Source organism: Stutzerimonas stutzeri (genome assembly GCF_002909485.1).
Taxonomy (GTDB): Bacteria; Pseudomonadota; Gammaproteobacteria; order Pseudomonadales; family Pseudomonadaceae; genus Stutzerimonas; species Stutzerimonas stutzeri_AH.
The window spans coordinates 632900-748242 of sequence record NZ_PPXG01000001.1 but is presented as its reverse complement, the minus strand read 5'-3'; the positions used below and the strand labels follow the sequence as shown (position 1 = coordinate 748242).

89 protein-coding genes (2 of these 89 running past the window's edge) are annotated in these 115343 nt (G+C 60.8%); 45 read left to right on the top strand and 44 right to left on the bottom strand.

Annotated elements, in window-relative coordinates:
* Positions 1 to 383, bottom strand: the start of a protein-coding gene (locus tag CXK91_RS03195; RefSeq protein ID WP_103454927.1) for an extracellular solute-binding protein. Its footprint begins 1501 nt before the window's first position; 383 of the gene's 1884 nt are visible here — the first part of the coding sequence; it begins with the start codon at positions 381 to 383; the stop codon falls past the left edge of the window.
* Positions 380 to 2209, bottom strand: coding sequence for an extracellular solute-binding protein (locus tag CXK91_RS03190; RefSeq protein ID WP_103454926.1), 1830 nt, complete (start codon positions 2207 to 2209; stop codon positions 380 to 382). The genes CXK91_RS03195 and CXK91_RS03190 overlap by 4 nt, the downstream gene beginning before the upstream one ends.
* 139 nt (positions 2210 to 2348) lie before the next feature.
* Between CXK91_RS03190 and CXK91_RS03185 the strand changes: the two genes are divergently transcribed.
* Positions 2349 to 3800, top strand: a complete 1452-nt coding sequence (locus CXK91_RS03185) for an HDOD domain-containing protein (protein WP_103454925.1) — start codon at positions 2349 to 2351, stop codon at positions 3798 to 3800.
* A 3-nt stretch (positions 3801 to 3803) separates the two neighbouring features.
* Here the strand turns inward: CXK91_RS03185 and CXK91_RS03180 are convergent, their stop codons facing one another.
* Entirely contained in the window at positions 3804 to 5366 is a 1563-nt protein-coding gene (locus tag CXK91_RS03180) for a LysM peptidoglycan-binding domain-containing protein (RefSeq protein ID WP_181003905.1), read from the bottom strand.
* Between the two features lie 100 nt (positions 5367 to 5466).
* Positions 5467 to 6246 (bottom strand): hydroxyacylglutathione hydrolase, encoded by a 780-nt coding sequence (gene gloB, locus CXK91_RS03175; protein WP_103454924.1) that lies wholly within the window; start codon positions 6244 to 6246, stop codon positions 5467 to 5469.
* Between the two features lie 110 nt (positions 6247 to 6356).
* On the opposite strand from gloB, the gene CXK91_RS03170 reads away from it, so the two are divergent.
* The 7 genes from CXK91_RS03170 (at position 6357) to nudC (ending at position 14259) form a co-directional block, all read left to right on the top strand.
* Positions 6357 to 7115: a methyltransferase domain-containing protein gene (locus tag CXK91_RS03170; RefSeq protein WP_103454923.1), complete on the top strand. Its 759-nt coding sequence runs from the start codon at positions 6357 to 6359 to the stop codon at positions 7113 to 7115.
* A gap of 49 nt (positions 7116 to 7164) precedes the next feature.
* On the top strand, positions 7165 to 7620 hold the full coding sequence (rnhA, locus tag CXK91_RS03165) for a ribonuclease HI (RefSeq protein WP_103454922.1): 456 nt from the start codon (positions 7165 to 7167) through the stop codon (positions 7618 to 7620).
* A gap of 14 nt (positions 7621 to 7634) precedes the next feature.
* Positions 7635 to 8360 carry a DNA polymerase III subunit epsilon gene (gene dnaQ, locus CXK91_RS03160; RefSeq protein ID WP_103454921.1) on the top strand — a complete coding sequence of 242 codons (726 nt, stop codon included), beginning with the start codon at positions 7635 to 7637 and terminating at the stop codon, positions 8358 to 8360.
* A gap of 103 nt (positions 8361 to 8463) precedes the next feature.
* Positions 8464 to 10716: an Orn/Lys/Arg decarboxylase N-terminal domain-containing protein gene (locus tag CXK91_RS03155; protein ID WP_103454920.1), complete on the top strand. Its 2253-nt coding sequence runs from the start codon at positions 8464 to 8466 to the stop codon at positions 10714 to 10716.
* A gap of 180 nt (positions 10717 to 10896) precedes the next feature.
* A complete protein-coding gene (locus tag CXK91_RS03150; protein ID WP_103454919.1) occupies positions 10897 to 11709 on the top strand; it encodes a crotonase/enoyl-CoA hydratase family protein in 813 nt (270 codons plus the stop codon).
* A 37-nt stretch (positions 11710 to 11746) separates the two neighbouring features.
* Positions 11747 to 13429: a ferrous iron transporter B gene (locus CXK91_RS03145; protein WP_103454918.1), complete on the top strand. Its 1683-nt coding sequence runs from the start codon at positions 11747 to 11749 to the stop codon at positions 13427 to 13429.
* The gene (gene nudC, locus CXK91_RS03140; RefSeq protein WP_103454917.1) at positions 13429 to 14259 is read left to right on the top strand and encodes an NAD(+) diphosphatase; all 831 of its coding nucleotides are present in this window, start codon (positions 13429 to 13431) and stop codon (positions 14257 to 14259) included. Before CXK91_RS03145 ends, nudC begins: the two co-directional genes overlap by 1 nt.
* Here nudC and CXK91_RS03135 read toward each other — a convergent pair.
* Positions 14227 to 15012 (bottom strand): TSUP family transporter, encoded by a 786-nt coding sequence (locus CXK91_RS03135; RefSeq protein ID WP_103454916.1) that lies wholly within the window; start codon positions 15010 to 15012, stop codon positions 14227 to 14229. The genes nudC and CXK91_RS03135 overlap by 33 nt on opposite strands.
* A gap of 194 nt (positions 15013 to 15206) precedes the next feature.
* Here CXK91_RS03135 and CXK91_RS03130 point away from each other — a divergent pair, with 194 nt between their 5' ends.
* On the top strand, positions 15207 to 15854 hold the full coding sequence (locus tag CXK91_RS03130; protein ID WP_103455011.1) for a phage holin family protein: 648 nt from the start codon (positions 15207 to 15209) through the stop codon (positions 15852 to 15854).
* A gap of 58 nt (positions 15855 to 15912) precedes the next feature.
* Here the strand turns inward: CXK91_RS03130 and CXK91_RS03125 are convergent, their stop codons facing one another.
* The 4 genes from CXK91_RS03125 to CXK91_RS03110 all read right to left on the bottom strand — a co-directional run bounded on the left by CXK91_RS03125 (position 15913) and on the right by CXK91_RS03110 (position 19085).
* Positions 15913 to 16680, bottom strand: coding sequence for an SDR family oxidoreductase (locus tag CXK91_RS03125; RefSeq protein WP_103454915.1), 768 nt, complete (start codon positions 16678 to 16680; stop codon positions 15913 to 15915).
* Positions 16681 to 16737: 57 nt separating this feature from the next.
* Complete coding sequence (locus CXK91_RS03120; protein ID WP_103454914.1) at positions 16738 to 17805, bottom strand: phosphotransferase family protein; 1068 nt, start codon at positions 17803 to 17805, stop codon at positions 16738 to 16740.
* A 206-nt stretch (positions 17806 to 18011) separates the two neighbouring features.
* Positions 18012 to 18326, bottom strand: a complete 315-nt coding sequence (locus CXK91_RS03115) for an SCP2 sterol-binding domain-containing protein (RefSeq protein WP_058065782.1) — start codon at positions 18324 to 18326, stop codon at positions 18012 to 18014.
* A gap of 60 nt (positions 18327 to 18386) precedes the next feature.
* A complete protein-coding gene (locus CXK91_RS03110) occupies positions 18387 to 19085 on the bottom strand; it encodes a histidine phosphatase family protein (RefSeq protein WP_103454913.1) in 699 nt (232 codons plus the stop codon).
* Positions 19086 to 19264: 179 nt separating this feature from the next.
* Between CXK91_RS03110 and sohB the strand changes: the two genes are divergently transcribed.
* A complete protein-coding gene (sohB, locus tag CXK91_RS03105) occupies positions 19265 to 20287 on the top strand; it encodes a protease SohB (protein ID WP_103454912.1) in 1023 nt (340 codons plus the stop codon).
* A 14-nt stretch (positions 20288 to 20301) separates the two neighbouring features.
* Positions 20302 to 21294, top strand: coding sequence for a YhdH/YhfP family quinone oxidoreductase (locus tag CXK91_RS03100; RefSeq protein WP_103454911.1), 993 nt, complete (start codon positions 20302 to 20304; stop codon positions 21292 to 21294).
* A 275-nt stretch (positions 21295 to 21569) separates the two neighbouring features.
* On the opposite strand, the gene CXK91_RS03095 is transcribed toward CXK91_RS03100, so the two are convergent.
* From CXK91_RS03095 to CXK91_RS03065, 7 genes are all read right to left on the bottom strand, one after another.
* Complete coding sequence (locus tag CXK91_RS03095) at positions 21570 to 22070, bottom strand: DUF934 domain-containing protein (RefSeq protein WP_103454910.1); 501 nt, start codon at positions 22068 to 22070, stop codon at positions 21570 to 21572.
* Positions 22054 to 23712 carry a nitrite/sulfite reductase gene (locus CXK91_RS03090; protein ID WP_103454909.1) on the bottom strand — a complete coding sequence of 553 codons (1659 nt, stop codon included), beginning with the start codon at positions 23710 to 23712 and terminating at the stop codon, positions 22054 to 22056. Before CXK91_RS03090 ends, CXK91_RS03095 begins: the two co-directional genes overlap by 17 nt.
* A 345-nt stretch (positions 23713 to 24057) precedes the next feature.
* Complete coding sequence (locus CXK91_RS03085) at positions 24058 to 24273, bottom strand: DUF2970 domain-containing protein (protein WP_103455010.1); 216 nt, start codon at positions 24271 to 24273, stop codon at positions 24058 to 24060.
* 91 nt (positions 24274 to 24364) lie between these two features.
* Positions 24365 to 24814, bottom strand: coding sequence for a 3-phosphoshikimate 1-carboxyvinyltransferase (locus CXK91_RS03080; protein WP_103454908.1), 450 nt, complete (start codon positions 24812 to 24814; stop codon positions 24365 to 24367).
* Between the two features lie 26 nt (positions 24815 to 24840).
* Complete coding sequence (locus CXK91_RS03075; RefSeq protein ID WP_103454907.1) at positions 24841 to 26160, bottom strand: leucine-rich repeat-containing protein kinase family protein; 1320 nt, start codon at positions 26158 to 26160, stop codon at positions 24841 to 24843.
* An 82-nt stretch (positions 26161 to 26242) separates the two neighbouring features.
* Positions 26243 to 27283 carry an RNA methyltransferase gene (locus CXK91_RS03070; protein WP_103454906.1) on the bottom strand — a complete coding sequence of 347 codons (1041 nt, stop codon included), beginning with the start codon at positions 27281 to 27283 and terminating at the stop codon, positions 26243 to 26245.
* Between the two features lie 22 nt (positions 27284 to 27305).
* Positions 27306 to 28454: an MFS transporter gene (locus tag CXK91_RS03065; RefSeq protein ID WP_103454905.1), complete on the bottom strand. Its 1149-nt coding sequence runs from the start codon at positions 28452 to 28454 to the stop codon at positions 27306 to 27308.
* A 283-nt stretch (positions 28455 to 28737) separates the two neighbouring features.
* On the opposite strand from CXK91_RS03065, the gene CXK91_RS03060 reads away from it, so the two are divergent.
* Both CXK91_RS03060 and CXK91_RS03055 read left to right on the top strand, forming a co-directional pair.
* On the top strand, positions 28738 to 29085 hold the full coding sequence (locus CXK91_RS03060) for a DUF1883 domain-containing protein (RefSeq protein ID WP_181003904.1): 348 nt from the start codon (positions 28738 to 28740) through the stop codon (positions 29083 to 29085).
* A gap of 39 nt (positions 29086 to 29124) precedes the next feature.
* Complete coding sequence (locus CXK91_RS03055; RefSeq protein ID WP_103454903.1) at positions 29125 to 30099, top strand: DMT family transporter; 975 nt, start codon at positions 29125 to 29127, stop codon at positions 30097 to 30099.
* 14 nt (positions 30100 to 30113) lie between these two features.
* Here the strand turns inward: CXK91_RS03055 and CXK91_RS03050 are convergent, their stop codons facing one another.
* Positions 30114 to 30638, bottom strand: coding sequence for an AAA family ATPase (locus CXK91_RS03050; protein WP_103454902.1), 525 nt, complete (start codon positions 30636 to 30638; stop codon positions 30114 to 30116).
* On the bottom strand, positions 30635 to 31198 hold the full coding sequence (pnuC, locus tag CXK91_RS03045) for a nicotinamide riboside transporter PnuC (RefSeq protein WP_103454901.1): 564 nt from the start codon (positions 31196 to 31198) through the stop codon (positions 30635 to 30637). The genes CXK91_RS03050 and pnuC overlap by 4 nt, the downstream gene beginning before the upstream one ends.
* 238 nt (positions 31199 to 31436) lie before the next feature.
* On the opposite strand from pnuC, the gene CXK91_RS03040 reads away from it, so the two are divergent.
* A complete protein-coding gene (locus tag CXK91_RS03040) occupies positions 31437 to 32552 on the top strand; it encodes an acyltransferase family protein (RefSeq protein WP_103454900.1) in 1116 nt (371 codons plus the stop codon).
* Between the two features lie 6 nt (positions 32553 to 32558).
* On the opposite strand, the gene CXK91_RS03035 is transcribed toward CXK91_RS03040, so the two are convergent.
* On the bottom strand, positions 32559 to 32885 hold the full coding sequence (locus tag CXK91_RS03035) for a DUF5629 family protein (RefSeq protein ID WP_103454899.1): 327 nt from the start codon (positions 32883 to 32885) through the stop codon (positions 32559 to 32561).
* Between the two features lie 255 nt (positions 32886 to 33140).
* On the opposite strand from CXK91_RS03035, the gene CXK91_RS03030 reads away from it, so the two are divergent.
* Positions 33141 to 34910, top strand: coding sequence for a GGDEF and EAL domain-containing protein (locus CXK91_RS03030; RefSeq protein ID WP_336439607.1), 1770 nt, complete (start codon positions 33141 to 33143; stop codon positions 34908 to 34910).
* Between the two features lie 120 nt (positions 34911 to 35030).
* Here the strand turns inward: CXK91_RS03030 and metH are convergent, their stop codons facing one another.
* Positions 35031 to 38723 (bottom strand): methionine synthase, encoded by a 3693-nt coding sequence (gene metH, locus CXK91_RS03025; protein WP_103454897.1) that lies wholly within the window; start codon positions 38721 to 38723, stop codon positions 35031 to 35033.
* Positions 38724 to 38886: 163 nt separating this feature from the next.
* Between metH and CXK91_RS03020 the strand changes: the two genes are divergently transcribed.
* From CXK91_RS03020 to CXK91_RS03005, 4 genes are all read left to right on the top strand, one after another.
* On the top strand, positions 38887 to 41157 hold the full coding sequence (locus CXK91_RS03020) for a fatty acid cis/trans isomerase (protein WP_103454896.1): 2271 nt from the start codon (positions 38887 to 38889) through the stop codon (positions 41155 to 41157).
* 128 nt (positions 41158 to 41285) lie between these two features.
* Complete coding sequence (nfuA, locus tag CXK91_RS03015; RefSeq protein WP_003279779.1) at positions 41286 to 41870, top strand: Fe-S biogenesis protein NfuA; 585 nt, start codon at positions 41286 to 41288, stop codon at positions 41868 to 41870.
* Positions 41871 to 42010: 140 nt separating this feature from the next.
* Entirely contained in the window at positions 42011 to 42994 is a 984-nt protein-coding gene (locus CXK91_RS03010; RefSeq protein WP_103454895.1) for a response regulator, read from the top strand.
* A gap of 2 nt (positions 42995 to 42996) precedes the next feature.
* Positions 42997 to 43953 (top strand): sensor domain-containing diguanylate cyclase, encoded by a 957-nt coding sequence (locus tag CXK91_RS03005; protein WP_103454894.1) that lies wholly within the window; start codon positions 42997 to 42999, stop codon positions 43951 to 43953.
* Here CXK91_RS03005 and CXK91_RS03000 read toward each other — a convergent pair.
* The 6 genes from CXK91_RS03000 to CXK91_RS02980 all read right to left on the bottom strand — a co-directional run bounded on the left by CXK91_RS03000 (position 43934) and on the right by CXK91_RS02980 (position 48870).
* Positions 43934 to 45055 carry a DNA topoisomerase IB gene (locus CXK91_RS03000; protein ID WP_103454893.1) on the bottom strand — a complete coding sequence of 374 codons (1122 nt, stop codon included), beginning with the start codon at positions 45053 to 45055 and terminating at the stop codon, positions 43934 to 43936. The two genes, CXK91_RS03005 and CXK91_RS03000, sit on opposite strands and share 20 nt — an antisense overlap.
* 56 nt (positions 45056 to 45111) lie before the next feature.
* On the bottom strand, positions 45112 to 45276 hold the full coding sequence (locus CXK91_RS22665; RefSeq protein WP_003279774.1) for a hypothetical protein: 165 nt from the start codon (positions 45274 to 45276) through the stop codon (positions 45112 to 45114).
* 97 nt (positions 45277 to 45373) lie between these two features.
* The gene (locus CXK91_RS02995; protein WP_103454892.1) at positions 45374 to 46066 is read right to left on the bottom strand and encodes a DUF421 domain-containing protein; all 693 of its coding nucleotides are present in this window, start codon (positions 46064 to 46066) and stop codon (positions 45374 to 45376) included.
* A 75-nt stretch (positions 46067 to 46141) separates the two neighbouring features.
* Positions 46142 to 46423, bottom strand: coding sequence for a hypothetical protein (locus CXK91_RS02990; protein ID WP_103454891.1), 282 nt, complete (start codon positions 46421 to 46423; stop codon positions 46142 to 46144).
* A 140-nt stretch (positions 46424 to 46563) separates the two neighbouring features.
* Positions 46564 to 46833 (bottom strand): hypothetical protein, encoded by a 270-nt coding sequence (locus tag CXK91_RS02985; protein ID WP_003300411.1) that lies wholly within the window; start codon positions 46831 to 46833, stop codon positions 46564 to 46566.
* Positions 46834 to 47235: 402 nt separating this feature from the next.
* On the bottom strand, positions 47236 to 48870 hold the full coding sequence (locus CXK91_RS02980; protein WP_103454890.1) for a methyl-accepting chemotaxis protein: 1635 nt from the start codon (positions 48868 to 48870) through the stop codon (positions 47236 to 47238).
* Between the two features lie 353 nt (positions 48871 to 49223).
* Between CXK91_RS02980 and CXK91_RS02975 the strand changes: the two genes are divergently transcribed.
* Positions 49224 to 50054 carry an undecaprenyl-diphosphate phosphatase gene (locus CXK91_RS02975; protein ID WP_103454889.1) on the top strand — a complete coding sequence of 277 codons (831 nt, stop codon included), beginning with the start codon at positions 49224 to 49226 and terminating at the stop codon, positions 50052 to 50054.
* Between the two features lie 92 nt (positions 50055 to 50146).
* Complete coding sequence (locus tag CXK91_RS02970) at positions 50147 to 51109, top strand: alpha/beta fold hydrolase (protein ID WP_103454888.1); 963 nt, start codon at positions 50147 to 50149, stop codon at positions 51107 to 51109.
* Between the two features lie 135 nt (positions 51110 to 51244).
* On the opposite strand, the gene CXK91_RS02965 is transcribed toward CXK91_RS02970, so the two are convergent.
* Both CXK91_RS02965 and cysC read right to left on the bottom strand, forming a co-directional pair.
* A complete protein-coding gene (locus tag CXK91_RS02965) occupies positions 51245 to 52834 on the bottom strand; it encodes an ABC-F family ATPase (RefSeq protein WP_103454887.1) in 1590 nt (529 codons plus the stop codon).
* A gap of 619 nt (positions 52835 to 53453) precedes the next feature.
* Positions 53454 to 54062, bottom strand: a complete 609-nt coding sequence (cysC, locus tag CXK91_RS02955) for an adenylyl-sulfate kinase (RefSeq protein WP_103454886.1) — start codon at positions 54060 to 54062, stop codon at positions 53454 to 53456.
* Positions 54063 to 54458: 396 nt separating this feature from the next.
* Here cysC and CXK91_RS02950 point away from each other — a divergent pair, with 396 nt between their 5' ends.
* The 7 genes from CXK91_RS02950 (at position 54459) to CXK91_RS02920 (ending at position 70017) form a co-directional block, all read left to right on the top strand.
* On the top strand, positions 54459 to 55238 hold the full coding sequence (locus tag CXK91_RS02950; protein WP_103454885.1) for an efflux RND transporter periplasmic adaptor subunit: 780 nt from the start codon (positions 54459 to 54461) through the stop codon (positions 55236 to 55238).
* A complete protein-coding gene (locus CXK91_RS02945; protein ID WP_103454884.1) occupies positions 55235 to 56554 on the top strand; it encodes an efflux RND transporter periplasmic adaptor subunit in 1320 nt (439 codons plus the stop codon). Before CXK91_RS02950 ends, CXK91_RS02945 begins: the two co-directional genes overlap by 4 nt.
* A 1-nt stretch (position 56555) precedes the next feature.
* A complete protein-coding gene (locus CXK91_RS02940; protein WP_103454883.1) occupies positions 56556 to 58652 on the top strand; it encodes a site-2 protease family protein in 2097 nt (698 codons plus the stop codon).
* A 150-nt stretch (positions 58653 to 58802) separates the two neighbouring features.
* Positions 58803 to 59639 carry a sulfotransferase family protein gene (locus CXK91_RS02935; protein WP_103454882.1) on the top strand — a complete coding sequence of 279 codons (837 nt, stop codon included), beginning with the start codon at positions 58803 to 58805 and terminating at the stop codon, positions 59637 to 59639.
* A gap of 49 nt (positions 59640 to 59688) precedes the next feature.
* The gene (locus CXK91_RS02930) at positions 59689 to 66012 is read left to right on the top strand and encodes an Ig-like domain-containing protein (RefSeq protein ID WP_103455009.1); all 6324 of its coding nucleotides are present in this window, start codon (positions 59689 to 59691) and stop codon (positions 66010 to 66012) included.
* A gap of 39 nt (positions 66013 to 66051) precedes the next feature.
* Positions 66052 to 67560, top strand: coding sequence for a TolC family protein (locus CXK91_RS02925; RefSeq protein WP_103454881.1), 1509 nt, complete (start codon positions 66052 to 66054; stop codon positions 67558 to 67560).
* Between the two features lie 345 nt (positions 67561 to 67905).
* Positions 67906 to 70017, top strand: a complete 2112-nt coding sequence (locus tag CXK91_RS02920; protein ID WP_181003903.1) for a TonB-dependent siderophore receptor — start codon at positions 67906 to 67908, stop codon at positions 70015 to 70017.
* A 43-nt stretch (positions 70018 to 70060) separates the two neighbouring features.
* Here the strand turns inward: CXK91_RS02920 and CXK91_RS02915 are convergent, their stop codons facing one another.
* The 3 genes from CXK91_RS02915 to CXK91_RS02905 form a co-directional block, all read right to left on the bottom strand.
* Complete coding sequence (locus tag CXK91_RS02915; RefSeq protein WP_103454880.1) at positions 70061 to 71041, bottom strand: TAXI family TRAP transporter solute-binding subunit; 981 nt, start codon at positions 71039 to 71041, stop codon at positions 70061 to 70063.
* 75 nt (positions 71042 to 71116) lie between these two features.
* A complete protein-coding gene (locus CXK91_RS02910) occupies positions 71117 to 71470 on the bottom strand; it encodes a RidA family protein (protein WP_103454879.1) in 354 nt (117 codons plus the stop codon).
* A 21-nt stretch (positions 71471 to 71491) separates the two neighbouring features.
* Positions 71492 to 72736 carry a D-amino acid dehydrogenase gene (locus tag CXK91_RS02905; protein WP_103454878.1) on the bottom strand — a complete coding sequence of 415 codons (1245 nt, stop codon included), beginning with the start codon at positions 72734 to 72736 and terminating at the stop codon, positions 71492 to 71494.
* A gap of 121 nt (positions 72737 to 72857) precedes the next feature.
* Here CXK91_RS02905 and CXK91_RS02900 point away from each other — a divergent pair, with 121 nt between their 5' ends.
* Complete coding sequence (locus CXK91_RS02900; RefSeq protein WP_103454877.1) at positions 72858 to 73766, top strand: LysR family transcriptional regulator; 909 nt, start codon at positions 72858 to 72860, stop codon at positions 73764 to 73766.
* Between the two features lie 51 nt (positions 73767 to 73817).
* Positions 73818 to 74927, top strand: a complete 1110-nt coding sequence (gene zapE / locus CXK91_RS02895) for a cell division protein ZapE (protein ID WP_103454876.1) — start codon at positions 73818 to 73820, stop codon at positions 74925 to 74927.
* A gap of 8 nt (positions 74928 to 74935) precedes the next feature.
* Here the strand turns inward: zapE and CXK91_RS02890 are convergent, their stop codons facing one another.
* Positions 74936 to 75214, bottom strand: a complete 279-nt coding sequence (locus tag CXK91_RS02890) for a peptidylprolyl isomerase (protein WP_103454875.1) — start codon at positions 75212 to 75214, stop codon at positions 74936 to 74938.
* Between the two features lie 177 nt (positions 75215 to 75391).
* On the opposite strand from CXK91_RS02890, the gene CXK91_RS02885 reads away from it, so the two are divergent.
* The 4 genes from CXK91_RS02885 to CXK91_RS02870 all read left to right on the top strand — a co-directional run bounded on the left by CXK91_RS02885 (position 75392) and on the right by CXK91_RS02870 (position 80007).
* Positions 75392 to 76522: a gluconokinase, GntK/IdnK-type gene (locus tag CXK91_RS02885; RefSeq protein WP_103454874.1), complete on the top strand. Its 1131-nt coding sequence runs from the start codon at positions 75392 to 75394 to the stop codon at positions 76520 to 76522.
* Between the two features lie 51 nt (positions 76523 to 76573).
* On the top strand, positions 76574 to 77851 hold the full coding sequence (locus CXK91_RS02880) for a TRAP transporter large permease (protein ID WP_014820165.1): 1278 nt from the start codon (positions 76574 to 76576) through the stop codon (positions 77849 to 77851).
* 63 nt (positions 77852 to 77914) lie between these two features.
* Positions 77915 to 78931 (top strand): TRAP transporter substrate-binding protein, encoded by a 1017-nt coding sequence (locus CXK91_RS02875; protein ID WP_103454873.1) that lies wholly within the window; start codon positions 77915 to 77917, stop codon positions 78929 to 78931.
* Between the two features lie 56 nt (positions 78932 to 78987).
* A complete protein-coding gene (locus CXK91_RS02870) occupies positions 78988 to 80007 on the top strand; it encodes a LacI family DNA-binding transcriptional regulator (RefSeq protein WP_103454872.1) in 1020 nt (339 codons plus the stop codon).
* 24 nt (positions 80008 to 80031) lie between these two features.
* On the opposite strand, the gene CXK91_RS02865 is transcribed toward CXK91_RS02870, so the two are convergent.
* Complete coding sequence (locus CXK91_RS02865; protein ID WP_015276945.1) at positions 80032 to 80943, bottom strand: LysR family transcriptional regulator; 912 nt, start codon at positions 80941 to 80943, stop codon at positions 80032 to 80034.
* 146 nt (positions 80944 to 81089) lie between these two features.
* Here CXK91_RS02865 and CXK91_RS02860 point away from each other — a divergent pair, with 146 nt between their 5' ends.
* Positions 81090 to 82316, top strand: a complete 1227-nt coding sequence (locus CXK91_RS02860; protein WP_103454871.1) for an acyl-CoA dehydrogenase — start codon at positions 81090 to 81092, stop codon at positions 82314 to 82316.
* A 95-nt stretch (positions 82317 to 82411) separates the two neighbouring features.
* Here the strand turns inward: CXK91_RS02860 and xylB are convergent, their stop codons facing one another.
* The 10 genes from xylB to xthA form a co-directional block, all read right to left on the bottom strand.
* Positions 82412 to 83935, bottom strand: a complete 1524-nt coding sequence (gene xylB / locus CXK91_RS02855) for a xylulokinase (protein WP_103454870.1) — start codon at positions 83933 to 83935, stop codon at positions 82412 to 82414.
* An 11-nt stretch (positions 83936 to 83946) separates the two neighbouring features.
* Positions 83947 to 85425: a mannitol dehydrogenase family protein gene (locus CXK91_RS02850; protein WP_103454869.1), complete on the bottom strand. Its 1479-nt coding sequence runs from the start codon at positions 85423 to 85425 to the stop codon at positions 83947 to 83949.
* Between the two features lie 106 nt (positions 85426 to 85531).
* The gene (locus CXK91_RS02845; protein WP_103454868.1) at positions 85532 to 86635 is read right to left on the bottom strand and encodes an ABC transporter ATP-binding protein; all 1104 of its coding nucleotides are present in this window, start codon (positions 86633 to 86635) and stop codon (positions 85532 to 85534) included.
* Between the two features lie 48 nt (positions 86636 to 86683).
* On the bottom strand, positions 86684 to 87517 hold the full coding sequence (locus CXK91_RS02840; RefSeq protein ID WP_103454867.1) for a carbohydrate ABC transporter permease: 834 nt from the start codon (positions 87515 to 87517) through the stop codon (positions 86684 to 86686).
* A gap of 10 nt (positions 87518 to 87527) precedes the next feature.
* A complete protein-coding gene (locus tag CXK91_RS02835) occupies positions 87528 to 88472 on the bottom strand; it encodes a carbohydrate ABC transporter permease (protein WP_103455007.1) in 945 nt (314 codons plus the stop codon).
* A 74-nt stretch (positions 88473 to 88546) separates the two neighbouring features.
* Entirely contained in the window at positions 88547 to 89854 is a 1308-nt protein-coding gene (locus CXK91_RS02830) for an ABC transporter substrate-binding protein (RefSeq protein WP_103454866.1), read from the bottom strand.
* A gap of 298 nt (positions 89855 to 90152) precedes the next feature.
* Positions 90153 to 91058 (bottom strand): AraC family transcriptional regulator, encoded by a 906-nt coding sequence (locus CXK91_RS02825; protein ID WP_103454865.1) that lies wholly within the window; start codon positions 91056 to 91058, stop codon positions 90153 to 90155.
* 66 nt (positions 91059 to 91124) lie between these two features.
* Complete coding sequence (locus CXK91_RS02820) at positions 91125 to 92057, bottom strand: carbohydrate kinase family protein (protein WP_103454864.1); 933 nt, start codon at positions 92055 to 92057, stop codon at positions 91125 to 91127.
* A gap of 98 nt (positions 92058 to 92155) precedes the next feature.
* Positions 92156 to 93523: a phosphate ABC transporter substrate-binding/OmpA family protein gene (locus tag CXK91_RS02815; RefSeq protein ID WP_103454863.1), complete on the bottom strand. Its 1368-nt coding sequence runs from the start codon at positions 93521 to 93523 to the stop codon at positions 92156 to 92158.
* A 96-nt stretch (positions 93524 to 93619) separates the two neighbouring features.
* Positions 93620 to 94432, bottom strand: a complete 813-nt coding sequence (gene xthA, locus CXK91_RS02810; protein WP_103454862.1) for an exodeoxyribonuclease III — start codon at positions 94430 to 94432, stop codon at positions 93620 to 93622.
* Positions 94433 to 94699: 267 nt separating this feature from the next.
* Here xthA and CXK91_RS02805 point away from each other — a divergent pair, with 267 nt between their 5' ends.
* The 6 genes from CXK91_RS02805 to CXK91_RS02775 all read left to right on the top strand — a co-directional run bounded on the left by CXK91_RS02805 (position 94700) and on the right by CXK91_RS02775 (position 104845).
* A complete protein-coding gene (locus CXK91_RS02805; RefSeq protein ID WP_103454861.1) occupies positions 94700 to 95335 on the top strand; it encodes a GNAT family N-acetyltransferase in 636 nt (211 codons plus the stop codon).
* A gap of 150 nt (positions 95336 to 95485) precedes the next feature.
* The gene (locus tag CXK91_RS02800) at positions 95486 to 97213 is read left to right on the top strand and encodes an autotransporter assembly complex protein TamA (RefSeq protein ID WP_103454860.1); all 1728 of its coding nucleotides are present in this window, start codon (positions 95486 to 95488) and stop codon (positions 97211 to 97213) included.
* On the top strand, positions 97213 to 100890 hold the full coding sequence (locus CXK91_RS02795) for a translocation/assembly module TamB domain-containing protein (protein ID WP_103454859.1): 3678 nt from the start codon (positions 97213 to 97215) through the stop codon (positions 100888 to 100890). The genes CXK91_RS02800 and CXK91_RS02795 overlap by 1 nt, the downstream gene beginning before the upstream one ends.
* A gap of 483 nt (positions 100891 to 101373) precedes the next feature.
* Positions 101374 to 102717 carry an alanine/glycine:cation symporter family protein gene (locus CXK91_RS02785; RefSeq protein WP_103454857.1) on the top strand — a complete coding sequence of 448 codons (1344 nt, stop codon included), beginning with the start codon at positions 101374 to 101376 and terminating at the stop codon, positions 102715 to 102717.
* A 120-nt stretch (positions 102718 to 102837) separates the two neighbouring features.
* Positions 102838 to 103338, top strand: coding sequence for a thiol peroxidase (tpx, locus tag CXK91_RS02780; RefSeq protein WP_103454856.1), 501 nt, complete (start codon positions 102838 to 102840; stop codon positions 103336 to 103338).
* A gap of 319 nt (positions 103339 to 103657) precedes the next feature.
* Complete coding sequence (locus CXK91_RS02775; protein ID WP_103454855.1) at positions 103658 to 104845, top strand: NAD(P)-dependent oxidoreductase; 1188 nt, start codon at positions 103658 to 103660, stop codon at positions 104843 to 104845.
* Between the two features lie 104 nt (positions 104846 to 104949).
* Here CXK91_RS02775 and murJ read toward each other — a convergent pair whose 3' ends face one another.
* The gene (gene murJ, locus CXK91_RS02770) at positions 104950 to 106416 is read right to left on the bottom strand and encodes a murein biosynthesis integral membrane protein MurJ (protein ID WP_103454854.1); all 1467 of its coding nucleotides are present in this window, start codon (positions 106414 to 106416) and stop codon (positions 104950 to 104952) included.
* A gap of 281 nt (positions 106417 to 106697) precedes the next feature.
* On the opposite strand from murJ, the gene CXK91_RS02765 reads away from it, so the two are divergent.
* The 4 genes in view from CXK91_RS02765 to CXK91_RS02750 are tightly spaced (at most 28 nt apart) and all read left to right on the top strand, a layout consistent with a single transcriptional unit that may run on beyond the window.
* Positions 106698 to 107939: an MdtA/MuxA family multidrug efflux RND transporter periplasmic adaptor subunit gene (locus CXK91_RS02765; protein ID WP_103454853.1), complete on the top strand. Its 1242-nt coding sequence runs from the start codon at positions 106698 to 106700 to the stop codon at positions 107937 to 107939.
* Positions 107936 to 111016 (top strand): MdtB/MuxB family multidrug efflux RND transporter permease subunit, encoded by a 3081-nt coding sequence (locus CXK91_RS02760; protein ID WP_103454852.1) that lies wholly within the window; start codon positions 107936 to 107938, stop codon positions 111014 to 111016. The genes CXK91_RS02765 and CXK91_RS02760 overlap by 4 nt, the downstream gene beginning before the upstream one ends.
* Positions 111017 to 111044: 28 nt before the next feature.
* The gene (locus CXK91_RS02755) at positions 111045 to 114149 is read left to right on the top strand and encodes an efflux RND transporter permease subunit (RefSeq protein WP_103454851.1); all 3105 of its coding nucleotides are present in this window, start codon (positions 111045 to 111047) and stop codon (positions 114147 to 114149) included.
* A protein-coding gene (locus CXK91_RS02750) for an efflux transporter outer membrane subunit (RefSeq protein ID WP_103454850.1) crosses the window boundary here: on the top strand, positions 114146 to 115343 show its 5' portion. 275 nt of this gene lie beyond the right edge of the window; only the first 1198 of its 1473 coding nucleotides appear in the window; it begins with the start codon at positions 114146 to 114148; its stop codon lies beyond the right edge, outside the window. The genes CXK91_RS02755 and CXK91_RS02750 overlap by 4 nt, the downstream gene beginning before the upstream one ends.

Here is a 115343-nt window from a genome sequence, read left to right as displayed (position 1 = left end):
GCCTCCGGCCGCAAATGGAAACGCACCCAGCTGCTGTTTGGGCCTTTTTCGATTTTTTCCGCCAGTAGGCCGTAAACGGTAAAAGGCTCGTCGAGGCTATTGGTGGTCAGGGTGTCGTAAATCAGGCCGATGTCATCGGCTGCGACCCCCTTGTTGATGAAGGGGTTGAGCGAGTCGAAGCCGCCAAAACCCGCTTGGCGCAGTGTGCCGCCCTTGGGGGCATCCGGGTTGGCATACTCAAAATGGCTGAAATTTGCCGGGTACTTTGGTTTCTCGTCATACAGCGTCAGCGCGTGGCGGGGGGCGGCCTCGGCCAGGCTGGCGATGCAGAGCAGGCCCAGCAGTCCGGCGCGGAGCAGCGGATGGCGCAGTCGGTTGTTCATTTGGTCTTCTCCAGGCTCTTCAGCCACCAGGCGCGCAAACCCAGCGTGTAGGGCGGCGTGGTGACATGGGCGAACCGATTCCGGTAGGCCAGGCGGTGGTTACTGATGAACCAGTTTGGAATGGTGTAGTGGTTCCAGAGCAGCACCCGGTCGATGGCACGGGCGGCTGCGACCTGCTCATCGCGTGTTTGCGCGGCTAGCAGTTTGGCAATCAGGTCATCGATGATCGGGTTGGCGATGCCGGCATAGTTGCGCCCGCCTTTGACGTCGACCTGACTGGAGTGGAAATACAGGTATTGCTCAAGGCCCGGGCTCAGGCTTTGCGCGAGTGTCATCAGGATCATGTCGTAGTCGTAATGATCGAGTCGCTGCTTGTACTGTGCGCTGTCGACGGTGCGCAGATTGGCCTGTATGCCAATACGGGCCAGATTCTCGACGTAAGGCTGAAGGATGCGTTCAAGCCGTGGGTTGACCAGCAGGATCTCGAAGCGCAGCGGGTGTCCGGCGCTATTGAGTAGACCGGCATCCGACGCTTTCCAGCCGGCCTCGGCAAGTAATCCCAGTGCACGGCGCAACGTTTCACGAGGGATTCCACGGCCGTCGGTTTTCGGGAGCTGGAACGGCTCGGTGAACAGTTTGGCCGGAAGCTGTTTGCGATACGGCGAGAGTAGCAGCCACTCGCCGCCTTCCGGCTTGCCGGTTGCGGTGAAGTCACTGTTGGGGTAGTAGCTCTCGCTGCGGTTGTAGGCACCATAGAACAACGCGCGGTTAGTCCATTCGAAGTCGAACATCAGGCCGAGTGCTTCACGGACGCGGGCATCGGCGAAGGTCGGCCGTCGGCCGTTCATGAACAGTGCCTGCGTCTGAGTCGGGATCTGGTGAAGGATTTCGTCGCGGATGATGTCGCCGCGCATTGCTGCGGGAAATTGATAGCCGTTGGCCCAGTTTTTTGCCTGGTGCTCGATATAGAAGTCGAATTCACCGACCTTGAAGGCCTCGAACGCCACTACGCTATCGCGATAGAACTCGACGTCGACCCGGTTGAAGTTGTACTTGCCCTGATTGACCGGCAGCTTGGCGCCCCACCAGTCCCGTACGCGCTCGAACACTACCTGCCGCCCGGGCTGGACATGGGTGATGCGGTAGGGGCCGCTGCCTAGCGGGGGTTCGAATGTGGTGGCCTTGAAGTCGCGATCTTTCCAGTAGTGCTGCGGCAGTACCGGCAGCTCGCCGAGACGCATGATCAGCAGCGGGTTATCGGCCTGCTCGAAGATGAACCGGATGCGGTGCCGGTTGAGGATGTCGACACGCTTTATGCCTTGCAGATTGGTGCGGTACTGGGGGTGACCATCCTTGATCAGCAGTCGGTATGAAAAGGCGACATCGTACGCGGTGATCGGCTTGCCATCATGGAAACGGGCCTCCTTGCGCAGATTGAAAACGACCCAGCTGTTGTTGACGCTGTGCTCCACCGACTCAGCAATCAGGCCGTAGCTGGACGCCGGTTCGTCCCCGGATGGATCGTAGATGCCAGTGCCAACCATCAACGGCTCGTTCAACTCGCTGATGCCGTATTGCAGAAAGCCGGGAGTGGCGCTTGGGCTGGTGCCCTTGAAAGTGTACGGATTGAGCGTGTCGAAGGTACCGGATGCCATCAGCTTGATCCGGCCGCCCTTTGGCGCACGCGGATTCACCCAGTCGAAATGGGTAAAGGAGGCTGGATACTTGAGGGTGCCAAACTGCGCATAACCATGGCTTTCGCTGATGGTGGCGAGGGCGGGAAAGCTCAAGGCCAGGCAGGTAAGTAACAGTAGCAGGGGTCGCATCAGATGGGGGATCCGATCCTTGGCGCTTACGGGCTTCTCGGGCCGGTACAGTAACAGCTTGTATGCGCTGGAAAAAGGCCGGACAACTCGGGCAAACTGCCGGTCATTTCCCGTAATGGCATTGTGCAGAGGTGAGCGCTTGAATGTACGTGCCCAGGGTCTACAGGCGTGGATCGACCGCCTGAATCAATCCGAGCTACCCGCGCTGGCGTCCGTGGTGAAGGATCTTCAGCGTCTTGCGGTGCATGAGCATGCATCGGTGCAGCAGCTCGCCGATGTATTGCTTCGCGACGCGTCACTGACCTCGAAAGTCCTCCGCGTCGGTAACAGCAGCTATTACAACCCCTCGCAGGAAACCATCAAGACCATTTCCCGGGCGATCGTAATGATCGGCTTCGAGAACGTGCGCCTGATCAGTCTGTCAGTCACCCTCATCGACAGCCTGCTCGAGCGCGCTCCGCGGGAGCAGTTGCTGGAGCTGTTAGCCCGCTCGTTTCATGCGGCGGTACAGGCACGCAATATTGCCGGTTACGTGCTTTCCCGTCATGAGGAGGAGGTGTTTATCGCGGCGCTGCTCTACAACGTCGGTGAGCTGGCTTTCTGGGGGTGTGGTGGAGAACAGGTGGATGAGCTGGCGCTGCAGCTGGTGCAACCCGGTATCAAGGCCGACGATGCGGTGCAGAGCGTGTTGGGCACGAGCTTCAGACAACTCAGCCTAGGTCTGGTCAGAAGCTGGAACCTGGGCGAGTTGACCAGCCTTGCGCATAGCCAGGTAGCTGGCAACGACCCGGCTGCTCGTGCGGTGGCGCTGGGCGTGCAGATCAGCGAGGCCGCGCTCGGAGGCTGGGAGTGCGAACAGATGGCAGTGTTGACCAAGGCCGTCGCCGATTTTACCGGCGTGGATGAAACCGACGCGCTGCAGCAGATACTCGCCAGCGCCGACGAGACCGTGCGGGTGGCAACCACGTTCGGCGCCAGCCGCCTGGGACGACTCATCCCCAGTACCGATCCCGAGCAGATTCGCTTGCAGCAGGCCCAACGCCAGGCGGCCTTGTTGCAACCGGATCTGCTGCTGATGCAGCAGTCGCTGCAGGATCTGGGGCTGATGGCCTCGGGTGGCGGCGATGCGGGGTTGGTTCTGGATACGCTGCTAAAGGGCCTGCACCGCGGGGTCGGCCTGGAGCGAGTGATGGTTGCAGTGCTCGCGGATCAGCAAACACGCTTCAAAGTACGCTGTGCGCTGGGTGATGGCACCGAAAACTGGTTGCAAGGCTTCGTGCTGCCAGCAGATCAACCGGAACAACCCCATGTGTTCAGCTATGCATTGCGCCATCGACAGTCGTTGTGGATGGGAGTCCCGGCAAGTTACAACCTGGCTGATCTGGTGACCCAGCCGTTGCGCCAGTGGCTGGGCACCGGAATGTTTTTCATTGCGCCGCTGATGGCGGGCACCCGCGAGATTGGCGTGCTTTACGGTGACTGTCGGCTTTCGGGGAGGGCGCTGAAACACGAGCAGTTCGTCGCGTTCCAGCGTTTTACCCAGCTGACCGGCCGCTGCCTGGAGTCGTTGAGCAAGCGACCCGCTGGTTAACCGTCACTTGGGGAGGTAAAGCGTCAGCAGCTGGCCAGGGCGAAGCACATTGCTACCCTCGGGATTCCAGGTCTTCAGGTTGGTTAGCTGTACGTTGAAGCGTTTGGCGATCTGATACAGCGAATCGCCTTTCTGGACTTTGTAATAGGTGGGGGAGTTGCCTTTGCGTTCTGTTTTGGCTACCGCCGGACCTTGAAGGAACAGTGCTTGGCCGACCTTGAGCTGACTGCCGGACAATTTGTTCCAGCGCTGCAGATCTCGGACAGACACGCGCTGAGCCTTGGCGATGTCCCAGAGGTTGTCGCCAGACTTGACCCGGTAACTGCGTGGCGCAGAGGCCGACGTCGGCTGGCGCGCCACCGCATGTAGCAGCTCCCGCGAGGCCCCCGCATCACCACTGGTGGGTATGCTGAGCACCTGGCCGATACGCAGCGTATTGCTGTCGAGCCGGTTGACGTCGCGAATGATATTGACCGTCAGATGGTGTCGGTTGGCGATGCCACCCAGCGTGTCGCCCGCACGAACCTGATACTGCTGCCAATCGACCAAATCCTGCGGTTTCATCAACGCTAGGTTGGCGGCCAGCATTTCGGCCTTCTCCAATGGCACGAGCAGCTGCTGCGGACCATCCAGAGTAATACGGCGAGTAAAGGCAGGGTTTAGCTGATACAGCTCGTCCTCATCCAAGTCAGCAAGCTTCGCCACTCGAGCCAGGTCCATGCGCTGTTTGAGCGCGATGACTTCGAAGTAGGGCTCATTGGCGATCGGGCTGAGATTGATGCCGTACGCCTCCGGGGCTTCGATCAGCTGCGACAGCGCCAGTAGTTTCGGCACGTAGTCACGAGTTTCACGTGGTAACGGCAGATTCCAGTAGTCGGTGGGCAGCCCCAGCTTTTGATTGCGTTCGATCGCCCGACTAACCGTTCCTTCCCCCGAATTGTAAGCTGCGAGCGCTAGCAACCAGTCACCGTTGAACAGGCCGTGCAGGTAAGTCAGATAACGCAGCGCGGCGTTGGTAGAGGCGGTGATATCGCGGCGGCCGTCGTACCAGTTGGTCTGGCGGAGGTTGAAGTGCCGGCCGGTCGAGGGAATGAACTGCCAAAGCCCAACCGCATGGGCAGGGGAATAGGCGAAGGGGTCGTAGGAGCTTTCGATGATCGGCAACAGCGCCAGCTCAAGCGGCATGCCACGCTCTTCGAGCCGCTCGACAATGTAATGAATGTAGGGGCTACCGCGCTCGCTGGCGATTTCTATCGACTGTGGGCGGCTGGCGAAGAGCAATCGCTGCTGTTCGATACGAGGATTGCTGTCCAGGTGCTCTTGAAGCTTGTAGCCCTCGCGAATGCGCTCCCAGATATCCTCATGCTCGGCGACGGAGGCAGTCTCCGTCAGCCAGATGGGTTCCTGTGCCACCGGCACCGCCACGCGTCTAGTCTGTTCGCGTGCGTCGTCACGCACGGCGTTGCTCTGACAGCCCGCAAGGGCCACGCATATGGCTAGAGCCAACACCCGACCGGAGGCTGCCAAGGCGTCCGGTTCTAGGCGTTTCTTGGTAGCTGGCGGCATTGGCTGGACTCTTCCCCGGAAACAAAATTCGGGGGATTCTAGGAACGCACCCTGGCCGGGTCAAGTTTGTACGCCCCGTTTCGGGAACCTGTCGACCTTGTCAGAAATGATCTTTCCAGGCGCGCAAAGCCGCAAAAACTGCGACTTCGCCACCAAGTTTGCTGCCGCTGTGTTCGTTCGCTGCCTGCTGGACAGCCGCTACGTTGCTGCGCAGGAAGGGGTTGGTGGCACGTTCGATGTCCATTCGCGAGGGCAGACTGAAGCGATTTGACTCGCGCAGCGCCGTCACCTCACGCAGGCGTTTTTCAATGTCCGGGTTGCTCGGCTCCACCGCGCGCGCGAAGCGCAGATTGCTCAGCGTGTATTCGTGAGTGCAGTAGACGAGGGTATGGTCTGGCGTGGCTGCCAGACGTTGCAGCGAATCGAACATTTGCTTAGGCGTACCTTCGAACAGCCGACCACATCCAGCCGCGAAGAGGGTGTCGCCACTTAGTAACCAGGGCTGCTCGGTGTCGGCGTGAAAATAGGCGATATGTCCGAGCGTATGTCCGGGAACGGCGATGACCTGCAATTTCTTCCCGAGTACCTGGATGTGCTGGCCATCGCCAAGTGCCTCGTCACGCGCGGGGATATTTTCCGCTGCCGGCCCGTAGACGCATGCGCCGGTCTGCGCCTTGAGTCGTTCGACACCGCCGACATGGTCGTGGTGGTGGTGCGTGACCAGGATGTCGCTGAGTTGCCAGCCAGGGTGCTCGTGCAGCCAGTCGAGAACCGGTGCTGCATCACCGGGGTCCACGGCGGCGCATCGTTGCGTTGCATCGTCCTGGAGCAGCCAGATGTAGTTGTCGGTGAAGGCGGGGAGTGCTTCGATCTTCAACATGGGCGGGTCGCCAATCGAGTGACAAAGGCGCATCCTAGCAGTCCCATGGGAAAGTTGAACCCGAGCGATCGCAGCGCCCTGCAGGCCTGCACGACGAACGGAGCCGACCGATGAAAGATCGACCGTCCACCCAAGGCAGCGACCACTGGCTGTCCCTGATCAAGCAGGCATCCGACTGGTTCGAGGGGCCGCTGGGTCAGCAGCTGCTTGCTCAGGAAAAAGACATACTCAATGAAGAGCTTGCGCGATGTTTCGGCAGCTACCTGGTGCACAACGGTCCTTTCAGTGGCGAGCCGGTGCAACCGCAGAACATCAAGCGCAGTGTTCGTTTGGGCGCGCCGTTGCCTGGCGTGGAGATTCATTGCGAGGAGCAGGCCTGGCCGCTTGGTGAGCACGCCGCCGATGTGGTGGTCCTGCAGCACGCCTTGGACTTCAGTCTTTCTCCTCATGGGCTGCTGCGTGAAGCAGCGCGTGGAGTACGTCCTGGCGGGCATCTGCTTATCGTCGGCATCAACCCCTGGAGCGCCTGGGGGGCGCGCCATCTGGTGTCGCGAGAGGTGTTTCGCGAGGCCCGCTGCATCCGCCCTTCAAGGGTCGGCGACTGGCTAAATCTGCTGGGATTCGCGCTGGAGAAACGCCGCTTCGGGTGCTATTGTCCCCCGCTTTCTTCGAGCGAGTGGCAGGCGCGCCTGTCTCGGCTGGAGGCCCTTGGGCAGCAGTTGCAAGCCCCGACCGGCGGCTTCTACCTATTGGTAGCGCGCAAGCTGATGATCGGTCTCCGGCCCTTGCGCCAGGAGCGCCGCGAGCGAATGGGCAAACTGCTGCCGATGCCGGTAGCCAAAATCAGTCGCCGCGATGCTGAACTGTAACGACCCCCTTGAACACCGATCCTGCTGGCAAACAGAGTAAGCAATACACATGAGCGACGACTGCGTCGAGATTTACACCGACGGCGCCTGCAAGGGCAACCCAGGCCCGGGCGGCTGGGGGGCGCTGCTGGTTTATAAGGGCGTCAAGCGCGAGCTTTGGGGTGGCGAGCCCGAAACCACCAACAATCGCATGGAGCTCATGGCCGCCATTCAGGCGCTTGCCGAGCTCAAGCGCTCATGCAACGTCCGCCTGGTCACAGATTCGCAGTACGTCATGCAGGGCATCAACGACTGGATGCCGAACTGGAAGAAGCGTGGCTGGAAAACCGCAAGTAAGCAGCCGGTGAAAAACGCTGATCTTTGGCAACAGCTCGACGAGCAGGTCAATCGTCATCAGGTGAGCTGGGAGTGGGTCCGTGGTCATACCGGCCACCCCGGCAACGAGCACGCCGATCTGCTGGCCAACCGCGGCGTAGTGCAGGCCAAACGACAACCGATTGTGTAAGTGAGCGAGAGAACATGCGTAGCGTAGTGCTGGACACCGAAACAACCGGCATGCCGGTGACCGATGGTCACCGGATCATCGAAATTGGTTGTGTCGAGGTCATCGGGCGACGGCTGACCGGACGGCATTACCACGTCTATCTCCAGCCTGATCGCGAAGTGGACGAGGGCGCGATTGCCGTCCACGGCATCACAAACGAGTTCCTGATCGACAAACCGCGTTTCCGCGAGGTCGCTGACGAGTTCTTCGAGTTCATCAAGGGTTCGCAGCTGGTCATCCATAACGCGGCGTTTGACCTTGGTTTCATCAACAACGAGTTTGCATTGCTCGGTCAGCAGGACCGTGCCGAGATAACCGACCATTGTTCGGTGCTCGATACCCTGCTGATGGCCAGGGAGCGTCACCCCGGCCAGCGCAACAGCCTCGATGCGCTTTGCAAGCGCTACGGCGTGGACAACTCGGGCCGTGACCTTCACGGCGCCTTGCTTGATGCCGAGATCCTCGCCGATGTCTGGCTGACCATGACCGGCGGGCAGACCAATCTGTCTCTCGCGGGCGATGGGGAGAACTCCGATGGGGGGCGTCAGCAGCCCAGCCCGATCCGACGGCTCCCGGCCGACCGGCCGCTCACGACAGTACTGCGGGCCAGCGAGGAAGAGGTTGCCGCACATATGGCCCGTATGGCTGCGATCGAAAAGGCTGCTGGCGCAGCCCCCTTGTGGCTACAGCTTGAAGGCTGAATTTCTGTTGCGCCGCTATGCCCACGACGAGGCAAGCGCAATGCGCTGTTCCTTTGCTGCGGACGCTTCTACCCTGTAGAAGGATCGTCCGCAGAGAGCGCGCATGTACAAAGACCTGAAATTTCCCATTCTCATCGTTCACCGTGACATCAAGGCCGACACTGTCGCCGGTGAACGTGTACGCGGTATCGCCTCTGAGTTGGAGCGCGACGGCTTCAATATCCTGCCTACGGCGAGCTCGAGCGAGGGCCGCATCGTCGCCTCTACCCATCACGGGCTGGCCTGCATTCTGGTGGCGGCAGAAGGCGCCGGTGACAACCAGCGTCTGCTGCATGACGTGGTGGAACTGATTCGGGTTGCACGCCGCCGCGCGCCGCGGCTACCGATTTTCGCTCTGGGCGAACAGATCACCATCGAAAACGCGCCGGCCGAGGCAATGGCCGATCTCAACGAGCTGCGGGGCCTGCTTTATCTGTACGAGGACACGGTGCCGTTTCTGGCCCGCCAGGTTGCTCGGGCGGCGCGCGGCTACCTCGAGGATTTGTTGCCACCGTTTTTCAGCGCATTGGTCCAGCACACTGGTGAGTCGAACTACTCCTGGCATACACCTGGTCACGGTGGTGGAGTGGCTTTTCGAAAGAGTCCGGTGGGGCAGGCGTTTCATCAGTTTTTCGGTGAAAACACACTGCGCTCGGATCTCTCGGTGTCGGTACCCGAGCTTGGCTCGCTGCTCGATCACACCGGGCCGGTGGCTGCTGCTGAAGCCCGCGCTGCGCGAAACTTCGGGGCCGACCACACTTTCTTCGTGATCAACGGCACCTCGACGGCGAACAAGATTGTCTGGCACTCGATGGTCGCCCGAGATGACCTGGTGCTGGTCGACCGCAATTGCCACAAATCGATTCTGCACGCGATCATCATGACTGGTGCGATACCGTTGTATATGAGCCCGACCCGCAACGAGCTGGGCATCATTGGCCCGATTCCGTTGGAAGAGTTCACCCGGGACTCCATCCAGGCGAAGATTGCGGCCAACCCACTGGCCCGGGGAAGGCCGCCCAAGGTCAAGCTGGCAGTCGTGACCAACTCGACCTACGACGGGCTTTGCTATAACGCCAACCTGATCAAGCGCACCCTGGCCGACAACGTCGAAGTACTGCATTTCGACGAGGCCTGGTATGCCTATGCGGCGTTTCATGAGTTTTACGATGGCCGCTACGGCATGGACACCCGCGAGCAGGGTCCGCTGGTATTCACCACCCATTCAACGCACAAGCTGCTGGCGGCGTTCAGCCAGGCCTCGATGATCCATGTGCTCGACAGCCAGACACGGCAGCTTGACCGCGACCGCTTCAATGAAGCTTTCATGATGCACATCTCCACTTCGCCGCAGTACGGCATTCTGGCATCTCTGGATGTGGCCTCGGCGATGATGGAGGGCCCTGCCGGACGCTCGTTGATTCAGGAAACCTTCGATGAGGCGCTGAGCTTTCGTCGGGCGCTGGCCAACCTGCGCCAGCATATCGACCCAGGGGACTGGTGGTTCAGCATCTGGCAACCGCCGCTTGTTGATGGGGCTGAGTCGCTGGTAACGCCGGATTGGCTCCTGGAGCCGACCGCCGACTGGCATGGTTTCGGCGATATCGCTGACGATTATGTGCTGCTCGATCCGATCAAGGTCACGCTGGTGACGCCCGGCCTCACCGCATCCGGTGCCTTGGGCGAAAGCGGCATCCCGGCCGCGGTCGTCAGCAAGTTCCTTTGGGAGCGCGGCTTGGTGGTCGAGAAGACGGGCCTGTATTCGATGCTGGTGCTGTTCTCGATGGGGATCACCAAGGGCAAATGGAGCACGCTCCTGACCGAGCTGCTCGAGTTCAAGCGTCACTACGACGCCAATGTTCCGCTGACTGACGCGTTGCCTTCGATCGCTCGCAAGGGGGGTGCGGCTTACGCTGGAATGGGCTTGCGTGATCTTTGCGATGCGCTGCACGCATGCTATTGCGAGAACGCCACCGCGCGAGCGATGCGGCGGATGTACACGGCGCTGCCCGAGCCGGCAATGACGCCGGCGCAGGCCTATGACAAGCTGGTTCGCGGCGAGGTTGAGGCTGTGCCGATCGACGCGCTGGAAGGGCGCATTGCAGCGGTCATGTTGGTGCCGTATCCGCCGGGTATTCCGCTGATCATGCCCGGCGAGCGGTTCACCGGGGAGACTCGCTCGATTCTCGATTATCTTCGTTTCGCCCGGGACTTTGCCGAGCGCTTTCCTGGATTCGATGCGGATGTTCACGGCCTGCAGCACGAGGTTGGGGCGCAGGGTAGTGCATACACTGTCGATTGCGTTCGTGAAGGATGATCCCTCCATGAGGCCAGCGCACCATTACTGCCTGAACACCGCCGTTGGGGGCGTGGTCTGTATCACATCGTCTGCATCGACATTCACCCGTCTTAGTGCCAGTTGTTATAGTTGCCCACCGTCGTACGGGCTGTCCCCGTCGCGACGCTCCCATGCGCCCTTGGTGTCGAGGATGACAGCGTGACCGAATACAAAGCCTTCCGTGTAGAGTTGGCGGACCAGATTGCCCAAGTCGTGATCAACCGTCCCGAGAAGATCAATGCGATGGACGCCGCGTTCTGGTCGGAAATCATCGAAATCTTCAACTGGATCGATGCTACCGACGAAGTGCGTGTAGTAGTCCTCAGCGGAGCCGGTGAGCACTTTTCTTCTGGCATCGACCTGCAGATGCTGGCGCAGGTCGGTAGCCAGCTTGGTAGCGATATCGGGCGCAACGCAGAGCAGTTGCGGCGCAAGATTCTTTCCTTGCAGGCGTCTTTCAACGCGGTCGACAGCTGCCGCAAGCCTGTCATCGCGGCGATTCAGGGTTATTGCCTGGGTGGCGCCATCGATCTGATCTCCGCCTGTGACATGCGTTATTGCACGACAAACGCAAAGTTCTCGATCAAGGAAATCGACATGGGCATGGCTGCCGATGTTGGCACTCTGCAGCGTCTGCCGCGAATCATCGGCGATGGCATGATGCGCGAGCTGGCTTTCACCGGGCGCACCATTGGCGGCGACGAAGCGCGCGCCATCGGACTGGTCAATCGCACCTATGCAGACCAGGCTGCGCTTATGGATGCAGTGCTGGAGCTTGCCCGTGACATCGCCAGCAAATCACCGCTTGCCATTCGCGGCACCAAAGAAATGATTCGTTACATGCGCGATCACCGTGTCGATGACGGCCTCGAATATATCGCCACCTGGAATGCGGCCATGCTGCAATCGGCCGATATCAAGATCGCCATCGCCGCTCATATGAGCAAACAGAAGCCGGACTTTGCCGACTGATGCGCCACCACACGTTTGCGCGGGAGGCGCACTAGGCATGGTTACTGGAGCTACTTCACTCGGTCTGGTACGTGACGAGCTGTTCGCCACCATGGAGGAGGCCGAGCAAAGCCTCGAGCACTTCATCATTGATCGCAACAACGGCGGCCTGCTGCAGCAGGCCGTAGAGAACCTCAAGCAAGTGCGCGGTACGCTCAACCTCATCGAGCTGACTGGCGCAGAACTGCTTGCGCAGGAAATACTGCAACTGGCGACCGACATTCCGGTTGGGGCTGGTGAGGACCGCGACGTGCAGCTAGCCGCGCTGAGCAATGCGCTCTACGTGTTGCGCCGCTACCTGGAAAGCGTCGATGCCAGCCGCCAGGAAATTCCCGAGCTCCTGCTTCCGGCAATCAACGCGCTGCGCCTGGCATGTGCGCAGCCACCGCTGCCGGAAAGCTTCTTTTTCAGTGTTCGCCTCGATCATGCCCGGCCTACCGTGGACGTGCCGGTTCGTTCTGCGGCTGCACCAGTTGCCGAAGCTAGGCGCTTGCGTCAGATGTATCAGGTTGGCTTGCTGGGCTTCATTCGCGAAGAGAATCTGCCGGCCAGTCTGAAACTCATGGGCCGTGCCCTGACGCGTTTGGACCATCTGTTCATCGAGTCGCCGGCAGGGCGTCTGTGCTGGATAGGCAGCGCAGCTGTCGAGTCACAACTGGACGGCCAGCTTTTACCGCGCAAGTCGCGTAAGCAACTGTTCTCGCGGTTGGATCGGGAACTCAAACAAGTCATTACCAATCCTGCATACGAGGCGCCTCGCAGCCTGCTCAAGGAGCTGCTGTATGTAGTCGCGCTGGCGGACACCCACGGCCCTATCGCCAGTCAGGTGCGGCAGATCTTCTCGCTGAGCCCGCTGCCGTTCACCGATCATCTGCTCGAAGAAGAGTCTCAACGTCTTGCCGGCCCCGGGCAGGCGGTCATGCGATCGCTGTCCTCGGCGATCCGTGAAGAACTGGCCAGCTTGAAAGATCTGCTGGATCTGATCGAGCGTGGCACTGCACAGGCGGAAGCCTATTCGAACCTGCACAATCTGCTCGGCAAGATGGCCAAGACGCTCGGTATGGTCGGTCTTTCCTCTGCGGCGAGCACCTTGCAGGCGCAGTTGGGTGACGTATCCAACTGGAGTCTGGAACATAAGCCAGAGCCCCATGTGATTCAGCGTCTTGCCGATGCTGTGCTCTACGTCGAGAGCATGGTCGCCAGTCTGGAACGTGGTGATCGACGCGATACCAAGCCCCAGGTTGCTCGGCCAGGGATGGAGGCTGAAGCCTTTGCCAACCATCAGCTAACCGAGGCCTTTATCGTCGTGATCGACGAAGCGACCGCAGGGCTTGCGCTGGCCAAGCGTGCGATTACTGCTTACCTCGAATCCAATGGCGAGAAGCTGCACCTGGCGAACGTGCCATTCAGCCTGCAGGCCGTGCGCGGCGGGCTGCGGTTCCTCGAGCAGGAGCGCGCTGCCGAGCTGATCGGTGCCTGTGCTGATTTCATCCAGAAGAACATGCTCGAGTCGAATCAAATGCCGCCTGAGCAGCTGCTGGAGACCCTTGCCGATGCCCTGACCAGCCTTGAGTATTACCTCGAAGGCGGTGCGGTATTGCGTCGTGACGATTCGCGCGTGAGCGTGCTGGATCTGGCCAGCGAAAGCGTACGTGCGCTGGGCATGCCGGTAGCGGCCTGATGAGCTTGCGTTGGCAGGCCTCACTGCTCGATCCCCTGATGACGGGGGGCTGGGCGGTGGTGCACTGTCGGCAGCAGTTTCTTCTCGATAGCAACGGCGTGCTTTTTCCTCGTGAATGGCTCAAACGCCTGGACCTGCCATTGGTGAGCGAGCAGGGGTTGGGGCATTTCGATGGCGAACCAGTATTTCTTTTTGAGCTGGAGTTTCCCGCCGAGGTGCCGGGTGCGCGCTGGCAGGGGCTGCGTCAGTTCATGCAGGAAGATGACCGCGATCTGTTCCAGCTGCTGGGATACGCCACGCAGATCGGTACCTGGGTGAGCCAACATCGTTTCTGCGGCAGCTGTGGTGCGCCGATGCAGTCGCGAGCCGGCGAACGCGCCATGTACTGTCCGACCTGTGGGATTCAGCATTACCCACGGCTATCACCCAGCATGATCGTCCTGGTCACCCGTGGGGACGAGCTGTTACTGGCCCGTTCGCCACGGTTTGCGCCAGGGGTCTACAGCACGCTGGCCGGTTATGTGGAGCCGGGTGAGTCGGTTGAGCAGTGCGTGGCGCGGGAAGTGCGAGAGGAGGTGGGCGTGGCCATTCACGCGCCGCAGTACATCGCCAGTCAGGGCTGGCCATTCCCGCATTCGCTGATGTTGGGATTTCACGCCGAATATGCCAGTGGCGACATCGTCCCGCAGCCTGAGGAAATCGAGGATGCCCGCTGGTTCGCCATCGACAGCCTGCCGACATTACCTGCCCGCCAGTCCATTGCACGTTACCTGATCGAACTCTATCTGGCTCGTCGATTAGGTCACCCCGAACCAGTGCTGCCAGGCTAGCCGCAGACTCATCGCCAGAACCACCAGAATGAACACCGGGCGGATGAATCTTGATCCGCCTCGGATAGCCGTGCGTGCGCCAAAATAGGCTCCGGCCATCAAGGCCAGCCCCATGCCGATGCCGAGTACCCATGCGACGTGGCCGCCGATGATGAAAATGCTGAGAGCTACCGCGTTACTGACGAAGTTCATCGTTCGCGCAACGCCGCTGGCCCGCAGCAGGTCGAGGGGGTAAAGCAGCATGCTGCTGACAGTCCAGAATGCGCCGGTCCCGGGGCCGGCTACGCCATCGTAAAAGCCGAGCGACAGGCTCTGCGGCCATTGGCGCTTGCGTCCGATCACTGCTGCATCGCTGGTGGATTTGGCTGGCATGTGGCTGAAAAGGAGATAGATCCCGCAAGCTGAAACCACCAGGGGCAGCATCTGGTTAAGCCAGCTCGCCGGCATGAATTGCGCGAGTACCGCACCAACTGCAGCGCCGATAGCCGTACCTGCAAGCGCCCGCCGCCACAACCCCGGTTCGAATAGGCGGCGGCGATAGAAGGTGTAGCTGGCTGTAGCCGAACCGAACGTAGCGCAGAGTTTGTTGGTGCCCAGCACAAGATGCGGTGGTAGTCCGGCAGTCAGCAGGGCGGGAATCGTCAGCAGTCCGCCGCCGCCGGCGATGGCATCGATGAACCCAGCTGTGAAGGCCACAGCGAAGAGAATTGCCAAAGTGGAGGGATCGAGCGCGAGCTCAAGTGCGAAAGGCATGCGAGCCTCAACGGGCTGAAAGACAGCGGAGAATAATGCGACGTTCGCGTTGGCGGAAGGGCCATGACGACATGACTGGCATCTCCTATCGGAGAATAAGAGTACCAGCCCGTGATGGCCGTCCCATGCCGGTGCTGGTTGCGCTGATTGGCCGCGCGGATAATGGCGCTCCCAATCAAAAGGACACTTTGGTTATGCAATATCTCGGGCTTGCGATCGTGGTCGCGTTGTTGGCTGTGATCGTGCTGCTGGTGGCGCTGCGTATGCTGCTGGGGGGCACCTGGCTAATGGGCTGGCTGCGCGGAACCTGCGGTTTAGTGGTCCTCGCTCTTGCTGGACTAATCGCCATGGTTGGCTACGACGTCAGTACCTACACTGCGCTGCCGACCGAGAAACCGCTGGTCACCTTGAGCTTTCACGCCCAGGCACCGCAACGTTATGAAGTCAGGCTTGAGCAAGGGAACAAGACGCGTACGGCAATGCTGGAGGGGGATCTTTGGCAGCTCGATCTTCATGTGCTCCGCTGGAAAAGTCTCGCCGAGCTGATCGGCCTGGAGTCAGGTTATCGATTGGAGCGACTTTCCGGACGCTACCTCGCGGTAGAACAGCAGAGCCTGTCTCGTCATGGCCGGGTCATGTTAGGTGAGAAGCCTTTTGGTGTGGATATCTGGCAGTCGCTACAACTAGGGCAGCACGACATGCACTTCTTTGAGGGGCAGGTTCTACGTGTCGACTACATGCCAATTGCCGATGGCGCCGTTTACGCGGTCGACCTCGCACCTACGGGACTGCTGGCCAGACCGTTGAATGCCGCGGCCACCGAGGCGTTGAAGAATTGGTAGATGTGAGTACATAAAGAAAGGGAGCCATGTAGCTCCCTTTTGTTTTGCGGCGGGTTAATCAGGCCAGATAACCGCCGTCAACGTTCAGCGACACACCCGTGGTGTAGCTCGAGGCATCGCTGGCCAGATAGAGCACGGCACCGGCCATCTCGCTCGGTTGGGCAACGCGGCTCAGGGGAATGTGCTGCAGCGCCATCTCTAGGATGGACTCGTTTTTGACCAGCGCCGAGGCGAACTTGGTATCGGTCAGGCCCGGAAGCAGTGCATTGCAGCGAATGCCGAACTGCGCGCATTCCTTCGCAAAGGCCTTGGTCATATTGATCACGGCACTTTTGGTGATCGAGTAGATGCCCTGGAAGTTGCCCGGCGTTACGCCGTTTATCGAGGCGACGTTGATGATGCTGCCGCCACCATTTTCGCGCATCAGCTTGCCAGCCTCGACGGACATGTAGAAGTAGCCGCGGATGTTAACGTCGACCGTCTTCTGGAATGCCGAGACGTCCGTATCGAGGATGTGGCAAAACTGTGGATTGGTTGCGGCGTTGTTGACCAGAATATCGAGGCGGCCGAACTGCTCTCGGATCTGAGCGAATACCGCCTGGATCTGCTCCATCTCACCGATGTGACAGGCAACTGGTGTGGCCTTTCCCCCGGCGGCGACGATTGCGTCGGCTACTGCCTGACATCCTTCAATCTTGCGGCTGGACACGATTACATGGGCGCCTTGCTGGGCGAGCAGCTTGGCGATCGCTTCGCCGATACCGCGGCTGGCTCCGGAAACGAAAGCAATCTTGCCGTCTAGGTCGAACAGAGTTGTCTTGGACATGGTCGTTCCTCTTTTCTTATTCGTTCCCGCGGCGGGCCGCGGGGGTTTGGTTTGGATTCAGAGCTTCGATTGCCCGATCACTTGCAGTGCCCTTTGTTCAAGAAGCTTGTTCATGTGGATGAACGAGGCAAAACGTTTGTCCTGGGTCTGGCCGTGATAGAAGCGGTAGTAAATCTGCTGGACGATTCCGGCCAGGCGAAACAGGCCATAGGTGTAGTAGAAATCAATGCAGGGAATTTCGATGCCGGCTCGCTGCGCGTAGTAGTCGACGAAGCCGTGCCGTGTGTGTATGCCGGGCAGATGGCTTGGTTGCCGGCGCATTGCCTGCATCGGCTCAGGGTCATCGGCTTCGATCCAGTAGGCCAGCGTATTACCCAGATCCATCAGCGGATCGCCGATGGTGGTCATCTCCCAGTCCAGTACGCCGATGATTTCCATCGGATTGTCCGGATTGAGAATGACGTTGTCGAAGCGATAGTCGTTATGAATGATCCCGGGTTTGGGATGATCGGCCGGCATCTTGTCTTTCAACCAGGCTTTGACCGCCTCCCAAGCGGGCGCATCGGGGGTGATTGCGCGCTCGTAGCGCTCGCTCCAGCCTTCGATCTGGCGCTTCACATAGCCTTCGGGCTTGCCTAGATCACCGAGGCCACAGGCTTGGTAATCAACGTTATGCAGGTCGACGAACTTGTCGATGAAGCTCTCGCAGAGGGCGCGGGTCTGAGCTTCGTCAAAGTTCAGCTCTGGCGGCAGTTCGGAGCGCAGGATGATTCCATTGACGCGCTCCATGACGTAGAACTCGGCACCTATCACCGACTCGTCGGTGCAGTACACGTAGGCTTTCGGGCAATAGGGAAAACCATCGTTGAGCTGGTTGATGATGCGAAATTCACGGCCCATGTCGTGGGCGGATTTCGCTTTGTGTCCAAAGGGAGGGCGGCGTAACACCAGATCGATGTTGGGGTATTGCAGCAGGTAGGTCAGATTCGAGGCACCGCCGGGAAACTGGGCAATCTGCGGAGTACCTTCCAGGCCAGGGATATGCGCCTTTAGGTATTGGTCGATGACCTCGACGGGCAGCTCCTCACCTTCGCGGACGCGGGTTGTTTGATCTGTAAGCGCCATTGTTATCCCTTCTGCTTATGTTCGGTGCCCAAGATGATTCAGTAATCTAATGCTGCAGTTGCCCCAGACCAAGCGATGCTCGCTGTTATTGGTCGGAGTGTTGCCTGTCAATCAAGCTCCCTGATTCGACCGCTACGGATCGCCGGCATAAAAAAACCGAAGTCATGGACTTCGGTTTCTTTGTGCCGCAGCGGTTGGCTCTAGCCTCAGGCTGGGAACAGTTCGCTGAGCTTCATGGCAAGCATCATGTCGCCTTCGGCGCGCAGCTTGCCGCCCATGAAGGCTTGCATGCCGTCGGTTTCACCGCTGACGATGCCCTGCATGGTTTCGCTGTCCATGATCAGGGTGACGTTAGCGTCGCTGGAGTCGCCCTGCTGCAGATCGCAGGTGCCATCCTTGACGACCAGGTAGTAGTTCTCGGCGTCGGTAATGTTGAACTGGAAGACCAGGTCCAGGCCTGCAGCGGCGCTGGGGTTGAACTTCGACTGCATGCCTTTGAAAGTCTCGGCGACGTTGCTCATGAGGGTTTCCTTTTTTGGTCGTTATGGGTACACGCAGCTTTTGGCCGCTTGGGGCTGGGCTCATCTATGGGTGACGAGCTCCGGATTTTTCAAGAGTTGCAAGTGCGCATGACTGTTGAAGGAGGCCAACGCGACATCGCGGTCACGAAACTTCAACAGGCTGAGCGATGTGTTGACTATCTGCCAGTTCATTTCGAATGCCTTGACTGGCGGCACGCCAATGATCAGTTGCAGTAGCGCGGTAATAGTTCCACCGGACGTGAAGATGGCCACGTGGTCGCGCTTGCCGGCTGCATCGAGCACACGCTCCAGGCCGCCCCGGACTCGATCAAGGAAGGACTGCCAGCTTTCCAGTTCTTCCTTCTCATGTTCGCCGGATATCCAGCGATGCACGACATGGGTGAACAGCCGCTGAAAATCAGCACGGTGATTGGCGGCATTGCGCAAGATATGCATCGCGTTCGGTTCGACTTTGAGCAGGTCGGGTAGATGAGCGCGGATTACGGCATCGGCATGAAATTCATTGAAGGCCGCGTCGATTTCGAGTTCGGCCTGAGTACCTAGTCTCGCCATTGTGGTACGGGCGGTATCTTGTTGACGGTCGAGTTCGCCACTCAAGCATCGGTCGAAGCGCACATCAAGTTGCGCCAGGTAATCACCCAGCGCTTCGGACTGGCGATACCCCAGGGGGGAGAGCACATCGTAGTTTTCTGCGCCGAAAGACGCCTGACCATGTCTGATCAGGTAGATACTGCCCATGCTGCTGCTCCGGCCGGCACTGTTTTTCGCGAGGGTAGGGACATCGTCCGGGAGTGTCAACGATAATTCGAACGTTTGTTTGAATCGTGTCTGCTGGCTCAGCCCAAGGCCCGTCGGTATGCTGGCAGTGTGGCGTGGAGGGGATACTCTCGGCGACCGAAAATCATCTAGGGGGATACGTGGAATTTCTTGTCGACTACGCCAGCTTCCTGGCCAAGACCGTCACGCTGGTTGTGGCGTTCGTGATCATGCTCATCGCGCTCGCATCGATGCGGCGCGGGCGCAGCAAGCAAAGCAGCGGGCACCTCGAGGTGCACAAGCTGAACGACTTTTACAAATCCATGCGCGAGCGTCTGGAGCAGGCGGTGCTGGAAAAGGACGCTTTCAAGGCTTTGCGCAAGCGTGAAGCCAAGGCGGCCAAGCTGGCCAAGAAGCCTGAGACGCCAGCTCGGGTCTTCGTTCTGGACTTCGACGGTGACATACGGGCCTCGGCGGTAGATAACCTGCGTCACGAAATTACCGCACTTTTGACCATAGCGACCCCGCAGGACGAGGTAGTGCTGCGTTTGGAAAGCGGTGGTGGCATGGTGCATGGCTACGGACTCGCCGCATCGCAGCTGGTGCGTATCCGGGATGCCGGCGTGCCGCTGACCGTTTGTGTCGACAAGGTCGCCGCCAGTGGCGGATATATGATGGCGTGTATTGGCAACCGGATTCTAACCGCCCCGTTTGCCATCCTCGGCTCCATTGGCGTCGTGGCCCAGCTACCCAATGTGCATCGGCTGCTGAAAAAGCATGATGTGGACTTTGAAGTGCTCACGGCAGGGGAGTACAAGCGCACCCTGACCGTGTTTGGCGAGAACACCGAGAAGGGCCGCGAGAAGTTCCAGGAAGATCTGGAAACGACCCACGAGCTGTTCAAGAACTTCGTGGCACGCTACAGGCAGAGCCTGTCGATAGATGATGTGGCAACGGGTGAGGTATGGCTCGGCATCGCCGCGCTTGGCAAGCATTTGGCGGACGAGCTCAAGACCAGTGATCAGTATCTCGCCGAGCGGGCGCAAGAGGCGGAATTGTTCCAGCTGCATTATCTCCAGAAGAAGAGTCTACCCGAGCGCTTCGGCATGGCGGCCAGCACGGTAATGGAGCACGGCTTGCTGAAAGGCTGGAGCCGGCTGAACGAACAACGTTTTTGGCAATGACAAGGGGAACCGCGATGAGCAGCTTCAAGGCATTACAAGTCAGCGAGGTGGCCGATGGTCGTTTCGAAACCAGCATCGTCGAACGCACTACCGACGAACTGCCAGCCGGTGAGGTGCTCATCCGGGTGCGTTATTCCTCGCTGAACTTTAAGGACGCGCTGTCCGCGAGCGGCAATCGTGGTGTTACCCGGTCTTTTCCGCATACGCCAGGGATCGACGCTGCAGGCATTGTGGTTTCTTCCAGCGTGAGTGAGTTCACCGAGGGCGATGAAGTGATCGTCACGGGCTACGACCTAGGCATGAACACCGCCGGTGGCTTCGGTCAGTACATCCGCGTTCCGGCGGCCTGGGTAATCAAACGGCCCCAGGGTCTGTCGCTTCGCGAAGCCATGATCCTCGGTACTGCCGGGCTGACGGCGGCACTCTGTGTCGACAAACTGGAGCGGGCCGGTCTCGAGCCCCGTGACGCGCCCGTGCTGGTGACGGGTGCCACCGGTGGTGTTGGCAGCATTGCGGTGGCGTTGCTGGCGAGCCTCGGTTACAAGGTGGCGGCGGTGACAGGCAAGGCCGATCAAGCGGACTTTCTCACTCGCCTGGGCGCAAGCCAGATTGTCGAGCGTTCCGCATTGCAGGCCGGTGTGGAAAAGGCGCTGCTCAAGGAGCAATGGGGCGGGGCGGTAGATACCGTCGGCGGCGATATCCTCTTCAATGTAGTCAAATCATTGCAGCGAGGCGCCAGCGTAGCCTGTTGCGGCCTCACTGCCGGTACGCAGTTCCAGGCCAGCGTGCTGCCTTTCATTCTGCGCGGGGTCAATCTGTTGGGCGTGGACTCGGTGGAGATTCCGCTGGTGGTCAAGGCGTCCATGTGGGACAAGCTCTCGCTGCAGTGGAAATTGGCCAACCTTGATGAGCTTTCTCACGAGATCGGTCTTGAGCAGCTGCCCGAGGCTATCGAGCGCATTCTGGCCGGTGGGCAGGTGGGACGTGTATTGGTTCGTGTCGATTGAATGCAGTTGCGTTTGATGAACGCTTTATTGGCGCGATAGCGGCAATGAATTTCCTTGAAGGCAGTGTTTGGCGGACTCTAGTGCCACGTCCGATCGTAACCAAGGAAATCGCTAATGAAGAAGCTCGCCGAGAAAATCAAACAGATCGCGTCCAGCAAGAAGGCCGCGGTGGTTACCGCCCCTATCGAGCATCCTAACTTCTGGATGTATCAATGAAACAATGAAAAGCCCGCCGATAGGCGGGCTTTTCATTACTGGCTTAGGTCAGGCAAATATCAACCCTGGCGGCGGCGGAACAGCGGTCGATCGTCATCAGCCGCGGCCTGGTACGTGACCGAAAAGTCTTTCAGGCCTTCCAGAGCTTCGACCGGATCACGATCGGCACGAATGGCGAATGCGTCGAAGCCACATCGACGCATGTAGAACAGCTGGTCGCGCAGCACATCGCCAATGGCGCGAATTTCGCCCTTGTAGCCATAGCGCTCACGCAGCAGGCGGGCACTGGAATAGTGGCGTCCATCGGTGAAGCTCGGGAAATTCAGGGCAATGACCTGGAAGTGGGCCAGGTCGTCAGCGATATCTTCGATCTGCTCATGGGCATCGAGCCAAACCCCGAGGCCTCCGTCGCGGGCTTTCAGTGCGTGGGCATGGTCGAGCCAGAGGTGTAGCGGAACGATCAGGTCGTCGCTGTTGCACAGGTCGTCAAGCGTCTGTTCCTTGGGCAACAGATGCCAGGTTTCATCGACCAGTTGATCATTCTTAATGATTCGCTGCATAGACGCGCTCCTTGAAGGGATCAATGCCGATGCGGCGGAAAGTGTCGAGGAACTGTTCATCTTCGGTACGCTGCTCCACGTAAACGTTGATGATCTTTTCGATTACATCGGGCATCGAGTCCTGCGCGAAGGATGGGCCGAGGATCTGGCCGAGGCTCGCATCACGGCCCGAACTGCCGCCCAAGGACACCTGATAGAACTCAGCACCTTTCTTGTCTACGCCCAGAATGCCGATATGGCCGACATGGTGGTGACCACAGGCGTTCATGCAGCCTGAGATGTTCAGGTCGATGTTGCCCAAGTCGAACAGGTAATCGAGGTTGTCGAAGCGACGCTGGATGGACTCGGCGATCGGGATCGACTTGGCGTTGGCCAGCGAACAGAAATCGCCGCCCGGGCAGCAGATGATGTCTGTCAGCAGACCAATGTTCGGCGTGGCCAGGCCCAGTTCACGCAGCTCGTGCCAGAGTTCGAACAGTTTGGCCTGCTCGACATCGGCCAGAATCATGTTCTGCTCATGGGAGTTGCGCACCTCGCCGAAGCTGTAGCGATCGGCCAGATCGGCGATGGCATCGAGCTGCTTGTCGGTGACGTCGCCGGGTGCCACGCCGGTGCTCTTCAGCGAGAGGGTGACTGCCGCGTAGCCGGGCTTCTTGTGTGCGACCACGTTGCGCTGGCGCCAGCGGGCGAAGCCCGGATGCTCGGAACCCAGCTGGGCGAGGGCGGCGTCCTGGTCTTCCAGGGCTTTGTACTCCGGATCGACGAAGAACTTGCTGACACGCTGAACTTCGGACTCGGTCAAAGTCGTCGGGCCGTCTTTCAGGTGCGCCCATTCGGCATCGACGCGCTCGGCGAATACTTCCGGCGTGAGCGCCTTGACCAGGATCTTGATGCGTGCCTTGAACTTGTTGTCACGACGGCCATAGCGGTTGTAGACCCGCAGGATGGCGTCGAGATAGCTCAACAGATGCTGCCAAGGCAGAAATTCGTTGATGAAGCTACCGACGATCGGGGTCCGGCCGAGGCCGCCGCCAACCGACACTCGGAAGCCGAATTCGCCCGCTTCGTTCTGAACCGCTTCCAAGCCGATATCGTGCACTTCGATGGCTGCGCGGTCGCTGACCGCACCGTTGACGGCGATCTTGAACTTGCGCGGCAGAAAGGCGAATTCAGGGTGGAAGGTCGACCACTGGCGGATGATCTCGCACCATGGCCGTGGATCGATCAGCTCGTCCTTGGCGACACCGGCGAACTGGTCGGTGGTGGTGTTGCGGATGCAGTTGCCGCTGGTCTGGATGGCGTGCATCTGGACGGTGGCCAGCTCGGCGAGAATCTCCGGTACGTCTTCGAGTTCAGGCCAGTTGAACTGCACGTTAGTCCGGGTACTGATATGCGCATAGCCCTTGTCGTAGTGACGTGCGATCTCGGCCAGCTTGCGTACCTGGGTGGACGAAAGCAGGCCGTAAGGCACGGCGACGCGGAGCATGGGCGCGTAGCGCTGGATGTATAGGCCATTCTGCAGACGCAGTGGGCGGAATTCCTCATCAGCGAGCTCGCCGGCCAGAAAGCGGCGGGTCTGGTCGCGGAACTGCCGGACCCGATCCTCGATGATGTGTTGGTCGTACTGATCGTAAACGTACATATCTGTCCTGTTCTCAGGCTGTCTACAGCTTTCGCGCGCACGGCCGCGCACCCATTTAGGGAGGGCGGCACGATACCAGCTCGTGGTTATGCGCAAAAGTGATGTTTGGGAATATGTTTAGAACTAAACCAAGCGAAATGGACTTATGACGCGCCAGCCTTGAGCAACTCCGATCCGTGGTCTTAACTGCCTGAAACAGCTGTCGATATCATCGAGTTGCTAAAGGAGAAGGTCCGTGAGAACTGAACAGCGCGACAGTGTGGTGGATGCAGCGGCGATCTTCAGTCTGATCATGCTCGCAGTGGGCACTGCAATATTCTGGGTTAGCCACCAATAGGCGGTAGCTCAGCTCCCAACCAGGTAGAGCACCAGTTTTACCAGTCCCAGGATGGTCAGCACGAACAGCAGGGTAAAGCCCACGCCAAGAATGATGAAGTGGCTGGGTTTGCCGTGGCTGAAATCCCTCGTGCGATTCTTCCCGCTCTGCACCCCCAGCGCCGCGGACAGCACGCTGCCAAGCATTTCTCGAAGCGTCAGGCTCTTTTCCTGTTCGTCTTTTATAGGTGTCTCGGACATGGCGGCCTCGGATCACGGTTTCACCGAAGTCTAGCTGAGCGATCCATTCTCGCCTCGCCTTCGCGGCGGGTTCTGCTTAGAAGCTCTCTTTGAACCAGTCCCAGAGCCCCAGGGAGAATCCCGGGAAAAGATTGATACCCAGCGCGGATTTGAGCAGGTACAGGATCACCAGACCGACCAACGCTGAGAACAATAGGAACAAGGTGGCCAGTGCAGCCTTGGCCATCAGCGAAAGATTCTGCTGCGGGCGCGTCAGGTTTCGCTTGTTTCGCCCGGCGACGATCGCGAAGTAATAGCGGTCGCGCCAAAACCGTACCGTGCCGCGCAGATCGACTCGGTGTTTGACCCACGAACGCGCGCCGAATACGCCACGCAGGGCGTCGAGCTGTTCTTCGCTGAAAGAATCACGCAGGTGCTCGGGCAGCCGCTGCTTCAGGCCCCGGATAAACGGGTCTTGGTCTACCGGCGTATTTGAATAGGGCTTGGGGTAGGGTGTGCGTTCGTCGTCTGCATCGGGTGAGGTCATTTCGGGAGTCGCTCCGGTAAGGCGCGTCAGAGCGCGGCGAGAGTGGTGTGCATTTGGCTGAAGTCTGGCCGGCGTTCTGGTTGCCCGCTCAAGCATTGATTCTGTAGTTCGACCAGACGGTGCCGACGGGGGTCGTCATCCTGGCCCGGACAGCGTTGCAGCAACTCCTCCAGCAGGCAACCGAAGGCGCGCGACTCTATGCGCTTCAGGGCTTGGCCAGTGATGCCGTCGGGCTCGAAGAACGACGCAGCGCCGAAATCGCTGAGCAGGCAATAGCCGTTTGGGTCGACCAGCAGGTTATGCGCATACAGGTCGCCATGCAGGATGCCTCGTTGATGCAAATGAGCTACCGCCGACACGGCGCCTCGAGCGATGCGCAGCACCTGCTCCAAGCTAAAGGTTTTATCTTCGGCATAGCAGTCGCGCGTGCAACTGGTCAGCGACGGCGGGCCGGCCAGCGGCTTGAATGTTGGGTCGACCAGGTCCATCAGCAATCCGGGCGTCTGTTTCGGGTGCTGTTGTGTCAGCGGGCCGGCGACATCGATCAGGTTGGCATGTGCGCCGGCAGCCACGCAGGCGGCCATCTCGCTATGGGGCAGGCCATCGCTGGTGACGTGGCCCTTGAACAGCTTGGCGGCCATCTGTTTCGGCGCTTGGCCAGTCGGCTGCCACTCGGCGCGGTAAATGATGCCGGATGCGCCTTGGCCCAGTTGGTCGTGCAGAACGACCTGCTCGCGCGGGATCGAGGGCAGCGAATGACGAGCGAGGCTCATCGCTTCGTTGGCGTCGCTGATGGGGTTGCCGGCAGCGGCCAGCCAGCTGAGTCGTGGCAGCGCGAGCAACCAGTCGGGCAGCGCTTGCAGATGATTCGCGGCGATGCGCAACAATTCGAGGTTGATGCAATTTGCCAGCGTTTCCGGCAGCGAGGGCAGCTGGTTTCCAGCGAGCATCAGCTTCTGCAGGCGTTGGCAATTTCCGATCTCTCCGGGCAACGCTTGGAGCTGATTGTCGGTGAGAATCAGCCAGCGCAACGCAGCCGGCAGCGCCGCGGCGGGCAGGTGGCGGATCTGGTTGGCCTTGAAGCCGATCATCTCCAGCTGCTCGCATTCGCCGAGGCACTCGGGTACTTCGGTGAATGGATTGTCGGAGCAGAACAGGATGCGCAGCTTGCGCAGGCGGGACAGGTCCGCAGGCAGGGCCTGGAGCCGATTGCCTGATAGGTTCAGCACCTCCAGCGTATCGGCAAGGCCAAAGATCGCCTCGGGGAAGGTCAGCAAGTCGGCCGAGAGATCAAGGCGGCGGATTCCGGCCAGCTCACCACGTTCCAGTTGTTCCAATGTATGCATGCGGCTTTGTGCTTTCCTTGCTGAGAGGGATGGTGTTGGCAACAGGGGTATTGCGCTGGGACAGTGACAGGGTCTTTCGGGTTCAGGCCCCGCGGTCAACGCGTCGCTTGCGATCGAGCACCTGTTCGGCTCTTGCGCGGAGCTGGCCGCAACCACCTTCGATGTCCTGGCCGGCCGAGTTGCGTACCTTGGTCAAAACGCCTCGGCTGTGCAGGTAACGCACGATCTGCACGATACGCTCGCCATCGGGCCGCTGGTATTCGTCATCTTCCAGGCTGTTGTAGGGGATCAGATTCATCACTGCGTATTTGCCCTTGAGCAAACGCAGGATGCCATCCATTTCATCCTGGTTGTCGTTGATGCCCTTTAGCAGAGTCCACTGGTACTGGATCGGGAAGCCGGTTGTGCGGGCATAGGCCTCGCCGAGATCGACCAGTTCGTCGGGCGTGATCTGCGGCGCCCGCGGCAGCAAGGCCTGACGCAACGCCGCATCGGTACTGTGCAGCGACAGGGCCAGCGCCGGTTTGACCCGCTGCTGCGGCAGGCGCTCGAACACGCGCATATCGCCGACGGTGGAAAACACCAGATTCTTGTGGCCGATGCCGCCGTCGGTACCGAGCAGGTCGATAGCCTCGAGGACGTTGTCGAGATTGTGAGCGGGCTCACCCATGCCCATGAATACCACCTTCTTGACTGGGCGGAAGCGTCGGGCCAGGGCGACCTGGGCGACGATTTCGGCGCTGCCCAGCTGACGTAGCAGGCCGCTCTTGCCGGTCATGCAGAACACGCAGCCCACCGCGCAGCCGACCTGGCTGGAAACGCACAGGCCGTCACGCGGTAGCAGCACGCTTTCCACCATCTGTCCGTCGGCCAGCTCCACCAGCAGGCGTGCCGAGCCGTCGGCCGCTGGGTGTTCGGAACGCAGCTTTGCCAGACCATCGAGTTCCGCGTTCAATGCCGGCAGGCCTTCGCGCACGCTCAGCGGCAGGAAGTCCTCGGCCTGCTGCTGGCGCCGGCCGACATCGAGCGGCAGACCTTTGAGCCAGGCACGGGTCATTCGCCCGATATGACGGGGCTTGGCGCCGATGTCGGCGAGGCGTTGCTGCAGGTCTGGGATTCGCATAGGGCGCGCATTCTATCCGGGGTCACGCGGTGAAGCGACGACAGAACGGCACGATGCCGACCAGCAGGACGGCGAGCAGCGCGAAGGCCATGCCCAGCGAGCTGAAATGCGCGACCACGCCCATCATGGCCGGGCCGGCGAGGACCCCGGCGAAACCAATGGTGGTCGCCACGGTGACGGCCAGTTGGACTGGCATCCCGTCCTGCCGACTCAAGGACGAAATCAGCACCGGCGAGACGTTTGCGCATCCCAGCCCGCACAGGCCGTAGCCAACGAGTGCAACGGCCCAATGCTCGGCGGCCAGGCTCAGACCGATGCCGAATGCCGCGAGCAACCCGCCGAAGGCGATGACTCGGGCCGTGCCGAGCGCAGTGACCAGCGGGCCGCCAGCAAAGCGCGCGATGGTCACCATGAGGGCGAAGGCTGCATAACCCAGGCCGCCTTTGGCTACTTCCAGACCTTTCTCCCCGGTGAGGTAGAGCGCGCTCCAGTCCAGTACCGCGCCTTCGGCCAGATACACGACGAAGCACATCAGCCCCACCAGCAGCACTACGCCGGTCGGGCGCACGAAGGCAATACCGCCGCCCGGCGCGCGATTCGGCAGAAAGCCGCGGGCGAGGCCGAGATTCGCCGCAACGATCAGGCCGATCATCAGAAAGCTGCCTATCTCCGGCGCCAGGCCGAGGGTCAGCAAACCCGTGAGCATCAGTGCGCCGCTGATGGCGCCGAGGCTGTACATGCCGTGGAAGTTCGACATCAGCCGGCGGCCGACCGCGGTTTCCACCAGCACCGCCTGAATGTTCATGATCACGTCGATGACGCCTAGGCTACCGCCGAAGCAGAACAGTGCAAGGGCCAGCAGCCACATCGAGTCGGACAGCGCCATGCCGGCCAGAGCCAACGCCAGCAGTACGACGCTGCACAGCTGCACCGGGCGGATGCCCCAGCGGCTCACCAGTACGCCGGACAGTGGCATCCAGGTCAGCGAACCGACGCCGATGCAGAGCAGCAAAAGGCCGAACACTGCATCGGTCATCTCGATGCGTTCGCGTACATAGGGCACCAGCGGCGCCCAGACGGACAGGCCGAAGCCGGCCATAAAAAAACCGCAACGGGTTGCGTTGCGCACGATAGGGGCGTCGATCTGAACGGTGTTACGGACCGCAAGCATGGGCGGCATTCCTCGATGAACTGGGTTGGCGATGGGTTGAGTGCGCGGCGAGCCGCGTTTCACCACAGGGCCAGCAATCCGGTATCGAAGAGAAACAGCAGTCGGCTTCCCGCGGGCAGGCTTGAAGAGCAGGGGAGTGACGTGCTGAGCATGGAAATAGGCAGTTGTCAGATAGGTGGATAGAGGATACACAACCCCGGCTACGGAACAACCCGCTCGCAGGCGCGCACGATAGGGGGAGCGTTCAACGCTGTTCACAACCCAGCCGATTCTAAGGGTGTGCATGCTATCGTTAGCCGCTTTGCCGCCATGTGCGCTGTCGGAGCAGTCGATGAAATACATACACCAGCGCGAGCACCTCAACGAGGACGATATCGTCGTCATCGAATGCTCGCAGACCTGCAATATCCGCCTGATGAACGATGCGAATTTCCGCAGTTTCAAGAATGGCGGCCGCCACACCTACCATGGTGGAGCGTTCGATACGTTCCCGGCGAAGATCGTGGTTCCGAGTACCGGTTTCTGGAACATCACCATCGATACGGTCACCCGACGCCCGATCAGCGTTACGCGTAAACCGAACCTCAGCCACTCTATCAAGGTCATTCGACGGTCCCCCTCGCGTCTGTAATCGTCAATGGGCGCGGGGCAACGAACAGGGAGCGACCTTTTGAACCGCAGCCAACGTCCTTACGTCATCAACGCCAGTCTGAGCAACCACTCGCCGGAGACGCGCATGAGCGATAGCCGCGACGGAACCACCCGTGCGCATCTAGGCATGCTGCTCTGGGCTCTTTTCGTGGGGTTGTCCTTCCCGGCGGTGGGTTTTCTGAGCGAAGGGCTGCCGCCGCTGCTATTGACTGCCATGCGTTTCAGCATCGCCGCATTGGTCCTGGCGCCGCTGGCCTGGAGTCAGAGCGACGGGCGACCGGGTTGGCGTACCTTGCTGCTTTATGCCGCCATGGGGCTATGCCTGGCGGGCTTTTTCGGCACCATGTTCTGGGCTGCGCACCGGGTCAGTGCACTGTCCATGGCGACGCTGTTCGTCAGCGTACCGCTGTTGGCTTACGGCTTGGGGCGCGGGCTTGGCGTCGAGCAACCTGCCGGTCGTCTGCTGGCCGTACTGGCGCTTGGTGCGAGTGGGGCTCTCGGCCTGGCATGGGCCGAGAATGGTGGCGATTTCTCCGGCATGCAGTTGGGCCTCGGCGAGTTGGGATTCTTCTTCGGCTGTGTCGCTTCGGCGTTGTACCCGGTGCTCAGCAAGTGGGGGCTGGCGAATGGCGTGCTGCCTCGGCAGGCAGGATTGCGCACTTTCTGGAGCTTGATCGCAGGTGCGTTTCTGATCGGTCTGATGGGCCTGCTCTGGGAGAGCCCGGTGACGTTGCTGCGGATGAATCTGCTGGATTTGCTGCTTGTGATCTACCTTGGCGTGTTCTCCAGCGCGATGACCTTTTTCCTGCAGCAGCGCGCGACCGCCGTTCTCAGCCCCGGTGCGGTCACGGCGTACAGCTACCTGGTGCCTTTCGTCTCGATGCTGCTGCTGTTCTTCGATCAGCCGGCTCGGATGGGCGTGCACTGGTTGCCCGGCAGTCTGCTGGTCGTGGTTGCCATCGGCCTGCTATTGCGGCGCGATCGCCAGCCATAGGGCTCTGCAGCCACTCATTCGTCCAGCAATGCGCGGGTATGGGCGATTGCCTGACGCTCTCGCTCGGTCCAGTTACCGCTGATTTCGACGAAGTGCTGCTCCTGCTGCGCCAGCCAGCTGCGGCAGGCCTCGAAGAAGCCTGTTCGGTCGCTGAGATCGGGCTGGCAGCGCTGACCGTCCGCATGCCACTCGGCACCCTCGGGCGAGAGCAGCAGATGCTGGTGGTAATCCCGCGCCAGCAGCTCATCCTCGAGCCAGGTGGGGCAATCGCCGAACAGTGTGCGGCTCCAGAGCATGTTGCTCAGCAGATGTGTGTCTAGGATCAACAGGTGCGGCGCTCGAACGCGCTCCGCATCTTCCCAAGCCAACTGGCCGCGAGCGATTTCGGGAATGTCGGACAGGGTGGTGTCACGTTGTGTCTGCTCGATGTAATGGCGTACGTATTCGCCAACCAACGCGCCGCCGAACCTACGCAGTAGCCGCTCGGCGAGCCAGCTTTTGCCGGTGGACTCCGGGCCGGTAAGCACCAACACTTTCATCGTGCCGGCGCCAACGTCATGCGCCATTCCCGCAACCCCATTACCGCGAGCCCGGTGAACAGCGCGTAGAGGCCGGCCGTCAGCCAGTAGCCCTGATAGCTGAAGAAGGCGACGAACAGCACATCCACAACTATCCACAGCGCCCAGCACTGCAGCCGTTTGAGTGCCATCCAGAGTTGTGCGAGCAGGCTGAAGGCGGTAAGCCCGGCGTCAAACCAGGGAAAAGCGGCTTCGGTGAAACTCGCCATGGCGCTGCCGAGCAGCAGGCTACCAAGCGCGGCGATGGATATGCCTATCGCCAGTTCGCGTGAGCTGGCTCGGGTCACGGGCCGGCCCCGCTCGCCCACAGCGCCTCGCGTCCAGGCCCACCAGCCGTAAAGCTGCATCGCAGCGAAAACGCTGTGCAACAACACCTGCGAATACAGCCTGGCGTCGAAGAAGAACCATCCGTACAACGACACCATGCCCAGCCCGATGGGCCAGCACCAGGGGTTCTGGCGCACCGTCAGCCATACGGCGATCACGCCTAACAGCGAGGCGATCAGTTCGAGAGACGACATGGTGTGCAACCGGCTTTGCAAAAGAGGGGCGCGATCATAGCGGACGTCTCCGCCGATGGCTGCATGTTGTGAGGTGCGTCCGGATTGAACGACGCCGGTATCGATTGGTCATGGTTGAGGCGAAGGCGCGGCGGGAAGCTGGCCAGGTGTTGAACAAAGCCCCGAGGTAATGGAATCGATCTGAATGACCCCAGGCAATGGCTGGTAGTCGCGGTGGCTTGCGAATATCGGACTGTTTATGAGTGATGCCGGAGCGCGGCACGGCAAGAATCGTAATATTCAATTTCTTCGTGGGCTGGCGATCGTGATGGTGCTGCTGGCCCATGCGTCGGTGATGTTGGTCGGCGCGGAGGCAGACTGGTGGGATGGCTTGCTGCAGCGCTTCCTGCCGGGTGTCGGGGTCGATCTGTTCTTTCTCATTTCCGGCTACCTGATGGGCGCGACCTTTCTGCGCAAGCAGCAGCGTTTCGATGCCGAGGCTGTGTACGCCTTCTACAAGAAGCGCATCCGCCGTGTGCTGCTGCCGACGTGGTTCTGGGCGGCCGTAGTATTGCTGTTCAGTGTCATCGAGCCGCCGCGTGGGGCGCCGGCTTACTCGCTGGATACGCTGCTCGGCGTGACGGCGAGCGCCGCGTTCTTTCTCGCCAATGTCTTTAACGGGCTGCACGAGACGGATTTCGGCTATTTCTGGTCGATCGCCCTGGAAGTGCAGTTCTACTTGCTGTTTCCGTTGCTGCTGCTACTGGGCAGGGCGTTCTGGCCGGCGGTGATCGGCATCGTGCTCTGGTTCAGCTTCGCCAATCCGTTCGCGCCCGAGTGGCTGTTCCGTGCGAACGGCCTGTTCATGGGGCTGCTGCTGTGGAAGCTGTCGTCGCTGGATCAGTTTCGCGTCGTTGAGCGAGACATCGAGGCGATGACCGCCACCAGCAAAGTGCTGGTGATCGGTCTGGCGGTGGTCTCGGCGAGCATTCTGGCCATCGCTCTGGAGCCGTACGCGTCGTTTCGTTGGGCGGTAACGACGCTGGTGTTGGCCGTGCCCTTCATGCTGGCGGTCTGTTCCAGCGAGCCGATTTTTGGCGCCTTGTCGCGCCCGCTGGAGGCAATCGGACAGGTATCGTTCTCGCTCTACCTGTGCCATATACCGGTTTGGCTGCTGTGCATGAGCTGGCTTGATGAGCAGCCGCTGTTGATGCGCGTGCCAGTTTGCATAGCGACGTCATTGGTCGTTGCGGCTCTGAGCTATCGCTATATCGAATTGCCGCTCATGGATGGTATGAAGTCAGCTGTATCCGCCGGGGAAAGCACAGCTTCGGCCTCTGCGCCAATCGTCGCCCGGGCCGGGCGACGCAGCTAGGAAGCGTTATTCGGCCTCGTCATCCCCGCCGATCGCACTGAGGCACTGCATTCGGTGCGGACCTTCCAGCAACCAGGTTTCGCCATCGGCCTGGAGCTGGGCTTCCATGATCTGGTTGTAGCTGAACTGCCATTGGCGGCGGGTACGGCCGTCGACCAGATCGATGGTCAGCAGCGTATCTTCGCTGGCGAACGGCTGATTGGCCTCGGCCGCGGCGTCGGCATCATCGAGCAGCGCTTCGTTCAGCGCGAATTGCCAAGCATGAAGATCGTCGATGATCAGCATGTCGGCGGCTTCAAGCTGGTCGAGCAGATAGGGCGTGTCAGCGGGCATGGCGGGTGGTCCTGAAGGATATGTTCTGTAAGGGCTGCTATTAAACGCCTGAAGGCGCCTGCCAGCCAGCAAGCCGAGCGCGGCTCCCTCGCGTCAACGGCGATCAATGGACATCAAGATGGGCAGGTCGCAGCCGATGAGCTGTTCACGCAATGCGTTACGACACCCGTCACCTCTACCTGGGCCAATCTGACGAGCCGGCTTGGCGAAGTCCTCGTGGTCCTTCGGGGTGAATCTCCTCGCGGCGCTTATGAAATGATGTCTGGAGTTGAACGCGCCATGACGCAATACGAGCAAGAAAGGCTATTCACCCTCAAGCAGTTGGATATCCTGGATACACCACCAAGCGAGAGCTTTGACAGGATAACGCGGATGGCGAGCCAGCTGTTCGACCTGCCAATAGCTGCGGTTTCGCTAACCGACAGTGATCGGCAGTGGTTCAAATCCCGCGTCGGGGTAGCGCACACCGAAATCCCGCGGTTCAAGGCCTGCTGCGGGGAAGTGGCGGACAGCTCTGGAATGCTGGTGATCAATGATCTGCTGGCCTCGCCGTACTATCGCGATAGTACGCTCGCGCATTCCGGGGTTCGCTTTTACGCCGGTGCGCCGCTGGTGACTCGGGAGGGCTACACGTTAGGTGCCATGTGTGTGCTGGGTACCGAGCCTCGTGACATCACCGATCATGAGCAAGCGGTGCTGCGCGATTTGGCATCCATGGTCATGGGCCAGATCGAGATGCAGCATGCCTATGGTCGCGTGGATCCATTGACCGGACTGGCCAACCGCAGCCAGTTCCTTGAGGACCTTGAGGACCTCGGTCGCGACCAGCCAGGCAAGGCGCTGTTCGCCTTTTTCACCGACCTGGTGGACATCGAGCAGATGATGTCCATTCAACGGGTAATGGGCCCTGCGTTTCTAGACAAGCAGATCAAGTCTGCCGTGATGCGCTTGCAGCGATCGCTGCACAAGGGCGTCAAGCTCTACAGCGTAAGCCCCTACCAATTCGTCCATGTCACGGAAGCGGCGAGTGAGGAGGCGGCGGTCGACATCGCCAGCGCATTACGCGTAAGTCTTGCTGCTGCTCCGGACGATTCCGGGCCATTGATGACCCGGCCTGTCGTAGGCGTAGCGCCTTTCCGCCTGGGCGAACGTCTGGGCGAGGATATTTTGCGCGTCGCACACTGCGCCAGTCAGGATGCTCGTCAGCTGGAAGCCGGCGTCGGGCTCTATTCGAGCGAGCTTGATGCTCGCTATCGACGACGCTTCGCCCTTCTGGACGATTTTCGCAGCGCGCTTACGGATGTAGGCCAGCTGCGCCTCGACTATCAGCCGCGGATTCATATGAAGACCGGGACGTGCGTCGGCGTTGAGGCGCTGATCCGCTGGACGCATCCGGTGCTGGGAAACGTTTCTCCAGCAGAATTCATTCCACTGATCGAGCAAACCAGAATGGCGCGACCGCTGACCAGATGGGTAGTCGCCCAGGCAGTGGAACAGGCAGCAAGATGGCAAAGCATCGGTCTGGAAGTCTGTATCTCGATCAACGTTACCGCGTTGAACCTCGAAGAAACGGATTTCGCCCAGAATCTGGTTGCAGCACTGGCCGAGCGCGGCCTGCCTTCGTCCGCCATAGAACTCGAGCTGACTGAAAGCGCGATGATCGGCAACAGCCCCGAAGCATCCACTCAGCTGGAAATTCTGCAAGCGGCAGGGATCAGCATTGCCATTGATGACTTTGGAACCGGCTATAGCAGCCTGTCCTATTTGCAGAAGATCACCGCTCAGGTAGTGAAGATCGACCGCTCGTTCATTTCGCTTCTTGACCAGCGTCCGCGTAGCCAGACGCTGGTCAAGGCGATGGTCGGCATGGCCCACGATTTGGGATACAGCGTTGTGGCCGAAGGCATCGAAGAACCTGAGGTTTACGATTTTCTGAAAGCCATCGGCTGTGATGAGGCCCAGGGCTATCTGCTCTCGAGGCCGCTACCTGTCGAAGCCTTCGAGCGGTGGCTGGCGCAGCGGTAAGAGCCGTGGAGCTATCGCTCACCGATCACGCCTCGCCGCATGGCCGGTCGGGCAGGCGGTCGATCCGCCTGCGGCCGTTGCGGCTTCGCTGCGCCGTAGCGTGCCGAAGGCACGCTAGCGTCAGTTGTCGTAGCCCAGGTTTGGCATCAGCCAGCGCTCGCTGATGGCGATGTCTTCGCCTTTGCGCCGGCTGTAGCTTTCCACCTGATCCTTGTCGATCTTGCCTACAGCGAAGTACTGCGCCTCCGGATGAGCGAAGTACCAACCGCTGACGGCCGCGGTAGGCAGCATGGCGTAGTGCTCGGTGAGCGTGACCTGGCTGATACCGTCGGCATCCAGCAGCTGGAACAGCGTGCCTTTTTCGGTGTGGTCCGGGCACGCGGGGTACCCCGGGGCAGGGCGGATGCCCTTGTACTGCTCGCGGATCAGCTCTTCGTTGCTCAGCTGCTCATCCTTGGCGTAGCCCCAGTACTGCTTGCGCACCTGTTGATGCAGCCACTCGGCGCAGGCTTCGGCGAGACGGTCTGCAAGCGCCTTGACCATGATCGAGTTGTAGTCGTCACCCTTGTCCTGATAGGCCTTTGCCAGCTCCTCGGCACCGATGCCGGCGGTGCAGATGAAGCCACCCACATAGTCTGTGATGCCGCTATCTTTCGGCGCGACGAAGTCGGCCAGGGAGAGGTTAGGCTTGGCGTCCGGCTTGATGATCTGCTGACGCAGATGGTGCAGGGTGGCCAGCTTTTCGCCGCCGTCGCCATACACTTCCAGATCATCGTCCTGCACCTGGTTGGCTGGCCAGAAGCCGAACACCGCGCGGGCGCGGATTAGCTTTTCATCAATCAGCTTGTTCAGCATCACCTGCGCATCGCTGAACAGCGAGGTGGCCGCTTCGCCGACCACTTCGTCCTCAAGGATGCGCGGATACTTCCCGGCCAGATCCCAGGCGATGAAGAACGGGGTCCAGTCGATGTACTCGGCCAGCGTGCGCAAGTCGATGTCCTCCAGCAACTGGCGACCGGTGAAGCTCGGCTTGACCGGCGTATAGCCAGCCCAGTCGAACTGTGGCTTGTTGGCGACTGCCTGGGCGTAGCTCAGTCGCTCGGTACGCGCGCTGCGGTTGGCGGTGCGCTCGCGGATCATGGCGTACTCTTCGCGGGTCTTCTCGACGAATGCCGGCTTGAGTTCCTTCGAGAGCAAAGTAGTGGCGACGCCCACTGCGCGCGAGGCGTCGGTTACATAGACCACGGCATCGTTGTTGTACTGCGGGTCGATCTTCACCGCGGTGTGCGCCTTGGAGGTGGTGGCGCCGCCGATCATCAGCGGCAGGCTGAAGCCCTGGCGCTGCATTTCCTTGGCGACGTGGACCATCTCGTCCAGCGACGGGGTTATCAGCCCGGACAGGCCGATGATGTCGCATTTCTCGGCGATAGCGGTCTGCAGAATTTTCTCCGCCGGCACCATCACGCCCATATCGACCACGTCGTAGCCGTTACAGCCGAGCACCACGCCGACGATGTTCTTGCCGATGTCGTGCACATCGCCTTTCACCGTGGCCATGAGGATCTTGCCCTTGGCCTCGGGCTTGTCGCCTTTTTCCGCTTCGATGAACGGGATCAGGTGTGCAACAGCCTGCTTCATCACGCGGGCGGACTTCACCACCTGCGGCAGGAACATCTTGCCGGCGCCAAACAGGTCACCGACCACGTTCATGCCGCTCATCAGCGGGCCTTCGATGACTTCAATGGGGCGCGCGCACTGCTGACGGTACTCCTCGGTGTCTTCGACGATGAAGGCAGTAATGCCTTTGACCAGTGCGTGTTCCAGCCGCTTGCCGACTGGCAGGCCACGCCATTCCTCGGTTTCGGCTTCCTTCACGGAGCCGTCGCCCTTGTACTTGTCAGCGAGCTCCAGCAAGCCTTCGGTGCCGTTGGCGCTGCGGTTGAGCACCACGTCCTCCACCGCGTCGCGCAGCTCCTTTGGAATCTCGTCGTAGATTTCCAGCTGACCGGCATTGACGATGCCCATGGTCAGGCCTGCCTTGATCGCATGGAACAGGAACACCGAGTGGATCGCTTCGCGCACCGGGTTGTTGCCGCGGAACGAGAACGACACGTTGGAGACGCCGCCCGAAGTCAGTGCATAGGGGAGGTTGTCGCGGATGTAGGCGCAGGCCTCGATGAAGTCGACTGCGTAGTTGTTGTGTTCCTCGATGCCGGTGGCGATTGCAAAGATGTTCGGGTCGAAGATGATGTCTTCCGGTGGGAAACCCACTTCGTTGACCAGGATGTCGTAGCTGCGTTTGCAGATCTCCCGCTTGCGCGCAGCGGTATCGGCCTGGCCCGCTTCATCGAAGGCCATTACGACCACGGCCGCGCCGTAGCGCTTGCACAGGTGAGCATGTTGCTTGAACTGCTCAACGCCTTCCTTCATGGAGATCGAGTTGACGATGCCCTTGCCCTGGATGCACTTCAGACCCGCTTCGATTACCTCCCATTTGGAGGAGTCGATCATGATCGGCACGCGGGAGATATCCGGTTCACCGGCGATCAGATTGAGGAAGGTGACCATGGCCGCCTTCGAATCCAACATGCCCTCGTCCATGTTGATGTCGATCACCTGCGCGCCGGCTTCGACCTGCTGCAGGGCGACTTCTAGCGCCTCGGTGTAGTTTTCCTCGCGGATCAGCCGGGCGAAGCGGGCGGAGCCGGTGATGTTGGTGCGCTCACCGACGTTGACGAACAGCGAGCTGCGGTCGATGGTGAACGGTTCCAGGCCCGAGAGCCGGCAGGCCTTGGGGATGTCTGGAATTGCTCGCGGCGGGTATTTGCCAACAGCTTCGGCAATGGCCTGGATGTGAGCAGGCGTGGTACCGCAGCAGCCCCCGATGATGTTGAGAAATCCCGACGCTGCAAATTCCTCGACCACCGCGGCCATTTCCGCCGGGGTTTCATCGTATTCGCCGAAGGCGTTCGGCAGACCCGCATTGGGATGCGCGGAGACGAAGGTTTCGGCCTTGCTGGAGAGTTCTTCCAGGTATGGGCGCAGGTCCTTGGCGCCCAGAGCACAGTTCAGGCCCACGGAGATCGGTTTGGCGTGGCGCACCGAGTTCCAGAATGCCTCGGTGGTCTGCCCGGACAGGGTGCGGCCGGAAGCGTCGGTGATGGTGCCGGAGATCATGATCGGCAGTTCGACACCTTGGTCCTCGAACACTTGCTGCACGGCGAAGATCGCCGCCTTGGCGTTCAGCGTGTCGAAGATGGTTTCGATCAGGATCAGATCGGCGCCGCCCTCGATCAGCCCGCGCGTGGCTTCGACATAGTTCTCCACCAGCAGGTCGAAAGTGACGTTGCGATAGCCCGGGTTGTTCACGTCGGGGGAGATGGAGCAGGTGCGGCTGGTCGGGCCGAGCACGCCAGCAACGAAGCGCGGACGGTCCGGTGTTTCCGCGGTCTTGGCATCGGCCACTTCACGGGCCAGGCGTGCGCCTTCGACGTTCAGCTCATACACCAGCGATTCCATGCCGTAGTCGGCCTGGGATACCTGGGTAGCGTTGAAGGTGTTGGTTTCGAGGATGTCTGCGCCGGCGTCGAGGTAGGCTTTCTCGATGGCCTGGATGATATCCGGGCGGCTCAGCAGCAGTAGATCGTTGTTGCCTTTGACGTCCTGCGGCCAGTCGGCGAAGCGCGCGCCACGGTAGTCCTCCTCCTCCAGTTTGTAGCTCTGGATCATGGTCCCCATGCCGCCGTCGAGAATCAGAATGCGCTCTTTGAGCGCTTGCTGAAGGGCCTGGAGACGGGAGCTGCGAGTGGACATGGGGACTACCTGAAAAAACGGGGACAAAAGAGCGCGAATGATAGCAAAGCTGCATGCTTTTTTAGCTTCTGCGCTTTTGCATGAATATTATTCAGGTTGCGTCGCGTTAGCGGTCCCCGGCCGAGGTGAATAGAATGCGCATTCATTTCCAGGCGTTCGTTTGATGTCTTTCCGTATCTGGCTCGGCTGCCTGCTGCTTCCTTTTACCGCGCTGCAAGCGGAAGTCCTTTATCAGCGCGATATCCAGCCGATCTTTACCGCCAAGTGCGTTGCTTGCCATGCCTGTTACGACTCGCCCTGCCAGCTCAATCTCGGCAGTGGCGAGGGAGCGTCGCGGGGCGCGCACAAACTGCCGGTGTACAACGGCGTTCGCGTGAAGGCTCAGCCTCCGACCCGGTTATTTCTCGATGCCGATGGCGACTCGGCCTGGCGGCGCAAAGGCTTCAGCTCGGTACTCGATGCCCAGGGGAGCCAGGCTGCACTGATGGCACGAATGCTGGAGCTCGGTCGCAGCCAGCCGCTGACGCCCAATGCCAAGCTGCCACCGGGGCTGGACATAGGCATCGGTCGGGAAAACACCTGCCCGCTACCAGAAGAGTTCGACCGCTACGCACGGCGCAATGCCCATGGCGGCATGCCCTTCGCTGTAACCGGGCTAAGCGATGAAGAGTACGCGCTCGTGCAACGCTGGCTTGAGCAGGGCGCAGCAGTCGAGCCTAGGCTGCTTGAGCCATCGGCGGCCGAGGTGTCCCAGATCAGCGAATGGGAGCGGTTGCTCAATACACCGGGTGCGCGCGGCAATCTGGTTGGCCGCTGGCTGTATGAACACCTCTTTATCGCGCACCTTTATTTCGAAGGGGCTGAAGGCGGGCATTTCTACCAGCTGGTTCGTTCGCGTACGCCCAGCGGGCAGCCGGTCGATGTGATCGCAACACGTCGTCCCAATGACGATCCGGGTACTCATTTCAGCTATCGGCTGCGCCCAATCACGGATGTGATCGTGCACAAGACGCACATCACCTACCCGCTGAGCGAGGCGAAGCTGGCTCGGGTCCGATCGCTGTTCTTCGAGGGCGACTGGGCGCCCGACTACATCCCGGGATACGGCGCCGTTCACCGGGCCAACCCCTTCAGGGCATTTCAGGCCATCCCCGCCGAGGCGCGATACCAGTTCATGCTGGATAACGCCGAGTACTTCGTGCGCACCTTCATCCGTGGGCCGGTCTGTCGCGGGCAGATCGCTACCGACGTGATTCGCGACAATTTCTGGGTGTTCTTCCAGGACCCAGCGCATGACTTGTATGTAACAGATCGCCGCTACCGCGAGCAGACAACGCCGCTGCTGGCGATGCCGGGACAGTTCGATGAGATGGGTAGTCTGCTGGCGTTCTGGAACACCTATCGTGCGAAACGCAACCAGTACGAACAGTCGCGCACGCAGGCCTACGCGAACAGACCTGCGGACTGGGAGCAGATCTGGTCCGGCAATGACAATGCCTTGCTGACCATCTTCCGCCAACATGACAGTGCGTCCGTGCGCAAGGGCCTCATTGGAGAGATACCGCAGACGCTCTGGTGGATGGACTATCCGCTGCTCGAGCGCACCTATTATCAGCTGGTGGTCAACTTCGACGTGTTCGGCAACGTGTCCCATCAAGGTCAGACGCGGCTGTACTTTGACCTGATCCGAAACGGTGCCGAGCTGAATTTCCTGCGGCTGCTGCCAGCGCCGTCCCGGCAGGTCATTCTCGACAGCTGGTACGAGAAGGGTGGACAGCTGAAGCTCCTGTTGGCCTACACATCTATCGACAATTCGACCCCCTCGCTGCTGGCGCTGAACAAGGCTGATCCCAAGGGTGCATTTGCCGGGCAGATGCTGGCTCGGTACGCCGGCATCAATGCCGCGCCTGATCCGATCAATCGCTGCCAGGGCACTCGTTGCTATCGGGCAGAGCAGCCATTGGCTCTGCAAAAGGCCGAGCAGGCCCTCAGCCGGCTGACTAACCGGCTCGCGGGTGTATTGCCGATAATCCAGCAGCTTCCAGAGGCCACACTGCTGCGAATTGAATATGACACTGAGCGACGTGAGATATACAGCCTGCTGCGCAACCGCGCTCATAGCAATGTGGCGTTCATGTACGGCGAGGCGCTGCGCTGGCAGCCGAGGCTGGACACCCTGACGGTCTATCCAGGCATCTTGAGTAGTTACCCTAACTTCATCTTCAATCTACAGGCGGCAGAGGTCCCGGCGTTCGTCTCAGCAATGGAGCGGGTGAATGATCGCGCCGATCTGGATCGTCTGGTCGAGCGCTGGGGTGTGCGGCGCAGCCATCCCGATTTCTGGCATTACTTCAGTGATCTGAAGCGATACCTTGAAGAAACCACGCCGGTAGAGGCGGGTGTTTTCGATATGAATCGCTATGAGAATCTGTGACGGCAGGGCGCATTCAGCCTGAGTCACAGTGAATGGAGCATGCCAGTCGTTAACCTGACTAAAATACTAGGACTTAACCGCGGCAGAGGATTGGCGTACACTGCCGCGCATGTCTGCGAGGAGTCCTCATGAGCGCGATCACTATTACCGAAGCTGCACACGATTATCTGGCCGATCTGCTCGAAAAGCAGAACACCACCGGCATCGGCATTCGTATCTTCATCACCCAGCCGGGCACGCCTTATGCCGAAACCTGCATCGCTTACTGCAAGCCGGGTGAAGAGAAGCCAGATGACATCGCTCTGGCGCTCAAAAGCTTCACGGCCTGGATCGACGGTACCAGCGAACCCTTTCTGGAGGACGCGCTGGTCGACTACGCAACCGACCGTATGGGCGGCCAACTGACCATCAAGGCGCCGAACGCGAAGGTGCCCATGGTCAATGAAGACAGCCCGTTGAACGAGCGCATCAACTATTACTTGCAGACCGAGATCAATCCCGGGCTGGCCAGTCATGGCGGGCAGGTCACGCTGATCGACGTGGTAGAGGAAGGCATTGCCGTGCTGCAGTTCGGTGGCGGTTGCCAGGGTTGTGGACAGGCTGATGTCACGCTCCGAGAGGGTATCGAGAAAACCTTGTTGGCTCGCATCCCAGAGCTCAAGGGTGTGCGTGACGTGACCGACCACACCAATCGCGAAAACGCCTATTACTGATTCCTGAAGGGCCGCTGTGCGGCCGTTCGGCAGTTTTTAAGGTGTAATGCCACTATTTTGCCTTCATTGCGCGCACAGCGCGCCTGTCCTGCGATAAGCTCTCGTGCCTGGATTGATCAGGCAACGAGAGCTCGCACCACATGTCTGCCATTTCCCTACTGATCTGCGATGACTCCGCGCTGGCGCGCAAGCAGCTTTTGCACACGTTGCCAGCCGGCTGGCCGGTTATCGTCAGTCAGGCGGCCACTGGGCTAGAGGCTCTGGAGCGCATTCGTGAGGGCGATGTCGACGTTCTGTTACTCGATCTCACCATGCCGGAGCTGGATGGTTATCAGGTACTCGCGCAGCTGAGTGAAGAACAACTGCACTGCAAAACCATCGTAATCTCCGCCGACGTTCAGGATGAGGCGGTGCGGCGCGTATTGGCACTCGGCGCGCTGGCCTTCATCAAGAAACCTGCTGACCCTGTACACCTGCATCAGACGTTAGCCAGTCTCGGGCTGCTAGATGGTGTCTCGCCGCTGATACAGCGCGTTGCGGGCGAGCGGATCAGCTTTCGCGATACCTTCCGTGAGGTCGTCAACATCGCCATGGGCAGGGCGGCGGCACTGCTGGCGCGGGTGCTTGGGGTATTCATTCAGCTGCCAATTCCCAACGTCAATATCTTGGAAGCCGGCGAGTTGCACATGGCGCTTGCCGATGCTGCGCGTGGCGAAAAGCTGACCGCCGTATGCCAAGGCTATATCGGCGGCGGTATTGCCGGCGAAGCGTTGCTTCTTTTCCATGATTCGGAAGTTGCGGACATGGCGCGGCTGATGCGGCGTCAGGACTATCTGGAGATGGAAATGCTCTTGGACCTGTCCAGTCTGCTGATCAGCGCCTGTCTAAGCGGAATCGCCGAGCAAATCGATGTAGTGTTCTCCCAGGGGCACCCGCAGGTGCTAGGGCAGCATGCCTCAATCGAGGAGCTGATACGGGTTAACAGTGGTAGGTGGAAGAAGATGCTGGCTGTTGAAATCAGCTACAGCCTGGAAGGGCACGACATCCACTTTGACCTGTTGCTGCTGTTCACGGAAGATTCGGTTGAGCTTCTGACGCGCAAGCTCTCCCACCTAATGGATTGAGCATGAGCAATTCTGCCGAGCTGAACGAGCTTCATTGGTTACTGGCCATCGTACAGAGCATCGATGTGGGTGTCGTTGTTCTGGACCGCGACTACCGTGTCGAGGTCTGGAACACCTTCATGGAAAACCGCTCCGGTGTGCAGCCGGAGAACGCGCGTAATCGAACGTTTTTCTCGCTCTTTCCCGAGGTGGACGAGGACTGGTTTCGCCGCAAGGTTGAAAGCGTCATGACCCTTGGTACGCCGTCATTCACCATCTGGGAACAGCGACCGTATCTATTGCGTTTCAAGAACTACCAGCCTATCACCGGGCTGGAAGATTTCATGTATCAGAACACCACGTTATTGCCCCTCAAGGGCATCAACGGCAGCATTGATCAGGTTTGTCTGATCATCTACGACGTCACTGATGTCGCGGTCAACCGCCGCCAGCTGCAGTCGGCGAACGCGGAGCTGCAACGCCTTTCCAGTACGGATCGGTTGACCGGGTTGTACAACCGCGGGCACTGGGAAGAGATGCTGAGGCTGGACTATGCTCGTCATCGTCGCTACGACAGCCAAGCTGCACTGGTCATGTTCGATATCGACCATTTCAAGACGATCAATGACACCTACGGACATCAGGTGGGCGACAGTGTGATCCAGGAAGTTGCGGACCTGATTCGCGAGAACTTAAGGGATTCGGACGTAGCGGGGCGTTATGGCGGTGAGGAGTTCGTCGTGCTGCTGCCTGACACCGACAAGGCAGGCGCGCTGACATTTGCCGAGAGGCTAAGGCATGCAGTCGAAAGCCGCGAGGTTCAGCATGAGCAACATCGCATTCGCTTCACTATCAGTCTTGGCGTTGCCGATCTCAGCGTGCCCACCAGCAGCCATGCCCAACTGATCGAATGGGCCGACTCCGCGCTCTACGCCTCGAAAGCCGGCGGCCGCAATCGGGTTACGCTGCATCAGAACTAACTTCAGCTTGCCCCCTCCTTAGAAAAGCCAGGAGCGCCACTTCTTCGGCGCTGAGCCATTTGCGCTTGCGTGCTGCGCGCAGGTTGCTCAGTTCACCCTCATTGAAAGCCTGCAGAATTGCCGGGTGTATGTAGCACTGGCGGCAGACGGCGGGCGTGTTGCCCAGCTGACTGGCGACCTGTTTGACAGTCTCTACGAGATTCTGCCGAGCCTTACTCTGCGGTGATGCCTCAAGCTTACGCAGGCGCTGTAATGCCAATGCGCTGCCAGCCCAGGTGCGGTAATCCTTGGCGGTGAAATCGCGGCCGGTCATTTCCCGCAGATAAAGGTTCACGTCATTGGAACTGACGGCTCGGCGCTGACCATCTTCATCCAGGTACTGAAACAGGTGTTGGCCCGGCAGTTCCATGCAGCGCCGCATGAGTCTGGCCAAGCGGCGGTCGCGCAAGGTGACTTCGTGCTCCACGCCACTCTTGCCTCGAAACTGAAAGCGGATCGAGGCACCTCGTACGTCGACATGGCGGGTACGCAGGGTGGTCAGTCCGTAGGATCGATTGTCCCGTGCGTAACGCGGGTTGCCGATGCGGATCAAAGTGGATTCGAGCAGCATGACCACCAGTGCCATGACTTTCTCGCGCGACATTCCCGGGCGCGCTAAGTGCTTTTCCAGATTGCTGCGCAGTTTGGGTAGAGCCTCGCCGAACTCAAGCATGCGTTCGTACTTATCGCTGTCACGGATTTCACGCCAGCGGGCGTGATAGCGGTATTGCTTGCGACCGCGGGCGTCCCGGCCTGTGGCTTGAAGATGGCCCTGAGGGTCGGGGCAGATCCACACATCCCGGTAAGCTGGTGGAATTGCCAGCTTGTTGATGCGGCGTATCTCATCTTCGTCGCGAATACGCTCGCCGTTTGGTTCGAAGTAGACGAACTTGCCGCGTTGTTGCTTGCGGCGGATGCCGGGCTGAGAATCATCGACATAATGAAGATCAGGCGGCAGAGCAGGGCACAGCAGGGTGCCGGTGTCGTTGGCTTCGTCGGCAGGAATAGAGCGTGCGCCCTCCGCCATTGGCGGGGGAGCGTCCATCAGGGGTTCGTTGCGCATAAGCGGCAGATTCCACGAAGGCCCCGCCATCAGCTCAGGCGGGGCTGCCGATAGGGTTAGTTATCCTTCTCGGCACTGTTGCGCATTAGCAGGCGAATGGCAGCGACCAGTTCGTCGATAGCTTCGCGATACAGCTCAGGTTTGCCCTCCGTTTCGGCTTGGTCGGCATGTTTGCGCGCCGTGTCGAGGTGGTCGTGGATCGATGAATAGTCGCCAAGCATGGGATGGTCCTCCTGCTGATCAAAAATAGGCAACGGCGCATGTTCAAGCCGCCTTTAATAACTGACCGGCGGCAGTAGCGGCGGTTCGTACCGTGTATCAGCGAGCGCGAAGTGTGGATAGCGCCTTGGACCAGGTCGGGTTGGAGCATCGCGGGCACTGTTGCATTTGTTGGCTTTCGAGCGCCTGGGGGAAGCCGCAGCGGCTACAGGCGTACATGCCTGCAGCCGGGATTTGGCTGAATTCGGGCCTATATTCCGTAGGCAGCACGGAAAGCCCTGGGCGGACCGCCTCGGGTTCATGAAAGAACAGGCTGACGTTACCGTCGTTTTCCAGAATGCCGAGCCTGATCTGCCCAAGGTGCTCGACCCCTTGCTGACGGAGCTCCATGAAGAACTCGTCAGCAGAGATATTCAGATTATCGAGACTACGCAACTCATAGATGCCGTCACGGATGATCGTGACCGGCTTGCCTTCAAGCCAGGCGCCGAATCGCGGGCTTCGGTTCATGAAGAATACGGTAAGGCGGTAAAGGCCCAGCAGCGTGACGAACACCGCGGCGACCGGCAGCAGCGGCACATCGTGGTAAAACGACACGTCGCCCGCGGCAGAGCCGAGGGTCAGGATGATCACCAGCTCGAACACCGAAAGCTGGCGGATACCACGGCGCCCGCTGACCTTCAGAAAAACGAACACCGCCACGAACGCGAGCAGAGCCCGCAGCCCAACCTCGGCAACGAACATCAATGGAAACTCGTCCAGAAGCATGCGCTGCAGGTCGAACGGAGTCATTAGCTAGGATCCTTCCAAATACTGGAGTGCTGGCTGATGCCAAGGGCCAGCCAGTGAGCTGGCTGGCGGAGGCCGTCAGCCAGCCGGTGCTACGTCGAACTCGAGGTCTATGCCGTCGCCGCTGCCATCTCCTACCACCGAGCCGACTGCGGGCCTCCTGGTGACGTGCCGGCCTTCATAGAACTCTCTCAGCTGCCGCTCCGCAACCTCGCTGATGTGGTCTATCAGACCTGGCATCTGGGCGTCTCTTGGCACGATGAATTTCAAGGTCACGTGAAGAGCATCCTGCCCCTGAGGAAGATCGGCGAGCCCGCAGCTCTGCCGCTGGTCGTTGACATACGCTTCTGCACCTTTCATAAACTTCTCCTGCTTTGCCAGTTGGAATTGAGACCGTTAAACAGGCGAATGGATCACTCAAGAAAGGCGGGTGGGAGTAAATCCCAGGCATAAAAAAGGCCCGTAGCACAGCTGCAGGCCTTTGTTCGAGCAACCCACGGTTACTCGGGCATGTGCCACGGCGACAAATGAGCGCCATCGCGGCTTAGTTGCGCGCGAGTCTGTTCCAGAGTTTCGCCGAGCTTCACAGGATCGGTGAATACGCTGCTGGACATCTTGCAGCGGCCGAGCAGGCGCGCTTCATCGCGATCGACGACGGTGATGCTGACTTCACCGTTTCCTTCGGGCAGCGTCCAGGCGACACACTGGAATGGTTTGAAAGCGCGGTCGGTGATCAAAAGGGCTTCATTGATACGCAGCGGGGTGTGCATGGGGCATGTCTCTCTGTGTGATACCCAAAATACCTGCAGCCAAGCTCGTTGGCGTTGGCCTTACATTGCAGTTGATGTACCCAGAGGACTGGCGAGTCACATGCGAGTTCGAAAAAATTTGAAGGCCTTTGCAATTAGCCAAAAGTATAAGCTTGACGCTCAGAATTTCCGGATTAGGAAGTTAGAGCTAACTCCCTGTAAATCTTGGAAAACTTTTAGCTTTCTAAATTTGCCGGACAGGTGGCTGGTCGAACGTGGGGAAATCCGATGCGACAACCTGTCGCGATGAAATAACAGGGTATCTTGTGAGCGACTTGCTTCGCCCTGGTGCAAAGCAGGGGGCAGGTGCTTTGTATAAGTGCCTGCAGCCCACCGCAAGCTCGGTGGGCCGTAGGCCAAGCTTCAGACCTTGAACTGGCTGAGCAGACGATTGAGCTGATCGGCCAGCTCGCCGAGCCGCTTACCGGCTTCGCTGGACTGTTCTGCAGCCAGCGTACTCTCCTGGGCCAGCCCCGCCGCTTGAGTCACGTTTTGATTGATGTCCTCAACCACGTGAGACTGCTGCAGCGTTGCGCTGGCAATCGACGCATTCAGGCCGGAGAGGTTGCGCAGCGCCTGGGCGATTTCACTGAGGCTGGCACCAGCCTGGCTCGCCTGTTCCACGGTGAGCTGGGAGGCGCGGTTGCTCTCCATGATGACGCTCACCGCGGCGCCTGAATTCTTCTGCAGCCGCTCGATCATGCTGTGAATTTCGGCGGTCGATTGCTGTGTACGCTGTGCCAGCAGTCGGACCTCATCGGCTACCACTGCGAAGCCCCGGCCTTGCTCGCCGGCTCGCGCGGCTTCGATCGCCGCATTGAGCGCCAGAAGGTTGGTCTGATCGGCGATCGAGCCGATCACTTCGAGTACCGAGCCGATCTTGGTGGTTTCGTCCGCCAGCGATTGAATTACCTCCACCGCCTTGCCGATGGTAGTGGAAAGCTCGTCGATCTGATGCAGGCTCGCCTCGATGTTTCGTTGCCCTTGGCCCGCCTGATTCTCGGCGGTACCGACCTCGCTGGACGCATGTTCGGCGTTCTTCGCCACTTCCTGTACAGCGTAGGTGACTTCATTGACAGCTGTGGCCACCTGCTCCATCTGAAGCATCTGCTGCTGGCTTTGTTCGTGAGCCTGGCCAGACAGCTGGCTGAGCGAGCGCGAGGACTGGTCCAGTGCCCCTGCAGTTTCGAACAGCTGGCCGACCACCGCGCGCAGTTTCTGCGTGAACCGGTTGAAATCACGCCCAAGGGTGCTTAGCTCGTCATTGCCAGCCACGTCCAGCGTGCGGGTCAGGTCGGCTTCACCGCTGGCGATGTTCGCCATGGCGGCCATGGTGTGGCGAAGCGGGCGGACGATACTGCGGATCAGGATGGCGACCAGCACCGCCATGATCGCTGAGATGACCAGGCCGATCAGAGAGAATCGGGTGACGTAATTCCAGAACTCCTGCTCGACATCGTCGACGTAGATGCCCGAGCCGATAATCCAGCCCCAAGGTTTGAACAGTTGCACGTAGGAGATCTTCGGAACTGGGTCTTCCGCACCGGGCTTGGCCCACATGTAGTCGACCAGGCCGGCACCGTCGCGTTGGGCGATCTTGACCATCTCGTTAAACAGCTCTTTGCCTTCCGGGTCCTTGATCTTCGACAGATCCTGGCCGTCGAGCTTCGGCTGCATCGGGTGCATGATCATTGTCGGACCGAGATCGTTGATCCAGAAGTAGTCCTGGCCGTCGTAGCGCAGTACCCGGATTTGCTCGATCGCCGCCTGCTGAGCCTCGGCGGTAGTCATGGCGCCGGTGGTTTCGAGCTTCCGATAGTGTTCGAAGACGCCCGCGGCTGCTTCCACGATATTGCGCGTCGCCTCCTGTTTGCCTTGGTACAAATCAGAGCGGACCTGCTGAATCATCAGGATACCGAGGATGAACAGCATGACGACGGCTACCACCGGGATTAGCCAGAGACGCTTGCTGATGGGGATGTTGCGCAGCAGATTCATGGATACGGCTCCTAATTTGTCTTTCTTATCGTTCTTTTCTGGCTGGGCGGCTTGTTGAATCGCCGCTTTCAGGCTGCATCTGTGCAACCGCGCCGAGCCTGGTTCAAGGCTCTTTGTATCTCAGCGGCCGATACCATTCGATCAGCGACTCACAAACCAATGTTGGTAGTGGAAGCCCAGCATCGGCGTGCCCCTACATAGCTTCTCGGCTGCACCTGAGGAAAAATGAGTCCCCGTTTCGTGTTCCGGGGAATTTAGTTCTCTCGGGCGAGTCAGAACAGCCGCTTAGATGGCGTTATGACATATACCATGGTTGCATTGGCTGCGATGGACTGCATCGCTTAGGGGAGTAGATGGATATTTGGGTTGCGATTCAGGCACTGATTTTGGGCGTGGTAGAGGGCATAACGGAGTTTCTGCCGGTATCCAGCACCGGCCACCAGATCATCGTGGCAGACCTGATCGGCTTCAGCGGCGAGCGGGCCCTGGCCTTTAATATCATCATTCAGCTGGGTGCAATTCTCGCGGTTATTTGGGAGTACCGACGCAAGATCATCGACGTGGTTGTTGGGCTGCCCAAAGAGCGACAAGCTCAGAAATTCACCATCAATCTATTGATCGCGTTCATGCCGGCGGTGGTGCTCGGCGTCGCCTTTGCCGACCTGATCCATGAATACCTATTCAATCCCATCACCGTTGCCACTGCGCTGGTCATCGGCGGTATCGTCATGCTCTGGGCTGAGCGTCGCGATCATGCGATTCGCGCCGAGACGGTTGATGACATGAACTGGGCGCTGGCTTTGAAGGTAGGTTTCGCCCAGTGCCTGGCATTGGTGCCCGGCACCTCGCGTTCGGGCTCGACTATCATCGGTGGGCTGCTGTTTGGTCTGTCGCGCAAGGCCGCCACCGAGTTTTCGTTCTTTCTGGCGATGCCGACCATGGTGGGTGCAGCCGTCTACTCCGGCTACAAGTACCGAGATCTGTTTCAGCCCGGTGATTTCGCCGTCTTCGCTATCGGCTTCGTTACTTCATTCATCTTTGCGATGCTTGCGGTGCGGGCACTGCTCAAGTTCATCGGTAACCACAGCTATGCCGCATTCGCCTGGTATCGGATCGGCTTCGGCCTGCTGATTCTGGCCACTTGGCAGCTCGGGCTTATCGACTGGACCAGCGTTCAGGTCTGATCCATCCGGTCGATGGTCCGGCCTTCGTTCGGCTGATGGCGCGCACAAGCTCGCCGGGCTTTGCCATAGTGGAGCCTCCATCAGGAGGTTCCATGAACAATACCGCGGATCATCTTCAGCTCGACCTCAACGGTATTTCTCTCAGCCTTTACTGCGCCGGCCCTGAGCAGGGCAGGCCGGTGTGGCTGCTGCACGGCTTTCCAGAGTGCTGGTATTCCTGGCGCAATCAGATCGACCCACTGGTGGCTGCAGGGTATCGCGTGTTTATCCCAGAAATGCGCGGCTACGGGCGCAGCAGTGCGCCGGCCGAGATTGCGGCTTATGACGTGCTGACGCTTTGCGGGGATATTCGGGCGGCCATGGACTACTTTGGGCACAGGCAGGTCGCGGTGGTCGGGCATGACTGGGGCGCAATGGTAGCCTGGTATCTGGCACTGCTAGAGCCAGCTCGAGTCGGCGCACTGGTCACGATGTCGGTCCCGTTCGCTGGACGACCGCGGCGGCCTGCCACTGAAATCATGCGTGAAACCACCGGTGATCGTTTCAACTACATCCTCTATTTCCAGGAACCTGGCCGCGCCGAACGCGAACTGGACGCTGACGTTGATCGCACGCTGCGGCTGCTCATGTACTACCAGGAGCGCAACCTGCTGCTGCAGGACAAACCTGCCGATGGCACGCTATTCGAAGATGACATGCAGGCGGGGCCTTTACCCGCGTGGTGTACGGAAGAGGATTTATCCATATACCGGAAAACCTTCGCCGAGCACGGCTTTCGCGGCGCGTTGAACTGGTACCGCAACTTCGAGCGCAACTGGCTGATCACCGAGCCGCTGCAGGGGAAAAAGGTCAGACAACCGACGATGTTTCTGATCGGCAACCATGATCCGGTTGGCGAGCTTGAGGGGTATACGCTTAAGAAGATGTCGGAGTGGGTGCCGGACCTGGAGCAGCATGCACTGGCGCCGTGCGGTCACTGGATTCAGAACGAGCAGGCGGAGAGGGTGAATGAGCTGCTGCTGGATTTTCTGGCGCGGCACTTGCCCGGCCGATGATCGGTTAAATCCACTGCCTTCGACACGCTCTCCGGAAAGGAGATGCGTCGAAGGCAAGGCCGTTGCCATGCGCCCGGGTGGCGCAGGTTAGGGAATGTCGCTCCCCGCCAAGGCGGGTCTATCGATCGCTGAAACTCAAACGATCACGCCTTGGCTGCGCAGGTAGTCGTCATAGCTGCCACTGAAGTCGGTCACGCCGTTCTCCGACAACTCGATGATGCGCGTCGCCAGCGAACTGACGAATTCACGGTCGTGGCTGACGAAGATCAGCGTACCCGGGTAGTTTTCCAGCGCCAGGTTGAGCGCTTCGATCGATTCCATGTCGAGGTGGTTGGTGGGTTCATCCATGACCAGCACGTTGGGCTTCTGCAGGATCAGCTTGCCGAACAGCATGCGACCCTGTTCACCACCGGATATGACCTTGACCGACTTGAGAATCTCGTCGTTGGAAAACAGCATGCGACCGAGGGTGCCGCGCACCAGCTGCTCGCCGCCCTGGGTCCACTGGCCCATCCAGTCGAATAGGCTGACGTCGTCCTCGAAGTCGTGGGCATGGTCCTGGGCGTAGTAGCCGTATTCGGCGCTCTCGGTCCACTTGACGCTACCGCTGTCCGGTGTCAGTTCGCCAACCAGGGTGCGAAGCAGAGTGGTCTTGCCGATGCCGTTGGGGCCGATGATTGCCACGCGCTCGCCGGCCTCGACGGTGAAGCTGAAGTTCTTGAACAGCTCCTTGTCGTCGAAGCTCTTGGACAGGCGTTCCACAGTCACCGCCTGGCGGTGCAGCTTCTTGGTCTGCTCGAAACGGATGAACGGACTGATACGGCTGGAAGGCTTCACTTCGGCCAGCTGGATCTTGTCGATCTGCTTGGCACGGCTGGTGGCCTGCTTCGCCTTGGAGGCGTTAGCCGAGAAGCGGCTGACAAAGGTTTGCAGCTCTGCGATCTGCGCCTTCTTCTTGGCGTTGTCCGACAGCAGCTGCTCGCGCGATTGGGTTGCGGCAGTCATGTACTCGTCGTAGTTGCCCGGGAAGAGGCGCAGCTCGCCGTAGTCCAGGTCAGCCATATGGGTGCAGACCGAGTTCAGGAAGTGGCGGTCGTGGGAAATGATGATCATGGTGCTGTTACGCGCCGTCAGAATCGTTTCCAGCCAGCGGATGGTGTTGATGTCCAGGTGGTTGGTCGGTTCGTCCAGCAGCAGTACGTCCGGGTCGGAGAACAGCGCTTGCGCCAGCAGCACGCGCAGCTTCCAGCCCGGAGCGACTTCGCTCATCGGGCCGAAATGCTGCTCCAGCGGAATGCCCAGGCCGAGCAGCAACTCGCCGGCACGGGATTCGGCGGTGTAGCCGTCCATCTCGGCGAATTCACCTTCAAGCTCGCCAACTTTCATGCCGTCTTCTTCGCTCATCTCAGGTAGCGAGTAGATGCGGTCGCGCTCGGCCTTGACCTTCCACAGGTCCTCATGGCCCATGATCACCGTGTCGATGACGTTGAACTCTTCATAGGCGAACTGATCCTGGCGCAGCTTGCCCAGACGCACGTTCGGCTCCAGCATGACCTGGCCGCCGGAAGGCTCCAGATCCCCACCGAGAATCTTCATGAAGGTCGACTTGCCGCAGCCATTGGCGCCGATCAGACCGTAGCGGTTGCCACCGGCAAATTTGACGGAAACGTTTTCGAACAGCGGCTTGGCACCGAACTGCATGGTGATGTTGGCGGTAGAAATCAAAGACTTGTCCTGCGGGTGTAACAGCGGTGGTTAATCGCCTGCCTCCGTCTCCTATGCCAAGCACATACCATTTTGATTCTGGCAGGCAGCTTTTCGAGCTCGCTCCAATAGGAGGCCGAGCCCAGCCATTCGGCATAGGTTGAGAGCAACATCTGGACGCGGTACCCAAGATGGTCTGCCATGATCAAAGAGGGCTCACGGCTGATCGTCAGGTACTTGGTTGCGTAGGTGTGTCGGGCGTCGTATTGCCGGCTGCCGATGCTTTGGGCATCTAGCGCGGCGTGAAAGTCGTCAATGGTAACACTTGGCAGTTCAATCCACAGCCCGCGCGTGCTTGCTGGGTGGACGAACGGGACTCCGGACAAGGATGCTATTCGGTCGAGATTGGTGCTGCGTTGCATTTTTTGGGAGGCGTCCAGCACCGGCAGAGCGCGACTACTCCTGCAGGCTCGGCCGGAGGCTGGACCTACGCCGACCGGATTTGATGCTGATCGATATATCAGGGTTGAAAAATCGTACGGGCGCCACTCGAAAATACGCTACAGCAGAAGGCACCAGTATCAATCGACGCTGGTGACTCGCCTTAATGCCTGCGCCTGGGCGGTTGTATTGAAGGGGTTCAGTTGCGCCGCAATAACGGGGTGTGCAGGGTAACGTATCTAAGCAGAATCGCCAGACATGCATCGAGGTCTAAACTGGCTGTGTCGACAATTAAATCTGGTTGTTCAGCTTCCTCATAAGGTGCGCTAACGCCAGTAAAGTCTGCGAGAGCTCCCGACCTGGCAAGGCGATATAAGCCCTTGGGGTCTCTAGCTTCACATGTCGTTATATTGCTCTTGATATAAACTTCATAAAAAGGAGCCTTGCAGGCTCGTCGAGCGTTGGCGCGATCCCTTAAGTAAGGCGATATGAACGCGGTAATGCATATGAGGCCTGCGTCCGCAAAGAGAGCAGCTGTTTCTCCGACACGACGTATATTTTCGTTGCGGTCAGAGACTGAAAAACCAAGATCAGCACTCAGGCCCTTACGAACGTTGTCGCCATCCAGCACATAGCATGAATATCCCAATGCTAATAGTTCGCGCTCCAAAGCCATGGCCAATGAGGACTTTCCGGAAGCGGGTAACCCCGTCAGCCAAAATACTGCCCCCGCGTGCCCATAATGCCTGGAGCGATCATCGGTCTTGACGTGGTGGGGCTCACTACGAAGAATTCTACTTTCTTCCATGTTTAAAAGACTCTGACAAACTTTAATATGCCTGTTGGTCTGCTAATCAGGCGGTTCGAAAAATGTTAGAGCAACGCTTAGCTAGTTAAAGAGATGAGGAAAACGGTTTTCTATTGAATTACCAAGCTAATAGTATGTGAATACACCAGCGCTCATAGACATTGACCGGACAATAATGCCAGTTTTAACACAGTGAAAGATGAGGTGCTCGCCTCATTCGTGTTTGGTCCTGAGGGATGGGGCGATGCCGGTTTTTTCATTTTGCAAGCTACACTCTTGAGCCAAGGGACACAGGTCTACCAGGGCGCTCTATAGCATGGAGCTACTGACGGAGGCGGACCTTGACGCTCACCGCCGCTGCCGTAGACTCCGCCCATCCGTAATGGAGTAGCGGTTATGCGGCGTTTGAGTAGCTGGATTGTCGGATTGGCTTTTGTTACATGCGGGGTTCAGGCGCAAGTGCCTGCTTCCGATGATCCATTGCTCGAGAGCGACGTTGCTGCCAGGGCACAGGGTGGGAGCGAGGCGCGAGGGGTGCTTCGGGCGCGAGACCAGGCGGTGCTGGCCAGCGAGTTGGCTGGGCGGATTGTTGAATTGCCGTTCAGCGAAGGCGAATCGTTTAAAAAGGGCGACACCTTGGCGCGTTTCGATTGTTCGGCGTATCAGGCTCAGCTCAATGCGGCGCAGGCGGCGAGTCGTGGGGCCAGGGAGGAGCTGACGCATAACCGGCAACTGGCGGAGCTAAAATCCGTTGGCCGGTTTGAAGTCGCACGGGCCGAGGCCAGGCTCAGCGAAGCTCAAGCTCTGTCCGAGGTATATCAGGTTCAGGTCAAGCGATGCAGTGTGGTCGCCCCGTTTGATGGGCAGGTGGTAGTGCGCAAGGTCCAGCGTTATGAAAGCGTGGCGGCCGGCGCACCGTTGCTGGATGTAGTCGACAACCGCACTCTGGAAATCCATCTGCTGGTGCCTTCGCGCTGGATGGCCAAGCTCAAGCCCGGCCAACCTTTCACCTTTGTTCCTGATGAAACCGGTCAGCCGCTGCAAGCGACAGTCAAGCGGCTGGGCGCGCGCATTGACGAAGGCAGCCAAACCTTGCTGCTAGTGGCAACGTTGCCAAGTGCCAATGGCCTCCTTTCCGGTATGAGTGGCACTGCGCGTTTTGCGGAGTTCGAGTGAACGCGCCCCTAACGGGCAGCACCGAGCAGGTGTTCGCCCGTTTCCTTGAGCTGGAGCGGCAGGTACGGGCCGCGCGTACGCCAGCGCAACTAAGCTACAGCCTGGTCAACGACGGTCAGGCGCTGTTTGGGTTTCGCCACGCCGCGCTATTGATCGCCGGTAAGGTGCGGGCTGTGACAGGCGTCAGTGCCGTGGAGCCTAACGCGCCGTTCGTGGCATTTGTCGAACAGGCAGTGGCACAGCTGTTTAAAAAAACTGGGCTGAGTCAGGCGCGGGTAATTGCCACTGATGGGGTTAGCGAATCCATTCAGGCGGACTGGCAGAGCCTCTCGGCTGGGCAGGTATTCTGGTTGCCGTTGATTGACCATCAGGGGCAAATGTTTGGTGGTTTATGGCTCGCCCGTGATTTGCCGTGGAGCCCGCCGGAGCAAGTACTGTTGTCGCAGTTGGGCGACACCTACAGCCATGCCTGGCTGGCGTTGCAACCTCGCAAACCCTGGCGTTTGCGCTGGACGCGCAAACGTAAGCTGGCGCTGCTAGCGGCGCTTTTGTTGGCATTGCTGATTCCGATACGCCAATCGGTGCTGGCTCCGGCCGAAGTGGTTCCGCTGGGCGGGCAAGTGGTGGCTGCGCCGTTGGACGGGGTAATCGCTGAGTTTCTGGTCAAGCCGAACCAGGCAGTCAAGAGCGGCGATCTGCTGCTGCGGTTCGAGAGCACCAGCCTCAGGGCCCAGGCTGACGTGGCGGAGCGTGCCTTGGGCGTGGCCGAGGCGGAACTCAAGGCCAACTCCCAGCGCTCGTTTAGCGACGCTGAGTCGAGTTCGAAGATCGACCTGTTGGGCGCTCGCGTCGAGCAGAAGCGTGCCGAACGCAACTATGCCACCGAGTTGCTCAAGCGCAGTGAGGTGCGCGCCCAGCGGGACGGCATTGCGGTGTTTGCCGATGCCGAACGCTGGCTAGGCAAGCCAGTGCAGACCGGCGAGCGACTGATGGAAATTGCGGACCCGAACCAGGCCGAGCTGCGTATAGATCTGGCTGTCGGCGATGCAATTGCGCTGATCCCTGGCGCGCAAGTGGTGTTGTTTCTTGATAGCGATCCGTTGCAGCGTCACCTGGCCCGGCTCGAACGTTCGGCCTATGAGGCGCAACCCACCGCCGCTGGCCAACTTGCGTATCGGCTGGATGCACGTTTCGATGCCGAGGCGCCGCGTATCGGTCTGCGCGGCACGGCGAAACTATTCGGTGATCGTGCGCCGCTGGCACTCTACCTGTTACGTCGACCGCTAGCAGGCCTGCGGCAGAGCGTAGGCCTCTAGAATGGGGCTGCCAAGGCTGCGCTCCGACCTGCAACTGTCCGCAGCAGCCCCAGATCCGGATGGCTCCCCCCAATGGACATTGGCGGATCCGGTTCGGGGACGTTATTACAAGCTCGGCGCTGCGGCGATGCGTTTGTTGCGGCACTGGTCCCTGGGCGATCCGAGGCAGGTGCTGCAGGCCGCGAACCGTGAGCCGGGTCTGCCGCTCAATGGTGAGTCGCTGGAACAATTGCTGAGCTTTTTGCGCAGCCACGATTTGATCAGTGCGATGGATCCGCAACAGCGCGACAGCTATCAGGTCAAGGCGGCAGCCCAGCGTCAGAGCCTGTGGCATATCCTGTTGCATCAGTACCTTTTTTTCCGCATACCACTGTGGCGCCCGGATGCTTTTCTCAACCGGACCTGGCCCTGGCTGGCCCGGTTCGGCCCCGGAACGCTACGCTATGGAATGCCTCTGATCCTTGCCGCAGGTGTTTTCCTAGTGTCGCGGGACTGGCAGCGCTTCGTGGCAACCTTCCCTCATCTGTTCAGCCTGGGCGGCGCTCTGGCGTTTGGGGTAGCGCTGTTCTTTGCCAAGCTATGCCACGAATTTGGCCACGCCTTCATGGCCAAACGCGCCGGTTGCCGAGTGCAAAGCATGGGCGTGGCATTCATGGTGCTGTTGCCCATGTTCTATACCGACGTCAGCGATGCATGGCGAATCGCCGATCGCCGCGCTCGATTGCTGATCGGTGCCGGCGGGGTGCTGGCGGAGTTGTTGTTGGCGTGCGTTGCGCTGCTGGCCTGGTCCCTGTTGCCCGATGGGCCTGCGCGTACTGCGGCGTTCATGTTGGCAAGCGCCACCTGGATCACCACGCTGGTCATCAACCTGAACCCGTTTATGCGCTTTGACGGTTATTTTCTGCTCAGTGATTTGTGGGCTGTGGATAACCTTCAAGGGCGGGCATTCGCACTGTGTCGCTGGCGCCTACGCGAAGCGCTGTTCGGCTATGGCGCAGCGGCGCCGGAGCCTTGGTCGCCGCAGATGCGCCGCCGCCTGCTGGTGTGGGGGTACGGGGCCTGGCTGTGGCGCGCGGTGCTGTTCTTTGGTATTGCCCTGGCGGTTTACCACCTTTTCTTCAAGGTGCTGGGCATTTTTCTAATGCTGGTTGAATTGGTCTGGTTCATATTCATGCCCATCGTGAGTGAGTGGCGACAATGGTGGAGCCGGCGAGAGCAGGCCCAGGTCCACCGGGTATTGCTTACCGGCCTGATCTTGCTGAGTTCGATGTTAGTGCTGCTCTTACCCTGGCGCAGTGCCGTGGAAGTGCCGGCGATGCTTGAGGCTGGGCGCGCCAGTGTCCTGCATGCGCCCGTGGCCGCTCGCATCAAGCGGGTGAACGTGCATGATGGTCAGACCATCGCTCAGGGCCATGTGTTGGTCGAGTTGGAGTCGCCTGACATCGCATCGCGCCTGACCATCGTACGTCGGGAGATCGAGATCCAGCAGCTGCAGATGCGACGTCAGGCAGGGCGCAGCGAAACCGCCGCCGATGCAGGCATCGTCGAACAACAGTTGGCAGAAGCGGTGGCCGAGTACCGCGGCCTGGTCGCCCAGCGCGAGCGCCTTTTGTTGCGCGCGCCACATGCCGGCCAGGTGCGCGACCTGCTGCCGCAATTGGCAGTAGGGCGATGGCTATCGCCCAAGGAGCCGCTGGCCCGGGTAGTGGAGTCCAACTCGCGGTTGCGGGGGTACCTGAGCGAGGCCGAGCTTTGGCGGATCGCTCCCGGTGCTACTGGTCGATTTATTGCTGACGACCCAATGCATCCTTCCATTGCTGTGCAATTGGACGAAATCGACACCAATGGTGTGGGCTGGATTGAACAGCAGGCGTTGACGTCCGATCACCACGGCCCGATTGCCGTGCGCCGTGACTCGCAGCAGCGAGCGGAGCCGGTACAGGCGCAATATGGTGTGCGTTTGAGTGCTGTTAACGACCTGCCAGCGCCGACGCAACCGTTGCGCGGCCTGGCGGTATTGCAGGGGAAGAGCGAATCGCTGCTTGGCGCTGCATGGCGCCGGCTCGCCGCGCTGGGCGTCCGGGAAAGCGGGTTTTAAAGCGCAGGCTGAACGATCAGAGCACCCAATACCTGACGAATCGTGGCTGCTCTTTATCTCCCTTTGACGCGTGTTGTCGAAGTGTTGCTAGGCGGCGGCGCTTTACTCGACTACGCTCTGCTCCACAAGTCGAACGTAGGCGGTGAAGGGATGTCACAGTTTCATTTTATTTCCGGTTTGCCGCGTTCAGGCTCGACTTTACTTTCTGCGATCCTGCTGCAGAACCCGCGCTTTCATGCTGGCATGACCAGCCCCGTTGGTTCGTTGTTCAGCAGCGTTTTGCAGCAATGCAGCGCTGGCAGCGAATTTGGCTCGGTGATCGACACCGACCTGCGACGTCGCCTATTGCGTGGCTTGTTCGACTCTTACTACGCCGACAAGGCCGACAAGCCTGTCATCTTTGATACAAATCGCCAGTGGTGCGCGCGCCTGCCGGCCTTGCAGGACCTATTTCCCCAAGCCAAGACCATCGCTTGCGTTCGCAACGTCGCCTGGGTGCTCGACAGCCTGGAGCGGCTCTACCGCGCGAACCCCTTCGAGAACACCAAGCTGTTCAATGATGATGATGAGCGCAACACCGTCTACAGCCGCTGCGAAACCTTGGCCCAGCGCAACCGTCTGGTAGGTTTTGCCTGGACTGCGCTCAAAGAGGCCTATTACGGCGAAAACGCCGAATCACTGTTGATCGTTGATTACGATCTGCTGAGCCAGGCCCCGGAGCGGGTGATGCGGCTGGTGTACGACTTCATCGGCGAGCCCTGGTACGAGCACGACTTCAACCGCTTGACCTACGACGCACCGGCCTTCGACCAGGCACTGGGGGTTGCCGGCCTGCACAAGGTCAGACCCGAGGTCGCGCCGCAAGCCCGGCGGACCCTGTTGCCGCCGGATTTGTTTGAGAAGTATGCCGCGTTGTCCTTCTGGCGCGATGGCGCTTCCAGCGCTGCCAATGTCATTCGTATGAAAACCGACGCCGCGATCAACTGATCGCGGTTTTTCATTTGCGCGTATAGAAGTTCGAGTCCGGGTGATCGTCATGTGGTGGAGCAAAGGAAAGGCGCGGGTAACCGAGGGCGCACAGGCCCTGGCATCGCCGATGATCATGTTCCTCGAGCCGCGATTGCTGTTCGACGGTGCGGTGGCCGCAACAGTGGCCGATGCTGCGCAACCGGATGCTCAGCCCGGCACTGATGAAACCCGAACGCACACGGCAGAACAGCCATCAGACAGCCAGTCACCTCAAGGGCAAGCTGATGCGACCCAGGCTGCCGTACCTGGCAAGATCGTGCTGTTTGTCGATTCCCGGGTCCGGGACGCCGCTAACCTGCTCGAGGGCGTCGCATCAGACACTCAGGTGGTGTACCTCGATGGCACCACGGACGGCCTGCAGCAGATCGCCGACTATCTCAACGCGCATCAGGGCATCAGCGCTGTGCAGATCATTGCCCATGGCAACGCCGGTGATCTGTGGCTTGGCAACAGCTACCTGTCGGCGGACAACGTCCAGGCCCGCGGCGAGGTGCTGGCGCAGATTGGACAGAGGATGAATGTCGGCGGCGATATCCTCATCTACGGCTGCTACACCGCCGAGGGCGAGCGCGGCCTGAGCCTGGTCGAATCGCTCGCGGAGCTGACTGGCCGCGACATAGCAGCGTCTGACAACCGTACCGGCCTGGGGGGGGACTGGGATCTAGAAATCGCAGTCGGCAACATCGAAAGCGCCAACGTGCTTTCGGCCAGCGCCATGAGCGAATACCAATGGGGATTGGCTACTTGGACCGCTACCAACAACCTCAATTCGGGTATCGGTTCTTTGCGGGCCGCCCTGTCGTCTGCGCAGAACGGCGATCTCGTCACCTTCGACACCAGCTTGGCCGGCACGACCATCAGCCTGACCCAGGTGCTGACCATCAACAGGAACATCACGTTGGATGGCGACCTCAATAACGACAACGTCGCCGACGTCACCCTCGACGGGCAGTACCGCACCCAGATCATCAACGTGACGGCTGGCACAACGGCGACCCTTGATGGCCTGGTGATTACTCGCGGCATGGTGGCGGGTAACGGCGGTAATGGCGGCGACGATGCGCTGGTGTCCAAGGGCGGCGGCATTTACAACGCCGGCACCCTGACCCTGAGGAACGTCACGGTCACCGCCAACGCCGCTTCAGGTGGTGGTGGCGGCGGCGGTGTGACACCGCAATACGCCGGTGGCGGCGGTGGCGGCGGCGGCGCGATCACCGGGGGGACGGGTGGTCGCGGCGGCGATACGCTCAACTCCACGGGCTCCAACGGCTCGGCTGGGCAGGGCGGTGCCGGCGGTGGCTTCTTCAACATGGGTGGACGTGGTGGTTCCTCTACCGGTGGTGCTGGCGGTTCCGCGTATCCGGGCTACAGCACTGGCTCCGCAGGCGGTGTGGCCGCCAGCGGTGGGCTATCCATCGGTGGCGGTGGCGGTGGCGACGGCTATAACGACATCGGCGGTGCCGGTGGCGGAGCGGTCGGCGGTATCTACAACGACACCGGTGCGACCTTGCGGATCATCGGCAACACGGTGATCTCCAACAACATCGGAGCGGGCGGCGGTGGCGGTGGCGGTGGTGCCGGTGGTGGTTACAACCAGGCGGGCGGTGCCGGTGGCGTTGGCGTCGGCGCTATCTGGAACAAAGGTTCGATCCTGATTACCGCGGCCAACTTCATGGCCCTGGCCGGCAACGTCGGCGGCAGCGGCACTGGGGGCACGAGCGCTGGCAGCGCGGGCGTTTCGCCAGCGTCGGTGGCCAACGTCTATGGCGATGGCGGCACCATCAATACCAATTACGTGCCGGACGAGACGCCGCCCACCGCGACTGTCGTCGTGGCCAATACCAACCTGAACTCCGGTGGCACGTCGCTGGTGACCATCACCTTCTCCGAAGCCGTGACCGGCCTTACCGCGGCCGATCTGACGGTGCAGAACGGCACCATCGGCACCTTGACCAGCGGCGACGGTGGCATCACCTGGACCGGCACGCTGACCGCAGCCAGCAACATCACCGACACCACCAACGTCGTTACGCTGAACAATACCGGGGTTGCGGACCTGGCCGGCAACGCTGGCGTCGGCACTACCGATTCGAACAATTATGTGGTCAACGACACCGTGGCGCCGACGGCGTCCATCGTGGTCAGCGACACCGCCCTAAGGGTCGGTGAAACCTCGTTGGTGACCATCACGTTCTCCGAAGCGGTCAGCGGTTTCACCGCAGCCGACCTGACGGTGGCCAACGGCACGCTCAGCGGCTTGAGCTCCAGCGATGGCGGCATCACCTGGACGGCTACCCTGACGCCGGACGCCAGTGTCACCGACACCAGTAACCTTGTGACCCTGAACAACGCCGGGGTCGCTGACCTCAATGGCAACGCTGGCGTCGGCACCACCAACTCCAACAATTACGCCATTGATACCCTGCGCCCGACAGCGACCATCGTCGTGGCTGACACGGCACTGAGGGCCGGCGAAACGTCGTTGGTGACCATCACTTTCAACGAGGCCGTGAGTGGTTTCACCACCGCCGACCTGACGGTCGCCAATGGCACGGTCACCGGCCTGAGCAGCAGCGACGGCGGCATCACCTGGACCGCTACGCTTACCCCGAGCGCCAGCATCACCGACACGACCAACCTGATCACACTGGACAACACTGGCATCGCCGACGCTTCCGGTAACGTCGGTACCGGCACCACCGACTCGAACAACTACGCCATCGACACCCTGCGTCCGACCGCTTCCATTGTGGTGGCCGATACCGCGCTGAAGGTCGGTGAAACTTCTCTGGTAACCATTACCTTCAGCGAGCCGGTGACCGGGTTCACCCTGGCTGATCTGACCGTCGCCAACGGTTCGCTGAGCGGCCTGAGCAGCAGCGACGGTGGCATCACCTGGACCGCGACGCTCACCCCGAGCGCCAGTATCAGCGACGCCACCAACCTGATCATCCTGGCCAATACCGGTGTGGCGGACGCCGCGGGCAACACCGGCAGCGGCACCACCAGTTCCAACAACTATGCGGTCGACACCCAGCGCCCCACCGCCAGCATCGTGGTGGCCGACACCTCCTTGAGCGTTGGCGAAACGTCCCTGGTGACCATCACCTTCAACGAAGCGGTAACAGGCTTTACCACCGCCGACCTGACGGTCGCCAACGGCACGGTCACCGGCTTAAGCAGCGGCGACGGCGGCATTACTTGGACCGGCACGCTCACACCAAGCACCAGCATCAGCGACAACAGCAATCTCATCACCCTGGATAACACTGGCGTGACTGACGCGGCGGGCAACGTCGGCAGCGGCACCACCGACTCCAACAACTACGCAATCGATACCGCACGTCCGACCGCCACCATCGTGGTCGGCGACACGGCCATCGCCATTGGCGAAACATCGGTGGTGACGATCACATTTAGCGAACCCGTCACGGGTTTTACCCTGGCGGACCTGAGTGTCACCAACGGCAGCCTGAGCGGCCTGAGCACCAGCGACAACATCACCTACACCGCGACCTTCACGCCAAGCGCGGGTGTCAGCGACACCACCAACCTGATCACCCTCAACAACAGCGGCGTAGTGGACGGGGCAGGCAATACCGGCAGCGGCACCACTGATTCCAACAATTACGCCGTCGACACGCTGCGCCCGACCGCTACCATCGTGATGGCCGATACCGCGCTGCGCGTTGGCGAAACGTCACTGGTGACCATCACCTTCAGCGAGGCTGTCATCGGCTTCGACAATTCGGACCTGAGTGTCGCCAACGGTACGCTTAGCGCGGTCAGCAGCAGCGATGGCGGCATCACTTGGACCGCCACTTTCACCCCGGCCCTGGGGGTCAGTGACACCTCCAACGTCATCGTCCTCAACAACACCGGCATCAGTGACGCGGCGGGCAACACCGGCACCGGCACCACCAACTCCAACAATTACCAGGTCGACACCAACGTACCGACGGCGACCATCGTGATTGCCGACTCCACGTTGATCATCGGTGAGACGTCATTGGTCACCGTGACCTTCAATTCGGCTGTCAGCGGTTTCGACAATTCGGACCTGACCGTCAGCAACGGCACGCTGAGCGCCATGAGCAGCACCGACGGCGGCGTCACCTGGACGGCCACGTTCACGCCGAGCGCGAGCATTTCCGACACCAGCAACGTGATTACCCTGGACAATACGGGCCTGATCAACGGCGCGGGCAACGCTGGCGTTGGCACTACGGATTCCAACAATTACGTGGTCGACACGGTGCGGCCTACCGCAACCATCGTCGTGGCCGACACGGCCATCGCCGCTGGCGAGACCTCGCTGGTGACCATCATCTTCAGCGAGGCGGTGACCGCTTTCACCAGTGCCGACCTGACGGTGGCCAACGGCGTGATCTCTGGCCTGAGCAGCAGCGACGGCGGCATCACCTGGACCGCAACATTCACGCCGACCGCTGGCATCACCGACGCCAGCAATGTCATCTCGCTCAACAGTGGTGGCATCGTCGACTTGGCGGGCAACGTCAACGTCGGCACCAGCGACTCCAACAACTACGCGCTGGACACCGAACGTCCAACCGCAACGATCGTGCTCGCCGATACCAACCTCAGTGTGGGCGAGACCTCATTGGTGACCATCACCTTCAGCGAGGCGGTAACCGGCTTCACCAACGCCGACCTCAGCGTTGCAAATGGCACATTAAGCGCTGTAAGCAGCAGCGATGGTGGCATTACTTGGACTGCCACCTTCACGCCTGACCTAGGTGTTAACGACGCCACCAACCTGATCACTCTGAACAATGCCGGCGTGAGCGACGCTGCAGGCAACACCGGGACAGGCACTACCAATTCGGCCAACTACGTAGTGGGGACACAGGTGCCGACCGCCACGGTCGTGGTGGCCGATAACGCACTCAAGGTGGGTGAAACCTCGCTGGTCACCATCACCTTTTCGGAAGCGGTCAGCGGGTTCGACAATTCCGATCTAAGCGTGAGCAATGGCTCGTTGAGCAACGTATCTTCCACCGATGGCGGCGTGACCTGGACGGCCACGTTCACGCCAGCAAACAACGTCACCGATAGCAGCAATCTGATCAGCTTGAATGCCAGCGGTGTGGTGAACGCGTCGGGCAACAGCGGTATGGGTGTGGTGCACTCCAACAATTACGCCGTCGACACGGTGCGCCCCGGCGCCACCATCGTGTTGGGAAATACCACGCTGGGCATCGGTCAGAGCACCACCGTGACCATTACCTTCACCGAGGCGGTGTCCGGTTTCGACCTTTCGGATCTAAGCGTGGCCAATGGTGTGTTGTCCAACCTGGGCAGCAGTGACGGCGGTCTGACTTGGACCGCAACACTGGTGCCCACAGCGGGCGTCAGCGATGCCAGCAACCTGATCCAGCTCGATACCAGCAATGTGCAAGACATGGCCGGCAACACGGGAGCGGGTGTCGCAACCTCCGCCAATTATGCGCTTGACGCTACTCGACCGACTGCGACCATCGTCGTCGCCAGCCCGAACCTGGGGGTGGGGGAGACGACTCAGGTGACCATCACCTTCAGCGAAGCGGTTATCGGTTTTGACTTGTCGGACCTTAACGTTACCAACGGTGAGCTGAGCAACCTGGCCACTAGCGACGGCGGGCTGACCTGGACTGCAACGCTCACCCCCACAGGGAACCTCTCCGATCCGAGCAATTCCATCGCTTTGGATACCAGCACTGTTAGCGACATGGCAGGCAACGTGGGAGCCGACGTAGCGGTGTCCAACAACTATGTGATTAATACAATCGTACCCAGTCAGGTGACGCCCCCACCGGAGTTCCTGACATCGGATCCTGTCACGAGCATTCAGCCGTCCGAAGCTCCATTGCAGCCCGCCGTCTTTGCACCACCTTTGGGTAGCCTTGGCTCGCCGCTGGGTTTCCCGCCCCTCTTTGAACAAAGAGATGTGGGCGGCGGCATCCGGCCGATCGGCGACATCTTCATCAACCGCGGCGAGCTTGCACCGACGTTCATCGCGCAGGTATTCAACAGCGAATCCGGCGGAGACGGCTCCGGTCAAGGCTTTCTAGGCTTTGGTGGTGGCGACGGCGGGGTGTTTGGTACCAGTACGATCTCGGGCTTGTTCAATCAGGATTTCGGCAGTGCTTCGTTTAGTGTTTTTGGTAGTCAGTCAATTCAGGGCGGTGACCTATCGGAAGGGTTACGAGGGACGTTCGGCGCGCCGACGCTGGGCCTGCAGTTGCAAGAGCTTAAAGACACCGAACAGCGTCAGGTCGACAAACTGGTAGCGGCCTTACAGCAGGTCGGCATCGGTTCGGTACAGGCTTGATAATTCCAAAAATTTGGGCAGCCAGGGGCGATCCAGGGAATGAATAGAAGTCAGAAGTTATTCGGTGTGAGTCTGCTTGCGTTGATGGCCGGCGGTTGTGCGGTCACCAGCGAGCCAATCGAGCGCAGCGTAAGCGAGCAGCGCGCCCTCACTGACCTGCAGGATATGTATAAAGATCAGGAACCCCTCAGTGGTCCGCTGACTTTGCACCAGGCGATGGCCCGCGCTGTGAAGTACAACCTCGAAGGACGCTTGAAAATAATGGAAGAAGCGTTGGCCAAGCGACAGCTCGATCTGGCCAGTTTTGACATGTTGCCGCGCCTCGCTCTGGACGCAGGCTACGTGGGGCGCAACAACGTCAGCGCATCTAGCAGCGAAAGTGTGGAAACGGGCACCCAGTCCCTTGAACCGTCGACTTCCCAGGACCGTAATCGCGAAGTGGCGGACCTGACCATGGTCTGGAACGTACTCGACTTCGGCGTGAGCTATATCAGCGCCAAGCAGGCCGGAGACCAGCGTCTGATCGTGCAGGAGCGCCGACGTAAGGTGATCAACACCATCGTCCAAGATGTGCGTTCGGCTTACTGGCGAGCTATGGCTGCCGAACGCCTGCTCAAGCAGATTGACAGCCTGATGGCTCGGGTGGAAACGGCCCGCGGCAACAGCCAGAGCATGAGCGAACGACGCATTGGTGATCCGGTGCAGGCTTTGGGTTACCAGCGCTCGCTGATTCAGGCGACTCGCCAACTCGAAGAGCAGCGACGAGCCCTGTCTCTGGCCAAAACCGAACTGGCGACCCTGATTAACCTGCCATTGGGCACGGACCTAACCTTGGCCACCCAGGATGAGTACATCATCCCGGAACTCAAGGTTGATTTGGCCCGCCTCGAACAGGAAGCTTTGGCAAGTCGTCCGGAATTGCGCGAGCAGGATTATCAGACGCGCATTTCTGCCGCAGAAACCCGCAAAGCCATGCTGCGTCTTTTGCCGGGACTGGAGTTCTCTGCTGGCGGGCATTACGACAGCAATTCGTTTCTGGTGGAGCAGGGTTGGGTCGACTATGGCGTGAAAGTCACTTGGAATCTGTTTAACGTAATCTCGGCACCGGCTGCTATTAATGTCGCCAAAGCGGGTGAGGAGGTAGCTGCGGCGCGGCGTCAGGCCATGTCTATTGCCGTGCTAGCGCAACTGTACGTGGCCAATGCCAACTACCGTGAGGCACTGCGTCAGTTCAAGACCAACCAGCAGCTGGCGGACATCGACGGGCAGATCGTCGCTCAGTTACGTAACCGCCATCAGGCCGCGGGCCTTGGTGAGCTGGACCTGATTCAGGGGGAGCTGAACACATTGCAAGCGGATCTACGCAGAGATCTGTCTTATGCAGACCTACGCAATGCCTACGGTCAGATCTTTGCCAGCGCAGGCCTAGATCCACTGCCCGATGAAGTGCAATCGACGAAAGTGCAGGCAATTGCCTCGGCGCTGGCCAGCCGTGAATCCGCCTGGGCACTGGGCGATATCACGGCAGCGGCAATAGAGCCACGATAACGGCCCGCAACAGGCGGGCGATGCATCTGTTCTTTTGCTGGCGAGCCTGAGAGTGAAGTAGCGCAGGAGCTGCACAGCTTCGGCGCGAACTCGGCTGTCGAAACTCCAGCCTCTGTCAGCCCGTGATTAATTGCCTTCTCAAGAGTGGGAGCGTCCGCTAGCCAGTCAATGGTCGTGGCGGCTGTGGCGGGCGAGCGGTTCGGAGCGGCGTAAGAACAGCGCTGCTGCGCTAATAACTGGCCGCTCGGCATTGGATCTGACGGCACATACGAATCGCTCCATTGACACCTTCACGCCAAACAGACAGCATTGTTACGATATAACATCGGTGTCCTGAGTTTGAGCATGAATAACGCAAGTGCAACATTGAAGTGGGTAGGCGCCGGCGCGGCGCTGTTGTTGGTGGGCGTTCCGTTGGCGGGAGCGCAGGAGGCAGCGGTGTTGGACTCCGTCACCATCACGGCGGACCAGGAACGTGCAGACGGTCCAGTTCAGGGCTATCGTGCCAAACGCACGCGCAGTGCGACCAAAACCGACACACCTATCGAAGAGATACCCCAGTCGATCAGCGTGATTCCCGCATCCGTGTTGCAGGATCTCGGCAGCCCGCGCGTAGAGAAGGCGCTGGACTTCGCTGGTGGTGTCGCCCGGCAGAACGACTTCGGTGGCCTGACCATGTACGAGTACAGCGTGCGCGGGCTGACCACCGGAGAGTTCTACAAGGACGGTTTCAGCGTCAATCGCGGCTTTATGAACCCACCGGACGCTTCCAATATCGAGCGGGTCGAAGTGCTCAAGGGGCCTTCGGCCAGCCTTTACGGCCGCGGCGACCCCGGCGGCACCATCAATATCGTCAGCAAGCGTCCGCAGCTGGACAGCTTTGCCCGTCTCGATCTCAGCGCCGGTCGCTGGGATCGCTATCGCACTGCGCTGGACGTGAATACGCCGCTCGATGAAGACGGCAACATGCTCTATCGCATGAACATCGCCGTCGTAGACAACAACAGTTTCCGCGACCATCGCGAATCCGAGCGCCAGTTCGTCGCGCCGTCCTTCAGCTGGGAATTGAGTCCTGATACGCGGCTGCTGGTACAGGCAGAGGTGGTGCGCAACCGCCAGACCTTCGATCGCGGCGTGGTCGCGCCCGGTGGCGACCTGGGCAAGGTGTCCCGCTCAGCGTTCTATGGCGAACCCTCGGATGGGCCGATCAGCAACGACAACGAAACGCTGCAGGCCGAACTCGAACATGATCTGAACGAAGTCTGGACGCTGCGCCTGGCCAGCCACTACAAGCAGGGCCGGATGGATGGCTATGCCACCGAAGCGGCGGGGGTCGCAGCGGACGGTCGCACGCTGACCCGCAACCTGCGTTATCGCGACTACGACTGGCAGGACGCGATCACCCAACTGGAGCTGCGCGGGCGCTTCGATACCGGTTCGATCGAGCATCAGCTTTTGATCGGCACCGAGTACGAGCGATACGCCCTGAGCGAGTTCATGCTGCGCTCCAACAACCTGCGCACCATCGATCTCTACAACCCGGTCTACGGTGCACCGCGTCCTGCGTTCAACCCGGCGCGTACGGTTGACCGTAACGAACTGGTGCATAGCCGCGCACTGAATCTGCAAGACCAGATTCGGTTTACCGACAAGCTCTTTGGCGTTATCGGCGCCCGCTATGATCACTACGAACAACGACTGGACAATGAGGTTGCTGGCCGGCGCACCGAGCAGACCCACGAAAAGGTCACGCCGCGTGTTGGCGTGCTCTATCAGCTGGTGCCGGAGGTCGGGCTGTTCGCCAACGCCTCGCAGTCGTTCAAACCTAACAACGGTGCGGACGCCAGCGGCGCTACTTTCGATCCGGAAGAAGGCGTGGGTTATGAGGCTGGGGTCAAACTTGATCTGTTCGATGGCCGTTTGGGGCTCACCGCCGCAGCCTTCCACCTGACCAAGGAAAACGTGCTGACCAGCGATCCGGCGAACGACGGCTTTCAGATTGCTGCCGGCGAGGTGCGCAGCCGCGGGGTTGACCTGCAGCTGGCCGGACAGCTGACCGACGCGATTCGCGTGATCGGCTCTTATGCCTATGTTGATGCGGAGGTTACCCGTGACAACAGGCTGGCCAGTGGCACCCGCCTGCTCAACGTGCCGCGTCACAGCGGCAGTGTGCTGACCACCTACGAGTTCCTCGATGGTGATCTCAGCGGGCTCTCCCTCGGCGGCGCAGTGAACTACGTGGGTGATCGGGCAGGGCAGGCCGATAGCGACTTCGAGCTGCCGTCGTACACGACTGTGGATCTGCTGGCGCGCTACAAGGCGACGGAAAAGCTGACCCTCGGTATGAACCTGAACAACGCGTTCGACCGGACCTACTACGAGCGCTCCTACAGCGATGTCTGGGTCATGCCGGGTGAGCCGCGCAACCTGAGCGTAAGTCTGTCCATGGAGCTCTGAGCCTGTACATCAGCGGGCGCTGTCGCCCGCTGATGTTGGCGTCCTACAGCCAACCCTTCTCCTTGTAATAACGCTCGGCGCCCTCGTGCAGCGGCGCAGTCAGCCCAACGCGAATCATGTCCTCGGCTTTAAGATCGGCGAATGCCGGATGCAGGCGCTTGAACCTGTCGAGGTTGTCGAACACCGACTTGACCAGCTGATAGACGATCTCCGGATCGGTCTTGCTGGTGGTCGCCAGTACTGCCTTGCCGCCAATCGACGGAATGGCGCCGTCCACTCCTGGGTAGAGGCCGGCGGGGATTTCCACTGCGCTGTAGTAATCGGCCTTGGCGAGCAAACTGTCGATCTCGGCGCCCTGCACCGGAATGATCCTGGCCTTCACATTGGTCAACGCTTCCTGAATCGCACCGCTCGGATGGCCGACCACATAGGTGATGGCGTCCAGGTTGTTGTCACCCAGCGCTGAGGCCATCTCCGCCGGTTTTAGCTCGGCGGCCAGAGAAAAGCTGGCGTTGGTCCAGCCCTTCGCCTGCATGACCTCCTCGAAGGTGTCGCGACTGCCCGAGCCGGGCACGCCGATGTTCACCCGCTTGCCTTTGAGTCCAGCCAGATCGGTGATGCCGCTGTCGTTGCGAACGACCACGGTGAGAATCTCCGACTGCAGTGAGAACACGGCGCGCAGTTCGACGGCGCCGTCCTTGTCGAAGGGCGCCAGACCCTGCAGCGCCTTGTGCTGGTGGTCCGACTGGATGAAGCCGAAGTCGTACTCGCCTTTGTGCAACGACACGATGTTGGTCACGCTGCCTGCGGTCGAGGGTGCGTTGCATTTGATGGCGGGCTTCACCTCGGCACGATTGAGGAAGCGGCACACCGACTGGCCGGCAGTGTAGTACACGCCGGTCTGCCCGCCGGTGCCGATGGTGACGAAGCGTTCCTGCGCCAACACGCTGGTGCTTGCCAAGGCGGCGGCGAGGACGCCCGCCAGGGTGATGCCGAACAGGCCGTTACGGATCTGGTGGTTCATTGCGGTTCCCTCTTGTTTGTATTTTGGGTGGTTGCAACTGTGGTTGGCCGGCGCAGGAACGATAGACCGCTGTGGTCAGGCGCGCGCAGCGATCACCATGATCTCGACCAGCACCTCGGGGGAGGCCAGGCGCGCCTGTACCGTCGCCCGTGCCGGTGCGCAGCCTGCTGGCAGCCAGTCGCTCCAGGCCTCGTTCATGGTGGCGAAGTCGGCGTCGATGTCCTTCAGCCAAATCTGCGCGCTGAGCAGGTTTTCGCGACTGGAGCCGGCGGCGGCCAGCAGCCGGTCGATCTTCGCCAGCACCTCGCGGCTCTGTCCTGCGGCATCCAGGCTGCGGTCGTCCGGCACCTGGCCGGCGAGGAACACAAGGTCGCTATGAATGACTGCAGCGGACATGCGTGGATTATTTTCGATGCGTTGCAAGGGCATATTGGTTTCCTCTTTTAGTGTTCAGGCGGACAGGCTCAAGCCGTCCAGAGAAACAGCAGGTGGCGAGCCGTCGATTACGCTGGCGAGCAGGTCGGCGCTACCGCAGGCGAGGGTGAAGCCGAGGCTGCCGTGGCCGACGTTGAGCCAGAGATTGTCGAATCCGCTGCGGCCAATCAGCGGCGTACCTTGAGGCGTGGCCGGGCGCAGGCCTGCCCATTGCCGCGCACGTTGGTAGTCGCCGGCGCCTGGGAAGGTGGCACCAGCCAGACGCTGCAGTGTCGCGATGCGCTCCTGGTCGAGGTCAGCATCCCAGCCGGCGATATCCACCATCGCCGCCACGCGCAACTGGTCATCGAGGCGGGCGTAGACGACCTTATTGTCGTAATCGGTGACGTTGGTTTGCGGCACGCGGTCCTGGTCGGCCAGCGCAACGGTCAGGCTGTAGCCCTTTAGCGGGTAGATTGGCAGGTCGATGCCCAACGGTTTAAGTAGCGCGACGCTGCCGGTGCCGGCAGCCACTACCAGATGGTCAATTACGATTTCATCCCGCTCGAACGCTACCGCGCGAACTCGCTTGCCTTCGGTGCGCAATGCGCTCACCGATTGCCCGGTATGCAGATGAAACGCAGGTGATGCCCGCAGTCGCCGCAGCAGTTCGGTGCATAACAGGTGGCAGTCAGCAACCTCATCGTCGGGCGAATAGATGCCGCCTTGCAGCGATGCCGCCAATGGCGCCAATGCCGGCTCGATGTCGATGCACTGTGCAACGTCCAACAGCATCTGGCCGGAATCGTTGTCGATGGCCGCCGCGCCCTTGTGCAGGCTGTGCCGATCGCGATAGATCACCAGCTTGCCGTTGGCGCGCCAGGCGAAGCCGTCCAGATGATCCTGCTCGCGCCAGCTGCGCAGGATCTGCTGACTGTGCAGGGCCAGACGCAGCAGGTGAGCCGCGTTGCGCCGATTGACCGACCGCCGGCATGCCAGCAGGAACTGCAGACACCAACGCCACTGATGCAGGCTCGCCTGGGGCCTGAAGCGCAGCGGGGCATCCGGCCCGCGCAGCATCCAACCGAGTGCCTGCAGCGGCACGCCGGCATCGGCCAGCGGTGACACATAGCGGTAGCTGAGCTGCCCTCCGTTGGCGAAGCTGGTTTCCAGCGCGACGTCGTCGCACCGTTCGATCAGCTCCACGCTGTGTCCCTGACGCACCAATGAATAGGCGGTGGCAAGCCCGATAACGCCTGCGCCGATGACTGCTATCCGCATGCAACTGCTCCTCAGACTTGATCAGCGCAGCCTAGGACGTGGGCCAGCGGGGCGGCCAATGAAAGGATGGAGCGTTCCCATAACCTGCGGTTATGCTCGATGACCAGAAGGAGGGCAGTGCATGCGGCTGCGTCATATCGAACTGTTCCAGGCGATTCTGCAAACCGGCAGCCTGACCGCCGCCGCCGAGTTGCTGCATATCTCCCAGCCGGCGGCGAGCAAGATTCTCAAGCATGCCGAGCAGCAACTGGGCTTTGCGCTGTTCGACCGGGTGCGCGGCAAGCTGCAGCCCACCGCCGAGGCGCGGGTACTGCAGCAGCAGACCGAACGCCTTGCCATCGACCTGCAGAATCTGCGGCGGCTTGCAGACAGCCTCGGCCGGGGCGAGGAGTGCGCATTGCGCCTGATCTGCACGCCGGCGCTGGCTCAGGCGCTGCTGCCACAGGCGTTGCGCGCCTGGCGCGAGCGATTTCCACGGACGGTCTGTCAGCTCGCCACGCAGCACACTGCGGAAATCGTCGAAGCCCTGTTGCTGCGTGAAGCCGATCTCGGGCTGACGTCACAGGCGGTAGAGCATCCGGGACTCAGCAGCCGGTTGTTGGCCGAGGGCCGCATGCGCGCGATCGCGCCGCCTGGCTGGTGGCAGCCGGACGAACTGAGCAGTCCGGTGCGGCTGCAGGCGTTGGCGGGCAACGCGCTGATCGGCATCGATGCCCGCGATGCGCTGGGCAGCCTGTTGCGCGGCCACATCGAAGAGCTCGATCCACCGCCGCGCGTCGTTACCTGGGTGCAGACCTACCAGCTGGCGCGACAGCTGGTGTCGTCGGGACAGGGCGTGGCGCTGGTCGACCCGTTCACTGCGCTGGCGGCTACTGGCGGCGAGGTGCAGACCCGCTTGCTCGAGCCGGCGATCAATGTGCCGGTCTATGCGCTGACCCGTGTCCATGAGCAGCTGCTACCAGCCCAGGCCATACTGCTCGAGCAGCTCGGCGCCCAGGCCAAGCAACTGCTGCAGGGCGGACACGACTGAGCGCCCCAGCGCGGGCGTGCGCTACCATGGCGGCTTTTGCGCCGGACGACCATGCACGCCGACTCACCCCTTGAACGCTATCAGCAGGCCATTGCGCAAAACGGTTTCGTGCCCGATGCGGCTCAGCAGCGGGCCGTTGCGCGGCTCCAGGCCTGCCATGAGGCATTGATTTCAGGTGCGCAACTGCCGCTTGGCGTTTATCTGTGGGGGCCGGTCGGGCGTGGCAAGACCTGGCTGATGGATCTGTTTCACGCAAGTCTGGCCGTTCCGTCACGGCGGCAGCATTTCCACCATTTCATGCGCTGGGTACACATCCGACTGTTCCAGCTCAACGGCACGGCGGACCCGTTGCAAGCGTTGGCCAAAGAGCTCTCGGAAGAGATTCGCGTGCTCTGCTTCGACGAGCTGTTCGTCGGTGACATCGGTGACGCAATCATCCTGGGACGCCTGTTCCAGGTGCTCTTCGAGCACGACGTGGTGATCGTCGCTACCTCCAACCAGCCGCCAGAGCAGCTGTACGCCGACGGCTTCAATCGCGAGCGTTTTCTGCCGGCCATCGATGCCATTGTGCAACACATGCATGTGGTGGATGTGGATGGTGGCGCCGATCACCGCCTGCGTCCCGGCGCTGCGCTGCAGCGCTACTGGATCGCCCCGTTCGACGGCGCCACTGCGTTAGCCGCGACGTTCGAGGCGCTGGCCGATGGAGCGGTCAGCACCGAGCCTTTGGTCCTCAGCCGCCGCCAGCTCGACGCCGTGCGGCGTAGCGAATCGGTGCTCTGGTGCCGCTTCGCCGATCTCTGCGAGCAGCCGTTTTCGGCGCTGGACTTCATCGAGCTGTGCGACCGTTTCACGGCGATTCTGATTGGCGACGTACCGAGGCTGGGCGGCACGCAGCGCGATGGGCGCATTGCCCGCGGCACCGAGGATGGAGCCGCGCGGGTGGCGGCGGGTGACCGCCAACTGCCCAGACTCGCCGCGCGGGATGATGCCGTGCGCCGCTTCATCGCGCTGGTGGACGAGTGCTACGACCGGCGGATTCCTCTCTATATCGAAGCCGAGGTGGCACTGGACGAGCTGTATACCGAGGGCTATCTGGCATTCCCGTTCCGCCGCACGCTCAGTCGCCTGCGGGAAATGCAGCTGCAACGCTTTGGCTAAGCGCCAGCTCAGTCGCGGTAGAACACCTGCACCAGGTGATAGCCGAACTGGCTCTTTATCGGCCCGTGCACTTCGCGCAGCGGCTTCTTGAAGATCACCTGATCGATGCTGCGCACCATCTGTCCGGGGCGAACTTCGCCTAAATCGCCGCCTTTCTTGCCGGACGGGCAGGTCGAGAACTTGCGTGCCAGCACGTCGAATGCCTCTCCACTGGTCAGGCGCTTTTTCAGCTGCGCGGCTTCGGCCTCGGTCTTGACCAGAATGTGGCGGCACATGGCTTTGGGCATGTTCGGTGTCCTCGATTGCACAGGGGCGCGATTGTAGTCGTGCCGCCGCGAATGTCGACCGGTGATACCGCTTCGACGCAGCCGCTTCGTCGGCATGTGGTCGACGAGCGGTAGTTTTATCGTTGGATGTGATAGCGCTAACATCCGCCCAAACAAGCAAAACAATGGATTCCTCGTATGCCTTCAGTGCATCCCTCAAAGGCTTCCGCGCTTCCGATTCTCGTCGTCATGGGCGTCAGCGGTTCCGGCAAGACGGACACCAGTCACGCCGTCGCCGACGCGCTCGGCCTGCCGCACATCGAAGCGGACAACTTTCACCCGGCAGAGAACGTGGCGCGCATGCGTGCCGGCACGCCGCTGTCCGACGCCGATCGCGTGGAGTGGCTGCACGCGCTGATCGCCGAAATGCAGCGCACCCTAGCGGCGGGCAGCGGCTTCGTGCTGGCTTGCTCGGCGCTCAAGCGCAGCTACCGGGAGTTGCTGCGCAGTGCGGTTCCGGAGCTGCGGTTCGCCCATCTGGCCATCGATTACGAAACCGCGGTGCAGCGCGTTGGTGGCCGCGCCGGGCATTTCATGCCGATTTCCCTGGTCGACAGCCAGTTCGCTACTCTCGAGTCTCCCGAGGGTGAACCCGGCGTATTGACGGTGGATGCCAGCCAACCGCGCGAAGTCGTCTTGCGCCACATCGTCGATTGGATGCAGGGCGCCGGTCTGGATGAGCTGATCGAAACCCGGGTCGATCTTTCTTCGCGCTCGTTTGATAGCGCTACCACAGCGCCGCCACTGACCAACGAGCCGATCTACAGCGGCACGGTCGCGCAACACTTCGACCGCCTGACCGACTGGCTGATGGCCGCGCTGATGGCCTTCATGGTCGTCGTGGTGTTCTCCAGCGTGGTGCTGCGTTACGCCTTCGGCACCGGTTGGACGGGCGCCGAGGAGCTGTCGCGGTTGGCATTCGTCTGGCTGGTGTTTGTCGGTGTCGCTTCGAGCATGCGCCGCGGCGAGCTGATGAGCTTCTCCATGTTGCGCGACCGTTTCCCGCGGCTGTTCCGCCGCGTCGTCGACTCCATCAGCTGGCTGCTGGTGGCAGCTGCGAGCTGCCTGGCGGCCTGGGGCGGTTGGAACCAGATGCAATTCGGCTGGACCATCAACAGCCCGGTGGTCGGTTATCCGCTGGGCCTGGCGATGTTGCCCGTGGCCGCCAGCATGGTGGCGCTGGCGGTGCTGGCGCTGCTGCAGCTGGTCAACGTCTGGCGGCGCGATCAGCCATCGGCCAGCGCCGCTGCGAATGTCACCGCGGACTGAGGCGACGCCGCATTCAGAACAATACGGGCACTGCCCAACCGAGGACCTTGTATGACCGTCGTCGTCTTCCTTTCATCGCTGCTGGGCTTCATGACCCTTGGCATGCCCATCGCCTTCGCGCTGCTGCTCACCGGCTCGGTGCTGATGTGGTACCTGGATTTCTGGGACGTGCAGCTGCTGGCTCAAAACCTTCAGGCCGGTGCCGACAGCTTTCCGCTGCTGGCCGTGCCGTTCTTCATACTTGCCGGCGAACTGATGAACGCCGGAGGCATCTCGCGGCGAATCATCGCCATGGCGCAGGCCTATTTCGGCCACAAGCGCGGCGGCCTGGGCTACGTGGCGATTGCCGCCTCGGTGCTTCTGGCGAGCATGTCCGGCTCCGCCCTGGCTGATACCGCCGCGCTGGCAACGTTGCTGCTACCGATGATGCGCGAGCGCGGATACCCGCTGAGTTCGTCGTCGGGCCTGGTGGCGGCGGGTGGGATCATCGCGCCGATCATTCCGCCGTCGATGCCGTTCGTGATCTACGGCGTGGTGACCGGCACTTCGATCAGCCAGCTGTTTCTCGCCGGCATGGTGCCGGGGCTGATCATGGGCATGGGCTTGATCGTTGCCTGGACACTGATCGCCCGGCGGATCGACGAACCGAAACAGGAAAAGGCCAGCGCCGCCGAACGCCGTCGGGTCCTGGTCGACGGTGCAGCCGCGCTGATGCTGCCGGTGATCATCGTCGGCGGGCTGCGTGGCGGCCTGTTCACCCCGACCGAAGCGGCGGTGGTCGCCGCCGTCTACGCCCTGGCCGTTTCGACCCTGCTGTATCGCGAGCTGAACTGGGCCGGGCTGGTCGAGGTGCTGACCCGTGCCAGCCGCACCACGGCCTCGGTGATGTTCCTCTGCGCCGCCGCAACCGTGTCGGCGTACATGATCACCCTGGCGCAGCTGCCCGACGAGATCGCGGCAATGCTCGGCCCGCTGGCGCAGGACCCGAAACTGCTGATGGTCGCCATCATGCTGCTGATGATCGCCGTCGGCATGGTGCTGGACCTGACGCCGACCATCCTGATCCTCGGCCCGGTGCTGGCGCCGATCGCGATCAAGGCCGGCATCGACCCGGTGTACTTCGGCGTGATGTTCGTGCTGATCGGCTCCATCGGACTTATCACACCGCCGGTGGGCACCGTGCTCAACGTGGTCGGCGGTATCGGCCGATTGCGCATGGAAACCCTGGTGCGCGGCGTGATGCCGTTCTTCCTTATCTATCTGGTGATCGTCGGGCTGCTCATCGCCGTGCCTTCGATCATCACCGTGCCCCTGGCCTGGCTGCGGTAGCGCCGGCCGTGCAACCCCAGCGTCAAACAACCCAACGTCCAACAACAAGAAAGGTACCGCGACATGAAACGATTTCTCATCAGCACCCTGGCTGCCGCCTTGCTCGGTAGCACACTCAGCCTCGGTCACGCTCAGGCCGCGGACGACATTCGTCCGCGCATGATCCGCTTCGGCTATGGGCTCAACGAGGACAGCAACCAGGGCAGGGCGGCCAAGCTTCTGGCCGAGGAAGTGGCCAAGGCCTCGGGTGGCAAACTCAAGATGCGTACCTTCGCCTCCGCCAGCCTCGGTTCGGATGATCAGATGCAGAACGCATTGATCGGCGGCGCCCAGGAAATGATGGTGGGCTCGACCGCGACGCTGGTCGGCATCAGCAAGGAGATGGCGGTGTGGGATACGCCATTCCTGTTCACCGATGCGAATCAGGCCGATCAGGTACTAGACGGCCCGGTAGGCAGGCAGGTGATGGACAAACTCGAGGAAAAGGGGCTGGTCGGATTGGTGTACTGGGAGAACGGTTTTCGCAACGTGACCAATAGCGCCCGCCCGATCGAAAAGTACGAGGACTTCAGTGGCATCAAGCTGCGCGTGATGCCCAATCCGGTGTTCATCGACACCTTCAAGCGCATGGGCGCCAACGCGGTGCCGCTGCCGTTTTCCGAGCTGTTCACGGCGCTGGAAACCAAGGCGGTGGACGGCCAGGAAAACCCGTTCAATACCATCCTCTCATCCAAGTTCTATGAGGTGCAGAAGTACCTGAGTGTGACCAACCATGTTTACAGCCCCTGGATCGTCACGGTTTCCAAGCGCTGGTGGGATGGGCTGTCTGCGACCGAGCAGGACATCCTCATGGAAGCCGCGGAAAAGGCGCGCGACGCCGAGCGCGAGGACACCCGTCGCGAAGCCAGCCAGGCATTGGCGACGTTGAAAGAGCGCGGCATGCAGATCAACGAGGTCAGTGCCGATGAGATCCAGCGCATGCGCGAGAAGGCGCAGCCCGCGATCCAGACGGTGATCGACGCGGTCGGCCAGGAGCTGTTCGACCAAGTCCAGGCCGAAGTGGAAAAGGCGTCCCAGTAGGGCGCTGCCTTCCATACCACTGATAGAATTCGCCGCCTTCAGATGCTGGATTGATCATGACCACACGCCGCAGACGCTCTGCCGAGCGCGTAACCCTGTCCGATGTTGCGCGCAGTGCCGGCTGCTCGCTGATGTCGGCTTCGCGCGCGCTGTCGCAACCGGATCTCGTTTCTGATGCATTGCGTGAGCGTGTCGAGCAGGCAGTCAAGGCACTCGGCTACGTGCCGCATCCGGCGGCGCGCAGCCTGGCGAGTTCGCGTTCCAATCTGGTCGCGGTGATCATTCCTTCGTTGTCCAACGCGGTGTTCGTCGACACGGTCGAGGCCATCCAGCGGGTGCTGATGCCGGCGGGCTACGAGATGATGATCGGCGTCAGCCACTACCGGCCCGAAGAGGACGAGCGATTGCTGCGCGCCTATCTGGCGCATCAGCCGGCCGGGTTGCTGATCACCGGTTTCGAGCGCAGCGACGCCGCGCGTGCAGTGCTGGCCAACTACATCGCACCGATGGTCACGCTGATGGAGCTGAGCGAGCGGCCGGATGACTATTGTGTCGGCTTCTCGCAACTGGAAGCTGGCGTCGCCATGACTCGCACCTTGCTCGAGCGCGGTTACCGCCACGTCGCATTCGCCGCCGCTCAGCTGGACCCGCGTACCTTGCAGCGAGCCGAAGGCTATCGCCAGGTGATGCGTCAGGCCGGGCGCTATGAGCCAACACTGGAGTTGCTGACGCCGCAGCTGTCGTCCATCGGTCTTGGCGCAGAGCTGCTGGACCGGCTGCTGGCGCAGCATCCGCAGATCGACGCGGTGTTCTTCAACAACGACGACCTGGCTCTCGGCGCCTTGTTTCGCGCGCATCAGCTGGGGCTGGATGTGCCGGGGCGGCTGGCGATCGCCGGCTTCAACGACCTGCCGGCTGCGGCATGGATGCGGCCGGCGCTGAGCACAGTGCGCACCCGCCGCGGTGAGATCGGCGAGCTGGCGGCGCAGATGCTGCTGAGTCTGATGCGTGGTCAGCAGCCTGCCGAGCGCTGTGTTGACGTGGGCTTTGAGGTAGTGATGCGCGACAGCGCCTGAGGCGGGCTTTCACCCGCCAGGGCTTCAGAGGTCCTGTTGCGCGGTTACCTGTTGGGCGATCTCGATCATCTGCTCGCGCATCCAGCGGTTGGCCGGATCCTGATCGGTGCTTTCATGCCAATAGATGTGGGTTTCCAGAGGTTGGATATCCACCGGCAGGTCCACCTGATGCAGGTTATGCCGACGGGCGAAGCGCTCGGGGACGGTCACGGCCATGTCGGTCTGGTCGATCACCTGGGTCGCCATCAGGTAGTGCTGTGAGCGCAGGGCAATCTTGCGCTGCAGGCCCATCTTGCCGAGCGCCAGGTCCACCAGACCGAGGCCGCTGCGGCGGCTGGAAATATGGATGTGCGACAGCGACAGGTATTGCTCCAGGGTCAGCTTGTCCTTGGCCAACGGGTGGCCGCGGCGCATCGCGCAGATGTAGCGATCCTCCAGCAGCTTGACGTGCCGCACTTGCGGATCGGTGTTGAGCGGCGCATCCATGGCGAAATCCAGGCGGCCAGCGGCCAGTTCCTTGGTGGTTTCGCGGCGCTTGGCCAGCATGCTCTCGATCTTCACGTTTGGCGCCAGCCGGCGCAGGCGCTGGAATAGCGGGGGCAGCATCACCGCCTCGGTGAGGTCGGTCATGCTGATGCGGAAGGTCTTATTCGCCTGCGCCGGGCTGAAGGTCCGGCTTTCCTGCACCGAAACCCGCAGCAGCTGCAGCGCATTACGCACCGGGCCGATGATGTTCTGCGCCATCGGCGTCGGCACCATGCCCTGCGCGGTGCGCACGAACAACGGATCGTTGAAGGTTTCGCGCAGACGGGCGAGGGCGTTAGAAACGGCGGGCTGGGTGATGCCGACGATCTGCCCGGCGCGTGTCAGGTTCGCTTCGGTGTAGATGGCGTCGAAGACGATGAATAGATTCAGATCGACCTTGTTCAGGTTCATTGTTGTGCTCTCCGGCGTGTATCGGAATTCGCCGATCATATATCGGTGATGAATGTTTATACACGAGGAAAATAGCTTAGATAAATCACCAGGCCTCCTCTAGCATTCAAAACTACAAAACATTACCTGCCAGAAGGTTGTCGCCCATGGATTTCGCCTACTCCCCGAAGGTTCAAGAGCTCAGAGAGCGCGTGCAAGCGTTCATGGATGCTCATGTCTATCCCGCCGAAAAGGTGTTCCACCAGCAGGTCGCCGAGGGTGATCGCTGGCAGCCGACCGCCATCGTCGAGGAGCTCAAGGCCAAGGCCAAGGCAGAGGGGCTGTGGAATCTGTTCCTGCCGGAATCGGAACTGGGCGCCGGGCTGACCAACACCGAATACGCGCCGCTGGCGGAAATCATGGGCAGCTCGGGCCTCGGCCCGGAAGCGTTCAACTGCTCGGCGCCGGATACCGGTAACATGGAAGTGCTGGTGCGCTACGGCAGCGAGGCGCAGAAGCGCGAGTGGCTGGAACCGCTGCTGCGCGGCGAAATCCGTTCGGCCTTCGGCATGACCGAGCCGGGTGTGGCCTCGTCCGACGCCACCAATATGGAAGCCCGCGCGGTGCGCGAGGGCGACGAGTGGGTCATCAACGGTCGCAAGTGGTGGACCTCCGGCGCTTGCGATCCGCGCTGTAAGATCATGATCTTCATGGGCCTGACCAACCCGGACGCGCCGCGCCATGCCCAGCACTCGATGATCCTGGTGCCGATGGATACCCCCGGCGTGAAGGTGCTGCGTCCATTGCCCGTTTTCGGCTACGACGATGCACCGCACGGCCACGCCGAGGTGCTGCTGGAAAACGTGCGCGTGCCTTACGAGAACGTCCTGCTCGGCGAAGGCCGCGGCTTCGAGATCGCTCAAGGCCGGCTTGGCCCGGGCCGCATTCACCACTGCATGCGCTCGATTGGTGTCGCCGAGCGCGCCCTCAAGCTGATGTGCGAACGCGCCGTCAGCCGCACCGCCTTCGGCAAGCCGCTGGCTCGCCTGGGTGCCAACTTCGATTACATCGCCGAGTGCCGCATCGAGATCAACATGGCGCGCCTGTTGACGCTCAACGCCGCCTACATGATGGACACCGTTGGCAATAAGATCGCCGCCAGCGAGATCGCGCAGATCAAGGTAGTCGCACCAAACGTCGCGCTGAAGGTCATCGATCGCGCCATTCAGATTCACGGTGGCGCCGGGGTTTCCGAGGACTTCCCGCTGGCGCACTGGTGGGCGATGCAGCGCACGCTGCGCCTGGCCGATGGCCCGGACGAGGTGCATCGGGTAGCCATCGCCCGTCACGAGCTGGGCAAGTACGTGCCGCGGGACGCACTGCGCAGCCGCTGAGGCGTCATCCCAGGCGCGCAGGATCAAAGGCAAAGCCACACGCCGTGGCTTTGCCTTTTTTATGAGCTATTTGCCTATCGACCGAGCGCTGCGCTTCAGGAGGCGACCGGCGTCAGGTCCGGTGGCGTCTGCTGACCGTAGATGCTGGCTACCAGTTGCCGATAACGCCGATAGGCCTGCTCATAGGCCAGAACCGCGGCGGTGTCAGGCGCGACCGCCGTGGTTTCGTTGAGGCTGACGCATCGCTCGCAAAGCTCGATGAGGCTGGCGCGCGGCTGGGTCTGTCTGGCATGACACCACGCAGCCTGGATCGCCCCGCCCAGAGCCCCCGCCTCACTATGGGACGTGCAGACCACCGGCGTGGCCATCAGGTCCGCGACGATCTGCCTCCACTGCGGGTTCTTTGCGCCGCCGCCGATCAGCTGGATTCTTTCGCTGCGAATGCCGCTTTCGCGCAACAGATCCAGCCCATAGCGTAGGCCGAATGTCACGCCTTCAAACACTGCGCGGCAGAGATTGGCGCGGCTCAGGTTGTCGGCGGTGAGGCCGTGCAGGCTGGCGCTGGCCCGGGGCAGAGCGGGGACGCGCTCACCGTTGAGAAAGGGCAGCATGGTGACGCCCTCGCAGCCGATCGGCGCCTGCGCCACCAGTGCGTTGAACGCCTCCAGGTCCAGCCCCAGCAGATCGCGTATCCCTGCGTTGGCATTGGTCAGGTTCATGGTGCAGATCAGCGGCAGCCAACCACCGCTGGACGAGCAGAACGTGGCGACCGCTGGCTGCTGGCTGATTCGCGGTTCTTCAGCAAAAGCGTACAAGGTGCCGGATGTGCCGAGGCTCATGGTGATGGCCCCCGGGCGGATATTACCGGTACCGATGGCGCCCATCATATTGTCGCCGCCGCCGCTCGAAACAATGGCGTCCGGGTTCAGGCCCAGGCGATGCGCCAGCTCCGGACGGAGCCTGCCGACAGCTTCATCAGGAGCGATCAGCTGCGGCAGCGCGGCTTCGAGTCGCCCACTGGCATCGATATGCCGCAATACTTCCAGGTCCCAACGCCGCGTTCGGACGTCGAAGTAACCCGTGCCGGATGAATCGCCGAACTCACTGCAGCAGCGGCCGGTCAGCCAGTAGTTCAGGTAATCGTGGGGCAGGAGGATGTGGGCAATACGCTCGAACAACCGGGGGTGTTGTTCTTTCATCCACAACAGCTTCGATACCGTGTATCCCGGCGCGATGACCACTCCCAGCCGCTCCAGCGAACCGCGTTCACCGCCCAGCCATTGCAGTAGCCGCTGATTTTCCTCGGCGGACTCGGTATCGCACCAGAGCTTGGCGGGTCTTAGAACCTGGCCTTCGCGGTCAAGCGTGACCAGCCCGTGTTGCTGACCAGAAACACCGATCCCGAGCACCTGATCGCCCGTCACCCCGGCTTCGGCGAGCGCCGCCGCAGTCGCCGCTTCGAATGCGGCCGTCCATTGCTCGACGTGCTGTTCGCGGCGGCCGTTTGGGCCACTGATCAACTCGTGACCGGCCGAACCTTGGCCGAGCACCTGTCCGCTGGATGCATCGAGCAGCAGCGCCTTGGTGCCCTGAGTGCCGCAATCGATACCGAGAAACATGGTCTGCTCCGTCAACGGGTAAGCAACAGATCGAGAGTGCCGCTTACGCCTAAGGTGGTGAGGCGCAGCAGGTTGCGCTCGAACGCCTCGCGGAAGGCTGGCGAGCGGCCTATGTGATTGCCAAAGATCTCCTCCCGCCCGAGCAGGCGCTCGGCGAGCCCTTCATCCTCTTCGACCAGCGACTGGCAGAACTCCGCCCGTGGATCGGGGATTCGGTAAGACGTGCCGTTTTCGTCCACGCCGCGCAGATACAGCGCCCAAGCCGCCAGGACCAACGCTGCGCGATCAAGCTCGGCGCCATCAGCGATCAGCCGGTCGATGGTCGGTACGCTGAACTTGGGAAACTTCGACGAGCCGTCGGAACAGACGCGTTCCAGCTGGTCGGCGATGGCGCAATTGGAGAAGCGTTCGATCAGCGTCTGCTTGTACTGGGTGAGGTCGATCCCAGGCACGGGCGCCAGCTGCGGGGTGACGTCCTCGTCCATGTATTGGCGTATGTACTCGACGAACAGCGGGTCGGCCATGGTTTCGTGAACGAAGCGATACCCGCGCAGAAAGCCAAGGTAGGTCAGGGCAAGGTGGCTGCCGTTCAGCAGCTTGATCTTCATTTCTTCGTAGGGCGTGACGTCGTCGGTGAACTGCACGCCGACGTTCTCCCAGGCCGGTCGGCCGGACACGAACTTGTCTTCAAGCACCCACTGAACGAAAGGCTCGCAAACCACCGGCCAGGCATCGTCAATGCCGTGTTGCTGTTTCAGGTCCTTGCGATTGGCAAGGCTGGTCATCGGCGTGATGCGGTCGACCATGGCGTTGGGAAAGCTGACATAGCGCTCGATCCAGCTTGCCAGTTCGACATCGACCAGGCTGGCGAAAGCCAGCGTCGCCTTGCGCGTGACGTCGCCGTTGTGCGGCAGGTTATCGCAGGACATCACCGTGAATGCCGGCACACCCTGTCCGCGGCGTTTGGCCAAGGCTGCGCACAGCAGGCCGAAGACGCTGATCGGGGTTCGAGGATTCTCTACGTCGTGCTGGATATGCGGCAGCTTGGCGTTGAATTCGCCAGTGCCGTCGTCCATGCAATAACCGCCTTCGGTGATGGTCAGCGAAACGATGCGGATCGCCGGATCGGCGAGCCGGGCGACCACCGCTTCGGAGCCGTCCTGGCTCACCAGCAGCATGTCGCGAATGCTGCCCATCACGCGGACCGCGGTATCGGGCCGGTCGTCGAGTTCAACCAGGGTGTAGAGGTAATCCTGCGAGGCGAGGGCGTCGCGCATGGACGATTCGTCGGCGCGCGTGCCAATGCCGCATATGCCCCAGTCGAGCCCTTCGCCAGTGTTCATCAATGCATCGGTGTAGGCCGCCTGGTGGGCGCGATGAAAGCCACCCACGCCGATGTGCGCGATGCCAGCGATGACGTCGTCCAGGGCGTAGGCAGGACGCGCGATGTGCGCCGGCAGCTGTGGCAGATTCTGTCGTTTCAACTTCATGTCAGGCCTCGCTGGGCGTAAGAATGGAAAAGCCGGGGGCCGGATCGCTGCCATTGCGGGCGCAGCGATCTGCCGGTAAATGAATGTCTGGGTAGCGGTGGACGGGTCAGGCCACCTGTTGCAGGGATTGGCCGACCGCCAGGCCGTTGCCGTCGAACAGATGGCAATGGGCCGCGTCCAGGCTCAGCCTCAGCGATTCGCCATAGCGCGGCGTGAAGTCGCCTCGGATACGCATGGTCAAAGGCTCGTTCGCGTGGGTGATGACGTGGCAGTAGGTGTCGCTGCCCAGTCGTTCGCTGACGTCGGCTTTGACTTCCAGCTGGCAATTGCCGTCGGTGCTGCGGTTGAGGTGCTCGGGGCGAATCCCTAGCGTGACGGTGTCGCCCACCGCGAGCGAAGGGCCGCTACGCGGAAGGTACAGACGGCAACCAGCGTCCAGTTCCACCTCGCAACCGGTGGCCTCGACCTGACTGATGCGGCCCTGCATAAAGCCCATCTTGGGTGTGCCGAGAAAGCCGGCTACAAACAGGTTGGCGGGGTTGTGGTAGAGCTCCATGGGTGAACCCACCTGCTCGATGCGCCCGCCATTGAGCACCACCACCTTGTCGGCCAGGGTCATGGCTTCGACCTGATCGTGGGTGACGTAGATCATTGTCGCCTGCAGCTCCTGATGCAGGCGCGACAGCTCCAGGCGCATCTGCACGCGTAGCGCGGCATCGAGGTTCGACAGGGGCTCATCGAACAGGAAGACCTTGGGGTTGCGCACGATAGCGCGGCCAATGGCGACACGCTGGCGCTGGCCACCGGAGAGCTGGCGTGGCTTGCGCTCTAGCAGCGGCTCCAGTTCCAGGGTGCGGGCGGCTGCCTCGATCTTGCGCGCCACTTCCTGTTTGTCCGCACCGGCCAGGTCCAGGGCGAAGGACATGTTCTTGCGCACCGTCATGTGCGGGTACAGCGCGTAGGTCTGGAACACCATGGCCAGGTCGCGCTTGGCCGGGCTGACATCGGTGATGTCGCGCCCGTCCAGTTCGATTCTGCCGCCACTGACTTCTTCGAGTCCGGCGATCAGTCGAAGCAAAGTCGACTTGCCACAGCCGGAGGGACCGACGAAGACCACAAATTCGCGATCGCGAATGTCCAGATCGATGCCCTTGATGATGTCGTTGCCGTCGAAGCTTTTCTTCAGGTTATGGACTTTAAGATCTGCCATGTTCGGAATCCTTTTATTCTTGTCGATCTTTTTAATACCGCGGCGGCTTTACTTAACAGCGCCGAACGACAGGCCGCGGACCAGCTGCTTCTGGCTGATCCAGCCGAAAATCAGGATGGGGGCGCAGGCGAGGGTGGAGACGGCCGACAGCTTGGCCCAGAACAGGCCTTCGGGACTGGAGTAGGAGGCGATCAGCGCGGTCAGTGGCGCGGCATTGGAGGAGGTCAGGTTCAGTGACCAGAAGGCTTCGTTCCAGCACAGGATCAGCGACAGCAGCATGGTCGAGGCCAGCCCGCCCTTGCTGATCGGCAACAGCACTCGAACCATTTCCTGCATCAGCGTGGCGCCGTCCATGCGCGCTGCTTCGAGAATGTCGCGCGGTATGTCCTTGAAGTAGGTGTAGATCATCCACACCAGAATCGGCAGGTTGATCAGCGTGTAGATGATGATCAGCACCGCGCGGCTGTCCAGCATGCCGAACTGCTTGGCCAGCAGGTAGATGGGTACCAGCACGCCCACTGGCGGCAGCATTTTGGTGGACAACATCCACAGCAGGGTGCCCTTGGTACGCTTGGTTTCGTAGAAGGCCATCGAGTAGGCCGCGGGGATCGCGATCAGCATGCCCAGGGCGGTAGCGCCGAATGAAATAGTCACCGAGTTCCAGGCGTACTTGAAGTAGCCGCTGCGGTCCTGGATCTGCAGGTAGTTCTCCAGGGTGGGCGTGAAGATGAATTGCGGCGGTGTGGCGAAAGCGTCGATCTCGGTCTTCAGGCTGGTCATCAGCATCCAGAAGATCGGGAAGAACAACAGTAGCGCCACGGCCCAGGCGAACAGCCCGACCACCACGGTATTGAGGCGGCGACTTTGTTTAAGCGTCAGCATCGGTCTGTCCTCAATATTTTTCGGTGAGATTCTTGCCGAGCATCCGCACCAGGATGATCGCCGCGATATTGGCGATGACCACTGCGATCAGGCCGCCGGCCGATGCCATGCCGACGTCGAACTGCAGCAGCGCCTGGGTGTAGATCAGGTAGGCGAGGTTGGTGGAGGCGTAGCCGGGGCCACCGCTGGTGGTGGTGAAAATCTCGGCGAAGACCGATAGCAGGAAGATGGTTTCGATCATCACCACCACGGCGATTGGGCGTGCCAGATGCGGCAGGGTCAGATGCCAGAAGATCGCGATAGGGCCGGCGCCGTCCAAACGTGCAGCTTCCTTCTGTTCCTGATCGAGGGACTGCATGGCGGTCATCAGGATCAGGATCGCGAAGGGCAGCCACTGCCAGGACACGATGATCACGATGGAGGCGAGCGGGTGCTGCGCCAGCCAGTCGATCGGCTGGGCACCGAAGAATTTCCAGACCGTGGCGAGAATGCCGGAGACGGGGTGGTAGATCAGGTTCTTCCAGACCAGCGCACTGACGGTCGGCATGATGAAGAACGGCGAGATCAGCATGACGCGAACGATTCCGCGCCCGGTGAAATTTGCCGCCTCAAGCAGCGCGGAAATCAGTACGCCGAGTACGACGCTGATCAGCAGCACGCTGCCGACCAGGATCAGGGTATTGGTCATGCCGGGCATGAAGCCGGCATCGGTCAGGAAGTAATGGAAGTTCTCTAGCCCGACGAAATCGTTCTCACCGGGATACAGCAGGTTGTAGCGGATCACCGAGAAGTAGACGGTCATCGACAGCGGAACCAGCATCCACAGCAGCAACAGCGCAACGGACGGGCTGACGAGAAACCAGCTGGGGCCGAAGCGGCGTGGCTTGCGCTCGCTCGGCTCGCTTGCCGTATCAATGACAGGTGCCTTGGGCAAGGCTGCGGATGGGGTGGCCATGGTGTGCTCCGGCTGAAAGAAGGCCATGAGGGCTCGGGCGAGCCCTGTCCGGTTTCATCTTCGGAAGAAAATGCCTACTTGGGATAACCGGCGCGCTTCATTTCCCGCGTCGTGGATTGCTGCACCGCGGTGAGCATCTGCTCCACCGGCATCTGTCCGGTGAGGGCGGCTGCAAACATCTTGCCTACTTGGGTACCGATGGCCTGGAACTCCGGAATGGTCACCAGCTGGATGCCGACATAGGGAACCGGCTTGGCCGATGGCGAGGCGGGATCGGCCTGCTTCAACGACTTCAGGGTGATCTTGGCGAACGGTGCTGCGGCCATGTATTCATCGTTGTAGGTAGATTCGCGAGTACCCGGTGGCACGTTGGTGACGCCATCGGTTTCGGCAACGAGCTTGGCGTAGTCCTTGGAGGTGGCCCAGGCGGTGAACTGCTTGGCGGCGTCCTTTTGTTGCGAGCTGGTCGGGATTGCCAGCGCCCAGGAGTAAAGCCAGGCGGAACCCTTGTCGGTGTCTTCCTGCGGGGCGAAGGTGAAGCCCACCTTGTCTGCAACCTTGCTTTGTGATTCGTCAGTCACGAAGGAACCGGCGACCGTCGCGTCTACCCACATTGCACATTTGCCGCTGTTGAACAGGGCCAGATTTTCGTTGAAACCATTACTCGACGCGCCCGGCGGTCCGTACTTGCTCAACAGGTCCACATAGAAATTGGCTGCCTTGGTCCACTCGGGGCCGTCGAATTCAGGTTGCCACTTCTCATCGAACCAGCGCGCACCGAAGGAATTGGCGACCGTGGTCACCAGCGCCATGTTCTCGCCCCAGCCGGCCTTGCCACGCAGGCACATGCCGTACTGATCTTCGCCTGGCTTGTGCAGTTTCTCGGCGAACCCGGCCATCTGCGTCCAAGTGGGATGTTCAGGCATGTCCAGGCCCGCCTGTTCGAACAGATCGGTGCGGTAGTAAGTCATGGAGCTTTCGGCATAGAACGGCAGGGCGTACAGCGTCCCGTCTACCGACAGGCCTTCGCGTACCGAAGGAAATACGTCGTCCAGATCGTAGCCTTCTGGCAGATCCTTCATCGGAGCAAGCCAGCCCTTTTCGCCCCAGAGCGAGGCTTCATACATGCCAATGGTCAGCACGTCGAACTGGCCACCCTGGGTGGCGATGTCGGTGGTCAGGCGCTGACGCAGGACGTTCTCTTCAAGCACAACCCAGTTGAGCTTGATGTCGGGGTTTTGTTGCTCGAAGGTCTTGGAGAGGCGCTGCATGCGGATCATGTCCGCGTTGTTCACGGTGGCGACGGTGAGGGTTTCGGCGGCCTGCGCAATACCAGTCGTGGCAATGCAGGCGGTGGCGAGCAGCAAGTTGAATGCTTTCATTCGTGGACTCCTCTTCCAGATCGAACTCTGGAAGCACTTATTGTTTTTGTTGTTACTCGCGTACTGCGCTACGAGCGTCTGGCAGGCATTACAACGCCGGCAGTGGCCACGCGACAAAGCCGTGACTGCACTCGGTTCGATACTTTTTTGCACTCTATTGATCGGGGCGGGCCGCTGGCGACGGCCCCGTCCCAACCTGTCACAGGAGCTCAAGAACCAGGCGTTTCCACAACCAACACCGCGCGAGCGGAGCAGCAGGCGAGCAAAAATGTGTCGGGCCCGACTCGCCTGAAGCGTATCAGCTGGCGAGATTCTGCTCGGTCAGGCGTTGCTCGACGAGGCGCCGATAGCACGACGGGGTCATGCCTTTGAGCTGCTGGAAGCGGCGATTGAAATTGGACAGGTTGTTGAAGCCCGACTCGAAGCAGACATCGGTGATCGGTTTAGCCTGATCGAGCAGCAGCTCGCAGGATTTGCTGATGCGCAGGCTGTTGACGAATTCGACGTAGCAGCGCCCGGTGGCGCGCTTGAAGAAGCGCGAGAAGTAGGTGGGTTTCATGCCGAGATGACTGGCGACTTCCTCCAGCGGCAGCTCGCGCATGTAGTTCTCGAAGATGTAGTTGACTGCCATATTGGTCCGGTCGGCCTGCTGCTCGTCGCCAAGCTGCGCAGAGGTGGCGCCGGAGAGCAGCTGGTAGTCATCGCACTTGGCGAGCAGCTCAAGCATGATCAGAAAATAGCCGAGGCGGGTGGCGCCGTGGCTGTCGGCGATCTGCTGCATCAGCTGGCGCGCTTGGGCGATGGTGTTCGGGCAGCGAAACTCGATGCCGTAGCGCGAGCGTTCGAGCATCGGCGTGAAAGTCCGCAGCTCGGAGAACACAGCGTGGCCGGCCTCGAGCATCTCGTCCGTGAAGTTGACCAGCATGTCGCGCTTGGCCACGACTTCTCCATCCTCGACCTGGCTGATCCAGTTATGCGGCAGGTGCGGGCCAGTGAGGAACAGGCTGTTCGGCACGAAATTACCCACGTAATCGCCAACGAATACCTTGCCCGAGCTGGCGACGATCAGGTGAAGCTCGTATTCCTTATGGTTGTGCCAACGCACCAGCGGACAGGGGAAGCCATGTTCGCGGTAGATCAGCGAATTGCCATGGTGATCGTCCATCAGCTCGTAGGACGGGTCTGAAATCTTCAACGCTCTCATGCAGGGTCCGTTGTCGTGAAACGCCACGAAGGGTTATAGCTGCTGAGGGCGCAATGGCCAAACAGGTCAGTCAATTTCGTATCGGTAGGGCAGGTCCGGGCCGCGCCGGGAACAGGTGACGGCGGCGGCCCTGCTGGCGAATGCGAGCATGGCCTGCAGCTGTGCACGCTCCATCTGCGCGAGCCCCTGCGGCGAGTGCACCTGCTGTTCGGCCAGGTAGGCCAGCAACGCGGCTTGAAAGGTGTCACCGGCACCCACGGTGTCTCGCACCGTGACCGGCTGCGCCGGGACATGGAACCGCCCATGTTGCCGACTGAAGAGTTGCGCGCCTTCGCTACCGCGGGTGAGCACTACCAGCTCGGTGTGGTTACCCAGCCAGCGCTGCGCAATGTGTTCGGGGGCAACGCCTGGGTAGAGCAGGGCCACATCCTCGTCACTGACTTTGATCAGGTGCGCTCTATCGGCGAAGGCCTCGACCCGCTCGCGCCAGCGTTCGAGGTTGGGATCGACGTTGAGGCGAATGTTCGGGTCGAGCGAAATCAGACGTTGCGCATGCTCGCGATGCAGCAAGGCCAGCAGCGTATCGGCAATCGGCGGCGTTACCAGGGAGTAGGACCCGAAATGGATGCCGCGGATGGCGGCTGGCAGCGATTGCAGGTGTTCGGGCTGCAACAGGCGATCGGCGCAGCCTTCGCCGCGAAAGTTGTAGACCGGACTGCCGTCGGTGCCGACGGCTACCATCGCCAGGGTGGTCGGCGCATCGAAAACGGCAAGATGCTCGGTGGCGACGCCAGCGTCCTGCAGAAGCTGGAGCAAGCGATGGCCGAAATGATCACGGGAGAGCCCGCCAAGCAGAGCGACCTGCACGCCCAGTCGCGCCAACCCGATAGCGACGTTGAACGGCGAGCCGCCCGCCACTGCTTCGAGATTCAGGCTATTGCGGCTATCGATCGGCGCCGCGAATACATCGAAAAGTGCTTCACCACAGACGAGGTACATGGAGGATTCCTGCGCTGGAAATCCCCTGAGCTTAAACGCGACGTCGCCCCCTTCGACAGTACGCCCGTGAACGGTCGCCGATACGATCTTGCATTCACTCAGTACACCCAGACTTCCACACGACGGTTCTTCACCCGGCCGCTGCCCGCATCATTAGATGCAACTGGAAGTTCGGCGCCCATTCCATTGATTTCTTTAAGAAATACTCCGCGCTTGTTTAGTTCGCGACGGACTGTCATCGCGCGCAGCTTGGAAAGTAAGGCAGCGCGGGAGGGATCGCCTGTAGCGTCGCCGAATCCCACCAGTGCCGCCGAGTCGGTGAGCTTGTCGTGTTTGCGCAGGTAGATTGCCACCCGCTCAAGGTCCCGCATCGCCTTGTTGTCCAGCTGGGCGCTGCTTTCCTCGAAGCGAAAGTTGACCGTCAGGCGCTGCGCTTCGCTTGCCAACTGCTGGTAAAAGGCCGGCATGTCGGCGAGCGCCGTTTGCCGAATCGCTTCGACATGCTGGGAAACGTAGCCGGATTGCTCAACGATACGTTGGCCAGCTTCGCCATGAATGAACTCAATATAGGCTTCGGTCCAGGGCGACTGTCTGATTGGGTGTGCGTATAGGAACAGTCGGCGTGACAGTGGATAGTCCTCGGTCGCGACCAGCGCGCGGGAGGGTGGCATCGGTTGCGAGTCTCCATCGGCTATGGCCAGGGCTTTGGCCTTGCCTAGCGAGGCCAGGCCGGTGAAGCCGATGGCGCCGGGGTCCAGTGTCACAGCGCGGGAAAGTTCGTCGTTGGATTCGTAGCGTTTCGCATCGCTCCAGAGTGTCTTGCCCTGACGCGCCAGTACCAGCTCGTTGAACGTGTCGTAGGTACCTGAGCGATCATCGCGAGCGTGCAGCCTAACCGGCAGGTCGGGCCCACCCAGATCCCGCCAGTTGCGAATCTCGCCTGCGAAAAGGGCTGCCAGCTGGACGGTAGTCAGCGAGGCAAGCGGGTTGCCCGGATGCGCCACGATGGCCAAACCATCGATGGCGATGACCTGTTCCGCCCTGGCGCTGCGCATGTCGCCCAGGTCGGCCAGTTCGGCGCTCTCGCCGGCCTTGATCGGCCTGGAGGCCGCTGCAAGATCACCCTGGCCGTTCTTCAACCCAGCGAAGCCAGTGCCGGTTCCGTGTGCGGCAACGGTGGCGTAGACCTGCTTGCCTTGGGGCGTGCGGGCGCTGATGCGTTGCTCGTTTTCCACCTCGGTTGGGCGGATGCTCACCTCCTGATAGCCTTCGGCCTCGAGCAGCCCGGCGATGAGCATGGGGGCGAGCTTCGCGCCTACGGTGTTGGAGCCATGGATGCGCAACACGGCCGATTCATCCGCCGGAATCGGCAGTGCCGCAACGCCGTTGTTCGGTACGCCGCTCAACGCTAGCAATAGCAGGGGCAACGCCCGATACCGAAATCGTCCAACCGAACGTGATGTCATCTTGCGACCTCCTTGTAGAAGGTCGCGAGATTAAGACGATTCGGTTACCGAAAAATGACAGCGTGCGCGCAGCGCCTGAAAGGGTGCGCGAATCGGTCAGCGAAGTTCTATCCAGACCGGGCAGTGGTCAGACGGTTTCTCCATCGCGCGGATGTCGTAATCGACGCCGCAATCGCTGACCCGCCCGTGCAGGGCCGCTGTGGTCAGGATGTAGTCGATACGCAGGCCGCGACGCGGGTCGTCCTCGAAGCCGCGGCTGCGGTAGTCGAACCAGCTGAAGCGGTCGGCCACCGTCGGGTTGAGCGTGCGGAAGCTGTCCTGCAGCCCCCAGCCCTTGAGGCGCTCGAGCCATTCACGTTCCTCCGGCAGGAAACTGCATTTGCCCGTGCGCAGCCAGCGCTTTGCATTCACTTCGCCAATGCCGATGTCGCAATCCTGCGGGGAAATGTTGAAGTCGCCCATCACGGCCAACAACTCGTCGGGGCTGAACTGTTGTTCGAGCAGCGCCTGCAGATCGGCATAGAACTTGGTTTTCGCCGGAAATTTCACCGGATGGTCACGGCTTTCACCCTGCGGGAAGTAGCCGTTCATGACGGTTACGGTGCGACCATCAGCATCGGCGAAACGGCCCCATATAAAACGCTTTTGCGATTCCTCACCATCAGCAGGAAAGCCCTTGTGGACTTCCAGCGGTGCCTGGCGCGAGAGCAGGGCGACGCCATAGTGGCCCTTCTGCCCGTGGTAGTGCACGTGATAGCCAAGCGCCTCGATCTCAGCCTGTGGGAACTGCTCGTCAGACACCTTGGTTTCCTGCAAGCCAATGACATCCGGCTGATGTTTTTCAATGATCGCGGAAAGTTGATGAGGTCTTGCGCGTAATCCATTGATATTGAACGAAACGATTTTCATGAAATTCCGTAATTTGCTGTGTTGGTCGCAAAGGCGGTGAGAGCAGTGCGCCCATACCGTCGCCGAGCTGTCGAGGTTTGATAGTCGTGATTCTAGAGATTTGGCGTCGCAGGTACCAACTGCCGACGGGGCAACTAGCGACGGGAACGGTCATCGACATGTGCATCATTGGGTTACGTACGGACGCGGGCCCGTGGTCCGGAGGCATGGCGGGGCGTGCCAACCGCTGCTAAGTTGCAATCACCCTTCAGAGAAACGAGATTTGCCATGCCGATGTCCGCTGAGGTTCGCATGCTCGATAGCGGTTATGACCGCGAAACCCGTTCGCTGCTTTATCACGCTTACCGTCACGAGCCGACCTTCGCCTACCTGTTCGAAGCTGATCGGCCGGGTTACCAGCAGCGCGTGCGCGCCACGGTACGGGAGCTGGTGAATCAGCATTTCCTGCAGCAGCAGCCAGGGCTCGGTTTGCTTGTAGAGGATCGGCTGATTGCGGTTGCGCTGATAGCGCCGCCGCAGCGTCGGCTGGATGTCACCGAGAGCTGGGCGTGGCGGGCACGAATGCTGCTAACCGCGGGTTTCCGCTGTACGCGGCGCTATCTGGATTATCACGCCGCTGTGCTGGCTTGCCTGCCGCCAGGCGCCGTGCATCTGCTGCCGCTGCTTGGCGTGCATCCCCAGTTTCAGAGGCAGCAGTATGGCGAGCAGCTATTGCAAGCCGTACATGAATGGTGCGCCGAAGATGAAACCTCACAAGGTCTGGTAATCGATACTGGCAACCCGCGTTACTTGAGCTTCTACCAGCGGCAAGGCTACGAGGAGATCGGCCAGATCGCCGTCGGGCCTGTGGTGGAGCACATCTTTTTTCATCCTGCGCCAAAGCGGATGGAAGCGGCCCGTTAGGTGTGGCCGAATTTTATCGGGACAGGCCAGTCTGACTGGTCTGAATCCACGCGATGTCAGCCGATGCCCGTTCCCCCCCAAGATCGCCTTACGCCCTGTCTAGCCCACCTGCTCGGGCATGTTCACAAGCCCGTGGTAGCATTGCGCGCCATGTGCAAATCGAACCGAATCGGCCAGCTGGTAGCCGCAATCCTGACATTGAGCGGCATCCACGCCAGCGCCGCTGAGCTCGAGGTTCGTATCGAGCCACAGAACCGGGCACTTCGGGAAAACATCGAAAACTACATTGGCGATCTGGGTGACCGCGACGCCAGCGATTTGCTGCGCTACAGCCGAGTCGCCCAAAGCCAGGCAGAGAAAGCTCTGCAAGCGCTCGGCTACTACCGCAGTCGGATTCGAACCGAGGTGCGTGAAGGCGATGAGCCGACCCTGGTGCTGCGCGTGCGAACCGGTGAGCCGGTGCGCCTACGCAATATCACTGTCCGTCTGGACGGGCCGGCAGCGGAGTTCTCCGGTTTCCGCGTCGCGCAGCGCACCTTGCGCCAGGGCGATGTGCTCAACCACGGTCGCTATGAGGATGTGAAGCAGCAGTTCCTAAACCAGGCGTCGCGCTTCGGTTATTTCGATGGTCGTTTCACCCGTCAGCGGCTCGCGGTAGACCCACGAGAAAACACTGCTGATATCGAGCTGGTGTTCGACAGCGGGGCACGCTACCGGCTCGGCGATGTGCGCTTCGAGGGTGATGCGCCGTTCGATGACGAACTGCTTTCACGCATGGTGCCATTCGATGCCGATACGCCTTACGACTCCGAACTGATTGCCGAACTCAGCCAGGCGCTGCAATCGAGCGGCTATTTCGAAGGTGTCCGTGTGGACGCCAATCCAACCAGCGCCAGCAATCAACGCATCCCGGTTGCCGTTGCGCTCACCACACGCAAGCCGCGCACGTTCGGGCTCGGCTTGGGCTATTCGACCGATGTCGGTCCTCGCATACGGATGAATTGGACGCGCCACTGGGTCAACCCGCAAGGCCATAGCTACGGTGCTGAAACCGAACTCTCGGCACCGCGACAGAACGTCGGCTTCTGGTACGACATTCCCCTCGACCCGCCACTGACCGACAAACTGCGCTTCGTGGGTGGTTACCAGTACGAGGAGATTGCCGGCACCGACAGCTTGAGCCGGCTGCTCAAGGTAGGCCCTGAGTGGCACAGTCGACTGCCTAGCGGCTGGTTGCGTGTGCTGTCGCTGAAATGGCAGCACGAGGAATATCGTCTGGGCGACGATTCCGGTACCAGTACCTTGCTGATGCCGGGCGTCGCCTACAGCTATCTGCGTAGCGACAACCGCATAGATCCAAGTAATGGTTACCGCCTGCAGTTCGAGGTGGCGGGGGCCAAGTCGGGCGTGCTGTCCGACGCTGATCTGATCCACGCCAACGTACTGCTGCGTGGCCTGACTACGCTCGGCCAGCGGCATCGCTTCCTCGGCCGGGTACAGCTCGGCGGCAACTGGACCGACGAATACGTAAATGTACCGCCCTCGTTGCGCTACTTTGCGGGGGGCGATCAGAGTGTGCGCGGCTACGATTACCAGAGCCTGTCACCGACCAACTCCGACGGCGACAAGATCGGTGGCCGCTACCAGTTCGCTGTCAGTGCCGAGTATCAGTATTCGATAGCCGAAAAATGGCGGGTTGCGACCTTCGTAGATCAGGGCAACGCCTTCAATTCGCTGGAAATCCCCACCCTCAAAAGCGCGGTTGGCGTAGGCGTGCGCTGGGTCTCGCCGGTAGGGCCAATTCGCGTCGACGTCGCGCACCCGTTGGACAGTGAAGGTGGCGTACGGCTGCATTTCTCCATGGGGCCTGAGCTGTGATGCGGCTATTGCGTGGGGTGGGGTGGGCGCTGCTTGCGCTGGTATTGCTGCTGGCCATCGGCGTCGGCGTCGTATTCGGCACCGCCAGTGGCAGTCGTTGGCTACTGGCGCAGGTGCCGGGGCTGACGGTCGAAGCCTTCGAGGGCAAGCTAGGCCAACGTTGGCAAGCCGATCGGCTGCTATGGGAGCAGGACGGTAACCGCGTCGAGGTGCAACAGCCGCGTCTTGCCTGGGCGCCGGGCTGCCTGCTCAAACGCACTCTGTGCATCGACGAACTGACTGCCGGTGACATCATTCTCAATTTTCCCCCGACCGAGCCAACTCCCGACGCTGAACCCTTCACCCTGCCGGATCTCGACCTGCCAGTGGCGCTGCAAGTCGAGCGGATCGACATCGGTCGGGTAACGCTCAATGGCAGTGAGCAGGTGCGGCGCCTGCATCTGCAGGCCAACTGGCGTGCGGATGGCCTGGATATTCAGCGTCTCGAACTGCGGCGCGATGATCTCGATTTATCGATGAATGGCCGGCTGCTGCCCAATGGTGACTGGCCGCTGCAACTGACAGGGCAGGCTGCGCTGAAATCGCCGAACGAGCAGCCTTGGGCTCTAATGATTGCCATAGAAGGTGACCTGCGTGAACAGCTGCATGTGCAAGTGCAGAGCCAGGGATATCTGGATGGCACCCTCAGCGGCCAGTTGCATGCGCTGGATGAGCGACTGCCGGCAACCATCAGATTGAACGCCGACGGCTTCAAAGCGTTGCCCGATCTGCCGGAAACTTTGCGCTTGAATGATCTGGAGCTTACTGCGACCGGCAATATGGAAGATGGCTACCGCGTGCTTGGCACCACCCGGCTACCGGGGGACGGCGGCGCGGTGCGCGTGGCGCTCGAGGGTGTAGTCAGCCTGAGCGGGGCGCAGATCGCCATGCTTGAGCTGGACGCCGGACAGCAGCGCGATGTGCGGCTGAGTGGTGATGTCGATTGGCAGGATGGTCTGGAAGCCAACGTTGATCTGCTCTGGCGGGATTTTCCCTGGCGCCGGCTGTATCCGGAGATCGAGGAGCCGCCGGTGAGGCTGCGCGAACTCAAGGCGCAGGTTCAGTACGACGACGGCAATTATCTCGGCAACTTCGAGTCGGCCATGACAGGCCCGGCGGGTGACTTCACGCTGAACAGCCCGGTTAGCGGCAACCTTGAATCAGTCCATCTGCCGCAGCTGGAACTGCGCGCCGGGCAGGGCAGTGCAGTGGGTTCGGTCAGCATCGGGTTTGCCGAAGGCCTCGATTGGAAAGCCGACCTGGCGCTGAGCGATCTCGATCCGGCGTACTGGCTTGCAGAGCTGCCGGGCAAGCTTGGTGGTTCGTTGCGAAGCCAGGGTGCTTTGCATGACAAAGGCCTGCAGGCCGAGGCAAACCTCGATATCAGCGGGCGCTTGCGAGGGCAGAACACCAGCCTGCAGCTGCAGGCCAGCGGGGAGGGCGAGCGTTGGAATCTGCCTGTCGTGGACCTGCGTATGGGTGATAACCGGGTGCACGGCAGCGGTATCTGGGCGCAAGCGCTGGATGGGCAACTGCAGCTCGAGTTGAGCCGCCTGGCGCAGCTCTGGCCGGACCTTAGCGGCCAGCTGAACGGCGAGGTAACGCTGAGCGGCACTGCTGCGGCGCCGAGCGGGCAGGTCGAACTGAGCGGTCGCAATCTTGCGTACCAGGACAATCGGCTGAGGCGCCTCAGCCTTCAGGGCCAGCTTTCCGGTGGCGAGCGTGGTCGCCTGGCGCTGAACGCCGAGCGCATACGCGCAGGCGAGACCGACCTTGGCGCGCTGCAGCTCAAAGCTGAAGGCACCGCGGAAAACCATCAGGCCGACCTGCAGCTGCAGGGCCCGTTGCTCGATCTGGCGCTTGCGCTCGACGGAGGCTTGCGTGGTGATGATTGGGTCGGGCGGCTGACCCGTGGCGAGCTAAGTGCGGAGCAGCAGAACTGGGCCTTGCAACGACCGGCGACGCTGCAGCGTTTTGCCGATGGTCGCCTGGAGCTGGGTGCTCATTGCTGGCTCTCCGGGCCTGCAAGTCTTTGCGCGGAAGATCAGCGGTTGATGCCGGACCCACGAATTCGCTATCGCCTGCGTGATTTCGCGCTGCAGTCGCTTGCCGAGTATCTGCCCGAGGATTTCAGCTGGCAGGGCGACCTGAATGCGGATATTGAACTGGACCTTCCCGCCAGTGGCCCCAACGGACGTGTCCAGGTCGATGCCGGTCCCGGCGTGCTGCGCATCCGTGATGCAGAAGAATGGCATGACTTTCCGTACCAGACCCTTGTGCTCAACAGTCGTCTGCTGCCCGAGCGAATCGACAGTGATTTGCGCTTCCAAGGGGGCGAACTGGGCGAGCTGGACGTTCAGGTGCAAATCGACCCCAGGCCGGAGGTCAAGCCAATCAACGGCGAGTTTCGACTCAGTGGCTTCGATCTGGCCGTGGCCCGTCCGTTCGTGCCGATGGTCGAGCGCTTGCGCGGCCAGTTGAACGGCAGCGGCCAGCTGGCCGGCAGCCTGCAGCAGCCGACGCTCAACGGCCAGCTGTTGCTTACCGGTGGCGAAATTGCCGGCAGCGAATTGCCTACGACGTTCGAGGACCTGCGTGTCCGCGTGCTGATCGAGGGTGAGCGCCTGAACATCGACGGTGATTGGCGAGCTGGCGAGCAGGGGCGCGGCACTCTGAACGGCGCATTGGACTGGGAGGACGCTCTGGATCTTGATCTGGCGATCAAGGGCAGCCGCCTGCCGGTAGTGGTCGAGCCGTACGCGGACCTTGAAGTCGAGCCGAGCCTGCGCATCGTGCTCAGCGGACAGGAGCTGGCCATAAGCGGCCGCATTGAAGTCCCCCGAGGCGCAATTACCGTGCGAGAGCTACCGCCCGCCACCGTTAGGGTCTCAGAAGACACCGTCATCGTGGGACGCGAAGCAGAGGAACCAGCAACGCCGCTGGCGGTGAAAATGGATATCGATGTCGAGGTGGGCCAGGATCGTCTGCGTTTCTCCGGCTTCGGCCTGACCGCCGATCTCGCCGGCTATCTGCATATCGGTGACAACCTGGATGCACGCGGGGAGCTGCAGTTGAAGAATGGCCGCTACCGCGCCTATGGACAGCGGCTGACCATTCGACGTGCTGAGCTGCTGTTCACCGGCATGATCAGCCAGCCGTTCCTCAATATCGAAGCGATCCGCCGGATCGAGGCGGAAAACGTGGTTGCCGGCCTACGCATCACCGGAAGCGCGGAGCAGCCACGCATCGACGTATTCTCCGAACCGGCCATGAGCCAGGAGCAGGCTTTGGCGTATCTGGTGCTGGGCCGTCCGCTGGGTGCCGATACCGGCGACAGCAACCTGCTAGCGCAGGCAGCGCTAGGCCTTGGCCTGGCGGGTAGCTCATCGATCACTGGCGGCCTGGCGCAGCGCCTGGGTATTCAGGACTTTCAGCTGGACACCGAAGGCACCGGCGCTGGAACCAGTGTCGTGGCGACCGGGCGCCTGACGGAGCGGTTGGCGCTGCGCTATGGGGTTGGCGTGTTCGAGCCCTCGAATACCATCGCCTTACGCTATCAATTGACCCGGCGGATCTTCCTCGAAGCCGCCAGTGGTCTGGCGAGTTCGCTGGACGTGTTCTATCGCCGGGACTTCTGAATCGCTTTGCAGCGTCCCACGCCGCTGGGGCTTGCACTTGATGAACCCCTCACGTGACGGCGCTGCGCGGCTTGCACCAATTAGCACCAGCCTGCACTGGCACGCGCACCATAGTGGGCTACGCTGATTTCGCTTTCCGTGCCATTCGTAAGCATTGGGTGCGAATAAAATCCGGCTCCACCAAGCAGTACGGTTTTCACGTCGATTCGGTCATCGAATCTGGCGCGATTGCCCCGCGCCCAACGCACGAATGCAGTGGTAGCATCCACGCTTCCGACCGTCGCGGTCATAACCGCGCAACGCTCTAGCACGAGTCTTGCAATGCGCCTGCCGCCTCAGCGCTTACAAGCTCCGGAGGCGGATCGGAATCGTCGTTACCTGGTCGCTGAAAAACCACCGCCACAAGCGTCATGTTTTTCAACGGCTCCACGGTAGCGCGACCCTAACGCGAGGGAACTCGCCTATAAGAAATAAGGTGCTCGAATGGAATTTCTGAATAACCTCGTCAATAGCGTCAACGGCCTCGTCTGGGGCCCACCCATGCTGGTGCTGATTCTCGGTACTGGCCTGGTGCTGATGATCATGCTCAAGTTCATGCCGCTGACCCGTATTGGCACCGGTTTCGCCCTGATGTGGCGCGGGCGTACCAAGGGTGACGAAGCGACCGGTGAAATCAGTCCCTTTCAGGCGCTGATGACCTCCCTGGCGGCAACCGTAGGCACCGGCAACATTGCCGGTGTGGCGACTGCGATCTTCCTCGGTGGACCGGGCGCATTGTTCTGGATGTGGTGCACCGCGCTGGTCGGTATGGCAACCAAATACTGCGAAGTCGTGCTGGCGGTTCATTACCGCGAAAAGGACGACCGTGGCGAGCATGTCGGCGGCCCGATGTACGCCATCAAGAACGGGCTGGGTAAGAAATGGCTCTGGCTCGGTACTGCGTTTTCCATCTTTGGCGGTCTGGCCGGCTTCGGCATCGGCAACATGGTGCAGGTCAACAGCATGGCGCATGCGCTGGAAACCACGTTTTCGGTGCCGTTGTGGGCGACTGGTTTGATCACCATGGTGGCCGTGGGTCTGGTGATTCTCGGCGGCATTCGCCGCATCGGTGTCGTGGCTGCGTCGCTGGTTCCGTTCATGTGCCTGGCTTACCTGATCGCCGCGGCAGTGGTGCTGGTGGTCAATGCATCGGCCATTCCGGCTGCGTTCGATCTGATCTTCACTCACGCCTTCTCGCCAATTGCCGCTACCGGTGGTTTCGCTGGCGCCGCCGTGATGGCTGCGATCCGTTTCGGTGTCGCCCGCGGGATTTTCTCCAACGAAGCGGGCCTCGGTACTGCCGGTATCGCTCAGGCAGCGGGTACCACCACCAGCTCGGTGCGTTCGGGCATGATCGGCATGCTGGGTACGTTCATCGACACCATCATCGTCTGCTCGGTGACCGGCCTGGCCATCATCTGTACTGGCGTTTGGACCAGCGGCGAGAGTGGGGCGGCGCTCTCGGCAGCGGCCTTCGAGTCGGCCATGCCGGGCATTGGCGGCATCATCCTCACTATCGCGCTGGTGGTCTTCGCCTTCACCACCATCCTTGGCTGGAGCTATTTCGGCGAGAAGTGTTGGGAGTTCCTGGTTGGCACTCGGGCCATCTGGCCATTCCGCGTGATCTGGGTGTTGGCAGTGCCCTTCGGTGCGATTGCCCAGCTCGACTTCGCTTGGTTGCTGGCTGATACGCTCAATGGCCTGATGGCGATCCCCAACCTGATCTCGCTGCTGTTGCTGAGTCCGGTGGTGGTCAAGCTGACCAAGGAATATTTCGCACGTAGCTGATGTCCTATGTCGGCCGGTGAATGCTGACTGTGATTCATCGTCTGTTCGAACTATCCCCGGGGCCGTGGAACTATTGGGTTCCACGGCCTTTTTCTGCCCTGTATATCGAGGAACGAAGTAATGACCGAAATCACCCTTAAAGGGACCCCGGTTCAAGTAGCTGGCGAGTTCCCGCAAGTAGGTCAACAGGCCAAGGCGTTCAGCCTGGTTGGTGCCGACCTTGCCGATGTCGAGCTGGCGGCTTTTTCCGGCAAGCGCAAGATACTCAACATTTTCCCTAGCGTTGATACGCCGACGTGCGCCACGTCAGTGCGCAAGTTCAATGCCCAGGCCAATGCCCTTACGAACACCGTTGTGCTGTGCATTTCTGCTGATCTTCCGTTCGCGCAAAAGCGCTTCTGTGGCTCCGAGGGGCTGGAGAATGTGATCAACCTGTCCACCATGCGCGGCGCTGAGTTTCTGGTGAACTACGGTGTGGCGATCGCCAGCGGGCCTCTGACTGGTGTGGCGGCACGGGCTGTCGTCGTGCTGGATGAACAGGATCGAGTGCTGCATAGCGAGCTGGTGACCGAGATCGGTAGTGAGCCAAATTACGAGGCAGCCATCGCTTCGCTTGACTGACCGCTCTCTGGCTTCGGCCACTCTGGACGGTGAGGTGCCTTAAGAGTGCGCTCGCCGTTCTGTTTTTTGGCGTCGGAAAACTATCGATAGACGTTCAGCCGTCTGTCGTCGTCAATTAGCATAATCGTCAGCTGGCAACTAATTTCTCTCATACCGCCCGTACCAGGAGTTCCGGGTGTGGAGAAGTCTGCAAAAGTGGCAAATAGGCAGCTTTTCAAAAATCTTTTCGCGCAGCTGCTGTCATAGCGCTGATGCCCATTGAATGGATTCAGTTATGCCTACCTCAGATATCAAAAGAATCGGTGTATCCGGAACTGGAATGATCGCCCGCGGCTTTGTCCGGTTGATCAAAAAACACTATCCGGACATGGTGATTTCACGCGTGTTGACGCGTCGTCCGCTGTCTTCCATGGCGGACTTTCCGCTGGCAGATGTGCTCACCAATTCTCTAGACGAACTCATCGACCATTCCGACCTCATCGTTGAATGTAGCGGCGACGTATTCCATGGAACATCGGTGGTCGAACGAGCGTTTGAAGCTGGACTGCAGGTGGTGACCGTCAACGCCGAGTTGCAAGTAACCACAGGTTCGTATCTGGCTGGAAAGGGCTTCCTCACGGAAGCAGAGGGCGACCAACCCGGTTCGCTTGCGGCCTTGCGTGAAGACGCACTGCAGATGGGATTCGAGCCGTTGGTATACGGCAATATGAAGGGCTACCTGAACCACGATCCTTCCCCTGAGGACATGGTTTATTGGGCCAACCGCCAGGGCATCAGCGTTGATCAGACGACTTCCTTTACCGACGGCACCAAGGTGCAGATCGAGCAGGTGATCATCGGCAATGGTCTGGGCGCGACCATCACCCGCCAGGGTATGGAAGGGCTGGCCTCGACCAATCTGGACGACAGCGCGAGCCTGCTGGGCATGATGGCCGAGCGCGCAGGGCAGCCCATCGTCGATTACGTCATTCCATCCGGTTACCCAGCCGGCGGCGTGTTTCTGGTAGGAAAGCACGACGAGGATCAGGCGCGTGCAATCGAATATTTCAAGCTGGGACGTGGTCCTTTCTACACCTTGGTGCGTCCATTCCACCTTTGCTCGCTGGAAGTGGGCAAAACGGTACGTCGCGTGCTTAATGGCGGAGGCGTGCTGCTCAACAACTCGACCGAGCCGACTTTGGGTGTAGCCGCTATCGCCAAACGTGCGATGAAGCCGGGTGAGCTGATCGAGCGTGGCATTGGTGGTTTCCAGTTCCGTGGCGAGGCGATCAAACTGGCTCAGCATCCGGATCACGTACCGATTGGGCTGCTGCGTAAAACCGCACTCAAGCGCGCTGTCGAGCCGGGTCAGATCATCACCTTCGACGATATCGATATCCTGCCAAGTCGTGCACTGGATATCGTAATGGAGCAGCGAAGGCCCCGTTTGATCGAGGTTGAGAGCAGTTCGGCAGGCTGGGCTACACCGGGCATCAATACGATGGGAATGCTTGCTTTCGGAGGCTGAGCGTCACGTCAACAAAAAGGCCGCTGTCATCAGTCAGCGGCCTTTTTGTTTGTGTTGTGTTTGATGGGTGTTTAGCGCGGCGACAAGGCATCGTCGCCGCAGTGTCAGACGTTCCGCATGGACCAGTAGCTAGGTCGGAACAGGTCGCGCTCACCGAGCAGCCCGACCCCGGCAGCGAAGGCGACCAACACCATCGCGATGTACAGGCACAGTTCGATAAGGCCATGCGGTTGCGGAACAAAGTGCAGCCCGACGACCAGAGCGCTGGCGGTGACGGTCCAGCGCATCAAAACACGCAGGCCCAGCGCCGCAGGTGCAGATCGATGCACGTAGAGCCCCATGAACAGCGCTTGCAGCAATGCACCGGCGGAAAATGCCAGCGCAAGCCCTTCAGCACCGTAAGGGCGGTATAGCAAGGCGTCGAGGCCAATGGTCGTCGATGAACTGATCAACGTGATGACGAAAAACAGTCGTCCTTGTTGTTGCGCCAATAGTGCGCGCCCCCAGAGCAACGCCAATCCCATGGCTGGTAAACCCAGTCCATAAAGCGCAACTAGAGGCGCCGTAGCACTGGTTTGCTCGGCGCCAAATTCGCCACGTTCCAACAGCACCGTTACCACTGTTTCTGGGAAGGAACTGAGCACAACGGCGGCCGGGACCAGGAATAGCAGAGTGGCCAGCAGTCCCTTGCGGATGGTTGCGGCAAAAGCGTCGTGGTCATTGTCATGCCAGCTGGATGCGAACTTCGGGAACAGCACCGCCAGAATCGACAGTGCATAGAGCGTCAGCGGAATGGTTACGATTCGGTAGGAGAACGACAGCATCGTGATGGTGCCGTCCTCCAGATAGGAAGCGAATATCCGCTCCGCCAGAATGCATGCTTGCTGCGCGCCAGCGGCGAGCAATACCGGGGCCAGCGCCTTGCCGAAGTCGCCGCCACGGCCTTTACCTGCCGCCTTGCTACAGCCACTCAAGTACCCGAGGCGTCGGTGCTGCAGCACGATGAGCATCAACTGCGGCAATAGCATGCCGGCGAAAATAACAATGCCCTGAGGCCCGAATATCAGGATGCCGATGATCGCGCCCGCGTTGAGCAGTACCGTGCGGGTCATTGGCAGTATGAAAACGCCGTCCATGTTTAGCAGCGCGCTTTGGCAGTAAATTACTGCTTGCACCGCGATCAGCACTGCACCGGCACAGAAAACCAGTTGCCCGGCGTCGAGCTGAGCGGCGCTCCACCCCGGAGCCAGCAGGCTGAGAATCCAGTAATTGCCGGCGATGATAAGTACGGCAACGGTCAAGCCAGCTAGGCTGATTCGCCAGTACAACCAACGAGCAACTGCCCTGAATATCTCATCGGACTGGCTGCGCAATCTTTGGAGGTACGGAATCATCGCATCGCGTAGCGCCAATCCGAGAAAGTTCTCGAAGAACAGCGGCAGGATCAGAGCAACGAAGATCAGGTCAGCGTCCCAACTGATCCCGAATTCGCGCGCGATGAAGATATCCCGTAGAAAGCCGAGAAGAAAACTGGCTACGGTGAGCGCCAGGATGACCAGTGAAGTGTTCATTCCTTGATCCTTTGCGGCCATTCATAGGTGGCCGATTAACGACACGACAACGTCCAATGCGACGTGCAGCAGGTGAAAACCTGGTCACTAGCGTTGGCGTACAAGCCAAAGGCCAGTAAGTCGAACGGTAGATAGACTGGGCGTTAATGCCTTGGTTCCAACCCGAATCGGCTCCTTGAGTCCGATCAAATGTGTCGATACGTAAAAATGCCGTAAAGGCACTTTGCGTGCGGTTCGCGACTGCTTATGGTTCACGCTCCTTTTCAAGCGAACCCGCGTTCATGTCCGAGGCTCATCCTACTTCTGCTCGTTCCAGCCTTCGTTGGCTGCTACTTATTCTTGCCGTCGCGGCCATTGGGCTGTTGATCTGGTGGTTGTGGCCTGCGCCGCAGGAAACACCCCAGCGCCAAGGCGGCCGGCCAGGCTTTGGAGCGTTCGGCGGGCCGGTTCCTGTGCGCGTCGCCAAGGTGGAGCAGGGCGAATTCGAGGTGTTCAACAAGGCCCTCGGCAGCGTAGTCCCGCTGAACACTGTCAACCTGCGCAGCCGTGTCGGCGGAGAACTGGTCGAACTGCGTTTCGAGGAGGGGCAGCGTGTGAAGGCGGGCGATCTGTTGGCGGTGATCGATCCGCGCCCCTATAAGGTTGCCCTACAGCAGGCAGAAGGCACGCTGCAGCAGAATCGTGCACAGCTGAAGAACGCACAGGTCGACTTCGAGCGTTACCGTGGACTTTACGCCGATGACAGCATCGCCAAGCAGACACTGGATACACAGGAAGCGTTGGTCAGCCAATATCAAGGCACGCTGGCAGCCAACCAGGCCGCGGTCAACGAGGCACGTCTGAACCTGGAGTTCACCCAGATACGCTCACCTATCGACGGTCGAGTTGGCTTGCGCCAACTCGATGCGGGCAACCTGGTGGCAGCCAATGACACCAATCCGCTGGTGGTGATCACCCAGACCCAGCCGATGTCGATCAGCTTCACCTTACCCGAGGGCGAGCTGCTGCCGGTTATCACTCGTTATCGCCAGGGCGAAAAGCTGGCCGTGCAGATATGGGATCGTGGTGAGAAGGTCATGTTTGGCGAAGGCGTATTGGAGAGCATCGACAACCAGATCGATGCCACGACCGGAACGCTGCGGCTCAAGGCCCGTTTCGACAACGAGGCTGAGTTGCTCATCCCGAATCAGTTCGTCAACGTCCGCCTGCGCGTGCAGACATTGCGTGACGCCGCCCTTATCCCGTCGGCGGCCCTGCAATTCGGTTCGCGCGGCACCTTCGCCTATGTCGTCGGCGAGGACAACAAGGTGCAACTGCGCCTGCTCAAGGCTGGGCCCAGCAATGGCGAGACCACTGTGGTGCTCGAGGGGCTGGAGGTCGGCGAGCGGGTCGTCATGGAAGGCACGGACCGCCTGCGTGACGGCGCCGAGGTCGAGGTAGTGGACAGTAAGCGCATGGCCGAGCAGGCCGCCGAGAACCCGGTACTTGGAGGCGGCGAGGCCGCGGAGCGCGAAACGCGATGAACATCTCCCGGTTGTTCATCCTGCGGCCGGTGGCGACCACGTTGAGCATGGTCGCTATCCTGCTGGCCGGTCTGATCGCCTACAAGCTGCTGCCGGTGGCTGCACTACCGCAGGTGGACTATCCGACCATCCGGGTGATGACGCTCTATCCGGGAGCCAGCCCCGAAGTGATGACCAGCGCCGTCACCGCGCCGCTGGAACGACAGTTCGGGCAGATGCCGGGCCTTTCCCAGATGTCGTCCACCAGCTCAGGCGGCGCTTCGGTGATCACCCTGCGTTTCTCGCTGGACGTTGCGCTCGATGTCGCCGAGCAGGAAGTGCAGGCCGCGATCAACGCGGCAAACAACCTGTTGCCCAACGATTTGCCCGCGCCGCCGGTGTACAACAAGGTCAACCCGGCCGACACGCCGGTTTTGACGCTGGCAGTGACGTCCGGCTCGCTGCCGCTGCCGAAACTGCATGATCTGGTCGATACCCGCATGGCGCAAAAGCTCGCGCAGATCAGCGGCGTCGGCATGGTCAGCATCGCAGGTGGTCAGCGCCCGGCGGTGCGCATCCGTACCAACCCTGAAGCACTGGCGGCCTATGGCCTGTCGCTGGCTGACGTGCGCTCGCTGATCTCCAATTCCAACGTCAATCAGCCCAAAGGCAATTTCGATGGCCCGACACGAGTGTCGATGCTCGACGCCAACGATCAGCTGAAGACGCCTGAGGAATATGCCGAACTGATTCTCACCTATCAGGACGGTGCTGCGCTGCGCCTGAAGGATGTAGCGGACATCGTTGACGGGGCAGAGAACGAGCGCCTCGCCGCCTGGGCCAACGAAAGCCAGGCGGTGCTGCTCAACGTTCAGCGGCAACCGGGTGCCAACGTCATCGACGTGGTCGAGCGCATCCAGGCGTTGCTGCCGGAGGTGACTGCCAGCATGCCGGCCGGGCTCGACGTGGTAGTCCTTACGGACCGCACCCAGACCATCCGCGCTGCGATTACCGATGTGCAGCATGAATTGATGCTCGCCACCTTCCTAGTGGTGATGGTCACCTTCGTGTTCCTCAAGAAGCTGTCCGCCACCATCATTCCTTCTATTGCCGTACCGCTGTCGCTGGTGGGTACCTTCGCGGTGATGTACGTCTGCGGTTTTTCCCTGAACAATCTGACGCTGATGGCGCTGACCATCGCCACCGGATTCGTGGTGGACGATGCCATCGTCATGCTGGAGAACATCGCTCGGCATTTGGAGGAGGGCGAGACACCGCTTAACGCCGCGCTCAAGGGCGCAAGGCAGATCGGCTTCACCCTGATCTCGCTGACCTTCTCGCTGATCGCCGTGCTGATCCCGCTGTTGTTCATGCAGGATGTGGTCGGTCGACTGTTCCGCGAGTTCGCCATTACCCTGGCTGTGGCGATTCTGATCTCGCTGGTGGTTTCGCTAACGTTAACCCCGATGATGTGCGCCAAGCTGCTCAAAGCGCAGACCGCAGCCGACGCCAAACCGGACTGGGTGGAGCGGCTGATCGGCGCCTATTCACGTTGGCTTACCTGGGTGCTGCGGCACCAGACGTTAACGTTGCTGGTCGCGGTGGCAACCCTGGGGCTGACCGTTGTGCTCTATCTCGCCGTACCCAAGGGGTTTTTCCCGGTGCAGGACACCGGTGTTATCCAGGGCATCAGCGAGGCGCCACAGTCGATTTCCTTCCGCGCCATGAGCGAACGCCAACAAGCGCTGGCGCGGGTGATCCTCGCCGACCCTGCGGTGGATAGCCTGTCGTCCTACATCGGCGTGGATGGCGATAACGTCACGCTCAACAGTGGCCGCCTGCTAATCAACCTCAAGGCTCACGGAGAGCGTGATCTCACCGCCAGCCAGATCATCGACCGTCTGAGACCGGAGCTGGCGAAGGTGCCGGGTATCGAGCTGTATCTGCAGCCGGTGCAGGATCTGTCCATTGAGGACCGGATCAGCCGCACGCAATTTCAGTTCAGTCTGGAAACCCCCGATAGTGAGCTGTTGCAGGAGTGGTCGCCACGCTTGGTAGAAGCACTGCGCGAGCGCGCGGAGTTGACCGATGTCGCCAGCGACCTGCAGAGCAACGGCTTGCAGATTTATCTGGACATCGACCGTGACGCTGCAGCTCGCTTGGGCATTCAGGTGGCTGACATTACCGACGCGCTGTACGACGCCTTCGGCCAGCGGCAGATATCCACCATCTTCACCCAAGCCAGCCAATATCGCGTGGTCCTTGAGGCCGAAGCGGGTAATCGTCTCGGCCCGCAGGCGCTGGAACAGCTGTTCGTGCAGAGTGAAGGCGGCACCCCGGTACGGTTGTCGAGCCTGGCAAGCATCGAGCAACGCAACGCGCCGTTGTTGATCAATCACATCGGTCAGTTCCCGGCGGTGACGCTGTCCTTCAACCTGGCCACTGGCGTATCGCTGGGCGAGGCTGTGGAGATCATCGAGGCTGTGGAGCAAGAAATTGGCCTGCCGGCTGGTATCCAGACGCGCTTCCAGGGTGCGGCAGAGGCGTTTAGGGCTTCGTTGTCGAGCACGCTGCTGCTGATACTCGCAGCGGTGGTGACGATGTACATCGTGCTCGGGGTGCTCTACGAGAGCTACATTCATCCGATCACCATCCTTTCCACGCTGCCCTCTGCGGCGGTAGGCGCATTGCTCGCCTTGCTGCTGACCGGCAACGACCTCGGGCTGATAGCAATTATCGGCATCATTCTGCTGATCGGCATCGTGAAGAAGAATGCCATCATGATGATCGACTTCGCTCTGGAAGCGGAAAGGCACCAGGGCATGAGTCCGCACGATGCGATCTACCGCGCGGCCTTGCTGCGTTTCCGGCCTATCCTGATGACCACGTTGGCCGCATTGTTCGGCGCGATCCCGCTGATGCTGGCCTCCGGTTCGGGTGCCGAGCTGCGTCAGCCGCTGGGGCTGGTACTGGTCGGTGGGCTGTTGCTCAGCCAGTTGCTGACGCTGTTCACCACCCCGGTGATCTACCTGTTCTTCGATCGGCTGGGGCAGCGTTTCGGCCGTCGTCGCGAGCCATTGCTTGAGGCCGAAGCGTGAGCTGGCCCGTGACCGTGCAGGGGCAGGCATGAACCTTTCCGCCCCCTTTATCGCCCGTCCAGTGGCGACCATGCTGATGAGCCTGGCGATTCTGTTGCTCGGCGGTGTCAGTTTCGGCCTGCTGCCGGTCTCGCCTCTGCCGAACATGGATTTTCCGGTGATCACCGTGCAGGCCAGCCTGCCAGGCGCAAGCCCTGAGATCATGGCGTCCAGCGTGGCGACGCCGCTGGAGCGATCGCTCGGCAGCATTGCCGGGGTAAGCCAGATGACCAGCCGCAGTAGCCAGGGCTCCACACGGATCATCATCCAATTCGACCTGGAGCGTGACATCAACGGCGCCGCCCGTGATGTGCAGGCGGCGATCAATGCCGCGCGAAATCTGTTACCCAGCGGCATGCGCAGCATGCCTACCTACCGCAAGATCAACCCGTCGCAAGCGCCGATCATGGTGCTTTCGCTGACCTCGGACGTGCTGGACAAGGCCGAGCTATACGACCTGGGCTCGACCATCCTGGCCCAGAAGCTCTCCCAGGTTTCCGGTGTCGGCGAGATCCAGGTCGGTGGTAGCTCGCTGCCGGCGGTGCGGGTTGAACTGCAGCCGCAGCAGCTGGAGCAGTACGGGGTATCGCTGGACGAAGTACGCCAGACCATCGCCAATGGCAACGTGCGCCGGCCAAAGGGCATGGTCGAAGACGCGGATCGCCACTGGCAGGTCCGCGCCAACGATCAGCTGCACCAGGCTGCCGACTACACGCCGCTGATCATCCGTTATCAGGACGGTGCCGCGCTGCGCCTGGGCGACGTTGCGAGGGTGCGTGACTCGGTAGAGGACCGCTACAACAGCGGTTTCTTCAACAACGAACAGGCCGTGCTGCTGATCGTCAATCGCCAGGCCGGTGCCAACATCATCGAAACCATCGAAGGCATTCGCCGAGAGCTTCCCGCACTGCAGGCAATCATGCCGGGCAGCGTCGATCTGAACGTTGCCATGGACCGTTCGCCGGTGATCCGAGCCACCCTGCACGAGGCCGAACGCACGCTGTTGATCGCGGTGGGGCTGGTCATCGTGCTGGTATTTCTGTTCCTCGGCAGCCTGCGTACCGCACTGATCCCGGCCTTGGCGGTGCCTGTCTCGCTGGTGGGGACCTTTGCCGTGATGTACCTGTTTGGCTTCTCGCTGAACATCCTGTCGCTTATGGCACTGATTCTCGCAGCCGGCCTGGTGGTGGACGACGCCATCGTGGTGCTGGAGAACATTGCCCGGCATATCGACGACGGCATGCCACCGCTACAGGCGGCCTACGTCGGCACCCGCGAGGTTGGCTTCACATTGCTGTCGATGAACCTCTCGCTGGTGGTGGTTTTCGTCTCGATCCTCTATATGGGCGGCATCGTCGAGCGGCTGTTCCGGGAATTTTCCATAACCCTGGCAGCGGCCATTCTGGTATCGCTGTTGGTGTCGCTGACGCTGACGCCGATGCTCTGCGCGCGCTGGCTGAAACCAAGCGAGCCCGAGAAGGACGGGCGCCTGCAGCGCTGGAGCCATCAGGCGCATCAGTGGCTGCTGCGCCATTACGACCGATCGCTGAGCTGGGCGCTGCGCCATCGCCGTATCACGCTGTTGAGTCTGCTGGCGACCATCGCGCTGAACGTGGTGCTGTATGTGCAGGTGCCCAAGACGTTCCTGCCTCAGCAGGACACCGGCCAGCTCACCGGCTTCATTCGCGGCGACGACGGCATGTCATTTCAGGTCATGCAGCCAAAGATGGAGATCTTCCGCAAGGCGGTGCTGGCCGACCCGGCGGTGGAGAGCGTCGCTGGTTTCATTGGTGGACAGGGCGGCATCAACAACGCCTTTATGATCGTGCGGCTCAAGCCTCTGAGCGAGCGCGGCATCTCGGCGCAAAAGGTGATCGAGCGTATTCGCAACAGCCAGCCCAAGGTGCCCGGTGGCCGAATGTTCCTCATGGCCGATCAGGATTTGCAGTTTGGTGGCGGCCGGCAGAGCAGCTCGGCCTACGCCTATACATTGCTGGCCAGCGACCTGAACGACCTGCGCACCTGGGTGCCACGTGTCACTCAGGCGCTGTCGGCGCTGCCGGAGCTGACCAGCATCGACGCCAACGATGGCGAGGGCGCGCAACAGATCAGTCTCAAGGTCGACAGGGATGCAGCCAAGCGCCTGGGTATCGACATGAGCACGGTTACCACGCTGCTCAACAATGCCTTCAGCCAGCGGCAGATTTCGACGATCTATGAGTCGCTGAACCAGTATCAGGTGGTCATGGAAATCGACCCGAGCTACGCGCAATATCCCGAGGTGCTGGAGCAGATCCATGTGGTAACCGCTGACGGCCGCCGCGTTCCGCTGGCTGCATTCGCCCGCTACGAGCGCAGCTTGGAGGAAGATCGCGTCAGCCACGACGGGCAGTTCGCTGCGGAGAACATCGACTTCGACCTCGCACCGGGTGTCAGTCTCGATCAGGCGACGCTGGCCATAGAGCGTGCCATTGCCGCCATTGGGATGCCGAGTGAAGTACAAGGCCGCCTCGGTGGCACCGGCAGTGCATTCGAGAGCACCCAGCAGGGGCAGCCGCTGATGATTCTTGGCGCGCTCCTACTGGTTTATATCGTGCTGGGCATCCTCTATGAGAGCTACATTCACCCGCTGACCATCCTTTCAACACTGCCTTCTGCTGGTGTGGGTGCCTTGCTGGCTATCATCCTGACTGGTGACCAGTTCAGTTTGATTTCGCTGCTCGGGTTGTTTCTGCTCATTGGAGTGGTGAAGAAGAACGCGATCCTGATGATCGACCTGGCGCTGCAGTTCGAACGCAACGACAAGCTGTCACCGGCCGATTCGATCCATCGCGCCTGCCTGCTGCGCTTTAGACCGATCCTGATGACGACCATGGCTGCGATTCTAGGTGCACTGCCATTGTTGCTCGGTGGTGCGGAGGGCGCCGAGATGCGCCAGCCGCTGGGCCTGACCATCATCGGCGGCCTGCTGCTGAGCCAGATCCTGACCCTCTACACCACGCCAGTGGTCTATCTGTACCTGGACCGTCTGCGTCATCGTTTCAACAGCTGGCGTGGTGTACGCACCGATGCCGCCCTGGAAAATTCGCTATGAACCCGTTGTCGCTGAGTTTCGTGTTGCGCCCCATCACGGCCGCCATATTGGCCCTTTCGTTGGGTGCCTGCACCCTTGGGCCCGACTACCAACGCCCGGATCTGCCTGCCTCGGCTGCGTTCAAACAGGCTGAGGGTTGGAAGCTGGCAGCGCCAGCCGATGCGCTGCAACGCGGCGAGTGGTGGCAGCTGTACGGCGATTCAGAGCTGGACGCCCTGGTAGCGCGGTTGAATGTCTCCAACCAGAATCTTGCTGCTGCCGAGGCGCAATTTCGCCAGGCACGCGCACTGGTCCGCGGCGCTCGCTCGCAGCTGTTTCCCATCCTTTCCGGCAGTGCTGGGGTAACCCGCTCGGCACAGGGCGGCGCCAATTCCACGACCAATAGCTACAACAGTGGGGTAGGTGAGAGCTATGAAGCAGGGCTCAGAGCGTCTTGGGAGGCGGACATCTGGGGCCGTCTGCGGCGTAATCTGGAGGCCAACCGGGCGAACATGCAGGCTAGCGCCGCGGATCTTGCCGCGGTTCGGCTGAGCCTGCAGGCGGAACTGGTGCAAACCTACCTGCAATTGCGGGTGATCGATGAGCATCAGCGCCTGCTGGATCAGACCGTCGAGGCATACGCGCGCTCGCTGCGCCTTACGGAGAACCAGTATCGAGCAGGCATCGTGCCCAAGTCTGATGTCAGCCAGGCACAGACGCAGCTAAAGAGCACCCAGGCCCAGGCCATCGATCTCAGATGGCAGCGGGCACAGATGGAGCACGCAATCGCCGTGCTGATTGGCGTGGCGCCATCGGAGTTGGGCATCGCTGTACGCGATGACATCCCGCCACTGCCGGCGGTACCGCTCGCCGTGCCGTCGCAACTGCTGGAACGCCGACCGGATATCGCCTCGGCTGAGCGCCAGGTGATGGCTGCAAACGCCAACATCGGCGTGGCGGAAGCGGCGTGGTATCCGGACCTGACGCTGTCGGCCAGCGGCGGCTACCGAAATAACAGCTTCAGCGATCTGTTCAGTGTGCCCAATCGATTCTGGTCGCTTGGTCCGCAGCTTGCGCTGACGCTGCTCGATTTCGGTGGCCGGCGCGCGGAGCTGGAGCGTGTCGAAGCGAGCTACGACCAGACGGTGGCGACCTACCGGCAAACGGTGCTCGACAGCTTCCGTGAGGTCGAGGACTACCTGGTGCAACTGCGAG

What these genes read in the sequence shown, in the direction of transcription:
- CXK91_RS03190 (WP_103454926.1), bottom strand. Translation starts at nt 2,209, where the DNA reads ATGCGACCCCTGCTACTGTTACTTACCTGCCTGGCCTTGAGCTTTCCC.
- CXK91_RS03180 (WP_181003905.1), bottom strand. Translation starts at nt 5,366, where the DNA reads ATGCCGCCAGCTACCAAGAAACGCCTAGAACCGGACGCCTTGGCAGCC.
- gloB (WP_103454924.1), bottom strand. Translation starts at nt 6,246, where the DNA reads ATGTTGAAGATCGAAGCACTCCCCGCCTTCACCGACAACTACATCTGG.
- CXK91_RS03170 (WP_103454923.1), top strand. Translation starts at nt 6,357, where the DNA reads ATGAAAGATCGACCGTCCACCCAAGGCAGCGACCACTGGCTGTCCCTG.
- rnhA (WP_103454922.1), top strand. Translation starts at nt 7,165, where the DNA reads ATGAGCGACGACTGCGTCGAGATTTACACCGACGGCGCCTGCAAGGGC.
- dnaQ (WP_103454921.1), top strand. Translation starts at nt 7,635, where the DNA reads ATGCGTAGCGTAGTGCTGGACACCGAAACAACCGGCATGCCGGTGACC.
- CXK91_RS03155 (WP_103454920.1), top strand. Translation starts at nt 8,464, where the DNA reads ATGTACAAAGACCTGAAATTTCCCATTCTCATCGTTCACCGTGACATC.
- CXK91_RS03145 (WP_103454918.1), top strand. Translation starts at nt 11,747, where the DNA reads ATGGTTACTGGAGCTACTTCACTCGGTCTGGTACGTGACGAGCTGTTC.
- nudC (WP_103454917.1), top strand. Translation starts at nt 13,429, where the DNA reads ATGAGCTTGCGTTGGCAGGCCTCACTGCTCGATCCCCTGATGACGGGG.
- CXK91_RS03135 (WP_103454916.1), bottom strand. Translation starts at nt 15,012, where the DNA reads ATGCCTTTCGCACTTGAGCTCGCGCTCGATCCCTCCACTTTGGCAATT.
- CXK91_RS03130 (WP_103455011.1), top strand. Translation starts at nt 15,207, where the DNA reads ATGCAATATCTCGGGCTTGCGATCGTGGTCGCGTTGTTGGCTGTGATC.
- CXK91_RS03125 (WP_103454915.1), bottom strand. Translation starts at nt 16,680, where the DNA reads ATGTCCAAGACAACTCTGTTCGACCTAGACGGCAAGATTGCTTTCGTT.
- CXK91_RS03120 (WP_103454914.1), bottom strand. Translation starts at nt 17,805, where the DNA reads ATGGCGCTTACAGATCAAACAACCCGCGTCCGCGAAGGTGAGGAGCTG.
- CXK91_RS03115 (WP_058065782.1), bottom strand. Translation starts at nt 18,326, where the DNA reads ATGAGCAACGTCGCCGAGACTTTCAAAGGCATGCAGTCGAAGTTCAAC.
- CXK91_RS03110 (WP_103454913.1), bottom strand. Translation starts at nt 19,085, where the DNA reads ATGGGCAGTATCTACCTGATCAGACATGGTCAGGCGTCTTTCGGCGCA.
- CXK91_RS03100 (WP_103454911.1), top strand. Translation starts at nt 20,302, where the DNA reads ATGAGCAGCTTCAAGGCATTACAAGTCAGCGAGGTGGCCGATGGTCGT.
- CXK91_RS03095 (WP_103454910.1), bottom strand. Translation starts at nt 22,070, where the DNA reads ATGCAGCGAATCATTAAGAATGATCAACTGGTCGATGAAACCTGGCAT.
- CXK91_RS03090 (WP_103454909.1), bottom strand. Translation starts at nt 23,712, where the DNA reads ATGTACGTTTACGATCAGTACGACCAACACATCATCGAGGATCGGGTC.
- CXK91_RS03080 (WP_103454908.1), bottom strand. Translation starts at nt 24,814, where the DNA reads ATGACCTCACCCGATGCAGACGACGAACGCACACCCTACCCCAAGCCC.
- CXK91_RS03075 (WP_103454907.1), bottom strand. Translation starts at nt 26,160, where the DNA reads ATGCATACATTGGAACAACTGGAACGTGGTGAGCTGGCCGGAATCCGC.
- CXK91_RS03070 (WP_103454906.1), bottom strand. Translation starts at nt 27,283, where the DNA reads ATGCGAATCCCAGACCTGCAGCAACGCCTCGCCGACATCGGCGCCAAG.
- CXK91_RS03065 (WP_103454905.1), bottom strand. Translation starts at nt 28,454, where the DNA reads ATGCTTGCGGTCCGTAACACCGTTCAGATCGACGCCCCTATCGTGCGC.
- CXK91_RS03060 (WP_181003904.1), top strand. Translation starts at nt 28,738, where the DNA reads ATGCTATCGTTAGCCGCTTTGCCGCCATGTGCGCTGTCGGAGCAGTCG.
- CXK91_RS03050 (WP_103454902.1), bottom strand. Translation starts at nt 30,638, where the DNA reads ATGAAAGTGTTGGTGCTTACCGGCCCGGAGTCCACCGGCAAAAGCTGG.
- pnuC (WP_103454901.1), bottom strand. Translation starts at nt 31,198, where the DNA reads ATGTCGTCTCTCGAACTGATCGCCTCGCTGTTAGGCGTGATCGCCGTA.
- CXK91_RS03040 (WP_103454900.1), top strand. Translation starts at nt 31,437, where the DNA reads ATGAGTGATGCCGGAGCGCGGCACGGCAAGAATCGTAATATTCAATTT.
- CXK91_RS03035 (WP_103454899.1), bottom strand. Translation starts at nt 32,885, where the DNA reads ATGCCCGCTGACACGCCCTATCTGCTCGACCAGCTTGAAGCCGCCGAC.
- CXK91_RS03030 (WP_336439607.1), top strand. Translation starts at nt 33,141, where the DNA reads ATGATGTCTGGAGTTGAACGCGCCATGACGCAATACGAGCAAGAAAGG.
- metH (WP_103454897.1), bottom strand. Translation starts at nt 38,723, where the DNA reads ATGTCCACTCGCAGCTCCCGTCTCCAGGCCCTTCAGCAAGCGCTCAAA.
- CXK91_RS03020 (WP_103454896.1), top strand. Translation starts at nt 38,887, where the DNA reads ATGTCTTTCCGTATCTGGCTCGGCTGCCTGCTGCTTCCTTTTACCGCG.
- nfuA (WP_003279779.1), top strand. Translation starts at nt 41,286, where the DNA reads ATGAGCGCGATCACTATTACCGAAGCTGCACACGATTATCTGGCCGAT.
- CXK91_RS03010 (WP_103454895.1), top strand. Translation starts at nt 42,011, where the DNA reads ATGTCTGCCATTTCCCTACTGATCTGCGATGACTCCGCGCTGGCGCGC.
- CXK91_RS03005 (WP_103454894.1), top strand. Translation starts at nt 42,997, where the DNA reads ATGAGCAATTCTGCCGAGCTGAACGAGCTTCATTGGTTACTGGCCATC.
- CXK91_RS03000 (WP_103454893.1), bottom strand. Translation starts at nt 45,055, where the DNA reads ATGCGCAACGAACCCCTGATGGACGCTCCCCCGCCAATGGCGGAGGGC.
- CXK91_RS22665 (WP_003279774.1), bottom strand. Translation starts at nt 45,276, where the DNA reads ATGCTTGGCGACTATTCATCGATCCACGACCACCTCGACACGGCGCGC.
- CXK91_RS02995 (WP_103454892.1), bottom strand. Translation starts at nt 46,066, where the DNA reads ATGACTCCGTTCGACCTGCAGCGCATGCTTCTGGACGAGTTTCCATTG.
- CXK91_RS02990 (WP_103454891.1), bottom strand. Translation starts at nt 46,423, where the DNA reads ATGAAAGGTGCAGAAGCGTATGTCAACGACCAGCGGCAGAGCTGCGGG.
- CXK91_RS02985 (WP_003300411.1), bottom strand. Translation starts at nt 46,833, where the DNA reads ATGCACACCCCGCTGCGTATCAATGAAGCCCTTTTGATCACCGACCGC.
- CXK91_RS02980 (WP_103454890.1), bottom strand. Translation starts at nt 48,870, where the DNA reads ATGAATCTGCTGCGCAACATCCCCATCAGCAAGCGTCTCTGGCTAATC.
- CXK91_RS02975 (WP_103454889.1), top strand. Translation starts at nt 49,224, where the DNA reads ATGGATATTTGGGTTGCGATTCAGGCACTGATTTTGGGCGTGGTAGAG.
- CXK91_RS02970 (WP_103454888.1), top strand. Translation starts at nt 50,147, where the DNA reads ATGAACAATACCGCGGATCATCTTCAGCTCGACCTCAACGGTATTTCT.
- cysC (WP_103454886.1), bottom strand. Translation starts at nt 54,062, where the DNA reads ATGGAAGAAAGTAGAATTCTTCGTAGTGAGCCCCACCACGTCAAGACC.
- CXK91_RS02950 (WP_103454885.1), top strand. Translation starts at nt 54,459, where the DNA reads ATGCGGCGTTTGAGTAGCTGGATTGTCGGATTGGCTTTTGTTACATGC.
- CXK91_RS02940 (WP_103454883.1), top strand. Translation starts at nt 56,556, where the DNA reads ATGGGGCTGCCAAGGCTGCGCTCCGACCTGCAACTGTCCGCAGCAGCC.
- CXK91_RS02935 (WP_103454882.1), top strand. Translation starts at nt 58,803, where the DNA reads ATGTCACAGTTTCATTTTATTTCCGGTTTGCCGCGTTCAGGCTCGACT.
- CXK91_RS02930 (WP_103455009.1), top strand. Translation starts at nt 59,689, where the DNA reads ATGTGGTGGAGCAAAGGAAAGGCGCGGGTAACCGAGGGCGCACAGGCC.
- CXK91_RS02925 (WP_103454881.1), top strand. Translation starts at nt 66,052, where the DNA reads ATGAATAGAAGTCAGAAGTTATTCGGTGTGAGTCTGCTTGCGTTGATG.
- CXK91_RS02920 (WP_181003903.1), top strand. Translation starts at nt 67,906, where the DNA reads ATGAATAACGCAAGTGCAACATTGAAGTGGGTAGGCGCCGGCGCGGCG.
- CXK91_RS02915 (WP_103454880.1), bottom strand. Translation starts at nt 71,041, where the DNA reads ATGAACCACCAGATCCGTAACGGCCTGTTCGGCATCACCCTGGCGGGC.
- CXK91_RS02910 (WP_103454879.1), bottom strand. Translation starts at nt 71,470, where the DNA reads ATGCCCTTGCAACGCATCGAAAATAATCCACGCATGTCCGCTGCAGTC.
- CXK91_RS02905 (WP_103454878.1), bottom strand. Translation starts at nt 72,736, where the DNA reads ATGCGGATAGCAGTCATCGGCGCAGGCGTTATCGGGCTTGCCACCGCC.
- CXK91_RS02900 (WP_103454877.1), top strand. Translation starts at nt 72,858, where the DNA reads ATGCGGCTGCGTCATATCGAACTGTTCCAGGCGATTCTGCAAACCGGC.
- zapE (WP_103454876.1), top strand. Translation starts at nt 73,818, where the DNA reads ATGCACGCCGACTCACCCCTTGAACGCTATCAGCAGGCCATTGCGCAA.
- CXK91_RS02890 (WP_103454875.1), bottom strand. Translation starts at nt 75,214, where the DNA reads ATGCCCAAAGCCATGTGCCGCCACATTCTGGTCAAGACCGAGGCCGAA.
- CXK91_RS02885 (WP_103454874.1), top strand. Translation starts at nt 75,392, where the DNA reads ATGCCTTCAGTGCATCCCTCAAAGGCTTCCGCGCTTCCGATTCTCGTC.
- CXK91_RS02880 (WP_014820165.1), top strand. Translation starts at nt 76,574, where the DNA reads ATGACCGTCGTCGTCTTCCTTTCATCGCTGCTGGGCTTCATGACCCTT.
- CXK91_RS02875 (WP_103454873.1), top strand. Translation starts at nt 77,915, where the DNA reads ATGAAACGATTTCTCATCAGCACCCTGGCTGCCGCCTTGCTCGGTAGC.
- CXK91_RS02870 (WP_103454872.1), top strand. Translation starts at nt 78,988, where the DNA reads ATGACCACACGCCGCAGACGCTCTGCCGAGCGCGTAACCCTGTCCGAT.
- CXK91_RS02865 (WP_015276945.1), bottom strand. Translation starts at nt 80,943, where the DNA reads ATGAACCTGAACAAGGTCGATCTGAATCTATTCATCGTCTTCGACGCC.
- CXK91_RS02860 (WP_103454871.1), top strand. Translation starts at nt 81,090, where the DNA reads ATGGATTTCGCCTACTCCCCGAAGGTTCAAGAGCTCAGAGAGCGCGTG.
- xylB (WP_103454870.1), bottom strand. Translation starts at nt 83,935, where the DNA reads ATGTTTCTCGGTATCGATTGCGGCACTCAGGGCACCAAGGCGCTGCTG.
- CXK91_RS02850 (WP_103454869.1), bottom strand. Translation starts at nt 85,425, where the DNA reads ATGAAGTTGAAACGACAGAATCTGCCACAGCTGCCGGCGCACATCGCG.
- CXK91_RS02845 (WP_103454868.1), bottom strand. Translation starts at nt 86,635, where the DNA reads ATGGCAGATCTTAAAGTCCATAACCTGAAGAAAAGCTTCGACGGCAAC.
- CXK91_RS02840 (WP_103454867.1), bottom strand. Translation starts at nt 87,517, where the DNA reads ATGCTGACGCTTAAACAAAGTCGCCGCCTCAATACCGTGGTGGTCGGG.
- CXK91_RS02835 (WP_103455007.1), bottom strand. Translation starts at nt 88,472, where the DNA reads ATGGCCACCCCATCCGCAGCCTTGCCCAAGGCACCTGTCATTGATACG.
- CXK91_RS02830 (WP_103454866.1), bottom strand. Translation starts at nt 89,854, where the DNA reads ATGAAAGCATTCAACTTGCTGCTCGCCACCGCCTGCATTGCCACGACT.
- CXK91_RS02825 (WP_103454865.1), bottom strand. Translation starts at nt 91,058, where the DNA reads ATGAGAGCGTTGAAGATTTCAGACCCGTCCTACGAGCTGATGGACGAT.
- CXK91_RS02820 (WP_103454864.1), bottom strand. Translation starts at nt 92,057, where the DNA reads ATGTACCTCGTCTGTGGTGAAGCACTTTTCGATGTATTCGCGGCGCCG.
- CXK91_RS02815 (WP_103454863.1), bottom strand. Translation starts at nt 93,523, where the DNA reads ATGACATCACGTTCGGTTGGACGATTTCGGTATCGGGCGTTGCCCCTG.
- xthA (WP_103454862.1), bottom strand. Translation starts at nt 94,432, where the DNA reads ATGAAAATCGTTTCGTTCAATATCAATGGATTACGCGCAAGACCTCAT.
- CXK91_RS02805 (WP_103454861.1), top strand. Translation starts at nt 94,700, where the DNA reads ATGCCGATGTCCGCTGAGGTTCGCATGCTCGATAGCGGTTATGACCGC.
- CXK91_RS02800 (WP_103454860.1), top strand. Translation starts at nt 95,486, where the DNA reads ATGTGCAAATCGAACCGAATCGGCCAGCTGGTAGCCGCAATCCTGACA.
- CXK91_RS02795 (WP_103454859.1), top strand. Translation starts at nt 97,213, where the DNA reads ATGCGGCTATTGCGTGGGGTGGGGTGGGCGCTGCTTGCGCTGGTATTG.
- CXK91_RS02785 (WP_103454857.1), top strand. Translation starts at nt 101,374, where the DNA reads ATGGAATTTCTGAATAACCTCGTCAATAGCGTCAACGGCCTCGTCTGG.
- tpx (WP_103454856.1), top strand. Translation starts at nt 102,838, where the DNA reads ATGACCGAAATCACCCTTAAAGGGACCCCGGTTCAAGTAGCTGGCGAG.
- CXK91_RS02775 (WP_103454855.1), top strand. Translation starts at nt 103,658, where the DNA reads ATGATCGCCCGCGGCTTTGTCCGGTTGATCAAAAAACACTATCCGGAC.
- murJ (WP_103454854.1), bottom strand. Translation starts at nt 106,416, where the DNA reads ATGAACACTTCACTGGTCATCCTGGCGCTCACCGTAGCCAGTTTTCTT.
- CXK91_RS02765 (WP_103454853.1), top strand. Translation starts at nt 106,698, where the DNA reads ATGTCCGAGGCTCATCCTACTTCTGCTCGTTCCAGCCTTCGTTGGCTG.
- CXK91_RS02760 (WP_103454852.1), top strand. Translation starts at nt 107,936, where the DNA reads ATGAACATCTCCCGGTTGTTCATCCTGCGGCCGGTGGCGACCACGTTG.
- CXK91_RS02755 (WP_103454851.1), top strand. Translation starts at nt 111,045, where the DNA reads ATGAACCTTTCCGCCCCCTTTATCGCCCGTCCAGTGGCGACCATGCTG.